The organism is Pseudomonas sp. S2_A05 (assembly GCF_054668485.1).
This window is the reverse complement of the sequence record NZ_CP162775.1, coordinates 2065507-2180849: the sequence shown is the minus strand read 5'-3', so window position 1 is coordinate 2180849 and position 115343 is coordinate 2065507. Positions and strand designations below refer to the sequence as shown.

75 protein-coding genes, 1 tRNA gene and 14 pseudogenes (2 of these 90 only partly in view) are annotated in these 115343 nt (G+C 59.7%); 40 read left to right on the top strand and 50 right to left on the bottom strand.

Translation table 11 applies throughout. The features are described 5' to 3' along the window. The 7 genes from araD1 to AB4O12_RS09890 form a co-directional block, all read left to right on the top strand. Positions 1–962 carry the 3' portion of an AraD1 family protein gene (gene araD1 / locus AB4O12_RS09920; protein ID WP_460061678.1) on the top strand. It extends 31 nt beyond the left edge of the window, so the window shows 962 of its 993 coding nt (coding positions 32–993); the start codon falls outside the window, past its left edge; its stop codon occupies positions 960–962. A gap of 9 nt (positions 963–971) precedes the next feature. Further along, positions 972–2552, top strand: coding sequence for an aldehyde dehydrogenase (NADP(+)) (locus AB4O12_RS09915; protein ID WP_071172695.1), 1581 nt, complete (start codon positions 972–974; stop codon positions 2550–2552). Between the two features lie 202 nt (positions 2553–2754). Further along, positions 2755–3066 carry a DUF5629 family protein gene (locus AB4O12_RS09910; protein ID WP_076562525.1) on the top strand — a complete coding sequence of 104 codons (312 nt, stop codon included), beginning with the start codon at positions 2755–2757 and terminating at the stop codon, positions 3064–3066. Continuing rightward, on the top strand, positions 3053–4228 hold the full coding sequence (locus tag AB4O12_RS09905; protein WP_243241105.1) for a lactonase family protein: 1176 nt from the start codon (positions 3053–3055) through the stop codon (positions 4226–4228). The genes AB4O12_RS09910 and AB4O12_RS09905 overlap by 14 nt, the downstream gene beginning before the upstream one ends. 156 nt (positions 4229–4384) lie before the next feature. Further along, positions 4385–4564 (top strand): hypothetical protein, encoded by a 180-nt coding sequence (locus tag AB4O12_RS09900; protein ID WP_016775003.1) that lies wholly within the window; start codon positions 4385–4387, stop codon positions 4562–4564. Between the two features lie 375 nt (positions 4565–4939). Next, entirely contained in the window at positions 4940–5152 is a 213-nt protein-coding gene (locus tag AB4O12_RS09895; RefSeq protein ID WP_039763920.1) for a hypothetical protein, read from the top strand. Then, a complete protein-coding gene (locus AB4O12_RS09890) occupies positions 5149–5406 on the top strand; it encodes a hypothetical protein (protein WP_039763921.1) in 258 nt (85 codons plus the stop codon). The genes AB4O12_RS09895 and AB4O12_RS09890 overlap by 4 nt, the downstream gene beginning before the upstream one ends. A 123-nt stretch (positions 5407–5529) precedes the next feature. Here the strand turns inward: AB4O12_RS09890 and AB4O12_RS09885 are convergent, their stop codons facing one another. The 4 genes and pseudogenes from AB4O12_RS09885 to AB4O12_RS09870 form a co-directional block, all read right to left on the bottom strand. Continuing rightward, the gene (locus tag AB4O12_RS09885) at positions 5530–6126 is read right to left on the bottom strand and encodes a glutathione S-transferase (protein WP_016774999.1); all 597 of its coding nucleotides are present in this window, start codon (positions 6124–6126) and stop codon (positions 5530–5532) included. Then, entirely contained in the window at positions 6123–9764 is a 3642-nt protein-coding gene (locus tag AB4O12_RS09880) for an AAA family ATPase (protein ID WP_460061673.1), read from the bottom strand. The genes AB4O12_RS09885 and AB4O12_RS09880 overlap by 4 nt, the downstream gene beginning before the upstream one ends. Next, positions 9761–11004, bottom strand: a pseudogene (locus AB4O12_RS09875) (exonuclease SbcCD subunit D C-terminal domain-containing protein). The gene AB4O12_RS09880 and the pseudogene AB4O12_RS09875 overlap by 4 nt, the downstream one beginning before the upstream one ends. Positions 11005–11081: 77 nt before the next feature. Then, positions 11082–11522, bottom strand: coding sequence for a hypothetical protein (locus AB4O12_RS09870; RefSeq protein WP_460061671.1), 441 nt, complete (start codon positions 11520–11522; stop codon positions 11082–11084). Positions 11523–11604: 82 nt separating this feature from the next. Here AB4O12_RS09870 and AB4O12_RS09865 point away from each other — a divergent pair, with 82 nt between their 5' ends. Next, on the top strand, positions 11605–12282 hold the full coding sequence (locus AB4O12_RS09865) for a hypothetical protein (protein WP_460061668.1): 678 nt from the start codon (positions 11605–11607) through the stop codon (positions 12280–12282). 161 nt (positions 12283–12443) lie between these two features. On the opposite strand, the gene AB4O12_RS09860 is transcribed toward AB4O12_RS09865, so the two are convergent. From AB4O12_RS09860 to AB4O12_RS09850, 3 genes are read right to left on the bottom strand one after another with little or no spacing between them, the layout of a single operon-like run. Then, a complete protein-coding gene (locus AB4O12_RS09860) occupies positions 12444–12689 on the bottom strand; it encodes a hypothetical protein (RefSeq protein ID WP_460061666.1) in 246 nt (81 codons plus the stop codon). Next, on the bottom strand, positions 12686–13558 hold the full coding sequence (locus AB4O12_RS09855) for a hypothetical protein (RefSeq protein WP_460061664.1): 873 nt from the start codon (positions 13556–13558) through the stop codon (positions 12686–12688). The genes AB4O12_RS09860 and AB4O12_RS09855 overlap by 4 nt, the downstream gene beginning before the upstream one ends. Continuing rightward, positions 13548–17129, bottom strand: a complete 3582-nt coding sequence (locus tag AB4O12_RS09850; protein ID WP_460062437.1) for a toxin VasX — start codon at positions 17127–17129, stop codon at positions 13548–13550. Before AB4O12_RS09850 ends, AB4O12_RS09855 begins: the two co-directional genes overlap by 11 nt. A gap of 448 nt (positions 17130–17577) precedes the next feature. Between AB4O12_RS09850 and AB4O12_RS09845 the strand changes: the two genes are divergently transcribed. From AB4O12_RS09845 to AB4O12_RS09825, 5 genes are all read left to right on the top strand, one after another. Next, positions 17578–26895 carry a two-partner secretion domain-containing protein gene (locus AB4O12_RS09845; protein WP_460061662.1) on the top strand — a complete coding sequence of 3106 codons (9318 nt, stop codon included), beginning with the start codon at positions 17578–17580 and terminating at the stop codon, positions 26893–26895. A 65-nt stretch (positions 26896–26960) separates the two neighbouring features. Continuing rightward, positions 26961–30395: a hemagglutinin repeat-containing protein gene (locus AB4O12_RS09840; protein WP_460061659.1), complete on the top strand. Its 3435-nt coding sequence runs from the start codon at positions 26961–26963 to the stop codon at positions 30393–30395. Further along, positions 30395–30733, top strand: coding sequence for an Imm45 family immunity protein (imm45, locus tag AB4O12_RS09835; RefSeq protein ID WP_252876441.1), 339 nt, complete (start codon positions 30395–30397; stop codon positions 30731–30733). The genes AB4O12_RS09840 and imm45 overlap by 1 nt, the downstream gene beginning before the upstream one ends. A 132-nt stretch (positions 30734–30865) precedes the next feature. Then, positions 30866–31267 carry a hypothetical protein gene (locus AB4O12_RS09830; protein ID WP_252876440.1) on the top strand — a complete coding sequence of 134 codons (402 nt, stop codon included), beginning with the start codon at positions 30866–30868 and terminating at the stop codon, positions 31265–31267. 3 nt (positions 31268–31270) lie between these two features. Next, positions 31271–31591, top strand: a complete 321-nt coding sequence (locus tag AB4O12_RS09825) for a hypothetical protein (protein WP_460061657.1) — start codon at positions 31271–31273, stop codon at positions 31589–31591. A 9-nt stretch (positions 31592–31600) separates the two neighbouring features. Here the strand turns inward: AB4O12_RS09825 and AB4O12_RS09820 are convergent, their stop codons facing one another. The 10 genes from AB4O12_RS09820 to AB4O12_RS09775 form a co-directional block, all read right to left on the bottom strand. Beyond that, the gene (locus AB4O12_RS09820) at positions 31601–33232 is read right to left on the bottom strand and encodes a BatD family protein (protein ID WP_460061655.1); all 1632 of its coding nucleotides are present in this window, start codon (positions 33230–33232) and stop codon (positions 31601–31603) included. Then, complete coding sequence (locus AB4O12_RS09815) at positions 33229–34965, bottom strand: tetratricopeptide repeat protein (protein ID WP_122750530.1); 1737 nt, start codon at positions 34963–34965, stop codon at positions 33229–33231. Before AB4O12_RS09815 ends, AB4O12_RS09820 begins: the two co-directional genes overlap by 4 nt. Then, positions 34962–36041 carry a vWA domain-containing protein gene (locus tag AB4O12_RS09810; RefSeq protein WP_056789460.1) on the bottom strand — a complete coding sequence of 360 codons (1080 nt, stop codon included), beginning with the start codon at positions 36039–36041 and terminating at the stop codon, positions 34962–34964. Before AB4O12_RS09810 ends, AB4O12_RS09815 begins: the two co-directional genes overlap by 4 nt. Continuing rightward, positions 36034–36531: a DUF4381 domain-containing protein gene (locus tag AB4O12_RS09805; RefSeq protein ID WP_460061652.1), complete on the bottom strand. Its 498-nt coding sequence runs from the start codon at positions 36529–36531 to the stop codon at positions 36034–36036. Before AB4O12_RS09805 ends, AB4O12_RS09810 begins: the two co-directional genes overlap by 8 nt. After that, complete coding sequence (locus AB4O12_RS09800; RefSeq protein WP_016774988.1) at positions 36528–37472, bottom strand: DUF58 domain-containing protein; 945 nt, start codon at positions 37470–37472, stop codon at positions 36528–36530. Before AB4O12_RS09800 ends, AB4O12_RS09805 begins: the two co-directional genes overlap by 4 nt. Before the next feature lie 5 nt (positions 37473–37477). Continuing rightward, on the bottom strand, positions 37478–38437 hold the full coding sequence (locus AB4O12_RS09795) for an AAA family ATPase (protein ID WP_007913915.1): 960 nt from the start codon (positions 38435–38437) through the stop codon (positions 37478–37480). A gap of 167 nt (positions 38438–38604) precedes the next feature. Next, the gene (locus tag AB4O12_RS09790; protein WP_460061648.1) at positions 38605–40101 is read right to left on the bottom strand and encodes an ATP-binding cassette domain-containing protein; all 1497 of its coding nucleotides are present in this window, start codon (positions 40099–40101) and stop codon (positions 38605–38607) included. Next, a complete protein-coding gene (locus AB4O12_RS09785) occupies positions 40098–40340 on the bottom strand; it encodes a hypothetical protein (protein ID WP_460061646.1) in 243 nt (80 codons plus the stop codon). The genes AB4O12_RS09790 and AB4O12_RS09785 overlap by 4 nt, the downstream gene beginning before the upstream one ends. Beyond that, positions 40337–41524: a YcaO-like family protein gene (locus tag AB4O12_RS09780; RefSeq protein WP_082530321.1), complete on the bottom strand. Its 1188-nt coding sequence runs from the start codon at positions 41522–41524 to the stop codon at positions 40337–40339. The genes AB4O12_RS09785 and AB4O12_RS09780 overlap by 4 nt, the downstream gene beginning before the upstream one ends. Before the next feature lie 520 nt (positions 41525–42044). After that, positions 42045–42401: a hypothetical protein gene (locus AB4O12_RS09775; protein WP_406226716.1), complete on the bottom strand. Its 357-nt coding sequence runs from the start codon at positions 42399–42401 to the stop codon at positions 42045–42047. Positions 42402–42692: 291 nt separating this feature from the next. On the opposite strand from AB4O12_RS09775, the gene AB4O12_RS09770 reads away from it, so the two are divergent. Both AB4O12_RS09770 and AB4O12_RS09765 read left to right on the top strand, forming a co-directional pair. Beyond that, a complete protein-coding gene (locus AB4O12_RS09770; RefSeq protein WP_460061642.1) occupies positions 42693–44087 on the top strand; it encodes a hypothetical protein in 1395 nt (464 codons plus the stop codon). Positions 44088–44566: 479 nt separating this feature from the next. Further along, on the top strand, positions 44567–49462 hold the full coding sequence (locus AB4O12_RS09765; protein WP_095180183.1) for an NAD-glutamate dehydrogenase: 4896 nt from the start codon (positions 44567–44569) through the stop codon (positions 49460–49462). Positions 49463–49523: 61 nt separating this feature from the next. Here the strand turns inward: AB4O12_RS09765 and AB4O12_RS09760 are convergent, their stop codons facing one another. From AB4O12_RS09760 to pdxR, 4 genes are all read right to left on the bottom strand, one after another. After that, complete coding sequence (locus tag AB4O12_RS09760; protein WP_252876433.1) at positions 49524–50822, bottom strand: NHL repeat-containing protein; 1299 nt, start codon at positions 50820–50822, stop codon at positions 49524–49526. Positions 50823–51097: 275 nt separating this feature from the next. Beyond that, on the bottom strand, positions 51098–51499 hold the full coding sequence (locus AB4O12_RS09755) for a cupin domain-containing protein (protein ID WP_460061637.1): 402 nt from the start codon (positions 51497–51499) through the stop codon (positions 51098–51100). Positions 51500–51691: 192 nt separating this feature from the next. Next, positions 51692–51985, bottom strand: a complete 294-nt coding sequence (locus AB4O12_RS09750; RefSeq protein ID WP_460061635.1) for an antibiotic biosynthesis monooxygenase family protein — start codon at positions 51983–51985, stop codon at positions 51692–51694. Positions 51986–52108: 123 nt separating this feature from the next. Continuing rightward, positions 52109–53542 carry a MocR-like pyridoxine biosynthesis transcription factor PdxR gene (pdxR, locus tag AB4O12_RS09745; RefSeq protein WP_460061633.1) on the bottom strand — a complete coding sequence of 478 codons (1434 nt, stop codon included), beginning with the start codon at positions 53540–53542 and terminating at the stop codon, positions 52109–52111. A 443-nt stretch (positions 53543–53985) separates the two neighbouring features. Between pdxR and AB4O12_RS09740 the strand changes: the two genes are divergently transcribed. Further along, positions 53986–54426: a carboxymuconolactone decarboxylase family protein gene (locus AB4O12_RS09740; protein WP_130886981.1), complete on the top strand. Its 441-nt coding sequence runs from the start codon at positions 53986–53988 to the stop codon at positions 54424–54426. A gap of 181 nt (positions 54427–54607) precedes the next feature. On the opposite strand, the gene AB4O12_RS09735 is transcribed toward AB4O12_RS09740, so the two are convergent. Next, positions 54608–54910 (bottom strand): hypothetical protein, encoded by a 303-nt coding sequence (locus AB4O12_RS09735; protein ID WP_041480100.1) that lies wholly within the window; start codon positions 54908–54910, stop codon positions 54608–54610. Between the two features lie 150 nt (positions 54911–55060). Between AB4O12_RS09735 and AB4O12_RS09730 the strand changes: the two genes are divergently transcribed. Genes AB4O12_RS09730 through AB4O12_RS09720 form a run of 3 tightly spaced genes read left to right on the top strand, consistent with a single transcriptional unit; the run spans position 55061 to position 57302 of the window. Continuing rightward, positions 55061–55783 carry a secretin and TonB N-terminal domain-containing protein gene (locus AB4O12_RS09730; RefSeq protein ID WP_191636969.1) on the top strand — a complete coding sequence of 241 codons (723 nt, stop codon included), beginning with the start codon at positions 55061–55063 and terminating at the stop codon, positions 55781–55783. Continuing rightward, positions 55780–56331 carry an RNA polymerase sigma factor gene (locus tag AB4O12_RS09725; protein WP_122698125.1) on the top strand — a complete coding sequence of 184 codons (552 nt, stop codon included), beginning with the start codon at positions 55780–55782 and terminating at the stop codon, positions 56329–56331. Before AB4O12_RS09730 ends, AB4O12_RS09725 begins: the two co-directional genes overlap by 4 nt. A 32-nt stretch (positions 56332–56363) precedes the next feature. Continuing rightward, positions 56364–57302 carry a FecR family protein gene (locus tag AB4O12_RS09720; RefSeq protein WP_460061630.1) on the top strand — a complete coding sequence of 313 codons (939 nt, stop codon included), beginning with the start codon at positions 56364–56366 and terminating at the stop codon, positions 57300–57302. Between the two features lie 581 nt (positions 57303–57883). Here AB4O12_RS09720 and AB4O12_RS09715 read toward each other — a convergent pair. Then, entirely contained in the window at positions 57884–58492 is a 609-nt protein-coding gene (locus tag AB4O12_RS09715; RefSeq protein WP_095180174.1) for a prepilin-type N-terminal cleavage/methylation domain-containing protein, read from the bottom strand. Continuing rightward, positions 58489–58935 carry a GspH/FimT family pseudopilin gene (locus AB4O12_RS09710; protein WP_339101463.1) on the bottom strand — a complete coding sequence of 149 codons (447 nt, stop codon included), beginning with the start codon at positions 58933–58935 and terminating at the stop codon, positions 58489–58491. Before AB4O12_RS09710 ends, AB4O12_RS09715 begins: the two co-directional genes overlap by 4 nt. A 120-nt stretch (positions 58936–59055) precedes the next feature. On the opposite strand from AB4O12_RS09710, the pseudogene AB4O12_RS09705 reads away from it, so the two are divergent. From AB4O12_RS09705 to AB4O12_RS09685, 5 genes and pseudogenes are all read left to right on the top strand, one after another. After that, a pseudogene (locus AB4O12_RS09705) lies at positions 59056–59494 on the top strand (type II secretion system protein N). Between the two features lie 296 nt (positions 59495–59790). Next, positions 59791–61140, top strand: a complete 1350-nt coding sequence (locus tag AB4O12_RS09700) for an SIR2 family NAD-dependent protein deacylase (RefSeq protein WP_460061626.1) — start codon at positions 59791–59793, stop codon at positions 61138–61140. 169 nt (positions 61141–61309) lie between these two features. Continuing rightward, entirely contained in the window at positions 61310–62335 is a 1026-nt protein-coding gene (locus tag AB4O12_RS09695; protein ID WP_460061623.1) for a phosphoribosyltransferase-like protein, read from the top strand. Positions 62336–62343: 8 nt separating this feature from the next. Continuing rightward, the gene (locus tag AB4O12_RS09690) at positions 62344–62958 is read left to right on the top strand and encodes an NADAR family protein (protein ID WP_460061621.1); all 615 of its coding nucleotides are present in this window, start codon (positions 62344–62346) and stop codon (positions 62956–62958) included. Between the two features lie 1000 nt (positions 62959–63958). After that, positions 63959–64318: a DUF6124 family protein gene (locus tag AB4O12_RS09685; protein WP_016774969.1), complete on the top strand. Its 360-nt coding sequence runs from the start codon at positions 63959–63961 to the stop codon at positions 64316–64318. A 367-nt stretch (positions 64319–64685) separates the two neighbouring features. Here the strand turns inward: AB4O12_RS09685 and gspI are convergent, their stop codons facing one another. Then, the gene (gene gspI, locus AB4O12_RS09680; RefSeq protein WP_460061619.1) at positions 64686–65072 is read right to left on the bottom strand and encodes a type II secretion system minor pseudopilin GspI; all 387 of its coding nucleotides are present in this window, start codon (positions 65070–65072) and stop codon (positions 64686–64688) included. 148 nt (positions 65073–65220) lie between these two features. Between gspI and gspG the strand changes: the two genes are divergently transcribed. The 9 genes and pseudogenes from gspG (at position 65221) to AB4O12_RS09635 (ending at position 88964) form a co-directional block, all read left to right on the top strand. Next, positions 65221–65679, top strand: a complete 459-nt coding sequence (gene gspG, locus AB4O12_RS09675; protein ID WP_042606813.1) for a type II secretion system major pseudopilin GspG — start codon at positions 65221–65223, stop codon at positions 65677–65679. A 47-nt stretch (positions 65680–65726) separates the two neighbouring features. Then, positions 65727–66647, top strand: a complete 921-nt coding sequence (gene gspK, locus AB4O12_RS09670) for a type II secretion system minor pseudopilin GspK (RefSeq protein ID WP_460061616.1) — start codon at positions 65727–65729, stop codon at positions 66645–66647. Then, on the top strand, positions 66644–67765 hold the full coding sequence (gene gspL / locus AB4O12_RS09665) for a type II secretion system protein GspL (protein ID WP_460061613.1): 1122 nt from the start codon (positions 66644–66646) through the stop codon (positions 67763–67765). The genes gspK and gspL overlap by 4 nt, the downstream gene beginning before the upstream one ends. Further along, positions 67758–68306 (top strand): type II secretion system protein GspM, encoded by a 549-nt coding sequence (gene gspM, locus AB4O12_RS09660; protein WP_460061611.1) that lies wholly within the window; start codon positions 67758–67760, stop codon positions 68304–68306. The genes gspL and gspM overlap by 8 nt, the downstream gene beginning before the upstream one ends. Then, complete coding sequence (gspD, locus tag AB4O12_RS09655; protein WP_460061609.1) at positions 68303–70984, top strand: type II secretion system secretin GspD; 2682 nt, start codon at positions 68303–68305, stop codon at positions 70982–70984. Before gspM ends, gspD begins: the two co-directional genes overlap by 4 nt. Positions 70985–72143: 1159 nt before the next feature. Next, a complete protein-coding gene (gspE, locus tag AB4O12_RS09650) occupies positions 72144–73550 on the top strand; it encodes a type II secretion system ATPase GspE (protein WP_460061606.1) in 1407 nt (468 codons plus the stop codon). Continuing rightward, positions 73550–74761: a type II secretion system inner membrane protein GspF gene (gene gspF, locus AB4O12_RS09645; RefSeq protein ID WP_252878314.1), complete on the top strand. Its 1212-nt coding sequence runs from the start codon at positions 73550–73552 to the stop codon at positions 74759–74761. The genes gspE and gspF overlap by 1 nt, the downstream gene beginning before the upstream one ends. Positions 74762–75198: 437 nt before the next feature. Continuing rightward, positions 75199–76303 (top strand): annotated as a pseudogene (locus AB4O12_RS09640) (substrate-binding domain-containing protein). 172 nt (positions 76304–76475) lie between these two features. Then, positions 76476–88964: pseudogene (locus tag AB4O12_RS09635) on the top strand (filamentous haemagglutinin family protein). Positions 88965–89280: 316 nt separating this feature from the next. Here AB4O12_RS09635 and relB read toward each other — a convergent pair. From relB to AB4O12_RS09595, 8 genes and pseudogenes are all read right to left on the bottom strand, one after another. Next, complete coding sequence (gene relB / locus AB4O12_RS09630) at positions 89281–89475, bottom strand: type II toxin-antitoxin system RelB family antitoxin (RefSeq protein ID WP_056789559.1); 195 nt, start codon at positions 89473–89475, stop codon at positions 89281–89283. Between the two features lie 230 nt (positions 89476–89705). Further along, the gene (locus AB4O12_RS09625) at positions 89706–89924 is read right to left on the bottom strand and encodes a hypothetical protein (RefSeq protein WP_056789562.1); all 219 of its coding nucleotides are present in this window, start codon (positions 89922–89924) and stop codon (positions 89706–89708) included. Between the two features lie 108 nt (positions 89925–90032). Continuing rightward, positions 90033–91713, bottom strand: a pseudogene (locus AB4O12_RS09620) (MFS transporter). A gap of 179 nt (positions 91714–91892) precedes the next feature. After that, positions 91893–92659 (bottom strand): annotated as a pseudogene (phnE, locus tag AB4O12_RS09615) (phosphonate ABC transporter, permease protein PhnE). Then, a pseudogene (locus tag AB4O12_RS09610) lies at positions 92656–93485 on the bottom strand (PhnE/PtxC family ABC transporter permease). The pseudogenes phnE and AB4O12_RS09610 overlap by 4 nt, the downstream one beginning before the upstream one ends. Further along, positions 93479–94276 (bottom strand): phosphonate ABC transporter ATP-binding protein, encoded by a 798-nt coding sequence (locus tag AB4O12_RS09605; protein ID WP_150635120.1) that lies wholly within the window; start codon positions 94274–94276, stop codon positions 93479–93481. Before AB4O12_RS09605 ends, AB4O12_RS09610 begins: the two are co-directional and overlap by 7 nt. Beyond that, on the bottom strand, positions 94273–95136 hold the full coding sequence (locus tag AB4O12_RS09600; RefSeq protein ID WP_056789576.1) for a putative selenate ABC transporter substrate-binding protein: 864 nt from the start codon (positions 95134–95136) through the stop codon (positions 94273–94275). The genes AB4O12_RS09605 and AB4O12_RS09600 overlap by 4 nt, the downstream gene beginning before the upstream one ends. Before the next feature lie 157 nt (positions 95137–95293). Further along, positions 95294–95694 (bottom strand): annotated as a pseudogene (locus tag AB4O12_RS09595) (RidA family protein). A 113-nt stretch (positions 95695–95807) separates the two neighbouring features. Between AB4O12_RS09595 and AB4O12_RS09590 the strand changes: the two are divergent. The 3 genes and pseudogenes from AB4O12_RS09590 to AB4O12_RS09580 all read left to right on the top strand — a co-directional run bounded on the left by AB4O12_RS09590 (position 95808) and on the right by AB4O12_RS09580 (position 99111). Further along, positions 95808–96703, top strand: a pseudogene (locus AB4O12_RS09590) (LysR family transcriptional regulator). Between the two features lie 117 nt (positions 96704–96820). Beyond that, positions 96821–98014 (top strand): radical SAM protein, encoded by a 1194-nt coding sequence (locus AB4O12_RS09585; RefSeq protein ID WP_460061602.1) that lies wholly within the window; start codon positions 96821–96823, stop codon positions 98012–98014. 114 nt (positions 98015–98128) lie between these two features. After that, positions 98129–99111, top strand: a pseudogene (locus AB4O12_RS09580) (GlxA family transcriptional regulator). Between the two features lie 221 nt (positions 99112–99332). Here the strand turns inward: AB4O12_RS09580 and AB4O12_RS09575 are convergent. Further along, positions 99333–100368, bottom strand: a pseudogene (locus tag AB4O12_RS09575) (alpha/beta fold hydrolase). Positions 100369–100674: 306 nt separating this feature from the next. Between AB4O12_RS09575 and AB4O12_RS09570 the strand changes: the two are divergent. Beyond that, positions 100675–100749, top strand: a tRNA-Gln gene (locus tag AB4O12_RS09570). 117 nt (positions 100750–100866) lie between these two features. Here AB4O12_RS09570 and AB4O12_RS09565 read toward each other — a convergent pair. Then, positions 100867–102855, bottom strand: coding sequence for a peptidase U32 family protein (locus tag AB4O12_RS09565; protein ID WP_460061600.1), 1989 nt, complete (start codon positions 102853–102855; stop codon positions 100867–100869). 224 nt (positions 102856–103079) lie between these two features. Here AB4O12_RS09565 and AB4O12_RS09560 point away from each other — a divergent pair, with 224 nt between their 5' ends. Continuing rightward, on the top strand, positions 103080–103556 hold the full coding sequence (locus AB4O12_RS09560) for a hypothetical protein (RefSeq protein WP_460061598.1): 477 nt from the start codon (positions 103080–103082) through the stop codon (positions 103554–103556). A gap of 144 nt (positions 103557–103700) precedes the next feature. On the opposite strand, the gene AB4O12_RS09555 is transcribed toward AB4O12_RS09560, so the two are convergent. Then, positions 103701–104102 (bottom strand): RidA family protein, encoded by a 402-nt coding sequence (locus tag AB4O12_RS09555; RefSeq protein ID WP_460061596.1) that lies wholly within the window; start codon positions 104100–104102, stop codon positions 103701–103703. Between the two features lie 216 nt (positions 104103–104318). Between AB4O12_RS09555 and AB4O12_RS09550 the strand changes: the two are divergent. After that, positions 104319–104731: pseudogene (locus tag AB4O12_RS09550) on the top strand (cupin domain-containing protein). Between the two features lie 12 nt (positions 104732–104743). On the opposite strand, the gene AB4O12_RS09545 reads toward AB4O12_RS09550, so the two are convergent. The 10 genes and pseudogenes from AB4O12_RS09545 to AB4O12_RS09500 all read right to left on the bottom strand — a co-directional run bounded on the left by AB4O12_RS09545 (position 104744) and on the right by AB4O12_RS09500 (position 112067). Continuing rightward, on the bottom strand, positions 104744–104995 hold the full coding sequence (locus AB4O12_RS09545; RefSeq protein WP_150635126.1) for a hypothetical protein: 252 nt from the start codon (positions 104993–104995) through the stop codon (positions 104744–104746). Further along, positions 104992–105249, bottom strand: coding sequence for a DUF6555 family protein (locus AB4O12_RS09540; protein WP_041480147.1), 258 nt, complete (start codon positions 105247–105249; stop codon positions 104992–104994). The genes AB4O12_RS09545 and AB4O12_RS09540 overlap by 4 nt, the downstream gene beginning before the upstream one ends. Before the next feature lie 232 nt (positions 105250–105481). Further along, a pseudogene (locus AB4O12_RS09535) lies at positions 105482–106034 on the bottom strand (ATP-dependent Clp protease proteolytic subunit). Positions 106035–106410: 376 nt separating this feature from the next. Beyond that, positions 106411–106527 (bottom strand): annotated as a pseudogene (locus AB4O12_RS09530) (con-10 family general stress protein); the annotation flags it as partial. A 309-nt stretch (positions 106528–106836) separates the two neighbouring features. Beyond that, positions 106837–107067 carry a hypothetical protein gene (locus AB4O12_RS09525; RefSeq protein ID WP_460061593.1) on the bottom strand — a complete coding sequence of 77 codons (231 nt, stop codon included), beginning with the start codon at positions 107065–107067 and terminating at the stop codon, positions 106837–106839. 161 nt (positions 107068–107228) lie between these two features. Further along, a complete protein-coding gene (locus AB4O12_RS09520) occupies positions 107229–108266 on the bottom strand; it encodes a DNA topoisomerase IB (protein ID WP_460061591.1) in 1038 nt (345 codons plus the stop codon). 71 nt (positions 108267–108337) lie between these two features. Further along, positions 108338–109417: a molybdenum ABC transporter ATP-binding protein gene (gene modC / locus AB4O12_RS09515; RefSeq protein WP_460061589.1), complete on the bottom strand. Its 1080-nt coding sequence runs from the start codon at positions 109415–109417 to the stop codon at positions 108338–108340. Between the two features lie 3 nt (positions 109418–109420). Continuing rightward, entirely contained in the window at positions 109421–110101 is a 681-nt protein-coding gene (gene modB / locus AB4O12_RS09510; protein WP_315435132.1) for a molybdate ABC transporter permease subunit, read from the bottom strand. Beyond that, positions 110102–110869 carry a molybdate ABC transporter substrate-binding protein gene (modA, locus tag AB4O12_RS09505; RefSeq protein ID WP_460061586.1) on the bottom strand — a complete coding sequence of 256 codons (768 nt, stop codon included), beginning with the start codon at positions 110867–110869 and terminating at the stop codon, positions 110102–110104. Positions 110870–111002: 133 nt separating this feature from the next. Beyond that, the gene (locus AB4O12_RS09500; RefSeq protein WP_460061583.1) at positions 111003–112067 is read right to left on the bottom strand and encodes an NAD(P)H-dependent flavin oxidoreductase; all 1065 of its coding nucleotides are present in this window, start codon (positions 112065–112067) and stop codon (positions 111003–111005) included. Positions 112068–112273: 206 nt separating this feature from the next. Between AB4O12_RS09500 and acuI the strand changes: the two genes are divergently transcribed. Further along, complete coding sequence (gene acuI / locus AB4O12_RS09495) at positions 112274–113257, top strand: acrylyl-CoA reductase (NADPH) (protein ID WP_460061581.1); 984 nt, start codon at positions 112274–112276, stop codon at positions 113255–113257. Here the strand turns inward: acuI and ada are convergent. From ada to AB4O12_RS09475, 4 genes are all read right to left on the bottom strand, one after another. After that, the gene (gene ada / locus AB4O12_RS09490) at positions 113247–114308 is read right to left on the bottom strand and encodes a bifunctional DNA-binding transcriptional regulator/O6-methylguanine-DNA methyltransferase Ada (protein WP_252882135.1); all 1062 of its coding nucleotides are present in this window, start codon (positions 114306–114308) and stop codon (positions 113247–113249) included. The two genes, acuI and ada, sit on opposite strands and share 11 nt — an antisense overlap. Positions 114309–114388: 80 nt before the next feature. Continuing rightward, positions 114389–115060, bottom strand: a complete 672-nt coding sequence (alkB, locus tag AB4O12_RS09485; RefSeq protein WP_460061578.1) for a DNA oxidative demethylase AlkB — start codon at positions 115058–115060, stop codon at positions 114389–114391. A gap of 7 nt (positions 115061–115067) precedes the next feature. Further along, on the bottom strand, positions 115068–115238 hold the full coding sequence (locus AB4O12_RS09480; protein WP_016774926.1) for a hypothetical protein: 171 nt from the start codon (positions 115236–115238) through the stop codon (positions 115068–115070). Positions 115239–115266: 28 nt separating this feature from the next. After that, a protein-coding gene (locus AB4O12_RS09475; protein WP_007912251.1) for a DUF1883 domain-containing protein crosses the window boundary here: on the bottom strand, positions 115267–115343 show its end. It continues 226 nt past the right edge of the window; 77 of the gene's 303 nt are visible here — the last part of the coding sequence; the start codon falls outside the window, past its right edge — the gene reads right to left on this strand; its stop codon occupies positions 115267–115269.

Below are 115343 nucleotides of genomic sequence, written 5' to 3'. Positions count from 1 at the left end.
GCGAGCGCCGTGTCGGCGTGGTCGACAACGGTCAGGTCCGCGAAGTCGAGGACGCCCGCAGTGTCCGTGATCTGGCCCTGGCCGCAATCGAGGCCGGCGGCTCGCTTGAGCAGCAAGTGCAAAGCCTCGGCCTCGGCGCCAGCCACGACTACGCGCAATTGCTTAAAGACTTGCGCATCCTGCCGCCACTGGACCACCCGGACCCGGCACACATGCTGGTCAGCGGTACTGGTCTGACGCACCTGGGCAGCGCTTCGGCGCGCGACAAGATGCACCAGCAGGCCGGCGATGAAGCGGCGATGACCGACACCATGCGCATTTTCAAATGGGGCGTGGAGGGTGGCAAACCGGCGGCGGGGCAGGCCGGTGTGCAACCGGAGTGGTTCTACAAGGGCGACGGCAGCATTGTCGTGCGTCCGGGGCAGCCGTTCCCGCTGCCGCCGTTCGCCGAAGACGCCGGCGAAGAGCCGGAGATGGCCGGCCTGTATGTCATCGGCAACGATGGCAAGCCGTATCGCCTCGGTTTCGCGGTGGGCAACGAGTTCTCCGATCACGTCATGGAACGCAAGAATTACCTGTACCTGGCGCACTCGAAATTGCGCAGTTGCAGTTATGGCCCGGAACTTCGTACCGGTGAATTGCCTCAACACCTTGCCGGCACCAGCCGAATCCTGCGTGACGGCGAAGTGCTCTGGCAGAACGAGTTCCTCAGTGGCGAGGCCAACATGTGCCACAGCCTGGCGAACCTCGAGTACCACCACTTCAAATACAGTCAGTTCCTGCGTCCGGGCGACGTGCACATTCACTTTTTCGGCACTGCGACCCTGTCGTTTGCCGACGGCATCCGCACTCAGCCGGGCGACACGTTCGAGATCAGCCAGGCCGATTTCGGCGCACCGCTGGTCAACGGTATCGCACCGGTCAAAGCGGCTTTTGAACCGGACAGCATCGGCACCCTTTAAGGAGATCCCATGACTCAGATTCTCGGTCACAACTACATCGGCGGTCAGCGCAGCGCCGCCGGCAGCGTCAAACTGCACTCGGTCGACGCCAGCACTGGCGAGGCCCTGCCGCACGATTTCATTCAGGCCACGGCCGAAGAAGTCGACGCCGCCGCCAAGGCCGCCGCTGCGGCTTACCCGACCTATCGCAGCCTCAGCGCCGAACGTCGCGCGCAGTTCCTCGACGCGGTCGCCGATGAACTGGATGCGCTTGGCGACGATTTCGTCGCCGTGGTCTGCCGCGAAACCGCGCTGCCGGCCGGACGCATTCAGGGCGAGCGTGGTCGCACCAGCGGGCAGATGCGTCTGTTCGCCAAAGTCCTGCGTCGCGGTGATTTCTACGGCGCGCGGATCGATCTGGCACTGCCGGATCGTCAGCCGCTGCCACGTCCGGATCTGCGTCAGTACCGCATCGGCCTCGGCCCGGTCGCCGTGTTTGGTGCCAGCAACTTCCCGCTGGCGTTCTCCACTGCCGGTGGCGATACCGCAGCAGCACTGGCCGCCGGTTGCCCGGTGGTATTCAAGGCCCACAGCGGCCACATGGCCACCGCTGAACTGGTCGCCGACGCGATTATTCGTGCGGCGGAAAAAACCGGCATGCCCGCCGGCGTGTTCAACATGATCTACGGTGGCGGCGTCGGTGAATGGCTGGTCAAGCATCCGGCGATTCAGGCCGTTGGTTTCACCGGTTCGCTGAAGGGCGGTCGCGCCTTGTGCGACATGGCTGCCGCACGTCCGCAACCGATCCCGGTGTTCGCCGAGATGTCGAGCATCAACCCGGTGATCGTTTTGCCGCAAGCACTGTCCACACGTTCGGAAACCGTCGCCCGCGACCTCACCGCTTCGGTGGTGCAGGGTTGCGGTCAGTTCTGCACCAACCCGGGTCTGGTCATTGGTATTCGCTCTCCGCAGTTCAGCGCGTTTGTCCAACAAGTCGCCGCTGCAATCGGTGATCAACCGGCGCAAACCATGCTCAACGCCGGCACCCTCGGCAGCTATGGCAAAGGCCTGGAAAAACTCCTGGCGCACAGCGGCATCGAGCATCTGGCCGGTAATCCGCAGCAGGGCAATCAGGCGCAGCCGCAGTTGTTCAAGGCCGATGTCAGCCTGTTGATCAACGGCGATGAAGTGCTGCAGGAAGAAGTGTTCGGCCCGACCACAGTAATCGTCGAAGTGGCCGATCAGGCACAACTGAGCGCGGCGCTGCACGGCCTGCACGGTCAATTGACCGCGACAATCATCGGCGAGCCGTCTGACTTCGAGCAATTCGCCGAGCTGACGCCGCTGCTGGAACAAAAGGTCGGGCGCATCCTGCTCAACGGTTATCCCACCGGTGTCGAAGTGTGCGATTCGATGGTGCATGGCGGCCCGTACCCGGCGACGTCCGATGCGCGCGGCACTTCGGTGGGCACGCTGGCGATCGATCGCTTCCTGCGCCCGGTGTGCTTCCAGAACTACCCGGACAGCTTGCTGCCCGAACCGCTGAAAAACGCCAACCCGCTGCGGATTCAGCGTTTGGTGGATGGCAAGCCATCGCGTGAGGCGATCTAGCCAACACCGCGATTTTTTGTGTTGATCGTTCCCACGCTCTGCGTGGGAATGCAGCCCGGGACGCTCTGCGTCCCACTGGAACGCGGAGCGTCCCTTGAGGCATTCCCACGCGGAGCGTGGGAACGATCAAGGTTTCAGCAGGGGGCCTCTGGATCACATTGGGCTATCATTGGCCCTTTCCCCCAAAGAAAGACTGTTTGCCATGACTGCCCAAACCCTTCTCAACGCCCTCGAACATTGCGGTATGGTCGAAATCGATGGCCTGCACGCCTTCGAATTCGCCCTCGACGAGGACGATAACCTGCACATCGAATGCATCGATGGCCGTGAAGCCAAGCACTGGGAATTCACCCCGGCGCAGGTTGCGGCTGCGACGTTCGATGAGACGCTGCAGAGCTGGCTGATCGTCGGTTACGCCAGCGACACCAAGACCACGGGCGAGCATCGTCTGGTGTGCCTCGGCGACGTAGTCAGCAGCAGCGACGATGAGGATGACAATAATGAAGATGCGTAACTTCTGGCCTTTGCTGATGGCCGGCAGCGTCGGCGCGATGGGGCTTTCCAGCGCCTCTGCCGACACCTTGCAGTTGCTGGTCGGCTCATACACCGCCGGTTCCAGCCAGGGCATCTACCGCATGCAGTTCGACAGCGCCACCGGCCAGATCGACGCCAAGCCACTGCAAGTGGTCAAGACCGAAAACCCTTCGTGGCTGACCCTCTCGAAAGACCAGAAACGCCTGTTCGTGGTCAATGAAAACGGTCCGGGCCAGACTGACCCGGTCGGCCGCGTCAGCAGCTTCGCCATCGACCCGAAGACCCATGCGCTGAGCCTGATCAATCAGGTGCAGAGCCTGGGCAACGAGCCGACCCATTCCAGCCTCAGCGCTGATGCCAAACACCTGTTCGTCAGCAACTACTCGGTGATGGAAGATCCGGGCGGCACCCTGGCGGTATTGCCGGTCGATGCCGACGGCCAGCTGAAACCGGTGGTGCAGATGAGCGGCCACCCGGCCAGTCGGGTCAACCCTGAGCGTCAGGCTTCCAATCATGTGCACTCGACGGTGTCGTCGCCGGACGGGCGCTATGTGTTCTCCAATGATTTGGGCGCGGACAAGGTTTTCATCTATCAGTACGACCCGAAGGCCAACCCGCACTTGCCGCTAACACCGGCGAAAACCGCCTCGGTAGCCTTGCCGGCCGGCAGTGGCCCGCGTCATCTGCTGTTCAGCGCTGACGGCAAACACGCTTGGCTGACCATGGAGATGAGTGCACAGGTCGCGGTGTTCGACTACAAGGACGGCGTACTGACCCAGACGCAACTGGTCGATCTGGCAGCGGGCCAGCCGACCTCGGACAAAGCCGGCGCGGCGCTGCATGCTTCGGCTGACGGCAAGTTTCTCTACGTGAGCAATCGCGGCACGGCCAATCAGCTCGTAGTGTTCAGCATTGATCCGGCGACCGGTCAGCTCAAAGAGCTGCAAAAGCGCTCGGTCGAGGGTGATCACCCGCGCGAGTTTGCTCTCGATCCGAGCGGTAAATTTGTCTTGATTGCCAACCAGAAGAGCAACCAGATTGTCGTCGTCGAGCGCGATACCAAGACCGGTCTGCTGGGCAAAACCGTGCAAAAACTGCCGATGGACGCGCCAAGCGATCTGAAGTTTGTAGTGCGACAATAAGCCACAGGCCCCGGTCTACGGGGCCTGCATCGTTGTATTAATTGCACTGATAACGGCTAATGCTACAAAACATTTCAAGGAGGCAACCCTCGAGCGTTACGTTTGTTTCACAGCCCGACCGGGCAAACCAAGCAAACGAACACGAGGGTTACCGCCATGAACTTCAATCTCTTCTCCGTCATCGCCGCTTCCGCCATTTCTGCCACCGTGGTATTGCCAGCCGGTGCCAACGTCGAAATCGCCAGCAAAAAATCCCACACCCAGAGCTATACCCAGAAATACCTGCAACAAAGCGCCAACTTCTACGCCGCGCTGGATCACAAAACCCAAGCCTGAAATTGCCATCTCCTTGTTGGAGCTGCCGAAGGCTGCGATCTTGATCGCAGCCTTCGGCAGCTCCTACGCGCGCGCGTAACCTGATCGTTCCCACGCTCTGCGTGGGGAACGCAGCCCGGGACGCTCTGCGTCCCATTGGAACGCGGAGCGTCCCTTGAGGCATTCCCACGCGGAGCGTGGGAACGATCAATCAGAAGATCGCAGCCTTCGGCAGCTCACGCGCGCGCGTTCTGCACTCATAGGTTTTCTCTCGCGGGCAAATAGAGCCTCTAAATAATCAACGAAGCTGATATTCACCATTGCAAACCCTGAGTGGTTGCTTCGGCTTTTTGATTGATTCTGTGGCCATCGAAACCTTTGCCCACGGAGAACACCATGGCCAGCGCAATCCTCACTTCCGCCAAACGCGGCGCCTACCTGGCCATCGGTCTGTACCTGGCCGTGGTGCTGTTCGTCAGCATCGGCGCACAGATGGAACACAGCTTCGACGCCCCGATCGACGTCGCCCACCCCGGCATCCAGTTCGAACTGCGCTCGCAAAGCGCCATGGTCGACAGGGCCGAACTCGCAGGAGTCGGCGGCGCATGAAAGGCTACAGACTCTGGGTCATCGCCAGCCTCGCGCTGATGACCAACGGCGCCTCACTCTTGGGATTTGGCCAAGGCTCGGTGGGTGGCTTGGCCCGGGCCATAGAGGCCAACCACAACATCGCGCACAACATTGAACGCGCCAACACGCTGGGGCTGATGGCCGGCAATCCACCGGTCAAGGTCGCGGTGGATTTTCTCGGGCCGTTTGAAGTGGATTGCATGGCGCTGGGCATGTGCAACGCCCTGGCCTGACGAAGATCGTTCCCACGCTCTGCGTGGGAATGCCTCAAGGGACGCTCCGCGTTCCAATGGGACGCAGAGCGTCCCCGGCTGCATTCCCACGCAGAGCGTGGGAACGATCAAAGGGACAGAGGGTTACTTCTTCATGACCGAGATGAACAGCTCGGATTCGAGCAGGCGCTGCAACCAGGCCTGCAAGCGAACATAAGGCGTCTGCGCGAACCACTCGCGATCAACATGAGCGAACTGCCGGACGAAGGGCAGCAGGGCGATGTCGGCGAGACTGAGCCGGTCACCCAGCAAATAGTCGTGGTCTGCGAGCGTCAGATCCAGATAGTGGGCGATCATCTCGCACTGCATGCGATAGACCTCCATCGGTTGCTCTGGATAACGCTCAGCGTATTTGTAGTGGTTCAACGAAGTCTTGAATCGTTGATCGTTCGTCTCGATCAGCATGTCCATGATGACGTCTGCTCCCGGATCATCCTTGAACAACCAATCATCCGGATCATTCTGCGCCAACGCCCAGCGCATGATCTGCAGACTCTCATCGATCACCACGCCATCGGCATTCAGCACCGGCACCGTGCCCTTGGGCGAGAGCGCGAGCATCTGCGCCGGTTTGTCCTTGAGACTGACTTCGACAATCTCCACCGGCACGCCCGCATAACGCAGCGCCATTCGCGCACGCATCGCGTAAGGGCAGCGGCGGAAGGAATACAGCGTGTTCATTTCACCTCCAGCGTGCTCAAACCGTTGCCCTGGCGCCGCACCTGGATCTGCACCGGGATGCGTTCGTGCATTTCCTGCACATGGGAAATCACCGCCACCTTGCGTCCCTGTGCCTGCAAGCCATCGAGCGCGTCCATGGCCAGTTGCAAGGATTCAGGATCTAGGCTGCCGAAACCTTCGTCGATAAACAGCGATTCGATTTTCAGCGTGCTCGACGCCATCGAGGCCAGACCCAGCGCCAATGCCAGCGATACGAGGAAAGTTTCGCCGCCGGAAAGCGAATGCACCGAGCGCAGTTCGTCGCCCATCTCCGTGTCCATTACCAGCAGGCCGAGCATGCTGCCGCCGCGTTTGAGGCGATAGCGTTTGACCAGTTGGCGCAGCTGCGCGTTGGCGTGATGTACCAGCAGGTCGAGGTTGTAGGCCTGGGCGATCTTGCGGAAGGTGTCGCCGGTGGCCGAGCCGATCAAGGCACTGAGTCGCGCCCAGCGCTGGTACTCGGCATAGGCGTCGGCGATCTGCTGGGCCAGCGCCTGATTGGCGTTCTGCCGGCGCTGGTCTTCCGCCTGTTCGGCGCGCAGTTCGGCGCACTGCTGTTCGCTGACGGCGAACTGGTTCTGCAGCTCGGCGAGGGCGCTGTCCAGCTGTTCGGCGTCAAGATTGCCGTCCTGCCGGGTCTGGTGATCGAGCAGGCGCTGATCGCGCTCCTGCAACAGGACCTGGGCCTGTTCGATGGCTTTTTCGTTGTGCTGAAGGGTCTGACGCAGTTCGGTGACTTGCGCGTCGTCGAAGCGCAGCAAGTCTTCGAGGCCGCCGTCATCCAGTTCCGGGTGGCTGGCGCGCCAATCAGCGATCTTGCCGGCGAGTGCCAGGTCTTCAGCTTGCAGTGCTTGCAGGCGTTCTTGTTGGGCCTTGAGCTCAGCGGCGATCTGCACCAGCTGCGTGCGCACGCTTTGCAGCTCCTCAGCGGTGCTGGTTTCCGCGCTGCGCGCCTGTTCCACGGCGTGTTCCAACTGCTGCTGCCAATGCTCGGCGCTGCTGTGCTCGCCAAGTAACTGCGCGAGTTTTTCCTGACAGCTTTGCTGCTGCTCGGTCAACGCCGTGAATTGCTGTTCGGCACTGTGCAGCTGCTGAGTGCGCAGCTGCTGGCGATCCTGTTCTTTCTCGAGGGTCTGCTGGCGTTGCTGCTGTTCGCTCAGCTCTTCCTTTTGCTGTTCGAGCTGGGCCAGACGCTCGGCGATCTGCCGGTCCAGCTGCATGAACGTTGCCGCCGGCTCCAGGCGCAAGGCTTCGAGCGTGTCGGCGGGCAGCAGCGGGCCGAACGCGCTGAGTTCTTCTTCAAGGCGCTGACGGTCGCTGTTGAGTTCATGCTGCTGATGGCTCAGCTGTTGCGCCGCTTGCTGATGCGCTACCTCGGCCTGACGCAATTGTTGCGACAAGCGCGCCGCGTCCTGTTGCAAGGTGAGCAGCGCACTTTGGCGTTGTTCGTCCTGAGTGATGCTCTGATTCAACTGCTCGGTCTGGCGGCTGAGCCAGGCGTCGCGTTTGTCGGCGTCCTGATTGAACAGTTGCGCGGCCAGCGGATGCGCGTCGAGGCTCGGGGCCAGGGCTTGTTGCTGCGCCGCGAGTTGTTCCTGTTGCTGCAGCAGCTCTTTCTGTTGTGCGATCACGCCACCGACTTCGCCGCGCAGCTCGATCAGTTTTTCCTTGAGCTGATCGACCACTTGCTGGGCGTTGGCCTGTTCGTTTTCATCGTGACGGCCAAGGCTTTGCAACAGCGCTTCGGGCTGATGATAGGGATGCTCGTTGCTGCCGCAGACCGGGCAGGGCTGATCGTCCTGCAACTGCGCGCGCAACTCTTCGACACTGGCACTGCGCGCCAGCCGCTGACGCTCGAGCAGTTCGCGAGTGACGCTGAGGGTCTGCTCGGCGACGGTCAGTTCGGCCTTGGTTTTCACACCGTCCTGGGTCAAGCGTTCGCGTTGCTGCTGCGCGTCGAGCTGGCGTTGTTGCAACTCGGCGCTGCGCTTGTCCAGATCCTGCTGAGACGCCCACAGGCGCGACAGGTCTTCGATTGCGCGCAGCTGTTTGCGGTTGTCCTGCAGCAAGGTGCCGAGCAGGCCGATCTGTTCGGCGACTGCGTCCGGCTCTGCGCCAGCCTCTTTGAACAGCACTTCCAGTTGCTGTTTGTGCGAGGCCAGTTGCTCAGCACTGTGCGCGGCGTTCCGTTCGAGGGACGCCAGTTCGCTCTGGCCCTTGTTCAAGCGGTTGCCGATCAGCATCAGCTGTTGCAGACGATCGCGATAGGCGCTCCAGGCATCGCTCAAGGGCGCCAGATGCGCACTCTGCTCAAGCTCGGTGGCGATGCGTTGCAAACGCGCGGCGACTTCAGTCTGCTTTTCCTGCAAAGCCTGAATCGCGCTCTGGCCATCCTTGAACGCTTGCTCGGCGGTTTGTCGGGCTTCGGCGCTGCTGGCAGTGTCCTTGATCAGGCGGGCGAGGGTGCTTTGTTCTTCAAACGCCTGACGCAGCAACGGCGCATTTTCGCTCTGGCGTTGTTGCGCTTCGCTCAGGGCGACTTTTGCTGCGTCGAGGTTCTGTTCCAGCTCCGTCTGGCGTTCGCCCAGCGCCGCGTGTTGTTGGGTGTGCGCGGCAATCTGCGTCGCCAGTGGCGTCAGCAGCGCATCGAGCTCAGCCTTGCGCGCGAACTGATGGCGTTGCGGGCCAAGCTGTTCCAGACGCGTCAGTTTCACCCGCTCGCCGGCCAGTGCCTGCCATTGCTGTTGCGCGGTTTGCAGTTGTTCGCTGGCGGCTTTTTGCGCGTCCTGCAACTGACGCAAATCCTTCAGCCAGGCATGCTGTTGCTCAAGCTGTTTGAGCTGCGCCTGTTGCGCCTTCATCTGTTGCTGCGCGGTGTTGAAACGCTCGTCGAGTTCGGCGCGCGCTTCCGGTGCCAGCGGCGTCACGCCGGTAGCCTGATCCTGCAACAGCTTGTGCGCTTCGCGGGCTTCTTTGGTCTTGTCGAAGGCGCGGCGGCCGAGGCGGGTGTACAGCGCGGTGTCGGTGAGTTTTTCCAGCAGTTCACTGCGGTCGTTGTCGTCAGCCTTGAGGAACGCACTGAACTCACTCTGCGCCAGCAGCACCGCGCGGGTGAACTGTTCAAAGTTCAGGCCCAGCGCGGCTTCCAGCTGGGTTTTGTATTCGCCTTTCTGGCTGGCGAGCAGTTGATCCTGATCGATGTCGCGCAGGCTCTGCCGACTGGCCTGGAGCTTGCCGCCAGCCTTCTCGCGAGCACGATTGGCTTCCCAGCGCGCGCGATAGCGGCGGCCATCGACGCCGACAAAATCCACTTCGGCATAGCCTTCACCGGTGCCGCGTCGCAGCAAGGTGCGCGGGTCGCCAGTGGCGATTTCACCGTCAGCATCCGGGACTTTCGCATCACGGCCGGTGTTGTTCAGACGCGGTACGGCGCCGAACAGTGCTAGGCACAAGGCGTCGAGCAGGGTGCTTTTGCCGGCGCCTGTGGGGCCGGTGATCGCAAACAGACCGGCGCTGGCCAGCGGTTCGGCGGTGAAATCGATCTCGAACGGACCGGCCAGCGAGGCCAGGTTCTTCAAACGAATGGCGAGAATTTTCATGGCTGCTCGCCCTCCAGTTGCACGTCCTGCAGCAGTTCGGCGAAGTCCTTGAGCGTCTGCTCGTCGACCTCGCTGCCGTAATTGTCGAGCCAGGCGCGGCTGAACAGTTCCTGCGGGGTGAGTTGGTCGAGTTCGATCAGCGTGCTGCCGTCCTCGCTGCCATCGACGCCGCGATTGCCGGCGTATTCAGCGGCGATGCGCACCAGTCGTACGGCTTTGCCTTGCAGTGCGGTTTCCACTTGATGGCGCAGATCCGGTTGCGGCTCATCCAGGCGCACGCGCACTTCGAGCCATGGCTGGCGCTGGGTTTCGGCGAGCAGATCGATGTTCGGCAGGTCAGCCAGTTGCAGCAGAATCTCGGCCAGCGGTGCCGGGCCGATGCGCTGCAGATTGACCGAGCGCGGGATCAGTTTCGGCTCTACGCTGACCAGAGTTTCACCGTCGAGGACCACATCGAGAATCTGATGCTGATAACCGATTTCGGAGAACGACAGCGGAATCGGCGAGCCGCTGTAGCGGATGCGCTCCTCACCGTTGACCTTCTGCGGCTTGTGCAAATGGCCGAGGGCGACATAGCTGATGCTTTCGCCGAACAGGCTGGCGGGCAGCGCTTCGGCATTGCCGATGATCAGGCTGCGCTCGGAATCCTCCGACACCGAACCGCCGGCCATGTGCGCGTGGCTGATCGCAATCAGCGCTTGCCCAGGCTGACGCTTGGCATTCGCCGCCGCGATCAGCCATTCATGCACCTGACCGATGCCGCGCAGATAGTTGTCACCCAGATGCGCGCCAGTGACTTCCGCCGGGCGCAAAAACGGTAGCGCCAGGCACCACGCGGCGATTTCTCCTTGGCCATTCGGCAGCGGCAGCAACAAACGTTCGGCGTCGAGCTGCCCGTCATCCAGCCACAGCACCCGACCCAACGCGTGAGTGCGCAAACGCCGCATCAACGGCGCCGGCAGTTCGATCCGCGAGCCGGAATCATGGTTGCCGGCAATCATCACAATGGTCAGCAGCGGCTGCTGTTCGTGAGCGCTGACGATGAAATCGTAGAGGCGTTCCTGAGCTTTGACCGGCGGATTGACCGTATCGAAGATATCGCCAGCAATCAGCAGCACATCCGGTTGCGCCAGTGCAACTGGCGCAGCAGCCATTCGAGAAAACACGCGTGCTCGAAATCGCGCTCCTGGCCGTGCAGGTTTTGCCCAAGGTGCCAGTCGGAGGTGTGGAACAGACGCAAGGTGGACTCCGCATTTTGATCAAGAGGGTGGCCGCGAAGAAGAACGGGCGGCGAGAGGAGGGGAGTTTACTGGCAAATCACGCCCCTTGCCTTGTCGTGTGTCTGCTTGCACCGACAGCGGCGAATATTTCGGTAATCGGCCGATGCGGCTGGCGCTTGTGCATCTGCCGCACTTGTTCACTCAGTCGCAACAACTCTTCGCTCGGCTTGGCCCATTGCTCTTTCGGCAATGGCTCGGACCATTCGCGCATGACTTCCGGCACCGCCTGCTTGCCGATTCTTTCCAGCCGACGAATTTCCCATTCGAGCAGACGGTTGGGAATCGTCCATAAGGTCATGACGTGATACAGGTACCAAAAGAACCCCGACAGCCGCGAGCGGTGGCCTTCACGGATCTGCTGATGCATCCGCGCGCGGGCATTGTGGAATGTATGCAGGCCTTCGTGGGGTGGGTCGTCCGGGCCTTGCAGATCCTGCAAATCCTGAATCGATTTGAGGTCGTTGACCTCGTACTCCATGTAGCCGCGAATCGCTTCCCAGTGGCTGATCGCGAGCTCCAGGCCGGCGCATTGGAATTCCTCGGCTTATGAGGGTTTCACCTTGGTAGAAACCGATGCCCATACCGTATTGGCGATGGATCCCGAACTGGGTGGCGCCCTTGGCTTCGATGATCCACGCGCTGAGCGACTCCCACGGGACAAAAACCGGCTCGGTGGCGCCTTCGGGCATGAAGCAGACTTCGCGGCGTTGGCGGTTGAAGCGGGTTGGGATGAGGGAGAGGCGTTTTTTGTGGACGTGGTGCCAAACGCCTATATGAATACACAAAGAACAAAAAACGGCCAAAGAGCCGGGGCCAATCAAAGCATCGAAAACTCCTTCGATGGCGCCGCAAATGTCATTCCATCCCGAACCTGCCAGAAAAAACATAAAACCAGCGATTGCGGGAAAAAGGCACGTGATCATGAAGGTTGCACTAAAGGGCAACCCTACTGTTACCTGCCACATGAACACTTGTGGCGGTCCTATCCCGAATTCCATGTAAACATCATTGAGCTCACCGATATGTGGGCCATAAGGGGGCATCGGTGTGGGCAGTGGCAACGGTGCGAGATAGGTGATCTTTCCGCTTGGAAACGGCTCTACATCGCCCGCTTTTCTGATCACCTCACATTGCGCATCAACAAGAGGCTCATTGTGATTATTCAGCATGGTCAGCCCTTCCGAGGTATTGATTTTCAACCAGCAGAACCATCGGGTTTTCCTTGGCCGACCCGGTAGCAACCACTGAGAAATGGCCGCCACCCCGAGGGTCTCCCACTTTGTCCAAGATCAACCGAAACATCCGCGTCCAACGCGGTCCTCTGTGGGAGCGAGCATGCTCGCGAAGGCGCTCAAACAGGCAAAAACCTCCCACCCTCTGGCCACAAAACTGCTCAACATCAGCACTCAGCTCGCCTGCAAACCTCAGCGAAAATCTGCGTAATCGGCCGATGCGGCTGGCGCTTGTGCATCCGCCGCACTTGTTCGCTCAGCCGCAACAACTCTTCACTGGGCTTGGCCCATTGCTCTTTCGGCAGCGGCTCGGACCAGGCACGCATGACTTCCGGCAGCGCCTGCTTGCCGATTCTTTCCAGACGGCGCACTTCCCATTCGACCAGACGATTGGGAATCGTCCATAAAGTCATGACGTGATACAGGTACCAAAAAATCCCGACAACCGCGAGCGGCGGCCGTCACGGATCTGCTGGTGCATCCGCGCGCGGGCGTTACGAAAAGTGTGCAGGCCTTCGTGGGGCGGGTCGTCCGGGCCTTGCAGATCCTGCAAATCCTGAATTGATTTGAGGTCGTTGACCTCGTACTCCATGTAGCCGCGAATCGCTTCCCAGTGGCTGATCGCAAGCTCCAGGCCGGCGCATTGGAATTCCTGGCTTATGAGGGTTTCACCTTGGTAGAAACCGATGCCCATGCCGTATTGGCGGTGGATGCCGAACTGGGTGGCGCCCTTGGCTTCTATGATCCAGGCGGACAGCGATTCCCATGGGACGAAGACAGGTTCGGTGGCGCCTTCGGGCATGAAGCAGACTTCGCGGCGTTGACGGTTGAAGCGGGTTGGGATGAGGGTGGCGCGGGTTTTGTGGACGTGGTGCCAGACGCCTAGGCCAATAAACAAGGCAATTAAACCCGTTGAGAAAGCCAATTTGTAAATGGCAAAAAAAATACCCTCAATGACTTCTTTAATGAACTCCCAGCTATCACCTAACAGAAGTCCTATAAACCCTCCCATCAGTGGATATAGGAACGCGATCATTAATGTGCCGCTGAATGGTCCGCCTAAAATGACTTGCCAAGAAAAAACCTCCAGTGTCCCTAAACCGAAATCCATATAAACGTCATTCAGTTCACCAATATGCCGACCGTAAGCTGGCATTGATGTTGGTAATGGCAAGGGCGCGAGATAGGTAATTTTTCCGCTCGGAAACGCCTCAATGTCACCGGTCTTTCTAGGCTGTCGAAGCGGGCGAGTTGCTAATGGATCATCGTGATTATTCAGCATGGTCAGCTCTTTCTAACAGGTGAGCCTCAACCAGCAAAACTGGAGGTTTTTCTTTGACCTGTTGGGGAGTAACAACCCCAAAATGACCCTCACCACGCGGATCGAGGTGAATGACGCGAGTTCGAGATGCCCATTCACCCTTTTTATTCAATGTCTGAACGCACACAGCCAATTCCAGCGTTTCTTTCGCGGGAACAAATTCCGACCCGAGGCCCGCTGGATACTGGAGACAAAGTATCAGTCCTTCTGGGCTGGACTTCACGATGCGCAGGCTGCTTAAAATCTCGTCACTAATGACATCTCGCTGCTCTCGTGGTGCTCCTCGACTGTGCAGCGGAATTGAAATGCGGTGCGCGCCGATACCTAAACGGGAGGTTGGGTTGCCGCCAAACGGACGCAGCAGATCATTCAGCGTTAGGGTCGGCAATGCTAAGTGAATATCGCTGGGTTTGGCTTTGAATAACAGATCCTTCAGCCAAGAGTCGTACAGATTTGGGCCAAGCTGCGCGTAAGGTGCGTGAATTAAAAAAGCCAGATAACTTTGATAGTCATCAAGTGAGTGGTCGCCACGCATCTCGCTATCCCTACTCCACGGTGTGATTTTCAACCATTTATCGTGAGCACTGATGTTGTAGCGGCTGTACAGCAAGCTACCCCCCAGCTCTAGAACAGTAAAAAGTGCTCCAGCGAGATTGAAGCGGAAAAAGACGGTGGATAAACGTGTGCCAGCAGCGGCCCAAGCAGCTCTACGAGCGGCATTACTTGACGCCTTCAATACCTTGAATGTGGAGTGGACAGTGTTGGTCAAACCATAGCCACTAACTGATGTCATGCCACCAGCTCCCATCGTCGCCAATGCAGCTGCGCTTTGCGCCGAATGATTTCCACTGCGAACCGCCTGTTCCCAGTTTTTGCGTTGCGTGACAATACTGTTCGTAGAAGAAGCCAACCCTGACAAATATGTAAAAAAACCCAATCCCACATGCAATTTCCCCATCTGCACGTGCACGGTCTGCAAGGCATGGAGCTGAACGCTTGCCACTAGAGAAGCGCAGCGAACTTTTAACGCCGTATCAGCAAGACTTTGTGCGGCACTAAATCCCGCCGCTCCCGTTGCAACGACTGAATTCATCAACGAGGTCCACACTCTTTCATTTACAGCCTGCCTGCGCAGCTCCCGATAAACCCCCACCAAATTCACCACCTGCACCAACACCACCAACAACCCCATCCCCTCCGTCCGCACCAGACTCGCCTTCGAAACCCCCGCCACCCCCGCACGAATATTCTCCAGCAACCCGCGCAATTCCCCTTGCTGCGCCGACGGAAACACCACCGTCACGCCCGCTTTCGCCGGGGTGGCGCCGTACAGCCGCGCCGAGCGATCCGGCAGTTCATCAATCGGGCTCAACGCCGCCGCGAGGCGGCCTTCGAACAGCGCCAATTGCGTGCGCACGCGGACGATTTCCTGCTGCAATTCCACCGCCCGGGCGGTTTTGTGGCCCTGGCGGTTTTTGTTGTGGGTGAGCTGGTTGCGTTCGCGGTTGAGGGTTTTCAGGTAGTCGCGCTCGCGCAGCACTTCCTTGATCGTGGCTTGCAGCGCCGCTTGCTCCGCCGGGGTGGATACGGTGAAGGTCACGCCGCTGGTTCGCGCGGCGTCGAAGACGCGCAGGCGCAGGGCTTTGGGCAGGCGCTGGAACAATTCGTCGAGGTCGGGGATTTTCTCGCCGGCAAGATCGAAGCCTTCCAGCGCCCGGCTCAGGCCGAGGTTCAGCGCCGGGCTGTAGGTGTCTTGCACGGCATCGGCGAGGACGCGGCTGTGTGCCGGCAGATCGTCGAGGGCTGGAAGCTGTGGCTGCTCGATGCTCTGCAATTTGGCCAGCCAGTCCGGCAGGTTGTTGAACATCGCCATGCCGGCGTTGAACAGCGTTGAATATTGCCCGGCCTGTTCGGTCTGCAAGCGCAGCGGCAAGGTGTAGAACAACGGGCGGGTCAGTTGCGGGTGCTGCTCGAGGTAACCGAGCATTTGCTCATTGGCCGCGTCGCTACGGCCGATGTCCTTGAGGCAGGCGTATTCGCTGGCGAGCGCCTGATCGATCTGCACTTGCCCGTCGAAATACCACGCAGAGCGATGGAAACGCCCGGCGCACAGCAGTTGCGCGCGATCGGCGGTGATGCGTTCGAGCAGGCGATTCCAGCGTCCGAGGTTGTCGCGATGACTGTTCAGAACCTCGTCCATCGCCGGGCGGTCGATCAGGTCGTTGATGCCGCGTTTGCCGCTGAGCAGCGGGCCGTCGAGCACGTCTTTCATGCGCCGGCTCTGATCTTTGCCGAGGTCAACCAGTGTGCTCAGGTGACGCTCGACGAAGTCGGCCGGGGCGACTTCAACAAAATATTCGCGGGTATAAAAGCGTCGGTCCGCCTCGGCGGTGACGCGAGCATGTGCGGTGAAATCCGGGGCGACGCCGTCGAAACGGTTCAGCGCCAGTGACTCGTCCAGTGCCTTTTCGCGCTGTTGCTGCAGTTCAGGTCGAGCCTGGGTATCGGTCGGGACAACCTCACCACCCTTGTTCAAATACTCGAGCAGCGCCTGCCGGGTATTTTCCCGATCCAGCTCGGGCAATTGCTCCAGTTCAGCGAACAATGCCTGGGCGCGCGGATCGTCGCTGGCCTTGGCCAGGGTGTCGAAATCCTGAGCGCCGAGCTGGCTCAGCGACTCGATGTAGCTGGCCAGCAGATAGTCGCGCTCGTTGTTGTCGGTGTTGCTCCACTGCTCGATCCAGCCGACCACCAGGTCCTGATAATCGGCCAGATCGCGCATCACGCCGAGGTCGTCGTTGACCAGCAGAAACAGCGTGTCGTCCTGATAAGGTCCGCGCACCCGGCCAAGAAATTCGCCGATATGCGCCTCGCGAAAACGTCGCGGGTTTTCCCACAAATAAGGTTCGCGTTCGTGCTCCGGCGCATCGCTGACCTGCACCGCCGGCATCCGCGTGGCGTCTGCCTCGGCCAGCGGTTTCGCTGTGCAGGCCACTTCCGCCAGCCACTGTTTCGCCTGAGCCACGGTAAGCAGATGCTCGCCGCCGATCAGACAATGCACCGGGCCGAGATCGACCGCCTGCATGAAGTGCTCGCGTTCCTGCGCACTGTCCAGCACCTGTCGGCATTTCGCCGCGCTCAACTGCACATCGGCAAAGGTCACGTAGAGGGTGCTTTTGCGCGAGAAGATCAACGCCGGACGTTCTTCGATGGCGCTGCGCTGATCCTCGCTGACGCTTTTACCGCGATGCAGCAATGCGCTGATGACACCTTCCAGCACGCGGTATTCGTAGAGCTCGCCGCTGAGACTGTCGACGATGTACAGCCAACCGTCGCGCAGGCGGCGGATGCCCATGGGGCGCGTGGTCAGGGTGTACGGCAGCGTGATTTCGGTGCTGGGGTCGAAGGGTTTTTCCACCACGCCGTACGCGAGGGGCAACAGTTGCACGTGGGTGTTGCGCAAGGGGCAGGCGGCGGGGCCGATGATCGGGGCTTTGGACGCTGCGGCTGCCGCGAGGTTGGCGGGGTGCATCATTGAGCACATTTCCCTGTGTCTGTTTGTGACAGAGAAATGTGCGTGTATCTGGAAAACGACAGCAGTCAGATCTTTCTGTGTTTTGCGTAGGAATCGAACACTCGGGATGAAGCCTACAAGGGATCGTCTGAAATCTTACAGAGGTTGCTTCGGATGAATCGTGAGTAACCCTGAAGGCGTACCCGCGCTCGCAAACCTACGCTGATAAATAGATCCGTTAACAAGCTCATTGCCTACGGATTTGAGCCGTACCGCTCATCGAAATCGATTTTTCAACGCATCCATTAATTGACGCCAAAATAGTGGCCATCTAATATCGCGCCACTATTTTGATACTAGTGCGCTATTGCAGGGATGCCAGCGACTCTTTGCGCTCATCCGCGCCGCTTACCTGCGGAGCATGGCACCTGATCAGACCGATTATTGCCCGTTGCAGGATCTTCACATGGACGTTCGCCAGTACGCATTCCTCGCTCGCCAGCCTTCTGCCGCTACGGCCAAACGCGAGCAGTTCCTCGGCATGCCGAAGCGCGGACTGGCCTTCCTGCTGGCCAACGTCATGTTCTGGCAACCGCTGTGGGCGCAAGCCGACGGCATCGTCGTGGCCAACCCGAATACCACGCTGGACCGTGCCGGCAACGGGGTGCCGATCGTCAACATCGCCACGCCCAACGCCAGTGGCCTGTCGCACAACCAGTTCCACGATTACAACGTCGGCGCACAGGGCGTCATCCTCAACAACGGCGCGACTCAAACTTCGAACACGCAACTGGGCGGCCACGTCATTGGCAACCCGAATCTGAAGAACAGCGGTTCGGCGCAGGCGATTCTCAACGAAGTCATCAGCGGCAACCCGAGTCAGTTGCGCGGCTACACCGAAGTGGCGGGGCAGTCGGCGCGGGTCATCGTCGCCAACCCCTACGGCATCACCTGCAATGGCTGCGGTTTCATCAACGCGCCTCGGGTGACGCTGACTACCGGTAAACCAGTGCTGGAAAACGGTCGGCTGGATCGCTTTCAGGTCGATCAGGGCAGCGTGGCTATCGAAGGCGCGGGCATCAACGCGACCAATATCGACCGTTTCGAAATCATCACCCGCAGCGCCAAGATCAATGCGCAGATTCAAGCGCAGAACCTGACCATCGTCGCCGGTCGCAACGACGTCAACGCCGACACCCTCAACGCCACGGCCCGCGCCGACGACGGCAGCGCCAAACCGCAACTGGCCATCGACTCCTCGGCCCTCGGCGGCATGTACGCCGGGGCGATCAAACTGGTCGGCACCGAGGCCGGCGTGGGGGTGAAACTCGACGGCAAACTGATCGCCAGCGGCGGCGATATTCAGCTTGATGCGAACGGGCAACTGAGCCTGGCCGACACCTCGGCTACCGGCGCGGTCAACGTCAAAGCCGCAAGCCTCGACGCGCAAGCGCCGGTTTACGCCGGCACATCGCTCAACGTACAGACCCAAGGCAACCTGACCAACCGCCAGACCTTGGCCGCCCGCGACAGCGTGGTGCTCAGCGCCGGTGGGCAACTGACCAATGCCGGCGCCATCGAAGCCGGCGTCAATGCTGACGGCAGCCGTAACAGCAACGGTGATTTGAGCCTTCGCGCACAGAATCTGAACAACAGCGGCAAGAGCCTCAGCGCCAGCCGCAACCTGACCGTCAACGCCGCGCAAACCCTCAACAACCAGAATGGCCTGCTCAGTGGCCAGACCACGAGCATCACCGCCGGCACGCTGGACAACCGCAACGCCGGCAAAGTGCTGGGCAACAACAGCCTGACCCTCACTGCCAATCAGGTGCTGAATAATCAAGGCACGCTCACCAGCAATGGCAAACTCACCGGCAACATCGGTCAGTTGATCAACAGCAACGGTGAACTTGGCAGCCAGAGCGACGTAGTGCTCACGCTCACCTCGCTGGACAACGTCGCCGGCCTGATCACCGCTGGCCGTTTGCTCGACATCACCGCCCTCGGCGCCATCAACAATCGCACCGGACGGATCGGCGCGAAACAGGCCGTAGCGATCAAAGCGCAACAACTGGACAACAGCCAGCAAGGCCAGCTGACCAGCGAAGGCACGCTGACCACGCGCATCAGCGACCAGTTGAACAACCAGAACAAGGGCCTGATCCAGGCCAACGGTGCGATGGACGTGCAGGCCACGCGCCTGGATAACCGCGCCGGCAAGATTTCCGGTCTCGACACCCTGACCGTCAGCAGCGCGACCACCGACAACCGTGCGGGTGTTTTGCGCGCCGACAAAGCGACGACGCTGCTGATCGATAATCTGGATAACCGCGACAAGGGCCGCGCCGAGAGCAAGGCAGCGCTGACCTTCGAAGGCAGCACACTGAACAACAGCAACGGCGGCTTGCTGACCTCGACCGGACTGTTGAGCCTCAAAGCCCGGGATGTCACCAACGATGCCGGACGGATTTCCGGCAAGGGCGATATCGACGCCAGCATCGACAACCTGACTCAGCAAACCGGCGAACTGGTTGCCGAAGGCAATCTGAAACTCACCGGCAAAACCCTCAACAGCCGCCAGGACAGCTTGGTCGGGTCGCTCCAGACCCTGACCGTCAATGTCGACCAGATCGACAACCGCGCCAGTACGCTTTCCAGTCAACTCGACCTGCATATCAATGGCGCACGCCTGGACAACAGCGAGGGCGGCAAGGTGCTGTCCGACACCACGCTGGGCCTGAAAGTCGCGCAGATCATCAACGCCACCAATGGCCTGATTTTCAGCAAAGGCGCGGCGACGCTCAGCGGCATCGGCTTGAGCAATGTGGGCGGGCGGATCGTCAGCCAGAACACACTGGACCTGACGTTCGACAATGCCCTCGACAACCAGCAAGGCCTGATCAGCAGTGAAGGGCAGATGACCCTGAATCTCGGCAGCCTCGACAATCGCCTGGGCAAGCTGTCGAGCCTGGAAGCGATGGCACTGACCAGCGTCGCCGGGGTGCAGAATCAGGGCGGGCTCATCGCCTCGCAAAAGGGCCTGACCTTCACCAGCGGCAGTCTCGATAACAGCGACAACGGTATCCTCAGTGCCAAGGCCGATTCGACCTTGACCACCGGTGAGTTCAAGAACCGGCAGGGCGGCAGCCTCGCCACGGACGGCACGCTGCTGCTGACCACCGCGCATCTGGATAACTCCGGCGGGATTATCGGCAGCCAGAAAACCCTGCAGGCTTCCGTCACCTCGCTGCAGCAGGACGGCGGCGAGCTGTTCAGCAACGGCGATCTGACCCTGGACCTCAACAATGGCCTGCTCGATAACCAGCGCGGCAACATTCATACGCCGGGCCAACTGCTGCTGAAAAATCTCAAGGATGTGAACAACAGCGCCGGGGAAATCTCCGCTGCCAAAGCCTGGAATCTGAGCGCGCAAAGCCTGAACAATGACGGCGGCAAGCTGCTCAGCAATGAAAAACTCACCCTGGTCATCGACCGTGCGCTGAGCAACGTGAAAGGCCTGATCGCCTCTGCTGGCCTCCAAGCGCGCAGCGCCAGCCTCGACAACAGCGGCGGTGAGATTCGTGGGCGTGGCGCGGTCGATTTCACCGTCACTGATCTGTTCGACAACCAGGCTGGCGTGGTCATCGCCGACGAGGGCCTGACGCTCACGGCGGCGCGTCTGGATAACCGTCGCGAGGGCCTTGTCGGTTCGACCCAAGCGCTGCAACTGGTCGTCGACCGTGTCGATAACCGCAGCGGTGAACTGTCGAGTAAGGCCGGCGTGAGCCTGATCGGTGCCTGGCTCGACAACAGCGATAGCGGCTACATGCTGGCGGGCGGCAATCTGGCGTTGACCGTCAACGAGGTGATCAACCGCAACAACGGCGTGCTGTCCGGCACTACCGGCCTGACGCTGGTCGGCAAAAGTCTGGAAAACAGCGCTCGCCTGACCACGCAACAAGACCTCGCGATTACCCTCTCTGGCGAGCTGAACAACGCGCAGGGCAGTCTGTTCAGCGAAGGTGCGCTGGCGATCGATGCGCAAAGCCTCAATAACGATGGCGGTACGCTGTCCAGCGCCAAAGCGCTCAGCGTCGACACACGCGATGCGGTCAGCAACCGGGGCGGCCAGTTGTTGACCGATGCAGCGTTGACGCTCACCAGCAGCGCGCTGGACAACCAGCAGAAAGGCGTGATCAGCAGCAAAAGCAATCTGCACATCACTACCGGCGAACTCAATAACAGTCAGGCGAGTATTTACGCCGCCGATCAGCTTGAGTTGAGCGCCGGCAAAGTGACCAACACGGCTGGCAGCCTCGGCGCTGGCAATGCGCTGATCGCAGATGTTCAGGGCCTCGATCAGCAGGGCGGCAAGCTGTTCAGCAGCCACGCCGGCGTCAGCGTCGACCTGCATGGCGGTGCGCTGAACAACCACGGCGGGGTGATCAATGCGCCGGGGCAGTTGCTGCTGAAAAATCTCGCTGAAGTGAACAACCGTGGCGGCGAGATTTCCAGCGAGCAGGCCTTTGAACTGATCGCCAAATCGCTGGACAACAGCGGCGGCCAACTGCTGAGCAATCAGAAACTGAGCCTGACCCTCGACAAGGCCCTGACCTCGATCAAAGGCACGATCGCGGCGGCAGCGTTGCAGGTTCGCGCGGCCAGTCTCGACAACAGCGATGGCGGCGTATTGCTCAGTGACAGCGATATCTCGGTGACCGTCGATGGTCTGCTCGACAATCACAACAAAGGCAGCATCCGCGCCGCGCAACAGCTGACCCTCAACAGCACCGGCCTGAACAATGAGGAGGGCACGCTGGTGGGTGCCGCTGGCCTTGCCATCGACCTCGGCGTCACCGCGCAGGACCTCAACAACCAGGGCGGGGTGATCAGCAGCAAAGGCGCGCTGAGCATTGCGCATCTGCGTGACCTCAATAACCAGAACGGCGTGATCAACAGCAAAGGCGTGCTGAGCATCGCCACCCTGCGTGACCTGAATAACCAGAAAGGTGAGGTTTCCAGCGTCAACAGCTTCAGCCTTAGCGCCAACAGTCTGGACAATCGCGGCGGCAATCTGATCAGCAATCAGCAACTGACCTTCACCGCGGCCGAGCTGAAAAACAACGTCGGTCTCATCTCCGGCTGGACTGGCGTGACCCTGTCCGGCGGGAACGTCGATAACAGCCTCGCAGGCGCGATCTCCAGCCAGCTCGGCAATGTCAGCATTGACCTCAGCGGCGCGCTGATCAACCACACCCAAGGAGGCGTCGGCAGCAAGGGCGAGCTTTACATCAAGGCCGCCAGCCTCAACAACAGCGCCGGCACACTGACCAGCGACGGCAAGCAAACCCTGACCGTGCTCGGCGGCGAACTCAACAACGCCTCCGGTGGTTTGATCAAAAGCGCCGACGCCCTCGATATCCGGGCGGCGAGCCTGAACAATGCCTCGGGTAACCTGAATGCGAAAAACGCCCTGACCTTCACCGGCGGTGCGTTGAACAACAACGGCGGCAGCCTGGTCGGCGACGACCGCGTCACACTCGACCTGCTCGGCGCGCTGACCAACGTCAACGGCGCGCTCGGCAGCACCGGGCCGCTGGTGCTGACGCGTTCGGCCGGCATCGACAACCGTGGCGGCCAGATGATCAGCCAGAGCCTGCTGAGCCTGCTCACCGGCGGCGATCTGAACAACAGCCAGCGCGGCACCATCGCCGCCAGCAGCCAACTGAATCTCACCGCCAGCGGCCTGCTGCGCAACGACGGCGATGGCCTGATTTCCAGCAGCGCCGCCGACGCCACCCTCACCGCAGCCGCACTGAACAACGCTAACGGTGCGGTGCAAAGCATGACCGCGCTGACCGTCAACACGGGCAACGGCGCAATCGACAACCAGGGCGGCAAGATCATTGCGCAGAACGGCGACCTGAACCTCACCGCCGCCAGCCTCGACAGCCGAGGCGGCGTGCTGTCGAGCCTCAAAGGTCTGCTGCAAACCCGTCTGACCGGTGTCCTGCGCAACGGCCAGTCAGGCAAGATCGAAGGCAGTCGCCTCGACCTGCGCGCACTGGGCGGCATCTACAGCGACGGCGGGCGCATCGCCGCCAACAGCGGCGACATCCTGCTCAATGCCGGCGGCAACGACCTCGACAACAGCGGCGGCGGCGTCTATGCCCGCGGCCAGGTGAACGTCATCGCCGGCTCGATGAACAACACGGCCGGCCAGGTCAGCGGCAGCCTCATCGACATTGGCCTCGGCGGTAATCTCGCCAACAACGGCGGCCTGATTGAAAGCGCCAGCACCCTGGCGATTCGCGCCGCCAACCTCAACAACCAGAGCGGCAAACTGCGCGCCCTCGGCGGCAGCGGCAAAACCGATTTCCAGATCGGCAGCCAGTTCGACAACCGCAACGGCCTGGTGGAAACCGCCAACACCGACTTCTCCCTCGCTGCACCGAGCTTGCTCAACGCTGGCGGCACAGTGACCCATGTCGGCCTCGGTGAATTCGGCATCTCCACCACCAACGTAATGAACGCCGGCGGCTCACTGGTGACCCGTGGCGGCCTGACCCTGAACGCGGACAGCTGGACCAACAGCAGCGTGATTCAGGCGGGGCGCTTGACGCTGAATGTCGGCAATTTCGTGCAGACGGTCAGTGGGCAATTGTTGGCTTCGAATCAGTTGGTGGGGCGTGGCGGGAACTGGACGAACGAGGGGTTGATTGCCAGTGATGGCGGGCTTGATATTCAGTTGAGTGGGACTTACGGCGGTAATGGGCGGGTGAGCAGTCTGGGGGATATGACCTTCAATGCTGCGCAACTGGGCCTGACCAGTCTCGCCAGCATCGGCAGTGGCGGCCTGGGTACGTTCAACATTGGCGGGTTGCTGAACAACGCTGGCGGAAGACTGACTTCCAATTACGGCATGACGATCAACGCGGGCAGCGTCAGCAACACCGGTACGCTGGGAGCCGCTCAGGATCTGACAGTCAAGACGGCAAGTCTGGTGAACGATCACGGCTTGTTGTTCAGCGGCGGCAACATGAACCTGCTGGTTAATGACTTCACCAACCAGACGGGCGATGTTTACAGCATCGGCAATCTGACAATTGCCGGCATGAGCGGTGGCCGTGCGAACAGCGTGAATAACCTCGCGGCTTCGATCAATGTCGACGGTGATTTTTCGTTGTCGGCCAATAGTTTCAATAACAAGACAGAAGGGGTGATTGGCGAGGAGAAGTTGGTTTCTGGCGACATCACTTTCGATTGGCGTAACAACACCTTTTATGTCAACGAAAGTTTCGATTCGCAGTCCACGATCAATGGCCCGCAGTCCTCGGTATCCGTTGCAGGAAGTATGACGGCTGATGTCGGCGATTTCGCAAATATCGCTTCGACAGTTTCAGCGGGAAAAAATATCACGTTGAATGTCGATTCGTTTGAGAACCAGGGATTGCAATCGGGGAGCTTTACTCGGTCGCGTATATTCAAGCTCTCTTACTTGCCTGAAAGTCTGGCGTATGGCTATGACAATGAGCTCACCGCCTATGCCCTGAGAAACTCGAAAAACGTGTACCGCTATGGGAAGAGTGTGCACGAGCCCGACAAAGGTGACACTCATTGGGAAGAAACCGATTTAGATAAACAAAAAACATCAGCGATTAATACCAAGTTCGGTATGGGCCCTGAGGTGGCCGTTCCTGCGTCCATTCTGGCTGGTCAACTCAAGGAAGACCGCAGAATTTTCACCAACGGCGGCTCAAGCGTTTCCTCTATCGTCCAGGCCGGCCAGGCCGTAGAGATCAACGCTAAAACCACGATCAACAACGGCAATCTGAACCCGTACACAAACTTCGGCGGTACCGTCAAAGGCACCGCGGACACCGGGGTGAAAAACTCCGCCAAACCTACCGTGGTTTTTCTGAACCCGCAGTTGCCACCAGATCTGGCTCAACAACAAGTCAACCCGCTGGCACTGCCTGGCTTCACGCTGCCAACCGGCGACAACGGTCTGTTCCGACTCAGCGGTAAAGGCGGCAGCGATCCGACACTAGCATCTGGCCCGTCGAGGACAATCGGCTCCATCGACGTTGCGCCCTTAAGTCATGCGGGCGGCATGCCAGTGAGGAAGGCCACGGATATTCAGTTCGACGGTAGCGATCCTGTATCGATCAAGAACCGCGAACTGGCATTGGCGGCCCGGCCATCGCTCAATCTCAACGATCAGGCGACGCTGATCAATGTCAGCGCGGCCGCCGGGGATGGCCCGGTCGGCGTGTTGCTGCCCAATCGTGGCAACGTTTCGTTCGACGTGCCGCGGGTACAGGGCCTGCCCGACACCAGCGTGCGTTCCAATCCACACAAATACCTGATCGAGACCAACCCGGCGCTCACTGAGCTCAAGCAGTTCATGAGCTCGGACTACCTGCTCGATAAACTCGGCTATGACCCCGACAACAGCGCCAAGCGTCTGGGCGACGGCTTGTTCGAACAGCGCCTGGTGCAGCAAGCCGTTGTCGCCCGTACCGGCCAGCGTTTCATCGATGGGCAGACCTCCGACGAGGCTATGTTCAAGTACCTCATGAATAACGCCGTCGCCAGCAAGAATGAACTGAACCTGTCAGTCGGCGTAACTCTGACTGCTCAGCAAGTGGCAGCGCTGACCCACGACATCGTCTGGCTCGAAGAGCACGAAGTGAATGGCGAGAAAGTGCTGGTGCCGGTGCTGTATCTGGCCCAGGCCAATAACCGACTGGCACCCAACGGTGCGCTGATCCAGGGCGGCGACGTAACACTGATTGCCGGTACGGACCTGACCAACGCCGGCACGCTTCGCGCCTCCAATAACCTGTCGGCCGAAGCCGGCAACAACCTCTCCAATACAGGATTGATCGAGGCGGGCGAGCGACTGACGCTCAAGGCCGGCAACAACATCGTCAACAGCGGTGGCGGCATTATTTCCGGGCGCGATGTCAGCTTGACCGCCACTCGCGGCGATGTGATCAACCAGCGCGACGTGTATGGCTACGATTCCAGTTACGGCGGTACGCTGCAGCATCGCGACGTACTGAACAACGCCGCGCGGATCGAAGCCGCCAATGATCTCAACATTGGCGCAGGTCGCGACATCAGCAACATCGGTGGTGTCCTGAGCAGCGGACAGGACATGGCGCTCGATGCCGGACGCGACGTCAACATCACCTCGGTCCAGGATCGCCGCACCGACTCGCGCGGCAGCAACTTCCTCAACCAGACCATCACCCAGCACGGCGCTGAAGTGACGTCCGGACGGGATCTGTCGATCAGTGCCGATCGCGACGTGGCAATCGTGGCCAGTCGACTGGATGCCAAGCGCGATCTCAGCGTCGATTCCGGTAACGACATCGTCATCACCTCGGCCGCCGATGAGAGCGACTACGTTTCACGCAGCAAAAAACGCGCGAACGAAACCCATAGCATCACGCAGCAATCATCAGTGTTGAACGCCGGCCGCGACATCGCGCTGAACGCCGGCAACGACCTGGGCATCATTGCCAGCCGCATCAAAGCGACCGAGGACATCAGCCTCGATGCCGAGCAGGACATCACCGTAGCTTCGGCGAAGGATGAGAGTTCGTCTTATTACTACAAGAAGAAAAAGGGTTCGTTCGGACGAAGCAAAACCACTCAGTCGGAAAGTTATGAAAGCGAGAACGTTGCCTCGGTGATTGAGGCTGGGCGAAATCTGACAGTCAATACCACCAAAGAAGAGGATGGTAGCGTCAGTTTGAATGGGGGCGTAACGTAACGACCATAGGCAGCCAACTCAAGGCAGGTAATGATCTGGTCGTGGGTGCAAGCAACGATGTGGCGATGCTTGCCGGTATCGAGGAGAGCGGTGCTTACAGCAAAAAGACAAAAACCGGGTTGTTTGGTATGTCGAAAAGCGGAAGCAGTCAACTCCAGACAAACGTGACTCAGATTGGAAGTTCCATGGCGGCCGGGCACGACGTAGTGGTCGTAGCCGGTCACGATGTGCGAATGAATGCCAGCGTAGTCAATGCCGAAAACGACGCCGAACTGCATGCTGGATTGATTGATCAGTCAGGCGATATCAGTCTCGCGGCGGGTGAGGATGAGGCCTTCAGTCGTGCAGAAGCATTCAAGAAAAAGATCGGCTTGTCGCTCAAGGACACCATTGGCCTCTTTGCCGGCACACCTGGCGCCGGCGCTGATATAACCGCGATTGCGTCACACAAAGGTGGGCGTGAAGTCGCGACGTCCACGAGTGTTGGCAGCCAAGTCAATGCAGGCCGCGATGTGAGCCTGAAGTCCGCACGAGATATTAATATCATTGGAAGCGGAATCAACGCCGAACGAAACGCGTCGTTGGATGCTGGTCGTGATGTGAATATTCTTGCGGGAGCAAATCAACAACGTAGTAATAGTTGGGAAACGAATAAAAGTTACGGTATCAAGCAGGATATTGATAGTAATGGCTTTACCACGTTCGTGGGTGATGAAACGATCAAGGAAGGTATCAATAGCACCGCCCGAACGGCGGCAGGCAGCTATATCAAAGCGGGGCACGATGTAAAAATTAATGCGGATCGTGATATCAATCAGCAAGGGTCTGGCCTGCTGGCGGATAACGATATCAGGGTGAAAGCCGGCCGAGATATCAATATTGACGCGGCAGATGAAACTAATGAAGTTACCCGTCAAAACAGCGTAAAACGCAACGGTACTACGACAACTATTGCTTATAATATCGGCAATACGATCAACGGACTTAAAGGTACCGGCAAAGGTGAAGATAGGGTCAGCAAGGGGTCAAGTGTTTTAAAAAGTGTTGATGCTCTGGATAATTTTTTCAGCGGCCCAAAATTTGATGGGCACCTCGGGGCATCAAGCACTAGTCAAACTAATACACATACTTCCCTGACGAAGCGTCCATCCAGTCTGGGTGCGGGGAATGACATTATTCTTGACGCCGGCAACGACATCAATGTGAGAGGCAGCCAGTTCGAAGCGGGCCGCGATATCAATGTTACTGGGCGCAATATTACGTTCGATGTTGCGCATGGCGATGATAGCAGTGACGGCAGTAATACGCAGAGCAAGGGCGGCCTCAAGGGCGGAACGACCGGCGGGTTTAAAATTGGTGTGGGAGTCAGTAATTCCGGAGCGAAGGACGAGTCGAGTCAGGGGACGTCCACGGTTACCCGCCTTAACGCAGGTGGTAGCGTCAAACTGGATGCCAAAAATGACCTTACTCTGGTCGGCGCCGAGGTTGACGCCGACCGGAATATCACGCTCAAGGCCGCTAACGATCTAAAAATCCTATCTGCCCAGAATGTATCCAATAGCGAAAATACCCGTCGGAACTGGGGTGCCGAGGGAGGACTGATTGCGGGGAAGGATGGCTTCGGAATCTACGGAAGTGCGAGTTACGGAACAGGAAATCTGAAACGCGATGGTGTTCATCAACAAGAAGCCTATTTGTACGCAGGGAATAGTCTGAACTTTGAAAGTGGCCGTGACACCACTATTGCCGGTGCCACACTCCGCGCAGATGAAGTAATTGGTGAGGTCGGTCGTGATCTAACGGTCATCTCTGTGCCTGATACTGGAAAGGTCAATGGAAAGGAGCTCGATCTTAGTATTACAGGTTCCTTCTACGGAGCAAGCGGTTCGGTAGGTTACGGGCGAACGACAGGTCAGACTAATTGGGTTGAAAGTCAGACTGTAATCAGCGGCAAGAGTAAGGTGGATATACGCACCGAGAAGCACACTCAGATCGATGGGGCAGTCTTGTCCGCCGAGAACGGGAACCTGAAGTTAGATACCGACACGCTGGGGTTTCGTAATATCACCGGGAAGGATAATGAACACGGTTACTACTTGAATGTAAGTGGTAGCTATGGCTCAAGTAGCGGTTCTCAGGCAGATAAGCCTAATAAGGGTATGGAAGGCCAAGGGAGTACCAGTTGGGCGGTTGAGGGTTACAACTACGAAAAGGATCGCGAGCAGATCCTCCGGGCAACCGTGGGTGCCGGCGCTATCACAGTACGTAATGACAAGGATACTGGGCAGGACTCGACGCTTGGCCTAAATCGAGATCTGAATCAGGCTTACGAAGTCACTCGAGATGAGGAACACCGTACTGATCTGTATGTGAGTAGCTCTTCAGTCAAGGCGGTGATGAATCCGAAACAAACGCTTGAAAAATGGAAAATGGATGTCGAGAAGTACGGGGAAAATAGTCTTGAGGCGTTGAACTCACTGACCGATCTGCTCTTTGGTGCGGTGAACATCTTAAGTGGTCGGGGTTTTGAGGTTGCCGATCAGGTCACACTTCTTCGTGTTTTTGTAAGGCAGTTAAATAGTAAAAATGAGGGGGCTCGAGCGGTCGCAGTCAATGCTGCAATCAAAAACATGACCAATGGTGATAACAGTCCCGAAACTCAAGCGTTGATAGACCGCATTACTCAAATTGCCGGTAGCGATCCTGACAAGGCTCTTGGCATGCTCGTTCTGCTCAGACGCTTGCAAGATCCTCATCCAGAAAGATTGAATTTTGTGCCCTTGGCTTTGGCTGGTGGTGCAATTGCAGCGTTAGGGACAATGCTTCTTACGGCTGCCGCCGGAACAAAAAATCAGGAGAACACACGAGATGCAGTTAATGCGCTAGTTGCGTCTGCCGGTGAGGCGGGTTATAGCGGATCTCAGCAGTTATCCATTTCGGCTGAATTGTGGGCATTAATGCTGGGTACGACCTTCCCGGTCACGCTACTGGACCCAAAATATGGAATATTGACGAATCCAGCCGTAGATACTGACACCCTGCATCCTGTAAGCATCGGCGGTTTCGTGATGCAGCCCTCTTTGCCCACCGACACGGGCGGAAGCCCTGTCGTTGAGACGGGAGACGGTACGTACACGACGCCTATCGTAGAAAACCCTTCGTTGGGGAACGTTTATAGCCTGCCGTGGGGGCAGTCTGCGTCGGAATTTGAGAAGTCTTTGGTTACCCTCCCTTCAGGTGAACGAGTCGCAATTGTAAAAACCAGAGCAAGGGAGTTAGCCGATTCCCTGGGTTGGCCTAAAGACAATTTCCTGACGAAATTGAATGGCAGAGATGTTTATGCTGGATCCGATGGATATTTTTACGCAGTTGACAGTCAGCACGGTAGGTTGGAACAGGTGAATAGCCGAGGGAAACATCAAGGAGAGGTGCAGTTTGATTTGATACCTGTTCCTAAATCTAAAGATGACTCGGGTAAACATGATTTGAGGATGAAGTGATGAATAGTATCAAACTTGTCGAATGCTCAGATTCCGTTATTGCCAGGGGGCAAGTTTTTCGGGTGCCTGCCAGTTGGCCGTATGAGTCAATAGTGGATTTCATGGTGGTCGATATACCAGATGATAGCTTTGGCCATTCACTGGTGGTGGCTTCCGGGAATAAATCAGGCTTGGTATTGGTGCACTTGCCATTGGAAAGCTGCGCATCCGATGAACACGGAATTTCAAGGGAGTGGGTTATTTCGAATTGGGAGAAATGGATATATCCAGACTGCTCAGTTGAAGATGTTTATTTGTTTGATTCGATAGAGGTGCCAACGGAGCTGACAACTCGCTAGACATTCTTTAGAAGAAGCGCAGAAATGCGAAAGAAGTCGGATATGGGACATGGAAATGGCGAGCAGAGTTATTTAAGGAAATAAATCTGCCCTCATTTTTGGATAGCAGGTGGAATCGCCGGGGGAACAGAAATGCGGGTTGAAAGCTTGTTCAATCAGGCCAAAGCCATGGCCAAAGGGCTGTATTTTCATGCGATGGAGGAGCTTGGGTTTCGTCCGGAGCAAGCTTTTGCCTATGCTCAGGATGAGCTGGAACGCTTGATGCGCAAAGACGCACCCGGCCCGAACGCAATTTTGCAAACCGCCATTTATATGGAAGGTAGCCGACATGGTTTGAAGTTGGGGGACAGCCTTTACGCATCAGACATGTTGGATATTTTGACCCTTACGTACGAACAGTGCAGCCCAGAGAGTCTGGTTGAGGCGGGAGCCGATGGCGAGGAACTGAAAGCCGTTCAGGCGGACATGGAAACCGTGCGCAATCTATTTCTTTCTCAACGGAGTAGGGTAAATGGGTTCTTCCACGGGAAATGAAGATTGACCACTGAGGACATTAAAATCGCCCAGGAAATTTTCCAATTGATCGAATCAGGCGTCGTTCATGGTTATGACGCGTTCCGGTACAGTGTCGAATGGGGAGGGAATTATATGGAGTCCGACCTCGCCGTCGAAATACATGGCTCCGAAATTTGGGACGCTGAAACTGATTTCAATCATTCGAAGGTCTATGCGCTTGTAGAAAAACTGCACGAGAACGCAGTCGCGCGTGGCGAGCCTTGGACATGCTTTGTCCTGTCTTCTCGCGAAGGCGAACAAGTAAAGATGAAATTCGATTATCAAACTCGCGACACAATCTAAAAGCAAAATCTACTTCGGATAAAGCGGCGGCAACCCACTCTCACCCACCGGATCCTGCACGCGCTCGGCGGCTGGAATCGTTCGAATCGCCCGCCACAAATCCTCACCCTGCCAATGCTGCCCGGTCTCGCTGTACAGCGCGCCGTTCAGCCCATCCAACGCGTCCGACAACGGCACAAACCGCGCGGCCATGTCTGCCAGCGTCTCCGGCTGCTGTCGCGCCCAGGCGTCCAGTGCCTGGCGGGTGGCGTGGGGGTCGTTGGCCTGGCTGGCTCGTTTGATGTCGTCTAGCAGGGTGCGTGGGCTCGGGCCGGTTTGGGCGGCGCGGTGGATTGCCGGTTGCCAGCGGGCGCGCCACCAGAGGCCGAAGCCGAGCAGAGTGGTGCAGGCGAGGATCAGGGTGCTGAGTTTCCACCACCACAGGGTGTCGTTGTCGGGCGTACTCGGTTGCAGGGTGCCGGCCGGGGTGTCGATCTGCAGGCTGGGGTTGTTCGCCACTTGCAGGGTGCGCGCGGGCAGGCTGCTGTGTTCGAGGTGGTCTTCGAAGGTGTTCCACCAGACCACGTCGACGGTTGGCAGGTCGATCGCGCCGCTGCGGCTTGGCACCAGGGCTTCGCGTTCTTCGCGGCTGCCGATGATCCCGCGGTCGCTGCTCTGGTTGCTCAGCACCGGTTGGTCGGGGTAGCGGCGCAGGCCGTTGACGTCGGTGGCGGGCAGGGCTGGCAGTTGCGAGCTGGCGAGGCCTTCGACTTTCAGGGTCAGGCTGCGGGTCAGGGAATCGCCGACCTGAGTGTGATCCGGTTCCGGGCTCCAGCTTTCGCTGAGGCTGAGGTTGCGCGCCGGCAGCCATGGTGCATCGACCGGGTAGGTCAGCGGTTTCGGTTTGACCGTCAGCGGAATCGACGCCGAGCTGACGCGCATCAGTTTGCCGGGCTTCGGCCCCGAGGGGTCTGCTGATGGCGCGGTATCCACCAGCGTGGCGCTGAACGTCTGCGGGGCGATCGTCAGCAGGCCGCTGTGTTGCGGATAGATCGCGTAGCGCATCTCGATCACGCCGTGGCGCAGACCGTTGATGTCTTTTTCGTAGGTGCGCGTGTCGCCGAGCTGCTCGATGCGCGCATCGGCGATTTGCAGCGGGCTCAGGCTGCTGTCGTCGTACAGCGAAACCGAGTGATAAATGCGCAAAGTCAGGATGGCCTGGGCCTGCACGTAGACGCTGGTCTGGTCGAGGCTGGCTTCGATGAACACCGGATCGAGGCTGTTGTTGTCTTCGCGGTTGTCGCTGGCGATCACCTGCACGGTGATCGGCTGGCTCTGTGCTTCGCCCAGTTGCAGCGGCGGAATCACGACGCTGCCGTTTTCTTTCGGCAGCAGGGTGATGATCCAGCGTGTGGTCGCGCGGTTGTCGCCGTTGAGGGTGTTGAGCTGGTTGACCTGGCGCGTGCCGCGCACTTCGAACAGCGCTTCCAGCGCCGACAGATCGGGCTTGCCGAACTGGGTGACGTCGTCAGTTTCGAGGGTGAGCTCGACCGTCTCGCCGGAGTTCAGGCGACTGCGATCCACGCTGGCGGTCAGCTCGGCCGCCTGAGCGGTGGCCGTGCAGATCAGCAGGGGCAGCAAGAGAGCGGTGAAGCGGGTCATCGATTGTTTTCCTGATCCTGATGTTGTTGCTGTTCGTACCAGAATTTGCGCCTGAGCAGTTCGCCCGGGTCGTCCGGGATCTTGCCCAGCCATTGTTCGAGCGCCTGACGCTGCTCGCCTTCGAGGTTGTTCTCGCTCGGGCGCAGGGTCGGCACCGTGTCGGTTTCCTCTTCCTCGTTGCTGCCGGGGATTTCATTGGGGCCAGGCAGCGGCGGGGCGGTCGGCGGCGGTTCGCTGGCCGACTCGGCCGGTTGCGCCTCGCTCTGGGTTTCACTGCTCACCGCCGGAGGGGGCGCGGTGGTGGGCGAAGGCTCATCGCCGGGCAGACTTTGTTCGTTGGGCTGGTTGTCCGGTTCGGGCGGCGGCGGAGCGTTTTTCTGCTTCAGCAGGTTTTCCACCAGCGCCTTGTTGGTCTGCGCCGGACGCAGATCCGGTTGCAGCTCGAGCGCCTGTTCGTAGGCATCGATCGCCGCTTCCAGCTCGCCGCTTTTCGCCAAAGCGTTGCCACGATTGTAGTGGGCGCGGGCATCGCTGCCCTCGGCAAAACGCTGAGCGGCGCCACTGTAGTCGCCGGCCTCGTACAACGCCACCCCTTGCCACTGATGATCATCGAAATGCTGCGCGGCTTCGGCCGGGCGCTTCTGCTTGAGCAGGTGCAAACCTTGCTGGTCGGGGCGCAGCCACAAGTCTTCGAAGTCGAAAGCGTAGCTCGGTTGCGGCAGGCACCACAGCAGCGGCAGGCAGAACAGCCAGCCACGGCGCCCGGCACAAGCGGCGAGCAACAGCAGCGGCAACAGCAGCCAATAGCCCTGATCGGCCCACGTATCGAGGCGCACGGTCTGGCCGTCGTCGCGCAGGCTGCGCGGGCCGTTGAGCAAACCGAGAGCGCCAAGATCAGCCTCGTCAAGACGCGCCGGGTGATACTCGCCGCCTACGCTGTTGAGGAAAGTCGCCAGACCGGGGCTGTCGAGTTGCGGCACGCGGATCGCGCCTTGCTCGTCCTTGAGGAAACTGCCGTCCTCCTGGGCAATCGGCGCACCTTCGGCGGTGCCAATGCCGAGCATCAGCAGTTGCGTGGACTCGCCATTGAGCGCACGGCGAATGCCGCGCCGTTCCTCTTCATTGAGCGACGAACCAATCAGCAGAATCCGTCCCTGTCCCAGCGCACCTTGCTTGAGCAAGGCCAATGCTTTGCCCACGGCCAGATCGGCGCGGTGGCCGGCTTCCGGCATCAGCGACGGCTTCAGCGCGTCGAGCAGGTTGCGACTGGTGGCCAGATCATCCGACAGCGGCACCAGCGTGTGTGCGCTGCCGGCATAAACGACGATGGCGGTCTGCGCATCGCTGCGCGCCTGCAGCAGGTCGAACAGCTTGCGCCGCGCTTGTTCGAGGCGTGTTGGCGGTGAGTCGGTGGCGAGCATTTCCGGGGTCAGTTCGAGCACGACTACCAGCGGGTCGGCGGGTTTCTGGCTGGTCTGTTCGACGCGCTCCCAGCTCGGCCCGAGCAAGGCCAGAATGGTCAGCAACCACGCCACGCCTAGGGCGATCCACGGAAGTTTGCTCTGGCGACCGCTGCCGCCACTGAGCAGCGCAGCGTGAAATGCCGGCGGCAGAATCATCTGCCAGCGACCGGCGCGTTTCTGTCGGTGCCAGAGTTGCCAGAGCAGCCAGCCGAGCAGCGGCAACAGCAACAGCCACCAAGGGCGGAACCAGTGCGGCCAGAGCGCGATCATCGGCGCCTCCGCAGGCGCAAACGTTGCAAGCGCTCACGCCAGTCCGGCAGCGGACTTTGCAAATACAGTTGCTTGGTAAACAGGCGTTGCAGCGGGTTATCCGGCCACAGTTCGCGCACGACCAGCAACAGACTCAACCACAGCGCCAGCGCCAGCGGCCAGTGATACAAGGCTTGCGCCGGGCGTGCCTGAGTCGGTTGCTGAGTCACCGGTTCGAGCTGATCGAGGGTGTCCTTGATCGCTTGCAGCTCTTTGCCGTCATGGGCGCGGAAGTACTGGCCGCCGGTGATTTCGGCGATGGCCTTGAGTGCCGGCTCATCCAGATCAAGGCTCGGATTGACCCCGAGCAGGCCGGTCGAGCCGCTGTCCTCGGGATTGGCGCCGATGCCGATCGGATAGATTCTGACGCCTTCGCTGGCGGCCAGTTTTGCGGCCGTCAGCGGATTGATTTCGCCGCCGTTGTTGGCGCCGTCGGTGACCAGAATCAGCACGCGACTTTGCGCCGGGCGCAGGCGTAGGCGTTTCAGGGCCAGACCGATGGCATCGCCGATCGCGGTGTTTTTGCCGGCGATACCGATCCGCGCTTCGTCGAGCCAGATGCGAACGGTGCGCCGATCGAAGGTCAGCGGCGCTTGCAGGTAGGCCTGACTGCCGAACAGGATCAGACCGACGCGATCGCCGTCGCGGCTTTCAAGGAAATCGCCGAGCAAGTGCTGCACCAGCGACAGACGACTGACTTCTTCGTCCTGCCACTGCATGTCGGGAAAATCCATCGAACCGGACACGTCCACCGCCACCAGCAGATCACGGCCACTGGCGGCAATCGGCAGCGGTTCGCCGAGCCATTGCGGGCGCGCGGCGGCGATCAGCAAGATCAGCCACAGCAAGATAAACGGCGCCTGCTGCCGCCACGCCGGCAAGTTCGCACGCGCGCGGCGGCGGGCGAGGCCTTCGAGGTCGGCGAGGAAACTGACTTTCAATGCCGGCTCGCCGCTGTCGGCCACCGGCAGGATCAGACGCATCAGCCACGGCAGCGGCAGCAGCACAAAGATCCAAGGCCAGGCGAACTCAAACATGTTTGCGAATCCACGTGTCGACCGCTTGGGTCAGGCCGGCGATGGCTTTGTCGTCGAGTTTGCATTCCGGTTTGTACGCGCCTTCAACCAGCACCATCCAGCGCGTCAGGCCGGCAGCGGGGCAGCGGTTATCGAGGAAGGCCAGCCATTTGCGCCCGTTGAGGGTGTGGCTCTGGCTGTACGGATAGTGGTTGCGGCACAGGCGTTTGAGCAGGCCGTTGAGTTGTTGCAGCCAGGCGCCGGCGGGTGCACCGTCGTAGGGTTTGGGCATTTGCGCCAGTTCGGCGAGCGCGGCGATGCGCACCGGATCCAGCGGCTGCTCGGCGCGCACCAGAGGGCGTTTCTTGATCGGAATGAAACGTCGCAACTTCCACGCGGCAAAACCCAGCAGCGGCAACAGCAAAAGCAGCAGCCACCAGCCCGGCGCCGGCGGCCAGAAGGCAATCGGCGGCGGTGAGATCAGCGGTTGCAGTTGGTCGAGGCCGTTCATCGACCTTTCCCCGGACGCTGCGGGTTCAGGAACTCGCGCATCTGCTCGACCATTTCACTTTGCGTGCTCAACGGCATCAGCAGCACCCGCAGCTTTTGTGCGAGCAATTCCCAGCGAGCGATGCGCGCTTCGGCTTGGGCGCGGTAGGTCTGGCGCAGGTCGAAGTTCAGCGTGTCGATTTCCAGCTGCGCGCCACGTTCGGCGAAGCGCAGCAGGCCGGCAGCGGGCAAGGCATGATCCAGCGGATCGGACAGCGGCAACATCAGCAAATCACAATGCCGCGCCAGCAAACTCAGTTGTTGTTCGGCGCTGTCGGACAACGCGCGCTCATCGCAAATAACGATGGCCAGACTGCCCGGCCGCAGCACTTCCCGCGCCCGGCGCAAGGCCACGCCGAAGGCATCGCGATCCGGCTCGCGCTCGCTGTGCAGCGATTGATTGACCTTGACCAGCCGGTTGAGCAATTGCAGCAGGCTCTGCTTGCTGCGGCGAGGCTTGATTTCATAGTGCTCGTTGTCGCCGAACACCAATCCGCCAACGCGGTCGTTGTGCCCCAGCGCGGCCCAGCCGATCAACGCTGCAACCTGCGCCGCCAGCACTGACTTGAACATCAGCCCCGAGCCGAAAAACAGCCGCGTGCTTTGCTCGACCATGATGAAAATCGGCCGCTCGCGTTCTTCATGGAACAGCTTGGTGTGCGGCTCCTGCGTGCGCGCGGTGACGCGCCAGTCGATGGTGCGCACGTCGTCACCGGCCTGATACACCCGCACCTGATCGAAGTCGACGCCACGCCCACGGAATTTCGAGTGATGCAGGCCGATCAGCGGGCTGCGCTGACTCGGCGTGGAAAACAGCTGTACCTCGCGCACGCGGTGACGCATCTCGATCAGCTCGGCTAGGCTGATGCGGATACCGGGTTCGGAGGGCAGGGCGGCGTTCATGGGGGTCAAGCGACGGCGACGACGTCGAGAATCCGCTGCACCACGCGGTCCTGATCGATGCCAGCGGCTTCGGCTTCGAACGACAGAATGATGCGATGGCGCAACACGTCGAACAGCACGGCCTGAATGTCTTCCGGGCTGACGAAGTCGCGACCGGCCAGCCAGGCGTGGGCGCGGGCGCAGCGATCGAGGGCAATCGAACCGCGCGGACTGGCACCGTAAGCGATCCATTCGGCCATTTCCGGGTCGAACTTGGCCGGGTTGCGCGTGGCCATGACCAGTTGCACCAGGTATTCCTCCACGGCGTCGGCCATGTACAAACCGAGGATTTCCTTGCGCGCGGCGAAGATCGCCTGCTGGCTGACCCGACGCTCGGGCTTGGTCTCACCGTTCAACGCCTCGCCACGGGCCTGCTGGAGGATGCGCCGTTCGACAGCGGCGTCGGGGAAACCGATCTTGACGTGCATGAGGAAACGGTCGAGCTGGGCTTCCGGCAGCGGATAGGTGCCTTCCTGTTCGATCGGGTTCTGCGTGGCCATCACCAGAAACAGCGGCGACAGCTCATAGGTGCTGCGCCCGACGCTGACCTGACGCTCGGCCATCGCTTCGAGCAAAGCCGATTGCACCTTGGCCGGCGCACGGTTGATTTCGTCCGCCAGCACAAGGTTGTGAAAGATCGGCCCTTGCTGGAACACGAAGCTGCCGGTTTCCGGACGGTAGATTTCGGTGCCGGTGATGTCAGCCGGCAGCAGGTCGGGGGTGAACTGAATACGATGGAACTGGGCTTCGATGCCCTCGGCGAGTTCTTTGATCGCTTTGGTCTTGGCCAGACCGGGAGCGCCCTCGACCAGCATATGGCCGTCGGCGAGCAGGGCGATGAGCAAGCGCTCGATGAGTTTTTCCTGGCCGAGAATCTGCGTTGAAAGAAAGGTTCGCAGCGCCAGCAGCGCTTCACGATGTTCCATCGGTGACTGTTCCTGGAAAGGGGGTGGCCGGGGCGTTCGGATAACGCCGGGGCTGGGGGCGTTACTTTAATCCATCGTGGGGGGCGGCGACTAACGGCATTTGCGCGATTTGTCAGTATCGGCCCTCGTTTGCACTGCGTGGGGCCGTTTCTGGACGTTTTTGCGATTCAGGTCTGCGTGTGCAAGCTGTGCAATATGACCTTGATGGCGGGGCGCTCAAGTAGTTCGAACCATTTGCCTTCATCAACGATGGCGCCTTGCTGCATGACGAGCACGCGGTCAAAACGATGGAGATGTTCAACATCATGGGTGACACATATAAGGCCCTGTCCAGCGAATGTCTTGAATAGCAAATCCCACACTGGTGTAGCGAGTTTCGGTTCAATCGAAGCACTCGGCTCATCAAACAGATTGAATTTGCCCGGTCGATTCAGAAGTCGCAGCAACGAAAGCCGCTTCGCTTCACCTCCGGAGATATTGGTGGCGTTTTCAGCGATGTGACCTCGGCCAATGATTTCATCAAGCTGGAGGCATTGAATTGCCTCGTTCAATGCTTTCGACTGCTCAACACCGAAAAGTACGGACTGTTCAAAACTTCCTTCCAGGAACTGCGGAGACTGGGGGCTGTAACGCACCGTTTCCAGATGAACGCGAGCATTTAAGCGATCTATGCACAGCTCGTCGATGAACAGCCGGGGCCGCACCGAAAAATCCAGTCCTGCCAGCGCTTCGAGTAACGTCGATTTGCCAGCGCCGCTGGGCCCGATGATCGCAACGGATTGGCCCTGTCGGAAGCTGATCTGGCTGGCAATTGATAGCTGCGCAACACCGTTATGGGTGATCTCGCAGGGCTCGAGCCGTAATGTTGATAGGTTATGCAACGCATCAGAGTCATTGCAGCGATCGTTATCGAAGTCAGCAGTTGCAAGTAATTCTTTGAGTCGCCGTTGATCAGCCGAAAATTGATCCAGCACCCGATAGCCTTCGGTCAGCGCCGATACATTCAACAGGAACGTACCAGCAATAGAGGAAATGGCCACCAACTGACCGACGCTGATACTTGCTTGTCCGGACGTCTGATCCATGACTCCCCAAGCCAACAAACCGCCGGTGGACAGGCTGATAAACAAAATCTTCGCCGCGCTCAACAGTCCGCCCGAGCCTGCTACGGTCACCGCAGCATTGGCGTAGCGCTCAAACGCTCGGTTCAAGGGTTGCAGGGCCGTGCGTTCGGCGCGTTCCAGTTTTATCGATTTACCAGCCCTCAAAGTATTGACCAAGGTTGCACTCAGCTCATCCTCCTGGTCATTAACAGCATCGATGTGTTTTCTGCGCCATCGAATGATCCGGTGAGTTGCATAGAGATAACAGCCACCGAGGCCAGCTAGCGCGCAGAAAACCCAGGCTCCGCCCATATACCAGAATGCGCCGGCCACAATAAGAAATTCCAGGCACAGGGGAAAACCCGTAGTGACGAAGAACATCAGCAACTGTTCGTGGGCAGTGATTCCGCGCTCGACCGACTTGATGAAGTGTCCTACTCGCCACGTGCCAAACTGGGAAAAATCCTTGCCCATCAACCGCGCCATCCAATTGATGGAAGCATCCATGACAATTCGCTGGACGAGCTTTGAGAGCAGCAGCGTTTGCAGGGGGGTGGTCATCGACTGAATGCAACCGGCCAGCGTAAAAGCTGCGGTGAAAAAAGCAGCGTACGCAGCGTTGTGTGATCGGCATCGTTTAGTGAATCGACGATCTTGCCCAATAACAAAGGAGGGGCCAGGGCCAGGATTTTCAGGGTGATGGTCGCGCCTATTGTCATCACCAGCAGGAGTCGATGTTTCTCGCAGGCTGTTCTTATAAATGTCTGCATGAGTATGGGCCTGTGGTCGTTTTGGATCACGCCGTTGGCGTGCTCCTGGTGCCGAGCAAAATGTGCTGAGGAGCTACGGGTTGGCCATTTCTGATTATGTTGAATCGGTCGAGACCCGGGATATAAGTCTGGGTAACTACGTTGGTCCCCGGGTACTCCATGACTGTTCTGAAAAATAGGACTTTGTTCATACCGCTCAGGTTTTTTCGGAGCAAGGCAAGTTGTTCAGGAACAGAGAGTGCAAGCAGGCTTTTTGGCGGCGCCAGGGTATTGAGTTTCAAGTTTTTAACGGGTGCAAAGTCTATCAGCTGTTTCAGTTTCTCGGATTGACAAAGCACATCAAGTACCTTTCGGTCCGCGATTTCATCGTTGGCGTCGTATAAGGCGTTTGATTGGAATTGCTCCGTTACCGCTCTTTGGATGGCGATAAATATGTCCAAAGAACAGCCGGAGCCGATTGCGGATATATGTCGGTCGCCGGGGCCGGTTCGTGGGAATGCAACCGCCAGATAAACTTCTGACTCGTCTTTGATAATGATGATCTGCAAAGCTTCGGCAGCCCGTAGCGCGTATGAGTTGTTGAACAGGGCTTGCGCAAGCAGGGGCGCCGACGGTGAGTAGAGATCTATCGCAGGTATCAGTCTGCAGACGGCCATGAAAAACCGGGACAACAGGTGTCGCTCAATCAGTTCCAGGGTACCGTGCAGCAGTGCTTCTGATTTCGTGCAGCCGAAAGCAGTTCCTGAGTTAGAGGCGTAGCGATTTAAAAAGCGCGTCGGTTGACTCGTTGTTTTACGTTCATCTTTGACCGGATACAGCAGGGCGCATGGCACAAAAAGCCCGGCGCAGCCGTCGAGTGCTGCAAGCTGCAGACACTGTAGAGGCTCGATGTTTTTTCGCAGACTTGTGAAAATGCCGTCCGACTCGACCCCGTTCTGCGAAGCGATGTCACTGCAACCAAGCGTTGTGCAAAATGGCGGCTCGGCGTGAAACATCGCGTAGTGCTCAAGGCTTTCAGCAAGTGCACCTACAAGCGCGTCGGGACCTTTGCCTGCGCCTGATTCAATCAGCGTGTCGTATTCGTTATAGAGTTCGGCAGTAGCGACCAGATTACCGTCATCGACATAGCGCACTCGCGCTTTCAAACCCAGTGTCTGGATAACATTGTTTATTCGGACAAACGCTTCGCTGGATGAAATCTCACGCTCTGACATGGTGAGCCTCGTAGGCTTGAATGCCGAAAGATCGACTTTCGGCATTTTCAGGATTGGCTGATCGGGAGGCCGAGTCAGCGGGTCAGTGAGGCGAAGAAGTCCAGTTCCGTCGCCAGGAAACCTTCAAAGTGGCCCGAGCCATAAGGCAAATCCTCGAAGGTGTTTATTTCAGAACGTTTTCTACCCATTACATATGACTCCATTGAATATCACGTTGTCGGCACTTTTTTGTGCGCCGAGCTTGCATGTTTTTTTGCAAGCGCAACGAGTAATAACAAGGGAGGGGGTGGGCCCGCAATCAGACGGCTTCCGATGATTGCGTAGGGCACTTCTTGAGGAGTAGTAGGATCGAACTTCGTGCTGTTAAACACAGCGGCGTTCTATGCGGAAAATTAGCGCGAATTATGGTTTGCAGGTGTTTAGAACTTGTAGAGGTGTCAATCAGCGTGCAATTAATGACGATGGCATAAGAGGCGATCAAATGCCGTCGTCATTTATCTTGTCATGCGCGCCGAACTGGTTATTCCAGATTAATTACCAAAGTTCCTGTCCCATCGAGAATATTCTTCAAAGTCTCAACAACCTCATCCATATCCACCATATTCGGATTGAAACTGATCTCCAGCACATCATCGCCATTCAGCGCATCGGCATCCGCCGCAGCAATCTCGATCTTCAGCAGTTCCGACGTCAGCGTGACCTTCACCCCGTCAAGCGTCGACGGCTCGCCATCCAGGGTGATCTCCAGCTCATCCTCATCCGGATAACGACTCATCAGGAACATCTCGCCCTTGTCGCTGTGGCAGCAGAGCATGGCCATGTTGTCTTCTTCGTCGTCGCACGGGTTGACGATCAGTAGGGCGGTGGTCATTTGCATGGGGAAATCCTGGGCAGTGGCGGCGGTGAATCTGTTCGAAGGCGCGATTTTGCCAGTCTCTGCTCGTTCGCGCTGCCTGCATCGGCAAAAAGTCGCAAAGCAGGACATTTCCGTCGCCCGGTTCCGAGTAGCGAGAAGGGAAAATCCGACGCCAGCGTAAGGCAATTACCGGATGCGCAAAATTCACCCGAAATTGCGATTTTTCGCTTGTGATCGCCACCGTTTTGCCGTTAGTTTCGCCGCTCTTGCGCAACGGAGTGCGTTACCAAAACCCCAAAAAGGACCTTTGCCATGACCCAATATTTCGAACGCGCCGAAGAAATTCGCCACCTGTCTGATGAACAGATCGAGGAGATCTACAAGCGCTATCTTGAAGGTGAGAAAACTTCGCAGCTGATGGAGCAATTCCAGATTCCTTCCACGGTGCGCAGTCTGCTAAAGGTTCTGCCACCGATCGTCAGCACAGACCTCACCTGTCCTTACTGTGAACTGCCGATGTGGATGCGCCGCTACGCCAGGGGAACTCCGCTTTCGTTGCGCAGTGCATTCAAATGCGTCCGCTGTGAGCACCAGCACATTGTCCCCGGCGCCAATGGCCGCCACGCAGCGTGCAACTGCACAGAATGTTTCAAGGTTCGCCAGCAGCAACTGGCCGCCCGGGCAGCGCGGGACCGTCTGGAGTTGCAGGCCAGATATGGCGCGCAACTCCCTGCAGTGCCTTACGCCAATCTGGGCTTTGTGCAGAAGTTGACGTTGCTTGCCTTGCTCGATGATGGCTACGGCGCAAACGTTGAATGGATTGCGCCGTTGAACGCGCCATCCCGAGAGGAGCTGCTCGCCCTGACCTTCGAGGCGCGGGAAGAGTTGCTCAAAGACCTGCACGAAGCCGGGGTGCTGGCGGTTTCCACCGAATCCGATATCAACGCCTTCGATCGCAGCGAGGGTTGCAGTATTCGCGAGTACAGCGCCGTGCGCTGGCTGCCCAACGTCACGCTGGATGGCGCGGCGCGCAGTAACCGAGAGAATCTGTATCTGGCGCTGTATCAGGAATTGTCGGGCAGCGTAAAGGCTGCCTGGAAGAGCGAAATCTATTCGCTGGTCTTCAGTCTCGCCCGCGAAGAGTCGCTTCAATACATTCGTGTGCTGGCCAGTGAGGTGGATTTCGCCTTCACGGCCGAAGCCCGTGCCGATGAGGTGGTCGGGCAGTTGTTGCAGGACTTCTCGGTGAGTCAGTTGTATTACTTCGCCCGCTTGGCGGTACGAAACGCCGCGCACTTTTATGCCACCGGCAATTCCAAAGGGCGCAGTCACGCCTCCAACACCATTCCGCGCAACATGCTGGGCACGGCGCAGGACGCGCTCGTCCGTAACTGGCGCAAGAACGGCCATCGTGATGCGCGTGTGCCGCTGACAGCCTTGCAGCGACTGCTTTACGACGTAGTGCTGAAGGACAGCGGCGCCGGATTCTCAAAGTCGCCGGGCATGTACTGGCGCGACGAACTGGTTCCGCAATTCTTCAGCGCCGTAGCGTTCGACAGCGACTTGCTGGGCAATCTGCGCCTGTTCTGCCGCGAGTGCGATTCAAGCAACATCGACGCCAGCATGGACAAGCAGATCCTGCAGACGATGTGCTACGACTGCGCCACGGTCAGCAAATTCAGAGCCTTTGAGGAACTGCCGGACTGATCCGCGTCAACCGCCAGCGCTGAACCGGATGCCACGCTCAGGGTCGATAACAGGGCCTTGGGCGTTTTCGTTTCCGGATATGTAACGTCCTCGGCGACCGACCTGGCACGAAAGTCCCGTGAAACCGGGGTGTCGAGCCTGCATTTAAGCTCACGCCTGCTAGTGTTGAAGCAGGCGAAACCCTGCATTTACGTGCCAATGACCGAATATGTCGCAGCACCGCAAGCAGACACATTGTCGCACCCATTAAGCTGCGCAACGGATGAGCACCCGGAAAGGCATTGTCGGCAGTGCTGGCAGTCGCTTTTGCAGATGCTCATTCATGGAAGGTGAATGTGACCTGAGTGTCCCGTCCAGCTTCACCCACCTGTCTCCCTGTTTCCTCTGCCCGAGAATCAGGAACAGGGCGACACCAGCCCCGAAAGGGGTGTTGCACGCGACGCTTTCCATCAATAACAAGCTTAAGCGGAGTACCACAGATGGCGTTCTTCACCGCAGCCAGCAAAGCCGACTTCCAGCACCAACTGCAAGCGGCACTGGCGCAGCACATCAGTGAACAGGCACTGCCACAAGTGGCGCTGTTCGCTGAACAATTCTTCGGCATCATTTCCCTGGACGAGCTGACTCAACGTCGTCTCTCCGACCTCGCTGGCTGTACTCTCTCTGCGTGGCGCCTGCTTGAGCGCTTCGATCACGCGCAACCGCAAGTGCGTGTCTACAACCCCGATTACGAACGTCACGGCTGGCAGTCGACCCACACCGCGGTCGAAGTGCTGCACCACGACCTGCCATTTCTGGTCGACTCGGTGCGTACCGAGCTGAACCGTCGCGGCTACAGCATTCACACCCTGCAGACCACCGTGCTCAGCGTGCGTCGTGGCAGCAAGGGCGAACTGCTGGAAATCCTGCCAAAAGGCAGCACCGGCGAAGGCGTGCTGCACGAATCGCTGATGTACCTGGAAATCGACCGTTGCGCCAACGCGGCCGAGCTGAATGTGCTGAGCAAAGAGCTTGAGCAGGTGCTAGGTGAAGTGCGCGTCGCCGTTGCTGACTTCGAGCCGATGAAAGCCAAGGTGCAGGACATCCTCACCCAGCTCGACAACAGCGCCTATCCGGTCGATGCCGACGAAAAGAACGAAATCAAGAGCTTCCTGGAATGGCTGGTGGGCAACCACTTCACCTTCCTCGGCTACGAAGAGTTCGTGGTCACCGATCAGGCCGATGGCGGCCACATCGAGTACGACCGGAACTCCTTCCTCGGCCTGACCAAACTGCTGCGCACCGGCCTGACCTACGAAGACCTGCGCATCGAAGACTACGCCGTTTCCTATCTGCGCGAACCGACCCTGCTGTCGTTCGCCAAGGCTGCGCACCCGAGCCGTGTGCACCGTCCGGCTTACCCGGACTACGTGTCGATCCGCGAAATCGACGCCGACGGCAAAGTCATCAAGGAACACCGCTTCATGGGCCTGTACACCTCGTCGGTGTACGGCGAGAGCGTGCGGGTCATCCCGTTCATCCGCCGCAAGGTCGAAGAAATCGAGCGCCGCTCCGGCTTCCAGTCCAAGGCTCACCTGGGCAAGGAACTGGCCCAGGTCCTCGAAGTGCTACCGCGTGACGACCTGTTCCAGACCCCGGTCGACGAACTGTTCACCACTGTGATGTCGATCGTGCAGATCCAGGAACGCAACAAGATCCGCGTGTTCCTGCGCAAAGACCCGTACGGTCGCTTCTGCTACTGCCTGGCCTACGTGCCGCGCGATATCTATTCCACTGAAGTGCGCCAGAAGATCCAGCAAGTGCTGATGGAGCGCCTGAAGGCTTCCGATTGCGAATTCTGGACTTTCTTCTCGGAATCCGTGCTGGCCCGTGTGCAGCTGATCCTGCGCGTCGATCCGAAGAACCGTCTCGACATCGACCCGCTGCTGCTGGAAAAAGAAGTGGTTCAGGCCTGCCGCAGCTGGCAGGACGATTACGCCGCACTGACCGTCGAAAGCTTCGGCGAAGCCCACGGCACCAACGTGCTGGCCGACTTCCCGAAAGGCTTCCCGGCCGGTTACCGCGAGCGTTTTGCCGCGCATTCGGCCGTGGTCGACATGCAGCACCTGCTGAGCCTCAACGAAAAAAATCCGCTGGTGATGAGCTTCTATCAGCCGCTCGGTCAGGTCTCCGGCCAGCGCGAGCTGCATTGCAAGCTGTATCACGCCGACACGCCGCTGGCGCTGTCCGACGTCCTGCCGATTCTGGAAAACCTCGGCCTGCGCGTACTGGGTGAATTCCCGTATCGCCTGCGCCACACCAACGGCCGCGAATTCTGGATTCACGATTTCGCATTCACCGCCGCTGAAGGTCTCGACCTCGACATCCAGCAACTCAACGACACCCTGCAGGACGCGTTCGTCCACATCGTGCGCGGCGATGCCGAGAACGATGCGTTCAACCGTCTGGTGCTGACCGCTGGTCTGCCATGGCGCGACGTCGCGCTGCTGCGTGCCTACGCCCGTTACCTGAAGCAGATTCGTCTGGGCTTCGACCTGGGTTACATCGCCAGCACCCTGAACAACCACACCGACATCGCTCGCGAACTGACCCGGTTGTTCAAGACCCGTTTCTACCTGGCGCGCAAGCTCGGCAGCGACGATCTGGAAGACAAGCAACTGCGTCTGGAACAAGCGATTCTGACTGCACTGGACGATGTTCAGGTGCTCAACGAAGACCGCATCCTGCGTCGTTACCTCGACCTGATCAAAGCCACCCTGCGCACCAACTTCTATCAGACGGATGCCAACGGCCAGAACAAGTCGTACTTCAGCTTCAAGTTCAACCCGCATGCGATCCCTGAGCTGCCAAAGCCAGTGCCGAAGTTTGAAATCTTCGTTTACTCGCCACGCGTCGAAGGCGTGCACCTGCGCTTCGGCAACGTTGCTCGTGGTGGCCTGCGCTGGTCCGACCGTGAAGAAGACTTCCGTACCGAAGTGCTCGGCCTGGTAAAAGCCCAGCAAGTGAAAAACTCGGTCATCGTGCCGGTGGGTGCGAAGGGCGGCTTCCTGCCGCGTCGTCTGCCACTGGGCGGCAGCCGTGACGAGATCGCGGCCGAGGGCATCGCCTGCTACCGCATCTTCATTTCCGGTCTGTTGGACATCACCGACAACCTGAAGGACGGCGCCCTGGTGCCGCCGGTCAATGTCGTGCGTCATGACGACGATGACCCGTACCTGGTGGTCGCGGCGGACAAGGGCACTGCAACCTTCTCCGACATCGCCAACGGCATCGCCATCGACTACGGCTTCTGGCTGGGTGACGCGTTCGCCTCCGGTGGTTCGGCCGGTTACGACCACAAGAAAATGGGCATCACCGCCAAGGGCGCGTGGGTCGGCGTACAGCGCCACTTCCGCGAACGCGGCATCAATGTTCAGGAAGACAGCATCACCGTGGTTGGCGTCGGCGACATGGCTGGCGACGTGTTCGGTAACGGCCTGTTGATGTCCGACAAGCTGCAACTGGTCGCGGCATTCAACCACATGCACATCTTCATCGACCCTAACCCGAACCCGGCGACCAGTTTCGTCGAGCGTCAGCGTCTGTTCGACCTGCCGCGTTCGGCCTGGACCGACTACGACACCAGCATCATGTCCGAAGGTGGCGGTATCTTCTCGCGCAGCGCGAAGAGCATCGCGATCTCGCCGCAGATGAAAGAACGCTTCGACATCCAGGCTGACAAGCTGACCCCGACCGAACTGCTCAATGCCTTGCTCAAGGCGCCGGTGGATCTGTTGTGGAACGGCGGTATCGGCACCTACGTCAAGGCCAGCACCGAAAGCCACGCCGATGTCGGCGACAAGGCCAACGATGCACTGCGCGTAAACGGTAACGAGCTGCGCTGCAAAGTCGTGGGCGAGGGCGGTAACCTCGGCATGACCCAACTGGGTCGCGTGGAATTCGGCTTGAATGGCGGCGGTTCCAACACCGACTTCATCGACAACGCCGGTGGCGTGGACTGCTCCGACCACGAAGTGAACATCAAGATCCTGCTGAACGAAGTGGTTCAGGCCGGTGACATGACCGACAAGCAACGCAACCAGTTGCTCGCGAGCATGACCGACGAAGTCGGCAATCTGGTGCTGGGCAACAACTACAAGCAGACTCAGGCCCTGTCCCTGGCGGCGCGCCGTGCCTACGCGCGCATCGCTGAGTACAAGCGTCTGATGAGCGATCTGGAAGGCCGTGGCAAGCTGGACCGTGCCATCGAATTCCTGCCGACCGAAGAGCAACTGACCGAGCGCGTCGCAGAGGGCCACGGCCTGACCCGTCCTGAGCTGTCGGTGCTGATTTCCTACAGCAAGATCGACCTCAAAGAGCAGCTGCTGGGCTCGCTGGTGCCGGACGACGACTACCTGACCCGCGACATGGAAACGGCGTTCCCGCCGACCCTGGTCAGCAAGTTCTCCGAAGCCATGCGTCGCCACCGTCTGAAGCGCGAGATCGTCAGCACCCAGATCGCCAACGATCTGGTCAACCACATGGGCATCACTTTCGTGCAACGACTCAAAGAGTCGACCGGCATGAGCCCGGCGAACGTGGCTGGCGCTTACGTGATCGTGCGTGACATCTTCCACCTCCCGCACTGGTTCCGTCAGATCGAAGCGCTGGACTATCAGGTTTCCGCTGACGTGCAACTGGAACTGATGGACGAGCTGATGCGTCTGGGCCGTCGTGCCACGCGCTGGTTCCTGCGTGCCCGCCGCAACGAGCAGAACGCTGCCCGTGACGTCGCGCATTTCGGTCCGCACCTGAAAGAGCTGGGTCTGAAACTCGACGAACTGCTCAGCGGCGAAATCCGCGAGAACTGGCAGTCGCGCTATCAGGCGTACGTCGAAGCCGGTGTGCCGGAATTGCTGGCGCGTATGGTGGCGGGTACTTCGCACCTGTACACGCTGCTGCCGATCATCGAAGCCGCAGACGTCACCGGGCAGAACCCGGCCGAAGTGGCCAAGGCTTACTTCGCCGTCGGCTCTGCACTGGACATCACCTGGTACCTGCAACAGATCAGCGCTCTGCCGGTTGAAAACAACTGGCAGGCTCTGGCCCGTGAAGCGTTCCGTGATGACGTCGACTGGCAGCAACGGGCGATCACCATCTCCGTCCTGCAACAGGGCGACGGCTCGCAGGACGTGGAAGCACGCCTGGCGCTGTGGATGGCCCAGCACGAAAGCATGATCGAACGCTGGCGCGCCATGTTGGTGGAAATCCGTGCTGCGAGCGGTACGGACTACGCCATGTACGCGGTGGCCAACCGTGAACTGCTGGATCTGGCGTTGAGCGGGCAAGCGATCGTGCCTGCGATCACTGCGAATGCCGAGCTTGAACTGGCGTAAGTAGTGGCTGAATGAAGAAGCCCCGCTCTCGAAAGAGGCGGGGCTTTTTCTTGTCTGTCATTCAGAACGTATCGGCGCAGCGAAAGGCGAAGCTACCGACGCCGTCCGTACGGGGCAGGGATGTTCCGGCTACGACAAGCTGATTGTTCTGAATGGCAAGGCCTCCCGCCATGTCGAGCACGGCGGTCAGATTGATGACCAGCACACCGTCGTCGGCAAAATCGCGATCTGGATAGCCTTCCGATTTGAACTGGGCAATGACGATTTCCGAGTCTTGTTCGCCGTGGGTGCTGGAAAGCACGACGATGTGTCCGTCCCTCAGCGTGCCAGCAGTCCATTGGATGCCGAAAAGGGCTTTTGGATAGGACGTCAGGACAGGCCTCCCTTCATTGAAGTCGATGGCGTATTTCCCGTTCCTGTCGACACAAACCAGGACGCCCTGGTGAACAAAATCCTTCGAGGTGGCGCTACCGATGCCAAGGATGTTGCCACCAGGCATTTCGACCAGTTGGTTGATCTGACTGAGCTTGTCCAGGCGGTCGAACAGGGCAAAACCGTTATCGCCAAAGCTGCTGACAGGCTTACCTGTGGCGTCGAAGAGGGCGATCATTGCGCGGTAGCGGTTTTCACGTGAAACGTAACCTGCGATGGCGAATTTGCCGTCCTGGAGCCGGATTAGTGAGCCAGCCCACGTGAAGTTGGCCAGGTATCGAATCACGACGTAACCCTTTCCCTGGCCAAACGCAGTGTCCAGAGCCCCGTTGCTTTGCAGTCTGATCAAAAGACCGCATTGGTCATTGGGGGAATATCGATGGTTGCTCAACACCATCAGTTTTCCGTCGTCCAGTTCAATGGCATGGCCACTGTAATCGGATGCCGTAGTGCGTTTTTGCCCAAGTTCGATCTCGGACGACGTGAGCGCGGGCACCGGAATCGGATCAACGAAGACTACGCCGTTGACGCCAAATGCGGTCTCGGGCGTTCCGTCATTGCGAAACATTGCCAGGCAGCGTTGTGGCTGTGCGTATTCGTGTAGATAAAAGGCACCCTGAAGCAACAGATTTCCGTTCTTGAGGATGCTGATGCTGCCACCCGTGGATTTATAGCCCGGAGCGAAAACCCCGCTGGCCACGCCATCCCGGGCAAACGAAGTGTCCTGTGTGCCATCAGGCTTCAATCGCACAATGGCGAACTTGTTGCCCGGACTTGCGGCGATCAGCAGCTTGCCGTCCGCCGCGACGGCAACTGCGTTGGCGAAGCCGTTTTCCTGATCGGGATATTTAAACCAGGTGAGGCCATTTTTATCGGGGCCGAAAGTGGGGTCCAGATTATGCACAGCGGTGTCTTTTACTTCAGTCATGGTCTGCTCCTCGAATACGCTGTTTTTGCGTAAAGCGATCAGTCGATAGGGACCGGCAAATCAACGCAGTGCTGGTATTTGGGAAGCTTTCGGTCGCGCTGTCCACTGTCAGACCTGACAGTGGACAGCGGCGGATGATTGTGGATTTGGAAGACGGGATGGCCTGTCTTGCCGGGGATTTAATGTCTGAGGGATTTTGTGGTGTCCGGTCTGGCGCCTTCGCGAGCAGGCTCGCTCCCACGGTTGATCGCATTCCAAATGTGATCAGGCAGCCATCAGTTTTCCAGCGGGATCAGCACCTGCTCGTTCGGGGCCAGCACCATGAACACCAGCAACTTGGCAGGCTTGGTCGAGCTGGCGTTTTTCGACACCAGATGCTCGGAACGGGCCGGCTCGTACCAGAACTGGCCCTTTTTGTAAGTGATCGCCTGTTCACCTTTGACTTGGGAAATCACTTCGCCGTCGAGCACGTAAGCCATCGCCGTGCCTTCGTGTTTATGGGCGATCGAGGATTGCCCCGGCTGGTAGTCGACTTCGATCATCATGGCTTTCTTGCCGGGGGCGTTTTTCAGCAGTTGTTCCTGCAGGACGGTGATTTTTTCGGATGGGTCGTGAGCCATCGCCGATGCGGAAAGGCTGAAGGCGAGGGCGGCGGCGACGAGGTGCAGGGCTTTCATGGCGGGTTACCTGTGATGGTGGGGGTGTGCTCACAGTAGGCCGCAATGTGGCCGGTTCAAACGGCCAATATTCGCGAAGATCAGGTGACCAATTCTGGTTCAAAAGCAAAGATCGCAGCCTTCGGCAGCTCCTACAGGGGAACGCATTCCAGAGTAGGAGCTGCCGAAGGCTGCGATCTTTTGATCTTGCTTTTAGACGATAGGAAAGCTGTTGAAATCGACGCTATTGGCCGGGCGGCTATCGATCAGGTCGATAAACCCCTGCGCCTCGGGCCGGTTGAAATGCGCCTGCATTGCCGCTTCCGACTGCCAGCGCGCGCTGACCGTCCAGCGGTGGCTGTCCTCGGGGCAGCGGTCGACCAGGTAGGAATCGCAGCCCGGGGTTTCGCGCAGGGTGTCGACGATCTTCTGCAATTGCTTGCCGAGCTCTTCCGAGCGGCCCGCAACAGCCTTCACCTGAACCGTGTTGATCACTTCGTTGGACATTGCTCACACTCCTGAATCAGGCCGGACGAATCCTGCTCACTGAGGGATAACGCCTGTGCAGAATAGGCCTGTCGCCATGAATCACCAATAACCAATCGGCGGTAAAAGCCTTATACCAACGGCTCATGACAGCTGTTCGAGGATGTCGCGCAGGCGATCCAGAGCAATGTCGATGTCCAGGGTCTCGATGGCGCCGAAACCGAAGTAAAGGCCTTCTTTCGCCGGCTGCTGGTAGTAGAAACCACTGATCGCATACAGGCCGACCTCGACCTTTTTTGCCAGCTCGATGACCAACGGCAAATCGATAGGCACCTTGCAGAACACCGCCATGTGAAACCCGGCGCTGGCCGGCACGGCTTGCAGCCATGGCGCCAGATCCGTCGCCATGCGCTCCAGGATGCGTTCGCGGCGTTGCGCGTAGATCGTGTGGCAGCGGCGGATGTGCTTGAGCAGGCAACCCTCGGCGATGAACTTGGCCAGCGCCCATTGCGGCAGGGTCGAGGCGTGCAGATCGGTGAGCTGTTTGGCGCGGATCACTGCCTCGATGATCGACGGCGGCAAGATCGCGTAGCCCAGGCGCAACTCTGGCAGCAGGGTTTTCGAGAAGGTGCCGACGTAGGCGACGATGCCGCGCTGATCGAGGTTGTACAGCGAATCGGTGGGTCGGCCCTCGTAGCGGAATTCGCTGTCGTAGTCGTCCTCAATGATGATCGCGCCGAGATCGTGAGCACGGGCGAGCAGGGCCTCGCGGCGCGCCTGACTCATCGCCATGCCCAGCGGAAACCGATGCGATGGCGTCACATAGATGAGCCGGGTGCCATCGGGAATGTGCTCGACCTGAATGCCCTCGGCATCCACCGGCACCCCGACCACCTCCGCGCCATGCGTGCCGAACAACAAGCGCGCGGGCGGGTAGCCGGGGTCTTCCATGGCCACCAGACTGCCGGGACGGGTCAATACGCGGGCAATCAGGTCCAGCGCCTGCTGCGCGCCGTTGCACACCACGATGTCCTCGTCCTGACAGTTGATGCCACGGGAAAACGCGATGTGCCGAGCGATCGCATTGCGCAGCGCCGGCAAACCTTCGGCAACGCTGTAAAAACCCTTCGACTGCGCCATCTGCCGCATCGCGTGGGCCACGCAGCGGCGCCAGTCGTCGTGGGGGAACTGGCCTTTGCTGGTGGCGCCGCCGATAAAGTCGTAGCGCAGCGAACCTTCCAGCGTCGGGTGACGGAGGAACACCGGCAGATTGCGCCAGCTCTCGATCACCTCGGCACTGGCCAGCTCGGTGTGGCTCTGCTTGCGCTGCACCTGCGCCGGTCGGGCGTTGACGTAGGTGCCTTTGCCGATCACGCCGGTGAGGAAGTTTTCGTAGGTCAGCTGCGCATAGGTGTCGGAAATGGTCTTGCGCGAGATGCCCAATTGCTCGGCCAGCAAGCGGCTCGGCGGCAACTGCGTACCCGCCGCCAACCGCCCGGATTCAATCGCCGCGCGCAACTGCTGATACAACTGACCGGCAAGATCCTTGCGGCCGTTGATCACGACATGAAGTTCCATACCGACGAGGCTCCCGGGTGTTGAGTGAAGTGTCGGTCAGATTAGCGTTGTTGGGCTTATGGCAGTAGTTGCGTGGAGTAAATACCGCAAATTGGCGCAAGTCCCTGTGGGAGCGAGCCTGCTCGCGAAAGCGGTCTGTCATTGAACAGATTCGTTGTCTGACACTCCGCTATCGCTGGCAAGCCAGCTCCCACAGTTTTTGCGGCGTGCACAAATCTTGTGAACGACGTTAAACCTTGTGGGAGCTGGCTTGCCAGCGATGGCGGTGGTGCAGTGGATGAATATTTGTCTGGGAAACCGCTTTCGCGAGCAGGCTCGCTCCCACAGGTATTGCGTTTGGCCGAGGTTCATTGGTGTAGCCGGAATTCATGGAATTGGGGCTGTAACACAGCCCTCACAGCCCTTACCGTGAACTCATCATTCCGCCTGCCGAGAGCCGCGCCATGTCCCTGCGTCTGGATTACTACAACGCTTCGCCCAAGGCGATGAAAGCGATGCTTGCCATGGAGGCGCTGACCAGCAACCTGAGCATCGAAGCGCCGCTTCTGCAATTGATCCGGATCCGCGCTTCGCAACTCAACGGCTGCGCCTTCTGCACTGACATGCATTCGGTGGACGCGCGGCGGGCCGGGGAGAGCGATCGGCGCCTTTACGCGATCGCGGTGTGGCGCGACAGCAACTTCTTCAACCCTCGCGAACGGGCGGCGCTGGCCTGGGCCGAGGCGGTGACGCTGTTGGCCGAAAGCCACGTGCCGGATGACGTCTACCAGCAAGCGCGCGAGCAATTCGATGAAGGCGAACTGGTGGACCTGACGGTTGCAGTCAGCACCATCAACAGCTGGAATCGTTTGGCTGTCAGCTTCCGTCAGACCCCGAGTGACTGAACAGCGCCCATCCCTGTGGCGAGGGGATTTATCCCCGTTCGGCTGCGCAGCAGACGTCAAAACGGTGAAATCGGTTTATCTGACAGATCAGAGTCAGGCGACTTCGGGGCCGCTGCGCAACCCAACGGGGATAAATCCCCTCACCACAGGCGCTAAATCCCCTCAGCACCCACAGTGCGATTCAATTCGCCGGCCGCTGCGGTTTCACCGATGTGCCAAACGTATTCCCCATCCGCGTACTGGTCGCAGCCGGGGTCGCCAGTCCGACCTGATTCGGCGCGCGCTTGTGCACCGGCACATTCAACGCTTCCATGTTCTTCTGCGCCGCCGCCGCGCCGTCGGGATTGTTGCCCATCTGCTGGCTCAGGCAATCGTAATTCGGCGCCTTGTAACCGCCGACCGTGACCTCGACACAGCCCAGCGGCTCTTCCGCCTGCGCCGCGCCCACTGTCATCAGCAAGACCCACATCCACCGCGTTTTCATGTCCGCCTCCTCGCCCGCCCGAATGGGCCGCTCTGGGGTTTGAGTCTAGTGCAAGCGCGGCGCAAAACCCGTGATGGTTTTTTTGCACCGCCCGTCATACCAGAGTCATAAATGCCCCGCAGGATAGCGATTTTCAGGGGTGCGCCAGTCGTGCAGCGAGGCAGTTCGCGGATCAGTCTTCAGCGCTCGGCGACGCTTGTGCGCCGCGCGGGTCTGGGGTGGCTGCTCGGTCTGCTGGCCAACGCGGCCAATGCAGATCCAGCAGCGGCGGATATGCGCCTGACCTTGCACATCCCGGCGCAGGAACTCGCTCGGGCGCTGGATCAATACAGCCGCGCCACGGGCGTCGCCGTGCTGGTCGACAGCCAGTTGAGCCGGGGCCGCCGCTCCCTCGCCGTGGATGGCGAATTCACCGCCGCCGATGCCTTGCGCCATTTGCTCGGCGGCACCGGGTTGATGGCGCGCTATGCCCGCGCCGACGCGTTCACCTTGCAAGTGGCGCAGGTGGAAGATCTGCCGGTGCCGACGGACAAACCCACGCCGGCCGCTGTCGCGGTCAACCGCAGTTACGCGACGGCGGTGCAAGCGGCGATCGAGCGCAAGCTGTGCCGCTCGCCGCTGACACGGCCGGGCAGTTATCGCGCGGTGTTGCAGGTGTGGGTCGGGCGCGACGGCGTGGTGCAGCACAACCGGTTGGTCACTTCGACCGGCGATGTACGGCGCGATAACGCGCTGGTGGAAAGTTTTCGCAATCTCACAATCGATCGGCCGACGCCCAGCGCCTTGCGCCAGCCGGTCACGTTGCTGTTGTTACCGGAGTCGTCAGGGAAGCGCATGGAATGCACGAGATGGGAAGGAGTTTCCGGGGGATGAAAGACGCCGGACAAAGCGTGATGGGCCAGCTGTTCCTCAGCTCCTACGAGGACTTTCGCGTGCGCTTGCGCCGCCGCCTCGGTTCCGAGGATCTGGCCAATGACGTGCTGCACGAAACCTGGCTGCGGGTCGATCGCATGGAGACCCCGCCGAACCTGCTCAAGCCCAACGCCTACCTGTATCGCATGGCCCTCAACATCGCCGCCGACCGCCGTCAGGCCGATGCGCGGCTGCTCACCGGTACTGAGGTCGAAGAGCTGCTGCAACTGGGCGACGAAGCCCTCGACCCGGCGCGGGTGGTCGGCGGGCAAAAGGAAATGCAGGCCCTGCTCAGCGCCTTGTACGAACTGCCCGCACGACGTCGGCGGATCTTCATCGCCGCGCGGCTGGAAGAGGCGCCGCACCTGGAAATCTCCCAGCGTTTCGGCATTTCCACGCGCATGGTCGAGAAGGAAATCAAAGCCGCGCTGGGCTTCTGCGCAGCAAAACTGGAAAGAAAAGTGTTTCAGCGGTTCGGTCGCGGGGCCGGAAAACCGTCTAGCGAATAGTGACCCGATTAATCCGTTGAGAATTTGCGCGTTTGAACATCTTTCGACTGAAACCCGCCGAGCCTTCGGCCACCGAGTTGCTGCACAGCGAAGCCCAAGACTGGCTGATCCTGCTGACCTCGGGCCGCGCCACCGTCGCCGACGCCCGCGCCCTGCGCGAATGGTGCGCGCAGAGTGGCGAACATGCCCGGGCGTTCGAAGAAGCCAAGCGGCTATGGCATCACCTGCAACCGGCCGCCGAAGCGTTGCAGGGCCGACGCGGCTTCGGTCGACGGGCATTTCTCGGCGGCGCGATTGCCGCATCCGCCGCATTCCTGCTGGTGCGCGGCACGATTCCCGGCGGCTTCGAAGGCTTGGGCGCCGACTACATCACCGAAGTCGGCCAGCAACGGCGGGTCGAACCGGCGCAAGGCGTCAGCCTCGAACTCAACACCCAGACCCGCATCAACCAGCGCAGCGTCGAAAACGGCGTGCAGGGCTTTGAACTGGTCAGCGGCGAAGTCGAAGTGCAAACCGCACGTCTGCCACTGGCGATGCAGGCCGGAGCAGGGTGGTTGCGCGCCAGTCAGGCGCGCTTCAACCTGCGCAACACCGACCAGCAAGTCTGCGTGACCTGCCTCGACGGCACGGTCGACGTCGCCATCGAAGGCCGCAACCTGCGCCTCGAAGCGGGCCAGCAAGTCACCTACGACGCACGGCAAATCGGCAACGTGCAAACCGTCGACACCGCCGCCGTGATGAACTGGCGCCAACAAGTGCTGGTGTTCAACGGCGCGACCCTCAGCCAGATGATCGACGAAATCAACCGCTACCGCCCCGGCATGCTCCTGCTGCTCAACCGCGAACTCGGCCAACGCCGCGTCCAGGCCCGCTTCAACCTCGACCAACTCGCCGGCGTCGCCTTGCTGATCCGCGACGCCTACGGCGTCAAATGCACCGAACTCCCCGGTGGCGTGGTCGTTCTCAGCTAACCAAAGCCCAGCGCGATCCAAATGTAGGAGCTGCCGAAGGCTGCGATCTTCTGATCTTGATCCTGCCTTCTGTGGGAGCTGGCTTGCCAGCGCTGACGGCCTAACAGCCACTCAATCCCCAACTGCCTACACCCAATCCAACTGTAGGAGCTGCCGAAGGCTGCGATCTTTTGATCTTGCTTTTGCTTTCTGTGGGAGCGAGCCTGCTCGCGAATGCGGTTGCCCAACTGACCAATATCTTCCGGTCGCACTCGATCCCTGTGGGAGCTGGCTTGCCAGCGATGACGGCCTAACAGCCAACCAACCTAAAGCTGTCTGCCCCCAATTCAATTGTGGGAGCGAGCCTGCTCGCGAAAGCGGTCTACCATCTGACCAATATCTTCCGGTCGCACTCGACCCCTGTGGGAGCTGGCTTGCCAGCGATGACGGCCTAACAGCCAACCAACCTGCAACTGACCGCCCCCAACCCAATTGTGGGAGCGAGCCTGCTCGCGAAAGCGGTCTACCAGTAACAACAACATTGACTGACCCACCGCGTTCGCGAGCAGGCTCGCTCCCACATTTGATTGGTGACCGCCAAATTATTGCAACAACCCAATCACCTGCCGATACCGCTCAACCCCCTGCGCCGTCTGCCGACTCAAACGAATCTCCAACCCCAACGGATCCTCCCGCCGATTCCCGCTCAGCTGCCGCCATCCCTTATCCACCTCCCAAACCCGCACCTGCACATCACTCACCTCACTCAACACTGCAACCCCATTCCCAGGCGCCGGCAACGGATAGCGACTGCGCGCCTCAGCCACCGCCCGATACAACGTATCCCCCTTGACCCACCACCGAACCCGCTGCAACGCCCCCGGCTGGTCCGCCGCGCTGCGAATAATGTCCAGCCGAAACCCCTTACTATCACTGCTGCGCACCGTCACCGCCGGCGGCGCGGTCGGCGCCTCATCCTCAGCCCCGACCTTGCGCGGCTCGCTCAACTCCACCCCCGCGCGCATGTCCACATCGCGCTGCAACTGATTCAACACCCGCAACAACCCATCGCTCTGCTCACTGCTCGCCTGCAAATGACTGTCCGCCCGCGTCACACTGTCCAGCCCGCGCCAGGCAATCAGGCTCACCACCGCCATCAGCAAAATCGCGACCATCACCTCGATCAGAGTGAACCCTTGCTGAGTCTTCATTGAATACTGATCCGCCCACTGCCATCGCGCAGCACACTCAGCCGATTGGCCCCATCAGACAAAATCAGCCGCAACGGCGGATTGATCCACTCGGCATTCAGCACCACCGTCTGTCGAGGTTCCACCCGTACCTCGACCTTTGGGCTCTGCCACGCACGCGGGCGCAACTGCGCATCCTCCTTGAACGACTCAAATCCCACGCCATCATTCCCACGCCGCCCAAAGCGAAACCCCTTGGCATCCGCCACCCACACAATCGGCCGCCCATCCGCGCGAGCCTCCGCCTGCGCCACCTGCAGCAACTGCGCAACCCGCTCGGCATCCTTGCGCAACAACTGCAAGGGATCGGGCCTGATACTCAAACTGATCGCCGCACTGGCAATCCCGATGATCACCAGCACCACCATCAACTCGATCAACGTAAAACCCTGCTGCCTGCTCATCACCCCCGCGCTCCTTGGCGTCCCACCCCATCGTGCCCGGCGAACATGTAAGGCATGTGAAATAAAACGGAGAGAATTGCCGCGTAGGCTGGCAAGAGGGACAACAAGGAGCGACAACCCATGAAATTCACCGCACGGATTACCCCGGCGCAAACCGTCCAGGCCCTGGCACTGCTCGCCGCCCTGGTGGGCGTCGCGACATGGTCGTCGCTGCTGCTGACCACGGCGGAATCCCACACACCCGCAGCCACCCCGCAAGTGCTGGCGGCGAGAAGTGATAGCCCGGCGTTGCAGTGGTTCTCCAATGAGACCGCGCCGGTGGATATCAAGGTGAGCGGGGTGATCGCGGGCGGGAGCGGGACGGTGGCGATATTGAGTTTGAATGATGGCGCGCCGAAGAGTTTTTTGGTGGGAGAGAAGGTTGGGGTTGGGGTGCGGTTGGTGGGGGGTTGAGGGGGATGGGGTGGTGATTGAGCGGGGTGGGGAGAGGGTGAGGTTGGGGGTTGAGAGGTTGGGGGAGGGGGTGGAGATGGCTAGGTTAGTGAGGCCCGAATTGTAGAGTGGGGAAAAAAGGGAGAATACCGTGGTCTTGGCGTTTGCTTTTACCCAAAAACCTACAATTGTGTTTGTCCGCTACCGGCCAGAAGGGGTCATTAAACCCGATGTACTAGTATCAGCCCCGAAACGCTTTGCCGCAGGTGTCAGTTTAAATTATTCCCGACAGCTGATGATGAACATGTATCGCAAACTACTTATAAAATGATCAAGGTTTTCGATCAAGCATGTGAGGCGATATCAGCTATGCTTCATTCAAGCGTTATATGATTTTTTAACGACTTGATCGGAGCCCTTCAGATGAATGATTACGATAAATATATCGAGGATGTCACCGACGATGTAAAAACTTGTATTGATGCAATGAACTGCCAGCCTATACTGTTCGTGGGCTCTGGACTTACCAGACGATATCTAAATGGCCCTAGCTGGGAGGAGCTTCTACTCTCCCTTAGCGAGTCATGCCCAGAAATAGATAAAAAATTTGCATACTATCTGCAGCGTTACCCTAGCTTGGTTGATATAGGTACAGTGTTTTCTGAAAAGTATAACGACTGGGCGTGGGGTGAGGGGGAGAAGCAATTCCCAGCACAGCTTTTTGGCGCTGAAAACAACTCTGATATTTACTTTAAATACGCAATTTGTGAAATTTTTAAAAACTTGCTAGAGCGAGCCGATAATTGGGAGGGTCGCGAGATCGAACTGTTGAGAAGAGTGCACCCTCACTCAATTATAACGACCAATTACGACTGTTTTCTGGAGGTGGTCTTCCCAAACTACACGCCAATAGTTGGGCAAAAAATTCTTTATGCGAACCACTCAAGTATTGGCGAAATCTTTAAAATTCACGGCTGCTCATCTGATCCTAGTAGCATAGTTATTAATAGAGACGACTATGATAACTTTCTTAGGAAGAAAAAATATTTAAGCGCTAAGATGCTAGCTTTCTTTGCAGAGCATCCAATGATATTTATTGGATATAGCGCGGAAGATCCAAATATTAAGGCTATACTCTCTGATATTGATGAAATTCTTTCAGAGAACGGTGAGTTGATTCCAAACATTTATCTCCTTGAATGGTCGGCAAAGGAAATATCCGACTACCCTAGGCGCGAACGATTGATTTCTGTCGCCGAAAACAAGAGCATTAGAATAAAAAGTATTGTTGCGCATGATTACTCCCTGGTTTATGAAGCCTTCGGTGCTAACCAAGCTTTGGAAAATGTCAACCCAAAGTTGCTTCGTGCCCTTCTTGCTAGAACATATGAACTTGTTCGGTCCGACATACCCAAAAACCCTATCCAAGTTGACTATGCGGTATTGTCTAGCGTTTCATCCTCTGGTGGCGAGCTTGCTAAGCTCTATGGTATAGCTGACGTTTCTGGCGGATTAGACTTTAACGCCAACTTTCCATACACTCCCTCCACCTTAGGCATAAGCCTTGGATTCAAAGGCTGGCATGATGCCAATAAGCTAATTTTGATACTGAAAAGCACTACCGGAATAGATATAAAATCTTTCGACAATAAATATCATTGCGCCGTTATGAATGGAGCGCAAATTCAGTCGCATCGATATTCCAATTTATTAAGAAAATTACTGGAAAAAATCAGGGATGGTGATGAGTATGAGTTGGATCTACCAAAATAGACGCTTATAACAGCCTAATAAAAATAAATGGCAGATTATTTAATGCATTAGATTGTAGAAGGTCTGGAGGTAGTTAGCTGTATACGTTCAGAGGGGTGTAGGCATGTGCGCGGAATGATGGCAAAATAAAGGCGCGACGCTTTCGTCGGGACTAGAAAGGGATTTTTTTATGCCAACGCGTCAAGACCTGATTCAACAACTTCTTGAAATCATTAAAGATTATAGAAGTGACTCCTTGGTGGCTCGACCCGATGTGCTTCATGTGGAGCGCTGGATAGCTCAGTTTCCCGAAGCGGAACGAGATGATGTGCTTCGTGAAATGGTGTTTACACTTAACAAGACTTATTTTCCCAAGGAAAAAGTAAAGGAAATATTTTCGAATTTGCTTTTTGGGAGAAACCCAATCACTGATGCTGAATTAGAGTTCTGGAAAAAATCTTCTTTTTTAGATATCCAAAAAGGAGGCAATAGTCAGCATGAGTTCTCTGAGTTAGTTTCCAATCTTGTTAGAGAGCGTTCTGGTTTTACGGTGCCTACAAATGCCCCCGCAGTGCAAAATTATCTATATATAGATGATGTGGTTTTTTCAGGAAATCGATTGTTGAGTGACCTGAGATCTTGGGTCACTGATGTAGCCCCAAATGAGGCAAATCTTTATATAGTAGTCATTGGGTTGCATCTTGGCGGCGAGTGGTATGTTGGTCAGAGATTAGAAGGTATAATTTCGGAGAGCGGGAAGAAAATCTCCGTAGCGTGGCATTGCTCGTTGAAAATTGAAGACAGACTGCGTTATATAAATGAATCTGACGTTTTAAGGCCCGTTAGTGCACCGCAAGGTCCCCTAATTGCTAATTATATTTCAAGTATGGTTTATAAGCCTACCTACCGAGTGACAGAAGGGGCGGGGAAGCTAGAGTTTTTCTCTTCCGAATTAGGGCGCCATACTTTGGAGCAGTCTTTTCTTACTGCTGGCGTTTATATATTGGATATTTGCAAAAATCTTGGAGAGAAGAATAGACCGCTTGGATATAGCTCTTTAGAGACGCTCGGATTTGGGTCTATGATTGTTACATATAGGAATTGCCCAAATAACGCGCCTTTGGCTCTCTGGGTAAATCATCCGTGGTATCCTTTGCTCCCTAGATCCACGAACGCTGAAGCTGCGTTGCAGCGCGCTTGGGCTGAGGCTTTATAGAGGTGAATATGAAAAAAGTCGCCATTCGTGAGTATGATCGGCGAAATTGCATTGTCTTCTTAAAGACGCAAGATGCATTCGGCGGACTGTCAAACATGGCTGCTGGCTACAACATTGTAATAAATGATGTGAAGATATTTACATCGGAAGCATTGTATCAATCGTGTCGCTTTCCTCATCGGCCAGATGTCCAGCGCTTAATATTAGCGCAGACAAGTCCGATGACGGCCAAAATGCGCTCAAAACCATTCAGAGAGGATTCTAGGCCAGATTGGTTACGGGTGAGAGTTCGGATAATGAACTGGTGTATCAAGGCCAAACTTATTCAAAACTGGGAAAAATTCTCTACTCTGTTGGAGAGTACAGGTGATTTACCAATAGTTGAACAATCAAGAAAGGACCAATTTTGGGGTGCCACTCCTCTAGATGATCACAGGTTAGTGGGCGCCAATGTTTTGGGGCGATTGCTCATGGAGTTGCGCGAAAATATACGATTGGGCGAACTTAACGCTATCGAACTTTGTGCGTTAGATATTCCAGATTTTTATCTTCTTGGAGTGCCTATTGAAAAGGTTTCATATAGGGAGATTGAGCCGTTATCTCATATGGGGGAGCTGTTTTAATTGGTTTTGTTGTTGGTTGGTGTAAAAAAAGAACAAGAGGGAGCGTAGTATGCAACTTTCTTATGCTCTCATAAGAGCGCGACTTTCAGCCTGGAAACGGGTGGCCAGGAAAGCAAGGAGTTTTATGCTTCACGCCTTTCCGGGGGATTATGTACCAACTGGTGTTCATTAAACGTTAGAACTATCAATCAACTGAGGTAATAGAGAATGATCGTAGGAAGAGCTGATTTAGGAAATGGTGGTAGTTTTGGTGTTGTGTTGACACCACTTCAGGGAACCAGTTTCGAAGGTGATTGGAGTTTTAACACAGATCTTGTTTTGGTCTCACTGCTGCACCCGGTTGGGAAGGCGTGCACTTACAGGAAAGGGATGGGGCATCATTGTCTAGTTGATAAAATGAACCTTTCAGAATCAGACGCAATTGGTCTTTCTAAGTGGATTGATGCCCAACTACAGTAGCTAAATATTTTAAGCCATCGCGGCCACGGCGATGGCTTTCTAGTTTCGGTGCGCTGAATCACTCCTCATTTCTAGACACGTCCATTGGCTCCTTTCGGCCGAAAACTGCCGTTTCCAAGGGTAAAACTTCGCTCTACTGGCCGATACGAGGCGCATCTGTGCCGCCGAACGTGGCGTTATTGCGCTTGATAAATACAAATGTTTAAAAAGACATCTCCAGTCACTCTCCTAGGCTACATATCCTTGCGCCTTTGCCTACAGCTACGCCAGAATCCGCCGGCTTGTGCGCCTAGGGGGCGGGTTCTATTGTGGTGCGGTCGCTGACGAATCAGCGATCGGGTTTCGCAGCCCGGATCAATCAAGGCGCACAGCGCTCCAGTTCGTTGTCATTTTTGGCAATGATGCTTTATGGCGGCTGTGCGCGGGACACCTTCGGGTATGCCGGGTTCCTTGATTCCCGGTCTGCGAACCTGCGTACAGCTGCCACCTCTCTTCGTTTCGCAGCGAAACGTGGCGGCTCCAATAATCAAGGAGCTTCACCATGATCAAACCAACACCCAACCCACCCGAAACCGATCCCACGTCTCCCTACGAATCCCTCGATTCCAACAAACTCCACGAAGCCGCTGACCGCGCGCTCGATCATTACCTGTCGCCAAACAATCTCCTGCCTCCGCCACGTAAGGCGCGTGGGATGTATGCGGTGACGGCGGATACCAAGAATGAAGAACTGTTGGCGGATGCGAGTGAAACGCTAGCTTCGGCGAAGACGATTGCCCAGGACATTTCCAGTTTGCTGCCAGCGCCGCAGCGGCGGGCGTTGTTGGGGGTTGCTCAACTGATCATGTTGGGGGAGCTGGCGGTGAATCGGGTGATGGATAATTTGGAGGTGGCGGGGTGATGTCGTTGGCCTTGATCCGGCGCTGGGCCTTGGGATTTTAGGTGCGGCAGAAAAGCCCCTCACCCCAGCCCTCTCCCGGAGGGAGAGGGAGCCGACCGAGGTGTCTTGCGTTGTGCATCGACCTGGACGAGCGTGTTGATTATGGATTTTTTGATGCTTATGCACTGCGGCAGAAGAGCCCCTCACCCCAGCCCTCTCCCGGAGGGAGAGGGGGCCGACCGAGGTGTTTTGCGTTATACATCGACCTGGAAGACCTTAGCGGCTATGGCTTTGCTGGGCTTCAGCGGTGCTGGATTCAGAGCGATACGTTCAGGTCGGCGTGTGTCACGAATTTCCCCGAATCGGTTCCCTCTCCCTCGGGAGAGGGCTAGGGTGAGGGGCTTCCTGGCCGTGACAACAGGGTCTCCAGTCTGGCCAATGGCGGCGCATCCTGGTTGCGGTCGAATACTTGAATTCCAACCTTGAGCAGTCGCCCATTCTCTGCACTGGCGATCACCTGTTCGCAGCGCAACATAAGCCGCCCTTGATCACATTCAACAGCCTTTACCCCATTCGGCAATCGACCTTCCAGCCTTAGCTCAGCCATCCGGCTCTGCGCGGCAATCATCGCCACCGACCGATCCCTTAAAACCCCACTGCTCTGCGTCATCAACCCCGCCACACGTACGGCGGCTGACATGGCCACGGCAATAATCGCCAGTGCCACCAGCACTTCAATCAGGGTGAATCCTTCCTCTCGCGAACGCGCGCGCATACATGGCCCAAAACCAAAACCCAGCCCTCGACGCTAACCCCCGTCCTTGACGGCTTGACGACGGAAACACCCGAGCATTTTCAACATCCCTGACATATCTTCTTGCAACACTGCGCGTCGAATTCGGATCAAGCCAGGGAATGTCGAGATGGATATCGCACCTTTGAAAACGCTCAGTCAGTCGCCGCGCATGCCGCGTAGCCAGCAGGGTTTTACCTTGATCGAGATCATGGTGGTGGTGGTGATTCTGGGGATTCTGGCGGCGATGGTGGTTCCCAAGGTGCTCGACCGGCCGGATCAGGCGCGGGCGACGGCGGCGAAGCAGGATATTGGTGGGTTGATGCAGGCGTTGAAGTTGTATCGCCTCGATCACGGCACGTACCCGAGCATGAATCAGGGGCTGAAGGTGTTGGTCGAGCGGCCGGCGGATGCGAAGAACAGCAACTGGCGTTCGTACCTGGAGCGTTTGCCGAATGACCCATGGGGCCGGCCTTATCAGTACCTCAACCCGGGCGCAAATGGTGAAGTCGATATCTTTTCCCTCGGCGCCGATGGCCAGCCTGACGGCGATGGCGTGAATGCCGATATCGGTTCCTGGCAGTTGTAAGGCCGGCCGTGAACACAGGTTCGCTCAACGGGGCGAAGCAACGGGGCATGGCGATTATCAGCGCGTTGTTGATTGCCGCCGTGGTGGCGGTGATTGCGGCGGGGATGTTGACGCGTCAGAGCGTGGCGACCCGGGCGCTGGAGGCCGATCAGCAGCGGGTGCAGGGACGGTGGGTGGCGCAGGGTGGTCTGGAGATCAGCCGGCAGTTGCTCTGGGATGCGCGCCTGCGTGATCCGTTGACCCGGCTTGATCAGCCTTGGGCGCAGCCGTTGCTGGCGGCGGGTTTTGCCGGGCGGCTGGAGGATGAGCAGGGCAAGTTCAACCTGCGCAATCTGGTCGCTAACGAGCGCATCGATGAGGCGCAGGTGCAGGCGTTCGCGCGTTTGTGCGAGCTGATCGGCGTGAGTGGCGTTGTCAGCCAGCGCATCCGCCAGCGAGTGATTGCCGGGTATCCGCATCTGCTGAATGCGCAGATTGGTGCGACGGGCAAAGCCGGTTTTGACAGCGGCCGAGCGACTTCGCCCGATGCCGATCACAAACCGCCACCGCCGAAGGTGCCGATGCTGCGCACACTCGATGACTTGCGTAGCGTCGAAGGCGTGACCGATGCGCTGATCGGCCAACTGGCGCCGTACGTGACGGTGATTCCGGCGACGACGTGGATCAACGGCAACACCGCCACGGCGCAGGTGCTGGCGGCGTATGTGCCGGGGCTTTCGCTGGAGCGGGCGACGGCGTTGATTGCCGAGCGTGACGCCGGACGCTGGTTTATCAATCGCGGCGATTTCGTGAACCGTTTGCGCATGCCGCAGCTGGAAATGAGCAGCGTCAAAGTTGGCATCACCAGTGACTGGTTTCGTTTGCGCGGTGAAGCGCGGCGTGATCAGCGCCGGGTCAGCCTCGACGCTTTGCTGCACCGCAGCGAGGATCGGCTGCCGCAGGTGATCTGGTCGCGGGTGGGCGCATGAGCCAGTTGCGCGTCGGGTTGCCGCCATTGGCGGAGCTGGAGTTGCACAGCGAAGTGAGTTGCGCCTGGCTGGATCGTCAGGGGCAGGTCAGTCGTGTGGAACGGCTTACGCTGAGTCAGTTGGGGCAACGGCCGAAGCAACCACCGCTGCTGTGCTTTCTGCATCCGGCCGACAGTCTGCTCGCCAGCATTGATCTGCCGCCGCTGCCCGCGAACAAAACGGCGGCCGCTGTGCAGTGTGCGGCACAGGCGTTGATGCTCGGCGACAGCAGCCAGATGCATATCGGCCACAGCCCTCGCGATGCGAGTGGGCAGGTGCAAATCGCCTGGGTCTCGCGGCAGCATTTGCAGCGTCTGGCTGCGGTGCTCAAGCAGGCGGGTTTGAGTTTGCGCGGTTTGTATCCGGCGCCGTATAGCCTGCCAGTGGCGCCCGGTGTTGTCGCTTGTGTGGCGGACGGGCATTTGCTCCGGCGCGAGAGTTTGAACAGTGCGCAGGTTGAGCCGTTGCTCGGTGACGAAGTTGATGAGGCATCGTTCGCAGCTGACGCGACACAACGCTGGATCGGACCATTGCCCGGTTGGGGTTTGCACGGTGGTCTGCAGCAAACCGGCGGCGAGCAGCGCGGTTGGGGTCGCGCTGTCGGGTGTGTGGCTTTGGCCGTGGCCGTTTGGGTGGTCGGCCTGAATCTGTACGCAACTCGCGAAGCGCGGCAGGGCCAGCAGCTCAAGGCGCAGATGAGCCAGCGGGTGAAGCAGGCCTTCCCCGAATTGCCGGTGATTCTCAACCCGCTGCAACAGGCGCGTCAGCAAATCGAGCAGCGGCAAAAAGGCGCGGTCGATGACCCGGCGCAGAACTTCAATCGGCTGGTGTTGCAGGCAGGCACCGGCATGCCGTTCATGGCCGGCAGTGTCGAGCGCCTGAGTTACCGCGACGGCGCTTTGCAACTGGCGCTGCTCAGCGATGCAAACCGTGGCGGCAACGACAAGGGCTGGCAAAGCACGTTGGCCCAGGCCGGCATCAGCGTCACTGCCGATGACGCAGGCTGGACCTTGCGCCCGAGCGATGAATCCAGCGCCAACACCAACGAAGATGACGACAGCGGAGCAGACGATGAGTAGGGCGACGCTGGCGATTTACCGTGCGCGCTGGCAGCGCTTCAGCAGCCAGTTGCAGGCGCGTTGGCAGCCGTTGGCGCTGCGTGAAAAACGCATGGTCGGCGGCATGGCGCTGGTACTTGTCGGTCTGCTGATCTGGCTGACGCTGGTCGAGCCGCCGCTGGCCGGGATCACTTTCTGGCAGAGCGAGACGCCCAAGTTGCGCGCGCAAACCGAGGCGCTGGAAGTGCTGTTGCGCAGCGTCAATGTGCGGCCGCAGGGGCAGAGCGTTGACCAGTCGCTGGAGCAAAGTCTGCAAGCGGCGGGGCTCACCGGGCATTACCAATTACAAGCGGCGGAGGGCGGTGCGTGGCAGTTGAATGTCGACGCCGCGCCGGCCGATGCGCTGCTCGACTGGCTGCTCAGCCAGCCATCACAACTTTCTCTGCAGGTGGTCGAGGCGCAGTTGCAGCGCGCAAGCGCGGCCTCGACCGATGTCACCGCCGGCACATTGTCAGGCACCGTTCGCATGGATCAGGCGCAGGGCGCTAAGGAAGCTTCATGAAGGAGTCACGCTGCAAACCGGCACGTCTGGCGCTGCCGTTGTTGCTGATGGCATTGAGCGCGTGCAACAGCACCACGGCCCCGCAGAATCAGCCGCCGCTGTTGGTCGACAGCGAACTCGGGCGGCCGCTGGCCAACACCCAGCGCAGCGGCGATGCGGTGGCCGATCGCGAACGGGCGCAGGCTCAGGCGCGGCCGGTGCCCAAGCAGTTGCACAACATCAGTCAGCGCGGGCGCAGTGCTGGTGTTGCGCCGAGCAATGCGGTTGCGCGTAATCCCTTGGGCGAGCAACCGGTGACGCTGAATTTTGTCGAGGCAGATATTCAGGCGGTGGTACGGGCGCTGTCGCGGGCCACCGGGCAGCAGTTTCTCGTCGATCCACGGGTCAAGGGCAACCTGACGTTGGTCTCGGAAGGTCAGGTGCCGGCCCGTCAGGCCTATGACATGTTGCTCGCGGCGTTGCGCATGCAAGGCTTCAGCGTGGTCGATGTCGGCGGCGTGGCGCAGGTGGTTCCCGAGGCCGACGCGAAACTGCTCGGCGGGCCGATCTACAGCGCCGACAAACCGGCCGGCAACGGCATGCTCACGCGCACGTTTCGCCTGCAATACGAAAACGCGGTGAACCTGATCCCGGTGCTGCGCCCGATTGTTTCGCCGAACAATCCGATCAATGCCTATCCGGGCAACAACACCGTGGTCATCACCGATTACGCCGAGAACCTCACCCGCGTCGCGCAGTTGATCGAAAGCATCGACACGCCGAGCGCGATCGACACCGATGTAGTGCAAATCCAGAACGGCATCGCCGCCGACATCGCGCCGATGGTGGCCGACTTGCTCGACGCGCCGGGCAACGATCCGACGCAGAAAATCGCGGTGATTGGCGACCCACGTTCCAACACCATCATCATCCGCGCCGGCAGCCCCGAGCGTACCGAGCTGGCGCGTAACCTGATCTACAAACTCGACAACGCGCAGAGCAATCCGAGCAATCTGCACGTGGTTTATCTGCGCAACGCCCAAGCGGCGAAACTGGCGCAGGCGCTGCGCGGTTTGCTCACCGGCGAGAGTGACAGCGGCAGCAGCGACGCGGCGCGGTCGGTGCTCAGCGCGATGGTCAGCAGCACCGGCGGCAATGCCGGGCAGAACGGCCAGAGCAGCACGCCGAGCACTGGCACTTCAACGACGACTGGCAGCGGCGCAACCGGCGGTAGCTATGCGCAGGGCAGTGGCGGCAGCAGCAGTGGCGGTACGCAGAGCAGCGAACAGAACGTGGCTTTCAGCGCTGGTGGCGTGACGATCCAGGCCGACGCCACCACCAACACGCTGCTGATTTCCGCGCCGGAACCGCTGTATCGCAACTTGCGTGAGGTTATCGATCTGCTCGACCAGCGCCGTGCGCAAGTGGTGATCGAAAGCCTGATCGTCGAGGTAGGCGAGGACGATGCCAGTGAATTCGGCGTGCAGTGGCAGACCGGTGATCTCGGCGGCAAGGGCGTGATCGGTGGCGCCAATCTGGGTGGCGCGGGCCTCAACACGGGGGCCAAGAACAGCATCGACGTGCTGCCGCAGGGTTTGAACCTCGGCTACGTCAACGGCACGGTCGACATTCCCGGCATCGGCAAGATTCTCGACCTGAAAGTGCTGGCCCGAGCGTTGAAGAGCAAGGGCGGCACCAACGTGCTGTCGACACCGAACCTGCTGACCCTGGACAACGAAGCGGCGAGCATTTTTGTCGGCCAGACCATCCCGTTTGTCAGCGGCAGCTACGTCACCGGCGGCGGGGGCACCAGCAACAACCCGTTCCAGACCGTGACCCGCGAAGAGGTCGGCCTCAAGCTCAACGTGCGCCCGCAGATTTCCGAGGGCGGCACGGTGAAGCTGGATATCTATCAGGAAGTCAGCAGCATCGATGAGCGCGCGTCCAACAGCGTGACCGCGGCGGGCATCGTCACCAACAAACGGGCGATCGACACCAGCATTCTGCTCGACGATGGGCAGATCATGGTCCTCGGTGGTTTGCTTCAGGACGGCTACAGCCAGAGCAATGATGCGGTGCCGTGGCTGGGCAGCCTGCCGGGCATCGGCGCGCTGTTTCGCAACGAACGCCGGGCGATCACCAAGACCAACCTGATGGTGTTCCTGCGCCCGTACATCATCCGCGACAGCGAAGCAGGGCGCAGCATCACCCTCAACCGCTACGACTTCATGCGCCGCGCCCGGGGCGGCTTGCAACCGGAACGCAGCTGGGCGATGCCCGACATGCAGGCGCCGCAATTGCCAAGCACCGCGCAAGGCGTGCCAGCGCCGGGGCCGACATCAGGCCCACGGGCCACGATCAAAGCCGTACCGATTGAAGGGGAGCACCCGGTTTTGACTGAGATGATGACTGTGGTGAGGGGATTTATCCCCGCTCGGCTGCGCAGCAGTCGTAAAACCGGTATACGGGATTTGCCTGTAGAAACCGGTTCTCAAGGTTTGGGTCTGCTGCGCAGCCCAACGGGGATAAATCCCCTCGCCACAGAGGTTCCCATTGCCACAGGGGATCGCATTGCCACAGGGGATCGCATTGCCAAAGGGGATCGCATTGCCACAGGGGATCGCATTGCCAAAGGGGATCGCATTGTCACTGAGGATTCCATTGCCACGGTACCGATCGAAGGGAGCACCCGGTTTTGACTGGGATGATGACGGTGGCGAGGGATTTATCCCCGCTCGGCTGCGCAGCAGTCGTAAACCGGGCACATGCGATTTGCCTGGAGAAACCGGTTCTCAGGTTTTGGGTCTGCTTCGCAGCCCAACGGGGATAAATCCCCTCGCCACAGGGGATCGCATTGCCCCAGAGGATCCCATTGCCACAAGGGATCCCATTGCCACGGTTTCGATTGAAGGGAGCACCCGGTTTTGACTGAGATGATGACGGTGGCGAGGGGATTTATCCCCGCTCGGCTGCGCGGCAGTCGTAACACCGGTACACGCGATTTGCCTGTAGAAACTGGTTTTCAAGGTTTGGGTCTGCTTCGCAGCCCAACGGGGATAAATCCCCTCGCCACAGGGAATCGCATTGCCCCAGAGAATCTAATTGCCACAGAAGATCGCATTGTCACTGAGGATCCCATTGCCACGGTACCGATCGAAGGGAGCACCCGGTTTTGACTGAGATGATGACTGTGGAGAGGGGATTTATCCCCGCTCGGCTGCGCAGCAGTCGTAAACCGGGCACATGCGATTTGCCTGGAGAAACCGGTTCTCAGGTTTTGGGTCTGCTTCGCAGCCCAACGGGGATAAATCCCCTCGCCACAAGGGATCGCATTGCCCCAGAGGATCGCATTGGCACAGAGGATTCCATTGCCACGGTACCGATCGAAGGGAGCACCCGGTTTTGACTGGGATGATGACGGTGGCGAGGGATTTATCCCCGCTCGGCTGCGCAGCAGTCGTAAACCGGGCACACGCGATTTTCCTGGAGAAATCGGTTCTCAGGTTTTGGGTCTGCTTCGCAGCCCAGCGGGGATAAATCCCCTCGCCACAGGGGATCGCATTGCCCCAGAGGATCCCATTGCCACAAGGGCTCCCATTGCCACGGTACCGATTCAAGGGAGCACCCGGTTTTGACTGAGATGATGACTGTGGCGAGGGGATTTATCCCCGCTCGGCTGCGCAGCAGTCGTAAACCGGGCACACGCGATTTGCCTGTAGAAACCGGTTCTCGAGTTTTGGGTCTGCTTCGCAGCCCAACGGGGATAAATCCCCTCGCCACAGAGGTTCCCATTGCCACAAGGGATCCCATTGCCACAAGGGATCTCATTGCCACGGTGGATTCTGGGGAGGATGGGCGATGAGTGTATTGCCGTACGCATGGGCCAAGGCGCAGCGCATTCTTTTGCGCGATGGCGTGTTGACGGTGTGCCCGTCGACGCCCGGCTGGTCGATCAGCGAAGTGCGTCGGCAGTTCGGTGCGACGCGGATCGAGCGGGTGCGCGATGACGAGCTCGACGGGCTGCTCGCCAGCGCTTACGCCGATACCGGCAGTGCGGCGGCGGTGGTGGGTGCTGCGGAAAACGAAGTCGATCTCGATCGGCTGATGCAGGACATGCCGGAAATCACCGACCTGCTCGACACCCAGGACGGCGCGCCGGTGATTCGCATGATCAACGCCTTGCTCACCCAGGCCGCGCGCGATGAGGCCAGCGACATTCATATCGAGCCGTTCGAAACCCATTCGGTGGTGCGCTACCGCGTCGACGGCACCCTGCGCGATGTGGTCTCGCCGCGCAAGGCGTTGCACGGTGCGCTGGTGTCGCGGATCAAGATCATGGCTCAGCTCGACATCGCCGAAAAACGCTTGCCGCAGGACGGTCGCATTGCCTTGCGCGTAGCGGGGCGGCCGATCGATATCCGCGTCTCGACAGTGCCGACCGGCCACGGCGAACGTGTGGTGATGCGCCTGCTCGACAAACAGGCCGGGCGCTTGCAGCTGGAAACCCTCGGCATGGACGCACAGGTGCTGGCCAGACTCGACCACCTGATCCGCCAGCCCCACGGCATCGTGCTGGTCACCGGGCCGACCGGCAGCGGCAAGACCACCAGCCTCTACGCGGCGCTGGCGCGTCTGGATGCGAGCACCAGCAACATCCTCACCGTAGAAGATCCGGTGGAATACGACCTGCCGGGGATCAGCCAGATTCAGGTCAACGCCAAGATCGACATGACCTTTGCCCTCGCGCTGCGGGCGATTCTGCGCCAGGACCCGGACATCATCATGATCGGTGAGATCCGCGATCTCGAGACTGCGCAAATCGCCGTGCAGGCCTCTCTTACCGGGCATCTGGTGCTAGCGACGCTGCACACCAACGACGCAGTGTCGGCGGTCAATCGCCTGGTCGACATGGGTGTAGAGCCGTTCTTGCTCGCGTCATCGATGCTCGGCGTCCTTGCGCAACGCCTGGTGCGGCGCCTGTGCAATCAATGCAAACAGGAAGACCCGGCCACGCCCGGCACCTGGCGCCCGGTCGGTTGCGCTGCGTGCAATCACACCGGTTACAGCGGCCGCACCGGCATCCACGAATTGTTCTGCATCGACGACGACATCCGCACGCTGATTCACCAAGGGGCAGGGGAGCAGGCGCTGCGCGCGGCGGCGTCGAAAGCGGGGATGTTCAGCCTGCGTGAGGACGGTGAGCGCTGGATTCGCAGCGGTGCCACCGCGCCGGAAGAAATCCTCCGTGTGACACGGGACGCCTGATGAATCGCTATCGCTTTGAAGCGGCGGATACCACCGGGAAAATCGAGTCCGGGCACCTTGAGGCGGACAGCCAGAGCGCGGCGTTCAGTGCCTTGCGCGGGCGTGGCCTGACGGCGCTGTCGGTGCACGAGGAAAGCAACGTCGCCCGACACGGCGGCGGCGGTTTGTTCAGCGCCAGACTCTCCGACAACGACCTCGCCTGGGCCACGCGGCAACTGGCGAGCCTGCTCGGTGCCAGTCTGCCATTGGAAGCAGCACTGAGCGCCACGGTCGAGCAGGCCGAGAAAAAGCACATCGCCCAGACCCTTAGTGCCGTGCGCGCTGATGTGCGCAGCGGCATGCGTCTGGCGGAATCGCTGGCGTCGCGGCCACGGGATTTTCCCGAGATTTACCGCGCGCTGATTGCCGCTGGCGAAGAGTCTGGCGATCTCGCCCAGGTGATGGAACGGTTGGCCGATTACATCGAGGAACGCAACAACCTGCGCGGCAAGATTCTTACCGCGTTCATCTATCCGGGCGTGGTCGGGCTGGTGTCGATCGGCATTGTGATTTTCCTGCTCAGCTACGTGGTGCCGCAGGTGGTCAGCGCGTTTTCCCAGGCGCGGCAGGATTTGCCCGGGTTGACCCTGGCGATGCTCACCGCCAGTGATTTCATTCGCGCGTGGGGTTGGTTGTGTGCGGCGCTCATGGCCGGGGCGTTCTGGAGTTGGCGTTTGTATTTGCGCAATCCGGCGGCGCGCTTGAGCTGGCATCACCGGGTGCTGAAGTTGCCGCTGTTCGGGCGTTTCATTCTCGGCCTGAACACCGCGCGATTCGCCTCGACCCTGGCAATTCTCGGCGGCGCCGGGGTGCCGTTGTTGCGTGCGCTGGAAGCAGCGCGGCAGACCTTGTCCAACGACCGCTTGAGCCTGAGCGTCAGCGAGGCCACGGCAAAGGTGCGCGAAGGCGTCAACCTCGCCGCCGCGCTGCGGGTGGAGAATGTGTTTCCGCCGGTGCTGATTCACCTGATCGCCAGCGGCGAGAAAACCGGTTCGCTGCCGCCGATGCTCGAGCGCGCGGCGCAGACGCTTTCCCGGGACATTGAACGACGGGCGATGGGCATGACCGCGCTGCTGGAGCCGCTGATGATTGTGGTGATGGGCGGGGTGGTTCTGGTGATTGTGATGGCGGTGTTGTTGCCGATTATTGAGATCAATCAGTTGGTGCAGTAGCCGCTTTTGATGTTGGCCGGGCTGGCCTCTTCGCGAGCAGGCTCGCTCCCACAGAGGAACGCATTTCAACTGTGGGAGCGAGCCTGCTCGCGAAAGCGCCAGTCCCGACAACACAAAACTCAAATATTTTGCACCGGCCTGACCCTCACCCGAGCCCCAATCCGCCCGTCCTCGGGTTCTCCATTCTGTCATCTGCAACCATCCGCCAACGGCTCCAGCCCGATTCAGCCAAACCCCCGATCCAGACGCGCCGCAACCCACCGCAAACACCCGAGAAATCCGCACCAAAATCCCCGCGCAGCTCCCGAGGTTTTTTCCTTTATCTGTCACCGGAAGCTGCGAATTTCTCCCTGCGGCTCCACTGCGGTGGACCCTCCCGGTGTCATGCAAGCCTTCCGAAACCTGTGTTCCAAACCAAGTTGAAAAGGAGATTCTTCATGTTCAAGCGCACTCTGATCGCCGCCTCACTGACCGTCGCCGCTCTGGCTTCTGCCCAGGCCATGGCCGTAACCGGTGGTGGCGCCTCGCTGCCTGCCGCGCTGTACAAAGGTTCTGCCAACAGCATCCTGCCAGCCAACTTCAGCTACGCCGTGACCGGTAGCGGCGTCGGCAAAAGCGCTTTCCTGACCAACAACGCTGCCCAGTTCAGCACTACCGGCACCGTGCATTTCGCCGCTAGCGACTCGATCCTCAGCGCTTCGGAACTCAGCACCTACACCAGCAACTTCGGTGCTTCCTACGGCCCGTTGATCCAGCTGCCATCGGTGGCCACTTCGGTTGCCATTCCGTACAAAAAATCCGGTCAGACCGCGCTTAACCTGACCAGCGCTCAACTGTGCGATGCGCTGTCGGGCACCGCCACCACTTGGGGCGCTCTGCTGGGTAACGCCGACAGCACGCCGATCCGTGTGGTTTACCGCAGCGTGTCCAGTGGCACCACTGAGATCCTCAGTCGCCACCTGAACGCTGTTTGCCCGAGGCAAATTCGCCGTCAACTCCACCTTCACCAACGCTCGTTTGCCGGCCGGTTCCGCGCTGCCATCGACTTGGGTCGGCGTAGCCAACACCGCTGATGTGGCCACTGCGGTGAACGCCGTGGACGGTTCGATCGGCTATGTGGGTCCGGACGGCGTGAACGCCACCAGCAACGCTGTGGTTGCCCGCGTCAATGGCGTCCAGCCAACCAACGCTAACGTGACGCTGGCGCTGAGCACTGCACCGGTGCCAAGCGCACCTGCCAACCCGGCTGGCTGGGCCCCGGTCGTGCCTAACCCGGCAAGCGGTTACCCGATTGTGGCTTACACCAACTTCATCTTCGGCCAGTGCTACAAAGATGCAGCCGTGGCCACCGCCGTGCGCAACTTCCTGACCACCCACTACAGCAACCCGGGCAACAACGTCGCCACCGTCGCCCACAGCTTCACGCCGGTTCCCAACAACTGGAAAACCGCTGTGACCGCCAACTTCATCACCAACACCTCGGGCAATAACCTGGACATCAACAACGCCAACGCCTGCAACGGCATTGGTCGTCCTTTGTAAGCCTTGTCTCAACTGCAATGAAACGGCAGCAGCCTTCGGGCTGCTGTTTTTTTGCCGATTTACTCCTCGAACATGAAGTTTGTGTGACATCCGTTCGGTCGTGAGGCTCGCCAACTGCCTATGTCGTAACAGCAGGGCTGATCCGACCTGCCACCCAAAAGGACCTGTAGTGATGCTTGCTCGCACCTCCCGTCACAGTAACCGTATCCGGCCGATCAAACGTGGCGCGGGCGATCCCGCACAGTGGCTGCTCAAGCCATTGGCGCAAGCTGTCGCCTTGTGTCTGGTGGCGGGCAGTGCCGAGGCGGCGACAGCGTTCAGTTCCACCTGGTTTGCCGCGAAGGGCGCGGCGCAGCAGGCTTCGGCGTCGCGTCCGGGTGGGAGCGGTCTGCCGGGGATGACCCCACCGCTGGCACAGCAGCAACGGGCCAGCCAGCAGTTGCAGCGCTCTTTGCAGACACTCAATAACACCGTTGCAGCGATTGCCGCTCAGCAGGCCGCACAAGCCGCTGGACGTGCCGCCGCATTGGGCAGTGTGCAAGTGGTTCCGGACGGATTGGGCGAGGGCGGCCTGAAGGTCGATAACAGCCTGAGCCAGGGCTGGATGAACGCCAAAGGCCCGCAACAAACCCAGGCCGACGGCAAGACCACGGTGAAGATCGAGCAGACCGCCGACAAGGCGATTCTCAATTGGGAAACGTTCAACGTCGGCCGCAATACCACAGTTGAATTTGCCCAGCAGGCCAACTGGGCGGTGCTCAATCGCGTCAACGATCCGAGCGCACGGGCCAGCCAGATTCAGGGGCAGATCAAAGCGGACGGCACGGTGATGCTGATCAACCGCAACGGCATCGTCTTCAGCGGTGGCAGCCAGGTCAATGTGCGAAATCTGGTAGCGGCAGCCGCGAACATGACCGATGCACAATTTCGCGATCGGGGTCTGTATTTCGACAGCACCGGCAGTCAGCCAACCTTTACCGACGCTGCTGGCAAAGTCCTGGTGGAGCGTGGCGCAGCCATGCAAACGCATCAACCTGCGCTCTCCACCGACGCCGGCGGCTATACCTTGCTGCTCGGCCAGGACGTGCAGAACGACGGCTCGATCAGTACGGCCAAGGGTCAGACGGTGCTGGGTGCGGGGGACCGTTTCTATATCCGCAAGGGTTCGGGCACCGACGGCAATGGTTATTCAACCACTTTCGGCAGTGAGGTCATTCCCGGTTTCAAGTCTGACAGCTCGGGCAAAGTCAGCAACACCGGCCTGATCCAGGCATCCACCGGCGACATCACCCTGACCGGCCGCGACGTTGTGCAAAACGGTGTGCTGCTGGCGAGCACTTCGGTGGCGACGCGCGGCACCGTGCATCTGCTCAATCCGGCCAGCGATGCCCAAGGCCGTGTGACCCTGGGCGAAAATGGCGTCAGTGCGATTCTGCTCGACAGCAGTGATCTCACGGCCCTGGACAGCCAGCGCGATGCGGCGCTGACCGGCGTCAACGCCAACAACCGGATCCGCAGCGATCAGTCACGTATCGACATCGGCAGCGGCGGCACCGTCGAATTCAAAAGCGGCTCGATCACCCTTGCCACCGGTGGGCAGGTGGCAGTTGCCGCCGGACAGCGCAGTCTATTGCGCGAGGGGGCGGTGATCGACGTGTCCGGCGCCCTCGGCGTCAAAGTGGCGATGGCAAACAACAACATCAAGATCAACGTCCAGGGCAACGAGCAGCGTGATGCGCCGGTCAATCGCGAGAGCGGCGCGCTCAACAGTAACGACATCTGGGTCGATGTCCGTGAGCTGGTATTCGTGCCGGCGGGCACCAACGGTTACGCCACCGACCGCTGGTACACCGCCGGTGGGTTGTTGGAGGTCGGCGGATACCTCGGCACTCAGGGCCATGGCGTTGGTGAATGGATGGCGCAGGGCGGTGAGGTGCGGTTTTCCGGAAAGGACGTGATCAGCGAAAAAGGTTCGCTGATCAATGTGTCCGGCGGCACGCTTGATGTGCAGGGCGGCGAGATTCGCCAGAGCTGGCTGCGCGGTGCGGACGGGCGCTTATACGAAGTGTCGCGTGCGCCGGGCGATATTCTCTACAACGGTCTTTACAAAGGTTACGAAAGTCACAGCGAGCGCTGGGGCCAGACGGATTATTTCTATAGCCCGCTGATCGCGCCGGCGCGTCGTCAGGAAGCGGGTTACACCGTTGGCCGGGATGCCGGCCAGTTGGTGATCGCCACGGGCAACGCCGTGCTGGAAGGCCAGCTGTTGGGTGAGGTATTTCAGGGCGAACGGCAAATCCAGGCACCGCGGGCAGGTCTGGACGGCTATGCCCAGACCCAGACCGCCCGGGCGCGGCGAGGGCAGTTGGTGGTTGGCAGTTACGATGCTGCTTATGTCGCTGCCAGTGCAGGCCTGCTCTATCAACTCGACCCGTTGCTCGATCAGGTGCAAGTGGGGGGCGCGCATGCCAGCGTAGCGAACGCAGGGCTGACCGACGCGGTCGCGGCAGAACGCGCAGGCAAACTGTTCCTCGATGCCGGGCTGCTCAATGGTTTCGCGCTGGGCGCGCTGAAGATCTCGGCAAAAAACACGATTGAAGTCAATGAAGATGTGACCGTGGATCACGGTGGCAACATCACCCTGTTCAGCCCTGACGTGCAGGTCAATGCCGATCTGATTGCGCAAGGCGGCAGCCTGCAATTGGGCAACGTTTTGAACCAGCTCGCCACCGATCGGCGTGATGACACCAGTCTCCAGGTTTCAGCAGGCAAGCAAGCGCGAGTGACGGTTGCGCAGGGTGTGCAGCTGCAGACACGCGGTCTGTGGCGCAACCTGTCGAGTAACCCGGACGACGCGGGCGGCCTGGCGTACCTCAATGGCGGGACGGTGTCGATCCGCAGTACCGGCGACATTCTGCTGGCCAGTGGCAGTCTGGTCGATGTTTCGTCGGGCGGTGCGGTATTGGCCAACGGCAAGATGCGTGGCGGCAAGGGTGGCGACGTGACGCTTGAATCCAGCGCCAACAGTGCGCCAGGCCTGTCGCGCATGGTGCTCGATGGCGAGGTGCAGGGCTATGGCGTGAACGGCGGCGGCACCTTGACCGTGCAGGCCAGCAAGGTGCGGATCGGCGCTTCCGGCGAAGTGTCCGAAGACCAGACCCTGCGCCTGACGCCGGAGCTGTTCCGCACGGGGTTCAGCGCCTACAACATCATCGGTCTGAAGGAGCTGGAGGTCGCCGCGCAAAGCGCGATCGATGTGCAGATGCCGGTCTATCGATTTGGCGAATCCGCCTCGACCATTGTGTCCGGTTTGTCGCCGCGCGCTGCGCTGGAGCTATGGACTCCCGCGTTATTTCAGGAAGACCCGCTCAAGGGCGTCTTGACGCAAAGGGCCGGCGCTTCTGTCGCATTGCAGGCCGGCGCGACGCTTGCTGGCTTGATTGATCCCGCCAGCAGTCCGTTGTCGATTGGCGAAGGCTCACGGATCAGTGTCGATCCCGGCCAGCGCATCGGTTTGCGCGGGGCAGGCCAGATCACGCTTGATGGTGAACTCAACGCCTGGGGCGGTATTGTCGATATCCGTCAACAGCAGTTCGGCGCGATTGATGTGGCGACGTCCTTGCAAGAGGCCGATCCGACCCCGCACAACCGTTCGATCTGGATCGGTGAACATGCCTTGATCGATGTCGCCGGTCGGGCAGCGACCGCTGTCGATGCGCTGGGCCGCGTCTACGGCCAGGTTGGCAAGGGTGGCTCGATCATTGTCGGTGGCGAGATTGATGTGAAGAAAATCACGGCGACCGCTGCCGATGCTTACGTCATCATCCGCCAAGGTGCGCGACTGGAAGCGTCCGGTGCGCAAGCCGTGCTCGATAGCGGTGGGCAAGGCCCCGCTCGTGTGGCCACCGATGGCGGACGGATCACCCTGAGTTCCTACAATGGTCTGTTCATCGAGGGCAGTCTGCAGGCCAGTGCTGGCGGTGCAGGTGCGGCGGGCGGGCGTCTGGAGATCGCTCTGGATACACCGGCGTACGGTCCCGCGAACTTGAGCAATGCGGTGCGCGTGCCACGTGAAATGATCATTGGCCAAGGGTCCGCGCCGGCACTGCCGCAGCCGCTGCGAGCGGGTGAGGCTTCGCCACTTTACGCTACGGGCGTGCACGCTTGAGTGCCGATCAGCTGATGAGCGGTGGCTTCGGCAGCGTGAGTCTGCTGAGCAACGGTCTGATGACGTTCGACGGCGATGTCGACCTGCATATGGGGCAGGGCCTGAGCCTGTTCGCCGGTTCTCTTTCATTGGCCGAGTCGGCGAGTGACAGCGCCCGGGTCAACCTCAGCGCACCTTACCTGCGCCTGTCAGGGCTGGGCACCTATTTGAGCTCGGAAGTCAAAGTGCGTCCGCGGGTGATGAGCAATCCGACAGCGCAGTTGTCCGGCGCGCAATTCACCGCCAGCGCGAACCTGCTGGACGTGGGCAACTCGCTTTCATTCGGCACCGAAGGGACTCTTGTGCAATCGGCCGCACCGGCGCTGGCGGTCAGCCGCCGTGGCTTTGGTCTGGTCACGCTCGACAGCCAGGGCGACCTGCGCTTCCTCGCGCCAACCGATGAACAGCAGCGCAGCCGTCTGTGGACTGCGGGTGACATGCACATGCGGGCTGCGCAGATCTACCCGGCCAGTGGCGTCTCGGCTGAGGTGCGAGTGGGCTATCAAAGTATGGCCGGATCGGTGCCGGAGCATACGTTGCGTATCGGCAATCACGGGGCGGCGCCGACCGCTTTGCCTTACTCGGTGTTCGGCAGCCTGACACTCAGTGCGGGACAGATCGAGCAGGGCGGCGTCATTCGTGCGCCTTTGGGGCTGATATCCCTGGGTGATGACGTCATTGTCAAAACCCGTGAACTTCACCTTCTGCCGGGCAGCGTGACTTCAGTCAGCGCCGCCGGACTGGTCATGCCCTATGGAGGAACCACCGACGGTATCGACTATCGGTACAACGGTAAGTCGGTGATGTTGAATGGCATTGCCGGAGCGACCTCCGGGGTCATCCTTGATGCGCAATACACCAATGTGCAGGCCGGGGCGGTGATCGACCTTTCGGGCGGCGGCGATTTGCGCGGTGCCGGTTTTGTCTCCGGACGAGGTGGCTCCACCGATGCGCGTTTCAATCCGCTGGTACGCAATGCCACCGATGGCACCTTCAGTTTGCCGGGGCTGGCCAATAACCCCGTGTATGCAATCGTGGCCGGTGACCAGAGCCGCTATGCGCCGATGCTGGCCGAGGCCGGCGCGGTCGATCCGCGTATCGGCCAGCAGATCACCCTCGGGACCGGCGTTGCCGGACTGGCACCCGGCACCTACACCTTGTTGCCATCGACCTTTGCCTTGTTACCGGGCGCCTTCCGGGTCGAAATCAATGGTCAAGCGATTGCGGGGCCGATGGACAGTGCGTTGAAGTTGCGCAATGGCTCGTGGACCACGGCCGGACAGCTGTCGATTGCCAACACCGGTATCCGCGACAGTTTGCCCAGCCAGGTCATCGTGACGTCTGCCGATGTGCTGCGGCGCTATTCACAGTACAACGAAACCGGGTTCAGCCAATTTGTGCTCAACGATGCTGCCCGCCGCGGTCTGCCGCGCGCCCGCACGCCGCTGGACGGCAACACGCTGCACCTGCGCATGGTCAGTGGCGGCGAGCACGACTCAGCCCTGGATTTCAACGGGCAGGTGCTGTTCAAACCTGCCAGCGGCGGGGTTATTGGTACGGCGGTCGTTCAGGGCGGTTATACCGGCGCAGAGTTTGAAATTCTCGGTGCCGGGCATACGCGAACGCCAGGGTTCGACGGTGTATCGCTGTACGCCGACACCCTCAACCGCTTGAATGCCGGACGTTTGACCATCGGTGGCACCCCAACCGTGTATTACGGTTCGGAGGGCGGCTCGATCAAGGTGATCGGCAATACCTCGGCGATTCGTCTGCGCGAAGGCGCGATCCTCTCGGCGCCAGAGGTTGTGTTGAGCAGTAACAGCGCCAATGGCGGCATCACCATCGATGCGGGAGCGGGGGTCAATACCTTGGGGCGAGGTAACGTCCCGTATGATGCCGCAGCCGGTTTCGTCTACGAACCGGGGCGCTCCAGCCTGCTGGTGGTGTCCAACGGCTGGACGCCGGTGCTTGCGCCCACCGAAGGCGGGGGCGGGAGCATTCGTATCGGCAACTGTCCGACGGCCGATTGCACCGCTGCGGCGTTGCTGTACTCCAACGGCAGCATCATCGCCGCCACTGACAAAAACTTCGAACTGGGCGAAAGCGTGCGCTTTGGCACTCGCCAACTCGGGCTTTCGGTCGGTGTGGTCAATGCCGGCAGTCCGCAAGCACTGGCCGCAGCCAGCGGCCGCACACTCGCGGGCCTGACGCTTAACCAGAACGTGCTGGATCGCCTGTTGCAGGGCGACACGCAATCTGGCGCCCCCGCCCTGGAAACCCTGAGTCTGGTGGCCCGCGATGCGTTCAACTTTTTCGGCAGCGTGACCCTCGACACCATTGATCCGCAGACCGGCCAGAGCCGTTTGCAGAATCTGGTGTTGGGTAGCCCGGCCATCTACGGCTCGGGCGCTGCCACCGATGTCGCGACGATCCGCACCCGCAATCTGATCTGGAACGGGGCGACTCAGGCCCCGGGTACGGTGGTCAACGACGGCGCCGGCAACGGGCACGGCACGCTGGATATTCAGGCGCAGCGGATCGAATTGGGTTATGGCCCGAACCCGCAGCCCAATGGCCTGGATCGCAATAACCGACTGGCCCTGGGATTTGCCGACGTCAACTTCAACGCCAGCGAGCGCATCACCGCCAACCACAAGGGCAGCCTGGCGGTGTACGAATCCCAAGGAGCTTATGACGCGGTCAAGGGGTTCAGTTACAGCGGCGGCAATCTCAATCTGCGCACGCCATTGCTGACCGGCGAGGCCGCCTCGGTCAGTGAACTCAAGGCGGGCAACAACCTGACTCTGAGTGGTAGCGCCACAACGGCTGCCGCTGATGCCCTCGGTGCGCAACTGAGCCTGACGGCACGCAGTGTTGTGCTCGACAGTCGCATCGTCCTCGCCAGCGGCAAGCTGCTGGTCAATGCCGAGGATGATCTGCTGCTTGGCAGCGGCGCGCAGGTGGACATGGCGGGCCGGGTTCTGCCGTTCAATGATGTGCAGAAATACAGCTGGGGCGGCGACGTGTCGTTGCAGAGCACCAACGGCAATATTCGTCAGTTGGCGGGCTCGCGAATCGATCTGTCCGCCGTCAACAATCAGGCCGGGCAATTGAACGTTGTGGCCACTGGCCACTGACGCTGGACAGGTTGATCTGCAAGGGCAGATTGTCGGCAGCAGCAGTGGCTATTACGACGCGGGCGGTACGTGGGTGCCGTACAAGGCCGCTGGCGTGGACATTCGCGCCCAGCGCCTGGCGGGTGATTTGAGCGAGGCCTTTGCCAGCCTTAACCTGCGCTTGAATGCCGGCGGGGTAGTGGGCAGATCGAAGCTTCCAGTTCAAGCAGGGCAATCTGCGTATCGGTAACGAACTCAAAGCGGGCCAAGTCAATGTCTCGGTGGACAATGGCAACCTGACCGTGGACGGGGTGATCGATGCCAGTGGTGAACGGGTCGGCAGCATTCGCCTTGCCGGCAAAAACGGTTTGAACCTGACAGGCAACGCGCTGCTCGATGCCCATGGCCGCGTACTGCGCGTCGACAGCTACGGCAAAATCATCGACGCACCGAACCGCGCCATGGTTGAACTCAATTCAGGTGACGGCGTGCTGACGCTGGCCGCTGGTGTACGGATTGATCTGCGTCACGGCACCGATGCCGTGCCTGGAAACCAGGCGGGACAACGCGATGACGTGTTGCGTGGGACGCTGGAGCTGAATGCACCGCGCCTGGGCGGCGGTGACATTGCGGTGGATGCCAGCGGTACGTTGAGTATTCAAGGTGCCCGCTCCATCGGGCTGAATGCCGTGCGAAGTTACAGTGATGCTGCCGATGGCACCGATCCGGCGGCCAGCGGTCGCCCGTATCAAGTGATCGATCAAGCCTACCTGGATCGCATTCACTCAGACAGCAGCGGCTTTATCGATGCGGCGCTGGGTAACAGTGATCTGCTACAACGCAAACTGGCCGGCCTCAACAATGCGACCTATGCCGATGCGTTTCATCTGCGCCCGGGGGTGGAAATCGTCAGCAAAACCGCTGACGGCGATCTGGTGGTGCAGGGCGATCTCGACTTGTCCGGCTACCGTTACGCCAGCCTCAACCTGCACACTCGCCGGACCTCGGTGTATGGCAGCGGGGAAGCGGGCAGCCTGTTGATCCGTGCCGGTGGCAACCTCGATATCTACGGCAGCATCAACGACGGTTTCGCACCGCCGCCGGAAACCGTGGACGACGCCGGCTGGAAACTGTTGCCGGGGATACAGCCTTTCGGCGGTGACCTGATCGTACCGGGCAGTGGTGTCAGCCTTGCCGAAGGGACGCTCTTTCCGGTTGGCGCCACCTTGAATTACGACCTGCCGATTCAAGCCGCCACACTGGCCGCGGGCACGGTGTTGCCGGTTCAGAGCACTTTGGCCGCACCTTACGTGTTACAGGGTGGAACGGTGCTGGCCGGCGATGTGCATGACGCGGCGGGTAACCTGATGTATGCCGCCGGTACGTTGCTCGACAACGCTGTGACCCTGCCGACCGGCAGTCGTTTGGGTGCAGGTATCCGCTTGCACAACGCCACCGCACTGCAGGCCCTGCTCTGGCCCAAAGGCGTGCCGCTGCCGGGTGCGGTTGATGCCGACAATAAAACGGTGGGTGTTGTGTTGAACGGAACGTTGGCGCTGTTGCGGGGTTCGCTGATCCCCTCCATGACCAACGTGAAGCTCGCCGATGGCACGGTATTCCTCGACCTGCGTCCTGCCAATGGAAACCAGCAAGGTCGAAACTGGGCGATCGCCAGCATGCTGCCGGCGGGCAGTGCGTCGTGGTCGATGCGCATGGTGGCAGGGGCCGATCTGACCGCGGCCGACAGCCGTAGCGTGAAACCTCAGGCCAGCGTTGGCAACTTGCAGATGGCCGACACTCACTATGGTGTGAGCATGATCGAGGTGGCCGGCAAACTGGTCTGGGCGGTGGATAACGAGTATGGCTTTACACCGTACGAACCGGTTCCCGAGGAATACCTTGTGCTCTGTGATATCGCTCCCGGTTCTTGCGCGCCCATGGCGCGCAGTGTGTGGGCGCCTGGTAACTGGATGGGCATGCCGGATTACACACCGATGAACGATGACGAATTGTTCTGGTGCTCCATCGACCCGGCACTGTGCATTGAAAACAATCCGAGCAAGAGCGCCCAGGCCCACACGCAGATGTTCAGCGTTTTGCGTACTGGCACCGGCGACCTGGATTTGATGGCGGCCGGTAACCTCAGCATGGCCTCACCTTTCGGCGTCTACACCGCCGGCACCCAATCTGCAGACGTCGATGCGCGTTATAACCAGCCCCGCGGAAGGCTGTCGGCTGATGGCTCGGTATTGGGCAGCGCTGGCAGCGATTACGAAAAATGGGTCGATGGCGGCAGTGCCAGCCTCTATCAGGCCTGGTATCCGCAGATGGGCGGTAACCTGACGATCAATGCCGGCGGGTCTGTGTCGGGTGACGTGCTTGGCCGTCGCTCGGTCGCTCACGGGCGACGGTACGCGGGAGCAGGTGCCGAGTGTGGCGGTGGGCAATTGGCTCTGGCGCCAGGGCACCGGCAACAACGATGTACCGACTGCCTGGTGGATCAATTTCGGCAGCTACGCTGCGCAGCCATTGCCAGCGCTGGGCGAGGAAACCAGACCTTATCTGGTGGGCTTTACCGGGTTCGGTACGCTGGGCGGCGGCAACATCAGTCTGAGCGCCGGCGGGGATGCTGGCATGCTCAAGACCATGGGCGACGACAGGTATGCGTCGTACCCTCGCAGTCAGGGGTTGATCGTGGCTGTCGGCAGTACGGGCCGCGTGGACAGTGACGGGAACTTGCAACTGACCGGTGGCGGAGACCTGGATATTCGTCTGGGCGGTGTCCTTAATCCGTCTCTGCAGGCACGTGCCGGCCTCGCGGGTACCGGCACGCCGACGCACGACTTGCAGGGCGCGCTCATCAACCTGCGCGGTGCGGCGCAACTGACGGGCGCCGCGTTGGGCGGTATCAATCTGCAGTACGGCGCCTCGGCGCTGTTTCATGACCCACGGGAAACGCGCGCCTTCGACCCGTTCAACTCGACGGCCAGTAATGCCAGTGGTGGGCTGGTGCTGATTCCCGGTGACTCCGGCATGCGCCTCAACACCCGCGGCGATCTGGTGTTGGGTGGCGCCGCCGACCCGGGCCGCGTGAGGTTGCAGAACTCCACACCGTTTACCACAGCGGATGGCATTTACCATGCCGGTGGCGGTTTGAGTGGTTTCTCGCTGTGGACCGATCACACGGCCATCGATTTGTTCTCGGCCGGCGGCAACCTGACGCCCAGCACCCAGTTGATGGAAACCACCGGGCAGGACCCCGTCGCCGGGCTTAACGGGTCACCGACCGATGACCGCTTCGTCTTTCCTTCGATATTGCGTGCCGTGGCCGGCCAGGGCTCGATTTATGCGGGACCATCAGCGGCCTACGGCATAGGCAACCCCGCGCCGGCTCTGGCCTGGTCATTGCTGTTGGCACCTTCCAGCGCGGGGCAGCTTGAACTGATCGCTGGGGATTCGATCTATGCCGGCGGCTACGCCATCAACCAGTCAGGGGCCAGCCCAGCGGCGCTCGCCACACCGTTTGCACCCGCGTTCAATGGCTACGGCAACAACCAGTCCGCTCGGCCGATCACGACCAACGCCGGCAGCGATGGTGTGCTGGCGCAAACCAATTCGCGCTATCCACTGTTTGCCTTTGGTCCCGATAGCTACTCGGGGTCTAGCAGTGTTCAGGGGCCGGCGCGCTTCTATGCACTGACCGGTGACCTGGTAGGAATTCGCACGGGCGAAACGCTGGCGTTCGCGACCACGAAGCGCACCTGGTATGAATCGGCAGGCCCGGTGTGGATGGTGGCGGGGCGTGACATCGTGGCGTCCGGTACCAATTTGGGGCAACCCACGTTTGCGCCCGTTGGGGGCATGGGTCGCAATAACGAACAGATCGCGTCTACCGGCAATCTGTTCGTGCATAACGATGCGCGCGACATTTCGCGGGTTTCGGCCGGGCGAGACATTCTCTACAGCAGCTTCGACATTGCCGGCCCGGGTGTTCTGGACGTCAATGCCGGGCGCAATATCCTGATGGAAGATCGCGCCAGCATCACCAGCCTCGGCCCTGTCGTGGCAGGTGATCAGCGCGCCGGTGCGAGCATCGTGATGCAAGCGGGTGCGGGCGCGCAGGGGCCGGATTACTCACGGTTCATTGCGCGTTATCTGAACCCGCAAAACGTAGCGGATTCAGCGGTGGCCCTGAGCGCGCAACCGGGCAAAGTGGTCAAGACCTACGTCGAAGAACTGCTAGAGTTGGCTGAGCCTCGGTTATGGCTTCAAGGGTGGCGACGAACAGGCGCAAGCGTTCTTCGCCGCACTGCCGAGTACCGAACAGGCGATCTTCGCCCGCCAGGTGTACTTCGCCGAATTGCGTGCCGGTGGCCTGGAATACACCGATGCCGATGGCCCACGCACTGGCAGTTACCTGCGCGGTCGCAACGCCATTGCGGCGCTGTTCCCGACCACTGATGTCGCCGGCAATCCGATCCGTTACGACGGCGATATCACGATGTACGGTGGCGCCGGGGTCAAGACGCTGTTTGGCGGCGATATCCAGATGCTCACGCCGGGCGGTGGTCAGGTGTTCGGCATCGAAGGCGCGGCGCCACCGTCAACGGCGGGGATCATCACCCAAGGCTCGGGCGACATTCAGCTGTACTCGCAAGGCAGCATTCTGCTCGGCCAGAGCCGGATCATGACCACGTTCGGCGGCTCGATTCTCGGCTGGTCCGCCGAGGGCGACATCAACGCCGGTCGCGGCTCGAAAACCACCGTGGTCTACACGCCGCCAAAACGTGTCTACGACATCTGGGGCAACGTCACGCTGTCGCCGTCGGTGCCGAGTACCGGCGCCGGTATCGCCACACTCAACCCGATCGCCGAAGTGGCACCGGGCAACATCGACCTGATCGCGCCACTGGGCACCATCGATGCCGGCGAGGCGGGGATTCGCGTGTCAGGCAACGTCAACATCGCCGCGCTGACGGTGGTCAACGCCGCGAACATTTCGGTGCAGGGCAAAGCGACCGGCGTGCCGGTGGTGTCAGCGGTGAATACCGGCGCGATCACCTCGGCCAGTTCGGCGGCATCCTCCGCTACGCAAGCGGCGGAAGACGTCGCCCGGCAGCAACAGGCAGCGGCGCGGCAGAACCAGGCCTCGGTGTTCACTGTGCAGGTGCTCAGTTTCGGCAACGAGCAACTGGCACCAACGCGCGATGGTGCCAGTCGCGCGCCAGCGACGGGTTATAACCCGGACAGCCCGGTGCAGGTGCTCGGTGCCGGGGCGCTGGATGAACAGGCGAAGCAGCAGCTGACCGAGGAAGAGCGTGGGCAGCTGACGTTGTAAAAGACTCTCGTGCAGTACGTTTGGGCGGCCGGTTGGCCGCCTTTTTTTATGAATGGTTATGGATATTTTTTACGGGCGTGCAACACGGTCAGAATTTTGATGTGGTCTGTCACCTGATAGACCAGTAAATAATTCGAGTTGATGACCACTTTCGCGAGTGCCCGGTATTCGGCCGGAGCGGAAACCATGCGGTATCCAGGAAAGCCTTCGCGCTGCGGCGCTGAGCTTTTGGTGCAGTGCAACTGAAGCGACAGTGTTGCGTTGTTCTACGTATTCGATGATGTCAGCCAGGTCTCCAAGAGCCGGTTTACTCCAGCTAACCGGCAGCGCGTCGATTCTTGCGTCTCTCTTCCAGCATCTGACCTAGCAGCACCATTGCCTCATCGTGGGGGATAGGCGGACGTGGATCATCAAGTGCGGCTTGTACCTTGGCGCGATACCAAAGATCGTAATCCGCAGCCTCTTCTTCGGTTTCGAAGTCTGAAACGATAAGTGAAAGTTCAGCGCTCATCATGACCTCCATGATCAATGTGAAGCAGTCTAAGGGGATGTGGGCTCGTTGTCGTCACTGGCGGGACGAGGGAGACATCATCCGCAAACAGACGATGCAAATCTGTCAGACGCTTCGCTTGTGATGCACGTGAAGTCGATCAGCTGTGTAGTTCAATTCTGTAGGAAATCAGCTTTTGGTCATCGGGCTGACAGCCGCCGCTCAAAGCCGCGGCCACAGCCACGCTGCACTCAGTTACCGTCTGCAACCTTACGCTCGATCTCATCGACTTTGCGCTGTAGCTCTTCAGCTTCCTGCTCTTTGACCCGAGTGGAAGACGGCGTGATGATTTTGTCCACGCCTTCGGTTTTGCCGTCGCGGTCCTGCAGATCGCGCTCGACCACGTTCACCGGTTTGCCGCTGGCATCGGTGGGTGGGGCGTTGGGGGTTTTGTCGTCGTTGGGGTTCATGGCGCTGGCCTCCTGTGGGTGTACACATTGGAGACAGCGCGGCGGCAGACGTTCGAAATTTTTCAGCTGCGAGGCCCTCTCCGGCAGGAGAGGGCGCTGCGGCTTTTTTCAGTCCTTGAGAATGTCGCGATCCTTGGTTTCCGGCAGGAAGAACGTGCCGAGTATTGCCGTCGCCACTGCAATCACGATCGGGTACCAGAGCCCGTAGTAGATGTCACCGGTGGCGGCGACCATGGCGAACGCCACGGTCGGCAGGAAGCCGCCGAACCAGCCGTTGCCGATGTGGTAGGGCAGCGACATCGAGGTGTAGCGGATGCGCGTCGGGAACAGTTCGACCAGCCACGCGGCGATCGGGCCGTAGACCATGGTCACGTAGATCACCAGCACGGTCAGCAGGAGCAGCATCATCGGGTAGTTGATTTTCGCCGGATCGGCTTTTTCCGGGTAACCGGCTTCCTTCAACGCCGCGCCGAGGTTGGCGGTGAAGGCGTCGTTGCGGGCGCTTGAAGTCGGCGGCGGTGAGGGCGCTGCCTTCGAAGCTCTCGACAACGCGGTCACCGATGCGCACCTGCGCGACGGTGTTCGGTTCGGCGGCGACGTTCTCATACGGGATCGCGCGTTTCGCCAGCAACGTTTTCGCCAGGTCACAGGAACTGGTGAATTTGGCCTTGCCCACTGGATCGAACTGGAACGAACACTGATCAGGATTGGCGATCACTTTGACCGGATTTTTTTCCTGAGCGACGAACACGTCCGGGTTGCCGTACTGGGTCAGCGCAGTAAAGATCGGAAAGTAGGTCAAAGCAGCCAGAATGCACCCGGCCATGATGATCGGTTTGCGCCCGATGCGATCGGACAGGCTGCCGAAAATCACGAAGAACGGTGTGCCGATCAGCAGCGATCCGGCGATCAGCAGATTGGCGGTCTGCGCGTCGATCTTCAATGTTTGCAACAGGAAGAACAGCGCATAGAACTGCCCGGTGTACCAGACCACTGCTTGCCCGGCGGTGCCTCCGAGCAGCGACATGATCACCACTTTGAGGTTGTCCCAGCGTGCAAAGGATTCAGTCAGCGGCGCTTTCGAGGCCTTGCCTTCGTCCTTCATTTTCTGGAATACCGGCGACTCGCTCAGTTGCAGGCGGATGTACACCGACACGGCCAGCAGAATGATCGACAGCAGAAACGGAATCCGCCAGCCCCAAGCCTCGAACGCCTCGTTACCCAGCGCCGTGCGACAGGCGAGAATCACCAGCAGCGACATGAACAGCCCGAGGGTGGCGGTGGTTTGAATCCACGAAGTGAAAAAGCCACGGCGGTTGCGTGGCGCGTGCTCGGCGACGTAGGTCGCCGCGCCGCCGTATTCACCACCCAGCGCCAGGCCTTGCAGCAGACGCAGGGTGATCAGAATCACCGGGGCAGCGACGCCGATGGTGGCGTAGCCGGGCAGCAAACCGACGATTGCTGTGGACACGCCCATGATCACGATGGTGATCAGAAACGTGTGCTTACGCCTGATCATGTCACCCAGGCGCCCGAAGACGATGGCGCCGAACGGCCGCACCGCAAACCCGGCGGCGAAGGCCAGCAGGGCAAAGATGAATGCGGTGGTTTCGTTGACGCCGGCGAAGAAGTGTTTGGCGATGATCGCCGCCAGCGAGCCGTAGAGGTAAAAGTCGTACCACTCGAAAACCGTGCCCAGCGAGGAAGCGAAGATGACCTTGCGCTCCTCCTTCGTGATACCGCCGCTGCGGGGCGGTGTGCCGGTGGATGCTGTGTCGATTGTGGCCATGGGTGTTCTCCGTCGTGCTTATTGTTGTAGGCCGGAGTCCCCCCGTTACTGCCTGTCGCACTCTGGCCCGTTGGCATCTGCCGCCGTTGCTCTAGCGTGAAGCTTGCACAGTCTGACCGCCTCGCAGGGCTGCAAGGTTTCCTGAAGCATAATCAGCTTTTGCCAGATATCCACTCGGCCTACGCTTTGACCCAACGCTGCCGGCTCCAGGCGCTCAACCAATCGACCAGAAACACCAGCAACAGCATCGCCAGAATCACCGTACTGGCCTGGGCTTCCTGGAACAGACTCAAGCTGACATACAGCATCTGGCCCAGGCCGCCAGCACCGACAAAGCCCAGCACGCTGGCCATGCGGATGTTGTTTTCCCAGCGATACAGGCAGTAGGCGAGCAGTTGCGGGGCGAGGTTAGGCAGGGTGCCGTAGCAGAAAGCGAGGATCGGATTGCCGCCCTGCAAACGGATCGCCTCGGCCGGTTGTGGCGGAGTGTTTTCCAATGCTTCGGCAAATAGCCGACCGAGCACCCCAGTGGTGTGCAGGGCAAGGGCGAGGGTGCCGGCGTTCGGTCCGAGACCGGCGGCAAGCACCATCAGCGCGGCCCAAACCAGCTCTGGAATCGCCCGCAAGCCGTTGAGCAGCAGGCGCGCTGCACTTTGCAGCGGCCAGCCGAAACGCCCGGCAGCGGGCAGCGCGAGAACGATGCCGAACAGTGCCGCAAGCAGGGTGCCGAGGGCTGACATAGCGAGGTTTCCAGCGAACCGTGGGCAATGGCTTTCAGGTAACCGGCGCTCAAGTCGGGACTTAGAAAACGCTGCACATAACTGCCCATCTGCTTGAGGCTGTTGGCGCTGCCGAGTTCGGCGAGATCCAGTTCCAGATAGGCAAAAGAGGCGACCACCGCGACCGCAATGGCGGCGAGCAGCAGCAGGTTGATCAGGCGCCTCATGTCAGCCTCCAGCGCAGCAAGCGGCTGAGTTGATCAGCGCACAGCACCAGCAGCAGGAACGTCAGCAACATGCTGGCGACTTCACCGCCGGCAAACATGCGGATCGACAGGTCGATCTGTTGCCCTAGCCCACCGGCACCAACAAAGCCCATCACCACTGAGGCACGGATCGCGCACTCCCAGCGATACACCGTGTACGAGAGAAGTTCGGCGGCGACATTCGGCAGCGTGCCGTAGGCAAACGCCGCCAGTCGACCGCTGCCGGCCTGCAACAATGCGTGCGCCGGGCGCTGGTCGGTGGATTCGAAAATTTCTGCGTAGACCTTGCCGAGCATGCCGCTGTAGGTGATGGCGATGGCCAGCACGCCAGCCGCCGGGCCGAGGCCGACCGCGCGGACGAACAACAGCGCCCAGACGATCTCCGGCACGCTGCGCAAAAAGATCAGCAAGCCGCGTACCGGCCAGCGCAGCAAGCGCGCCGGGCAGGCTCGGCACGCCGCCCCGTGACGCCGCCGAGAGCGACAACGCGCGACTGGCGATCAGGCTCGCCGGCACCGCCAGCAGCAACGCCAAGGCCATGCCCGCCGTGGCAATCGCCAGGGTTTGCAGGGTGGCTTTGAGCAGCAGTTGCAGGAACGCTTGATCATGCGCGGGTGGCCAGAATGCCGAAACGAAACGGCCCATTTCGTTCTGGCTATCGGCCTGAAACAGCACGCCCGAGGTCCAGCTCGCTGAGCTGAATGCCCGGCCACAGCAGGGCCAGCGCCAGCAGCGTCAGCAACAATCGCGGCCACGCCGCCGGGTCCCGTGAATCGGCTTTCAGCATCGCGGAATCTGCACAATCAAAGGCGCGACCGCCGGCGCTGGCGATTGCAGTTGTTCATTGGCGTACAGCGCATCGAGCTTGTCGCGGCTAACTTGATCGGATGGGCAATCGAAAAGAATCTGCCCGTCGCGCAAACCGATGATCCGTGGAAAGTGCGCCAGCGCCAGATCCACCGCGTGCAGGCTCGCCACCAGCGTGACGTTGTGCTCGCGGGCGTGACGCGAAAGGATCGACAGCGTATGGCCGGCAAGCACCGGGTCCATGGCCGAGACAGGTTCGTCGGCAAGCAATATTTCCGGCGCCTGATACAGCACTCGCGCAATGCCGACGCGCTGCAATTGCCCGCCGGACAACTGCTGGCAATGGGCGAACAGTTTGTCGCCCAGATCCAGCCGCGCCAACGCCGCGCGAGCGCCCGCCACATCCAGTGGATGCAGCAGGTTCAGCAGACTTTTGCCCAGACTCCACTGACCGAGCTTGCCGGCCAGCACCGCCGTAATGACCCGCTGACGCGGCGGAATCGGCGGCGCCTGATGCACCAGGCCGATGCGCGCACGCAGGCGTTGCCGCTGGTGCGCCGACAAGTGCCAGGCGCGTTCGCCAAGCACTTCGATGTCGCCACTGCTGGGCTTGAGCGCGGTGGCCAGCAGATTGAGCAGGCTCGACTTGCCAGCGCCGGACGGGCCGATGATGGCGACCTGTTCGCCAGCGCCAATCTGCACGTCGATGATACGAAGGGCATCGACGCCATTGGCATGGCGCAGGCTGCCCTGGGTGAGGCGTAGGGTCATTTCAGCAGTTCGGCGGCGCGGGCGGCTTCCTCGATGCCCTTGTAGTTCTCGGGCTTGGTCTCGATGAAGCGACTGGCGGCCTGCAGATCGAGGATCTTCTTCTGCTCAGGATTGGCCGGGTCGAGGTCAAGGAAGGCTTGCTTGATCTTCGCGGCCAGCTTCGGATCAAGGGTGCCGCGCACGGTCCAGTTGTAATCGAAGTAGGTAGGGGTGGTGGCGAAGACTTTGACTTTGCTGGTGTCGACCTTGCCGGCGTCGACCAGTTTCTGCCAGACGCTGGCATTCAACACCCCGGCATCGACCTTGCCGGCCTGCACCCAGGCAACGGTGGCGTCATGCGCGCCGGAGTAGGCGACGCGGCTGAAATAGCCTTCAGGCTTGATGCCGTCGTTTTTCAGCATGAAGTAACGCGGCATCAGGCTGCCCGAGGTGGACGACACCGAACCGAAGGCGAAGGTCTTGCCCTTCAGGTCGGCGAGGCTTTTCACGTTCGGGTCGGCGGTGATGAATTTGCTGGTGAACTGCGCATCCTGTTCGCGCTGCACCAGCGGGATCACTGGTGTAGTGGCGTCGGTCTTCAAACGAGCCTGCACAAAAGTGAAACCGCCGAGCCAGGCCATGTCGAGGCGATCGGTGGCCAGCGCTTCAACCACCGCCGGGTAGTCGGCGACAGGCACAAACTGCACCTTCATGCCCAACTGCTGCTCAAGGTAGGCACCCAGCGGTTCGAACTTGCGCAGCAGCTCGGTCGGGGCTTCGTCGGGAATCGCGCTGACGCGCAGGACATCAGCGGCTTGCGTCATCAGGGCAGAAAAGGACAGCGCCAGACCGGCGGTGAGGGCGAGGGTACGCTTGAACATAGAATTCTCCGTTTCGTAAGCGTCAACATTCGAAGGGCAGCCGCTACCGGGCGGCGCGCCACGTCAGGGTAGACGAAACGGCGAGGTTATACGCATTCGCGAGGAGATTGGCCAGCCTCCGTGCCGGCGCGGTGTGTCTGTTTGTGTACGGTTGCGGTCAAGCCGCTTCCGGCAGTTTGGCAATCACCTTGATTTCAAAATCGAAACCCGCCAGCCAGGTCACGCCGACAGCGGTGATGGTCGGAAACGGCGCTTCGCCCCAAAACTCCGGCACCACAGTCCAGATCGTTTCGAACGTCGAGTGCGGATCGACCATGAACACGGTGACATCCACCGCATCATCGAAGCTGCAACCGGCGCGCAGCGAGGATCGCGTTGAGGTTGTGGAAGGCGGTGCGCACCTGATCGCGCAGATCGGCCTCCGGCGAGGCCATCCTCACGGCTGCCGACTTGTCCGGAGACAAACAGGAAACCGTTGGAGCGAATCGCCGGCGAGTAACGGTGACGTTCATACAGGGCGTGGCGGGCGGGTGGGAACACTACATCGCGCTTGGACATGGGGCTGACTCCATCAGTGGTTGATGGAGTGACTTTAGGTATTTGCAGCTGCTGGATAAACGCGCAAGCTTGGCGTTCACTGTTTGCAAATTCCAAACAATCGAGGGGCGCGGATGGACCGGTTCGATGCGATGCAGGCCTTTGCCCGGGTGGTCGAGGCGGGGAGTTTCACCAAAGCTGCCGAAACCCTGCACATGAGCAAGACCACGGTGACGCAACTGGTGCAGCAACTGGAGGCGCGGCTGCGGGTCAAGCTGCTCAATCGCACTACGCGCAAGGTCAACGTCACTGCCGATGGTGCGGCGTATTACGAGCGGGTGATCAAGTTGCTGGCCGACATGGACGACGCCGAAACCAGCCTGCCCGGTGCCGCCGCACGGCCACGCGGGCGCTTGCGCATCGACGTGCCGAGCCCGTTCGCGCGGCACATTCTGGTGCCGGCGTTGCCGGAGTTTCATGCGCGCTACCCGGACATCCAGATCGACATGGGCGTCAGCGACCGCATCGTCGACATCATCGATGAGAACGTCGATTGCGTGGTGCGCGGCGGCGAATTGCTCGATCAATCGCTGATGGCGCGCAAGCTCGCCGATCTGCCATTGGGGGTATTTGCCGCGCCGGCTTATCTGGCCCGCGAAGGGACGCCTGAGCACCCGCTGGAACTGCAAGACTCCCATCACCGCGTCGTCGCTTTTCTCTGGGCTCGCACTGGTAAACCTCTTCCTTACACCTTGCACAACGGCACCGAGCGCCTGCAGATCAAAGGCCAGCATGTGCTTGCGGTGGATGATGGCAATGCTTATCTAGCGGCGGGGCTGGCGGGCATGGGGGTGTTGTGGTTGCCGACGTATATGGCCGATGCGCATGTCGCGCGCTGGCGAGCTCGTGCCGTTGTTTGCGGGCTGGCGCCTGGAAAGCACTGCCGCTTTACGTCGCGTATCCGCCGAACCGGCATGTCAGCTTGAAATTGCGGGTATTTATCGACTGGATTGTGGCGTTAATGGCGTAGGGCTCTGGTGCGCTTATTGCTTTACGTGAGGCAGGTCGTCAGAAAAACAACCAACCCGGCGACCCGAACGTGCTCGTGATGAGAGGCGCACGTTCGACCCAAGGAGCTATGCGCGTAATGAATATGTACATCGATATCGTCGGCGCCTGCAATCTGAGCTGCCCGTCATGCCCGATGGGTAATTCGGAAAATGCCAATTTCAAGAAAGCCATGCAGCTCGATATGTTCACGCAGATTGTCGATAAGGCACGTCGTGAAGGGGTCAAGGCGATCTTCTTGTACAACTGGACCGAGCCGTTGATTCACCCGCGCATTGGTGAGTTCGTCGAAATCATCAACGCAGCTGGCTTGCAAAGCGGCATCAGCTCCAACCTTAACCTGGCCAAGAACATTGAAAGCGCGATGCTCGCCAATCCCTGGTTCTTCCGTGTCTCCCTGTCCGGGTTCCACCAGGATACCTACCGCCAAGGGCATGTCGGCGGCGACATCGAAGTGGTCAAGCAGAACATGATCAAGCTGCATGACCTCAAGCAGCGTCACGGCCTGAATACGCTTATCGAGGTCTATTACCATCGCTATCTGGATAACCTCGAAGAAGAGGGGCTGATGCGCCAGTTCAGCGAGCGCCTGGGTTTCAATTTCTCCACCGGCTACTCGGTGATGATGCCGCTGGAAAAAACCTTCGCCATCGTCGAAGACGATGCCTCGGTCACCGACACGGACCGGGAAACCCTCAAGCGCCTGGCGTTGCCACCGTATGCAGACCTGGTCAATCTGGTCAAGCAATACCCCAAACAGGCGTGCACCCTGAAAGATGATTGGCTGGTACTCGATTGCAATGGCAATACCGTGCTGTGCTGCACGATTTTCAATCAGGCGGAATACAGCGTCGGCAAGTATCTGGACATGCCGGTACAGGAATTGATGAGTCGCAAATCCACGCAAAAGAACTGCGTGGACTTGTGCAACCGCTGCGCGAAGAACGGTCTGCACATCTACTCCGCATCGCCCAACAAGGGGCCGCTGGAAAGTCATGCGGTCAATCGCATCATCGACTTTCAACGACGCACGATTCTCGAACAGCCGATCGATAGCGAACGTCTGGGCCGTACAGGTGAAGTCAGCGCCGAGCACTTCGATGAGGAGCAATATTTGCGCCTCAATGCCGACGTAAAGACTGCAATCGCCACAGGCGCCTTCTCCAGTGGCTATCAACACTACGTCCTGTTTGGGCGCCTCGAAGGTCGGCTCGGGGCGGGGTTGAATACTGATCGTTTGAGATACCCGGGGCGACGGCCATGGGTTGTTTGAAGGTGTGGCCTGATGACGTGATTGACTCTTTACCGGTTCCGCGCCAACTATCGGCGCACAACAATGTGACCGATGGATTGAAACTTGACCGAACGACGCCAATTCAGCGGAGGCATGAAGGGGAAAAACCTCCGCTATCTGAATGAGCAAAGCGATAACGCGCAGTTGACGCGCACCGGTTTTCTGCTGCTCGAACACTTTTCGCTACCGGCCTTTACGCAGACGCTGGACGCCGTGGTGACTACCAATCTGTTGCGCCCGGGGCTGTTTACCTCGCGCACCTTCGGGCTGGGTGAGGGCGAGGTCATCAGCGACCTGGGGCTGGTGATCCGCCCTGATGCGCGTCTGGACTCAGCAGCGCTCGAGGAATTGGATCTGCTGGTGGTCTGCGGCGGTTATCGCACTGAACTGGCGAGCGAGCGATGGGTTTGTGCACTTGCTCAAACTCGCGGCGGAGCGGGGCGTCAGTCTGGCCGGGTTGTGGAACGGTTCGTGGTTTCTCGGGCGCGCCGGGTTGCTCGACGGCTACCGTTGCGCGATTCACCCGGAACATCGCCCCGCGTTGACGGAAATTGCCAAGGCTACGCACGTCAGCAGCGAGCCTTATGTGATCGACCGCGACCGTCTCACCGCGTCGAGCCCATCGGGGGCTTTCCACATGGCGCTGGACTGGATCAAAAGCCTGCACGGCAAGGCGCTGGTCGAGGGTGTCGAGGACATTCTGGCGTTCGAGGAATCGCGCTACCGGCGAATCAAACCGGATGAAAACATCTGCGTCAGCGCGCCGTTGCGGGAAGTGATCAAGCTGATGGACGCCAACCTCGAAGAGCCGCTGGAGCTGGAACAACTGGCGGTCTACGCCGGCCGCTCACGGCGCCAGCTCGAGCGCTTGTTCAAGGAACAACTGGGCACCACGCCGCAGCGCTATTACCTGGAACTGCGCATCACCGAAGCACGGCGCCTGCTGCAACATACCGAGCTGTCGCAGGTGGAAGTGCTGGTGGCGTGTGGTTTCGTTTCACCGGAGCCATTTCAGCAAGTGCTACAGCTCGTATTTTGGTTATCGGCCTTCGAAGGAAAAACGGCTGGTTAAATAGATCGACCGGTGCAATCCCCAAAACCCTCACCCCAGCCCTCTCCCCAGAGGGAGAGGGAGCCGACCGAGGTATCTTGCGCTGTACATCGACCTGAAAGATGGACGTCGACTTTGGATTCAATACAGCGCTTTCAGGTCGGCGTAAATCTCGAATATCCCCCAATCAGTTCCCTCTCCCTCCGGGAGAGGGGCTAGGGTGAGGGGGTATTGAGGGCGGGTCTGTCAGAGACGATCAGCATCGATTACAGCTTGCGCAAACGCCGCCGGGCTTTCCTGGGGCAAATTGTGCCCAACCCCACCCTCAATCAACCGGAACTGATATTTCCCGGTAAAACGCTTGGCATAGTCCTCAGGCTTGGGATGTGGCGCACCATTGGCGTCGCCTTCCAGGGTAATCGTCGGCACGCTGATCGAAGGCGCAGTAGCCAATTTTTCTTCCAGCGCGGCATATTTCGCCTCGCCCTGCACCAGGCCCAGCCGCCAGCGGTAGTTGAACACGGTGATTTCGACGTGATCGGGGTTCTGCAACGCTTGGGCGCTGCGGTCGAAAGTGGCGTCGTCGAACTTCCACTGCGGCGAAGCCAGCTGCCAGATCAGTTTGGCGAAGTCGTGGGTGTTCTTTTCATAGCCGGCACGGCCGCGTTCGGTGGCGAAGTAGAACTGGTACCACCACTGCAATTCGGCTTTCGGCGGCAGCGGGTTTTGCCCGGCGGCCTGATTGCCGATCAGGTAGCCGCTGACCGCCACCAGCGCCTTCACGCGCTCTGGCCATCAAGGCCGCGACGATGTCCGCCGAACGCGCGCCCCAGTCGTAGCCGCCCAGCACTGCTTGCTTGATCTTCAGTGCGTCCATGAAGTCGATCACGTCGCTAGCCAGCGCCGCCGGTTGGCCGTTGCGCAGGGTGTTTTTGGACAGGAACTGCGTGTCGCCATAACCCCGCGCATACGGCATCAACACGCGATAACCCTTGGCCGCCAGCAGTGGTGCGACATCGTCGTAGCTGTGAATGTCGTAGGGCCAGCCGTGCAGCAGAATCACTACCGGGCCATCGGCGGGACCGGTTTCGGCGTAGGCCACGTCGAGCAAGCCAGCCTTGATGTGCTTCAGCGGGCCGAAAGGCGAGGGCGCGGAATAGCTGACGGCGGCGGGTTCTGTGGTTTGCGCCTGAGCGCTGCCGACGGCGCCGAACAGTGACAGCGCCAGGACTGACAAGCCGAGCGCGGCGGTGATTTTAGAGGTGTGCAGAGCCTGTTTCATGCTGACGTCTCCTTTGCGAGCCTGTGGCCAAGGGGCTGGATGAACCCTTGAAACCCTGGGTGCATTGAAGCGTGGCGAGGTATCTGCTCTGTGTCGCCAGAGAGCGTTTTTGCATTGGGTTGTGTAGCAGCGGGGCGCGTACACAGTGTGATACATGGCGATGAAACGGTGAGTTTTCGCGCGAAAATAATAAGTGGCTGTTTTAAAACAAAAAAATTTTATTTCGGGCTTCCCAAATGAAATGAATGTTGTTAAATTGCGCCCCGTTCTCACAGCGATCCTAACGGAGCCGCTGATCAGAGCTACAGGGGCGTCGCCAAGCGGTAAGGCAGCAGGTTTTGATCCTGCCATGCGTTGGTTCGAATCCAGCCGCCCCTGCCATCTACGAAAGAAAACGCCAACTTCGCAAGAAGTTGGCGTTTTTTTATGCCTGCGATTTACCGCGTTTGGAGCCAAGCAGGCGTGCGCGATGCCGAAGCACCGCGCACGCCGGCCACTTCAGTGCGGTGCGCGCGGGATGGTTTTCATCAGGTCTTCAGGGCTGATGTGGCCGACCACGCTGCCCGGCTGCGGCAGGTTGAGGATGTGGCCTTTCATCTTGCCGATGATGTGCATCTCGCACGGCTTGCAATCGAACTTCAACGTCAGCACTTCATCGCCGTGGATCAACTGCATCGGCGCGACCTTGGTGCGCACGCCGGTCACGCCTTTGGCCTGCTTCGGGCACAGGTTGAAGGAGAAACGCAGGCAGTGCTTGGTGATCATCACCGGCACCTCGCCCGGCTCTTCGTGAGCTTCGTACGCCGCGTCGATCAGCTTGACGCCGTGACGGTGGTAGAAGTCGCGGGCCTTCTGGTTGTAGACGTTGGCGAGGAAGGTCAGGTGCGAATCCGGGTACACCGGCGGCGGCGTGGTTTCGGCCTTGCGGCTGCCACGCGGATGCGCGGCGATACGCGCCGCAGTCAGCGCTTCGATCACTTCGCGACGCAGCGACTTGAGCTGCGAGTTGGGAATGAAGAACGCTTGCGGCGCATCCAGCTTGATGTCGGTGGCGTGGTACTGGGTTGTGCCGAGCTGACCAAGCAGGTCGCGCAATTGCTCCAGCGCTTGTTCAGGCTTGTTGGCGACACCAAACGGCCCGTTGAGGGTGACGCTGGCGCTGATGCCTTCTTCGCTGGTCGCGGTCACTTCCAGCTGTTCTTCGCGCAGGCGGGCGAACCAGCTCAGGGCTACGCGACGTTCCGAAGAAGTTTTCTGCAACGCCTGCTGCCAGTTGTGATCAAGGTTGCGATTGAGCGGGTGGCTTGGACGCAGCTTGAACAGGCCCTCGGGCATTTCGTTCGGCTCGACGCGGTAGCGGTAGCGCTTCTCGCCGTCTTCTTCGAACTCGCCTTTGGCCTCGGCGATGTTGGCGCGGAAGCCGACCACTTCGCGCTTGACCAGCACGTTCAGGCCGTCGCCGTTGGACAGCGGCTCGTGAGTGACAACCTGCATGTCACGCTTGCCGACTTTTTCCACCGTGCCGACCGGCAGCCCGGTGAAGGTTGGCGAATCGAAGGCGCCGATGTCGATCTTGCGATCGGTGACGAAATAGTCGGTGCTGCCACGGTGGAAGGTCTTTTCCGGGTCGGGCAGGAAGAAATGCACCGTCCGGCCGCTGGAGGCGCGGGCCAGGTCAGGGCGGTCTTCGAGCACGTCGTCCAGACGCTGGCGGTAATAGGCGGTGATGTTCTTCACATAGCCCATGTCCTTGTAGCGACCTTCGATCTTGAACGAACGCACGCCTGCTTCGACCAGCGCGCGGATGTTGGCGCTCTGGTTATTGTCTTTCATCGACAGCAGGTGTTTTTCGTAAGCGATCACGCCACCCTTTTCGTCTTTCAAGGTGTACGGCAGGCGGCAAGCCTGGAGCAGTCGCCTCGGTTGGCACCTGCGGCCGGTTTGCGCGTGGGAAATATTGCACTGGCCGGAGAAGGCCACGCACAGCGCGCCGTGGATGAAGAATTCGATGGCCGCGTCGGTTTCATCGGCGATGGCGCGGATTTCTTGCAGGTTCAGCTCACGGGCCAACACCAACTGCGAGAAACCGGCCTGATCGAGGAACTTCGCTCGCTCGAGGGTGCGGATGTCGGTCTGGGTCGAGGCGTGCAGCTCGATCGGCGGAATGTCCAGCTCCATTACGCCCAGATCCTGAACGATCAGCGCATCGACGCCGGCGTCGTACAACTGATGGATCAGCTTGCGCGCCGGCTCCAGCTCGTTGTCGTGCAGGATGGTGTTGATGGTGGTGAAGATGCGTGCGTGGTAACGGCGGGCGAACTCGACCAGTTCGGCGATTTCGCTGACTTCGTTGCAGGCGTTGTGGCGTGCGCCGAAGCTCGGGCCGCCGATGTACACGGCGTCAGCGCCATGCAGGATGGCCTCGCGGGCAATGGCGACATCGCGGGCAGGGCTGAGCAATTCCAGGTGATGCTTGGGCAAGGACATAGTTTTTTTAGTCAGGCGGTCACGGGCAAGGGGCGCATTGTACCTGTGAAACACTTGGGCGGCATCAGCGTGCCGATATCAGGTACGAAGGACCTAGCACAATACGAGGCAATGCATAACTGTAAAGACTGTCAGTTGTCCGCCCGCGTCCAAAGCGTGAACATCAGGTGGGAGCGGGACAGTCGCTCTGGCCTATATCACGCAAGACATTGGAGATTAATATCATGAACGGTAATAACGCCTTCGCGACGATTGGTATCTCGGATTTCGCGTCGTTTAAATCGCGTCCGCAGAAGACGGCCGAAGTGTATTACAAAGCGGTCGTTTCACCCCATCATCCGGGCATAGGCAAGCCAATATTCTCCGCTACTCGGCATCTCTATTTCGGCACAAAGGAGACGTTCAGCGTTATTGGTCAATATTTTACGGACGAGGTGGGTGAGATTATTTCATTTGTGATAGATCGCTCCCTTGCGGACGGTAGACATGAAGTTGGCGGGTTCGGAAGCCCTGTGGCGGGATTGATGACTATGTCGCATGAAATTTTATATGCGAAAACAGGAACAATAGAGTTTGCTCGCAAACACGAAGAAGGCATCGATTCGATTACGGCAACATTCAATTTTGAAATCGAGCACCGCGGGCAAACATACCGGGTATCAGAAGGTAAACTGTTTGTTATAGCTAGCGGTCCCCTTTAAGTTTTGTGAATAGACCGTTGACGCCAATTCGCTCAACGAGCGAGCCAGCGCATGCCAAACGGCCGCATCCTGGTGGCTGCTGTGTTTGGCGCGCGCCCTTGAGTATTTCACTGCGTACGCCGCAACCGGAATCGTGGCGGCAGCCTACGCAGTATTTCCGCAAATCAGCCCTTTGGCCGCCATCGCCGTCACCTCCACACGCATCCCTTCAACCGCCAGCGAGGCGACGCCCACCGCTGCCCGCACTGGCCAAGGCTTGGCGAAATAGCGTTTGTACACTTCATTGAAAGCCCCGCGATCGCCCATGTCGGTGAGGTAAATGGTCAGGTGCAGCACCCGGTCCATCGAACTGCCAGCACGTTCCAAGGCGACTTTCAGCGCTTGCAGCGTGCACTCGCTTTGCTCGGTGATGCCGCCGAGTTCTAGGCTGCCATCGGCGCGGGTCGGGATTTGCGTCGAGACCATGATCCCGCCAAAGGTGGCGACGTCGGAAGAAATCGAATCGGTGTCCGGATCAGGCGTGAAGATGATGTCTTGATTAGCCATGGGCATCTCTTGTTTGGGTGAATGAAGATTGCGGCAGTTTACAGATTCTTTCCCCACCATGGCCCGGACGGGGACCGCGACACGTTTGTATAAGCGTGTATCACCGCTCAGCCGATACACACGGCAACACCAAACTGCGCCTTCGAGACACATCCGCCCTACATGCCGAGCCCAAAGTAGCCCTCACACCAACACTACGTTCAAGAGGGCACCACCATGTACCGTCCACTGTTTCTGGCTTCTGCCGTTGTCTTCGCCTCCCTTGCCGGTTTCGCCCATGCGGCAGATGCGCCGGCGACGAGTTGGCAGAAAGGTCTGAGCCGTACTGATCTGGTTCGCCAGATCTCGGCGCTGACAATCGCGAAGTGATTCAGGCGCGTATCGATTTTGATGCTGGCGTCACCTCGCCTCGGCATGCTCACCCCGGCGTTGAGGTTGCCTACGTGATCAGTGGCACGTTTGAATACCAGCTCGAAGGTCAGGCGCCGGTTACGCTCAAGGCCGGCGATTCCCTGTTTATTCCGGCGGGCGTGGCGCATGTGGCGAAAAACATTGGCAGCGAAAAGGGCGTGGAACTGGCCACTTACGTCGTGCCGAAAGGCGAGCCGCTGCTGATCCTCAAACCATGACCTGTCAGGCTGCTATTTCGAGCGCGGCTTGCTCATTGCGCGCTTGATGCGCATCCAGTCCTGATAGGCCGCCGTTCGCTTGGCGTCGGCCAAGGCTTTTGCTTCGCTGAAGCGAGCCCAGGCCTCAGGACTGTCGGCGTCATGCTCAATGATTCTGTAGGCCGCCTCTTCCAGCAGGTCGGCCTCGCGGAACATCGCGGCGTTTTCTGCCATCTCGTCATCCCAGGATCGGCCGAAACCGAATTTCAACGTGTGCTCATTCATTTTGCGTGATCCTCCTCCCACACCAGAGGCACCGACTCGCGCCATTGCACCTCGGTTACGCCGAAGCGTTCCGCCATTGGTTTGGAAAAACGTTTCAACGGAGGCCGACCGGGGCGCGGGATGGGCGCGATTCCTGCGTCGCAACTTGCCCACTGCCACGCTTCGGCGTTGTTCATGTTTTTTGTGCGAATGACGAATGACCTGGGCTTTCCATGTAACAGGTACTCGATCACGTACAAGTCCACTGCGCTCATACATTTCCTCCGGCTGTTAAAAAGAGGGATGTCTGGCGAAATGAATAATTCAGAGAAAATTCTTTTGGCTGGGATGACTGGCATACGCCGCTTGTTTTGCGTTATACCGCCCGTTGGGGCGTGTACAAGTTGAGGCGCCAATGCACTACATGATCTTGTAATGTCGCTGCTGAGAGTGGCGATCTCAATAGAATGAAACGCATCTAAAACGGCCCGTTATTCAGGAGGGGCTTCAGGAGTAAATGCATGAGCAGACAAAGTCTGCGTGAATCTCGGTGTCTTCAACCGCTGTGATCAGCCCAGCATGCAAAGCTTCTTCAGGATTGATAATGCGCGGAGCCGCTGTCAGGTATTTTTCTGTCTCCAACGCATTTTTCCCGTTACTGGTACGCTCGGCGACAATCTGCGCGTACAGATGCAAGTCGTAATCCAGGCTCATGGCATATTCCGACATGCGCGAATGATCAACCGCTCCCTGCAAGTGCCAATGAAAAGGGTGAAACAGAAACTTGCTATGAGTGCACGCTGTGCGGCGCTGGCCGGCGAGGAAAACGATATTGCCCATCGACTCGACCGTTCCCAGGTTATGCGTGTGTACCGGCACGGGCAGCGCCATCAGAAAGTTGTACATCGTGAAACCGTAACTGCATTCGCCACCCATGGTAGCGATGTTCAGAATCAACTCTGGGGGCATCTTCCTTTACCGCACGCGAGGCTCTGTCAATCAGCTGACCGCAGGTTGAAGCATTGATCGGGCCGGTAAAGTTAATCACGTGAACAGGCATGGCAATTTCCTCGACGGGCCGGGGCTCTGCGAACGGGCTCTTTGCGCAAGGACTGGTGCCCGTCAGTCAGGAGCAGCGTTCGTACGTTGGCGTCGTTTGCGTTTCTCGAGAGTTTTCAGAGTCAACGTTCAACTGCCTGCGCTCGTAACATTCATGTTGTGCACGATCGCTGTGCTGCGGGTGGCCAGGTTTTCTTTCAATGCACGAAGACCCAGCGTCGTCCGGCAGTTTCTCCGGAGAGCTGCGCGTCGCTTCTTGTACAACTTCAGCGCCTTCGCGTTGGTGTAACTGGCTTGGAGGAGTATGTGTGGAGGTGGTCATCTATGCGCTCCGTCGAATATTACAAGGGCAGCGAGGCTGCCCTTGTACCGCTCATTTACGACTTGCGACCTCCACTGTGGCTGGATTGTCCGCCTTTGCGACCAGCCTCGGATGCTTTTTCACGATCGTTGGCGAAGTTGCCGCCAGACTGTCCGCCTTTTTTTCCGGACTCTTGCATCTTGTCACGATCGTTGCCGGCGTTACCTGTATTTTTATTTCCGGTGGTCATGATAGCTCTCCGATATCTATTAACGTTTCGCTAGTGATGTCCGTTTTCGTCATGGACACCTACTTCGATTACATATCGGTTCACGGTGTTTTGATTTTTTTTAATTGATCCGATGAGCGGTGCCTGCACTTTCAACTTGTATCGGCCAGTAGTGCATATATAACTAAAAGGGCTACGCTCAATCGCATTGGATAATAAAGAAAAACACTTACACCGATGCCGAGCCGGTTGTTGAAGTTAATTGAACCTCGACTATCTGAATCGTGGCAACGGCCGATCAATTGGCTTGAGCGTCGAAAGCGTATCGCGAATCAGCGGCGTATCTTTCTCGATGTCGTGCAGTCGATCGCGGATGCGCAGTGCTGTCGGATGCCCGCCTTGATGATCAACCCAGTCGGCGATCTCTTTGCAGGCGGCTGCCGGGCGCGCCTGGCGGGCGTCGAGCAGGGTGAGGAGGGTGGTGATGGACTCTTTCTCGGACATGAAACACCTCCGTTCGCTGAAACGGCTGAGTTGCAACAAAAAGCCCGCATGGCGCGAACCTTCAGATCAACTATAGAAGCCCTGCGCGATCGTGCAAAAAATACCCGGCTCAGCTCATCGGCAAATCTTGTAGGAGTGAGCCTGCAGGGGGTTTGTGCGACTCAGGACGCCTCGCTCACCTCACACATCCGCTCGAGAAACATCGCCAAGGCTACTTCCTCAGCGCGCAGGCCTTTGCGCACTCTCGGGCGGGGCAGTTCGGCGAGCGCGCCGAGCATGAAATGTTCGAGCACCGCAGGGTGGATGTAGCATTTGCGGCACACCGCTGGCGTGTTGCCCAGCTGTTTGGCGACGTTCTTCACGGCTTCGACCACATGGCGCTTGGCCTCGGTTTCCGACTCATGCTGCAGCTCGCGCAGCACTGCCAAAGCCAATGCGCTGCCCGCCCAGGTGCGGTAGTCCTTGGCGGTGAATTCAGCGCCGGTGAGCTTTTGCAGATAGGCGTTTACGTCGGAGGAGGTGACAGTGTGCCGTTCGCCGTGTTCATCAAGGTACTGAAACAGGTTTTGCCCGGGAATCTCCAGGCAGCGCTTGATGATTCGCGCCAGACGCCGATCCTTGACGGTGATCTGGTGCTCGATGCCGCTCTTGCCACGGAACTGGAACAGGATCGCGCTGCCGTTGACCTCGACATGCCGACTGCGCAACGTGGTCAGGCCATAAGAGCGATTGTCCCGCGCATATTGGGTATTGCCGACGCGGATCAGCGTGGCGTCGAGCAAGGTGATGACCGTGGCCATGACCTTGTCGCGGCTGAAGCCCGGGGCGTCGAGCAGCGCCTCAAGCTGGCGCCGCAGTTTGGGCAGGGCCAGGCCGAATTCGCGAAGGCGCGAGTATTTGTCGGCGTCGCGCACTTCGCGCCAGCGCGCGTGATAACGGTACTGCTTGCGCCCGCGCGCATCGCGGCCGGTGGCTTGCAGATGACCGCGCGGGTCGGCGCAGATCCACACATCGGTGTAAGCCGGCGGCACCGCGAGGGCGTTGATGCGTTTGATTTCGTCCGGATCGCTGATGCGCTGGCCCGACGGTTCGAAATAGACGAACTTGCCGCGCAGTTTTTTCCGGGTGATACCAGGCTGAGTGTCATCGACGTAATGCAGATCGGCGGGCAGGGCATCTGTCAGCACGGTATCGGGCATGGCGGTTTCCTTCGGTCATACGGCAGTCTGTAACTGATTGACCGCAGTCGCTGGCCGTCGTGCCGAATGATTTACGCGAGCACCGCCACCGCCTTGATCTGCGCCCACAGCCGCTGGCCCGGGTGCACGCCCAATTGGTCACGCGAGAAGCGGGTGATCCGCGCCAGCAGCGGCGTGCCGCCGGCATCGAGGCGGATCAGCACATGGGCACTGTTGTCAGCGGCCTGTTCGCTGATGACGGTAACGGGCAGACGATTGAGAATGCTGCTGGCCGCATCATTGTTCAGCGCCAGGCTGATGTCGCGGGCGTGCACCTTGCAGCGCAGGGCCTGACCCACGGCCATGTGCGCATGGGTGACGCGAATATTCATGTCCGTGGCCGGCAGTTGCAGGCTAAGCAATTGATAGGTGGCGTCGTAGGCGCTGACCTGACCTTCGATGATCACCCCGGCGTCATCGCCCAGCGCCAAAGGCAGATCCAGACGCGCCAGGGTCTCGCCGATCGGGCCGCTGGCGAGGGTTTTGCCATCGCTCAGCAACACCAGATGATCGGCCAGACGCGCGACTTCATCCTGGGCATGGCTGACGTACAGCAGCGGAATATCCAGTTCGTCATGCAGGCGTTGCAGGTATGGGAGGATTTCGCTCTTGCGCCGGCTGTCGAGAGCCGCCAGTGGTTCGTCCATCAGCAGCAGTTTCGGGCTGGTCAGCAGGGCGCGGGCGATGCCGACGCGCTGCCGCTCGCCGCCGGACAGATGCTGCGGATGGCGCTCGAGCAAATGGCCGATGCCGAGCAGTTCGGTCGCTTGGTTGATATCGACCCGGCGTTGCGACTTGGCGATGCGTTTGAGACCAAACTCCAGATTGGCCAGCACCGACAGATGCGGGAACAGGCTGGCTTCCTGAAACACGTAGCCGAGCGCACGTTTATGCGGGGCTACGAAAATGCCGTGCGCGCTGTCCTGCCAGACCTCGTCGTTGATCTGCACAAAACCCTGCTCGGCGCGCTCCAGCCCGGCGATGCAGCGCAGGCAGGTGGTTTTGCCGGAGCCGGAATCGCCAAACAGCGCGGTGACGCCCCGGCCCGGCACTTGCAGATCAACATCCAGTTCGAACCCCGGATAAGTGCGTTTCAGGCGTACATCAATCATCGATCAGCTCCAGCCTGCGCGGGTTTTGCGGCTGGAATACAGCGCCAGCAACACCAGAAACGAGAACACCAGCATCGCCGCGGACAGCCAGTGCGCCTGGGCATATTCCAGCGCTTCGACATGGTCGTAAATCTGCACCGAGACCACGCGGGTCTTGTCGGGAATGTTGCCGCCGATCATCAGCACCACGCCGAATTCACCGACGGTGTGGGCGAAGCCGAGAATCGCTGCGGTGATGAAGCCGGGGCGCGCCAGCGGCAGGATCACGCTGAAGAACGTGTCCCAGGGATTGGCGCGCAACGTCGCGGCGACTTCCAGCGGGCGGGTGCCGATTGCCGAGAAAGCGTTTTGCAGCGGTTGCACCACGAACGGCAGGGAATAGATCACCGAGCCGATCACCAGCCCGGTGAAACTGAACGTCAGCGTGCCCAGCCCCAGCCATTGAGTGAACTGGCCGAGAAAACCGTGCGGCCCCAGCGCCAGCAACAGATAAAAACCGATTACCGTCGGCGGCAGCACCAGCGGCAGGGCGACGATGGCGCCGATCGGGCCGCGCAACCAAGACGAGGTGCGCGACAGCCATAACGCGATCGGTGTGCCGATCACCAGCAGGATCACGGTGGTCAGCGACGCCAGTTTCAGCGTCAGCCAGATCGCGGCGAAGTCGGCACTGGTCAGCGACATTTACAGTTCATATCCGAAGGACTTGATCACCGCAGCGGCTTTCGGGCCTTTGAGATAATCGATCAGGGCCTTGGCAGCAGCGCTGTCCTTGCCTTTGTTCAAGATCACCGCGTCCTGTTTGATCGGATCATGCAGAGCGGCCGGGACAATCCATGCCGAGCCACTGCTGACTTTGCCGTTCTTGAAGATTTGCGACAGCGCCACAAAGCCCAGTTCGGCGTTGCCGGTGGAGACGAACTGGTAGGCCTGAGTAATGTTCTGGCCTTCGACGATTTTGCTTTTCGTGGCTTCGCTCAACTGAAGTTTTTCCAGCACCTGGGTGGCGGCGAGACCGTATGGCGCGGCTTTCGGGTTGGCGATGGACAAGTGCTGGTATTGGTTGGTTTTCAGCACGTCACCCTGTGCATCCACATAACCTTCTTTTGCCGACCACAGCGCCAGGGTGCCAATGGCGTAGGTGAAGCGCGAGCCTTTGACGGCTTCGCCTTCCTGCTCGAGCTTTGCCGGGGTGCTGTCGTCAGCGGCGAGAAACACTTGGAAGGGCGCGCCGTTTTTGATCTGGGTGTAGAACTGGCCGGTTGCGCCGTAAGCAGCGACCAGTTTGTGCCCGGTGTCTTTTTCGAAGTCGGCAGCGATGGCCTGGATTGGCGCGGTGAAATTGGCGGCGACCGCCACTTGCACTTCGTCAGCCTGCGCGGCACCGATGCTGAAAAATGCGAGGAATGAGGCGAGACAGGCAGGGGCGAGGCGTGTGGCAGCAGGTGTCATGTAAAGGCTCCGTGATCGGCGGTAAATGCTTTGCTTTGGATAACGCCGATACACGGGCGCAATCGCTGTATACGGAAATATATAGCGATACGCCGCCAAGTGGCGAGGGATTAAATCCGCTCGCCGCGTAAATTCAATGACGGTTGAGTTTCGCCAATGCGCCCTCGGCGAGTTGCCGGGTCAGTTCAGCGCTGCCGATATCCTTGCCCAACGTCAGCGCCTGACCGGCCCACAGATTGGCAAAATCGGCGTCATCCTTGGCCCGCAGCGGCATCAGCGCACCGCCGGCCAACGGGAAGGCTGGCGCTTGCGCTGACATCGGGCCGAGTTCGCGCATCGCCCGATTGACAATGCCCCGCGCCGGACGTCCGGTGAAAATGTTGGTGATGGCGGTCTCGCTTTCCTTGGCGGTGCGCAGGGCCTTGTGGTGCGAGGCGCTGACCTTCGCCTCCGGGGTAAACAGAAACGCCGTGCCGACTTGCACCGCCGAGGCGCCGAGCATCAACGCCGCCGCAACACCCCGGGCATCGCTGATCGCGCCCGCCGCAATCACCGGCACTTTCACCGCGTCGACCACCTGCGGCACCAGTGCAAAGGTGCCGACCTGGCTGCTCAGATCATCGCTGAGAAACATCCCGCGATGCCCGCCCGCCTCATAACCCATGGCGATGATCGCATCGCAGCCGTGTTGCTCCAGCCAGATCGCTTCTTCGACCGTGGTGGCAGATGAAAGGATTTTCGCCCCGGTTGCCTTGACCCGATCAAGCAGATTTTTCTCCGGCAACCCGAAATGAAAACTCACCACTTCGGGGCGGAATTCTTCGAGCACGGCACACGCAGTCTCGTCGAAAGGAGCACGGTTGGACACCGGCGTCGGCGCCTCGAAATCGGCACCGAGTTCGCGGTAGTAAGGTTCGAGCAGATTTTTCCAGTCCCGGGCTCGCTGCTCATCAGGCGCCGGTGGCTGATGGCAGAAGAAATTGACGTTGAACGGCTTGGTGGTGTGCTGGCGAATCGTCTTCAGTTCTTCGCGCAGTTGCTCGATGCTCAGCATCGCTGCCGGCATTGAACCGAGGCCGCCGGCATTGCACACGGCAATCACCATCGAAGAATTGGTCGCACCGGCCATCGGGCCTTGGATGATCGGCAGTTCGATACCGAGAAGATCAAGGATGCGGATGTCTGGCCACTGGCTCATATAACGAATCTCCGAACGATGAAACGGGCAGGGACGGCAAGCGGTTTTAGCAGCAAAACCGGTTGCGGGGCCAGTCTGAAATTCTGAACATTACGTGCAGTTTTTCAGCGTCGGTGTGGGTGGCTTAGCGAAAGTCGAGTGTGGCAATGTGTTGCGATGTGTTATTTCAGGGCACGCTTTCTTCCCATTATTTTCGAGAGGCCGTCATGTTCAATGCCATTCTGATCGACAAAGACGACAGCGGTTATCGCGCCCATCTGCAGCAAATCGATGAACAGCAACTGCCCGAAGGCAACGTCAGCGTGAACGTCGCGTACAGCACCCTGAATTTCAAAGATGGCCTGGCGATCACCGGCAGCAGCCCGGTGGTGCGCAAGTTCCCCATGGTTCCGGGGATCGATCTGGCGGGGACTGTCGAGTCCAGTTCGCATGCCGATTTCAAGGCGGGCGACCGAGTGTTGCTCAACGGCTGGGGCGTCGGTGAAAGCCACTGGGGCGGACTGGCGCAAAAGGCCCGGCTCAACGGTGACTGGCTGATTCCACTGCCCGAAGCTTTCACCCCGGCGCAAGCCATGGCAATCGGCACCGCCGGCTACACGGCGATGCTGTGCATTCTGGCGCTGGAGCGCCATGGCGTAACGCCGGATCACGGCGAAGTGCTGGTCACTGGCGCCAACGGCGGGGTCGGCAGCTTTGCCATCGCCTTGCTCAGCAAGTTGGGATACCGCGTGGTGGCATCCACCGGCCGTGTATCCGAGCATGAATACTTGCAGCAATTGGGTGCTGCCGAAATCATCGATCGAGCCACCTTGTCCGAACCGGGCAAGCCGTTGGCGAAAGAGCGCTGGGCGGCGGTGGTCGATTCGGTCGGTAGTCATACGCTGGCGAATGCTTGCGCCAGCACACGCTCGGAAGGCGTGGTCGCGGCATGCGGGTTGGCGCAAGGCATGGATTTCCCGGCCTCGGTAGCACCGTTCATTCTGCGCGGCGTAACGCTGGCCGGGATCAACAGCGTGACCCAGCCCAAGGCGCGCCGTATCGAGGCCTGGGGCCGACTGGCCAAGGATCTGGATTTCTCGTTATTGCAATTGATCAGTCACGAAATCAGCTTGAGCGAAGCCCTTGAGGCCGCGCCCAGATTACTCGCCGGGCAACTGCGGGGCAGGGTGGTGGTCGACGTCAATCGTTGAGTTCGCGCTCAAGCAGTTGGCGTTTGCGCTCGACGCCCCAGCGGTAGCCGGAAAGATTGCCGTCACTGCGCACCACGCGGTGGCAGGGAATCGCCACCGCCAAACGGTTGGCCCCGCAAGCCTGGGCCACGGCGCGCATCGAAGTCGGCGCGCCGATGCGTTGCGCGATTTCGGCGTAACTTGCGGTGCTGCCTGCGGGGATCTCACGCAGCGCCTGCCAGACGCGCTCCTGAAACGCTGTGCCGCGTATATCCAGCGGCAAGTTCAGGCCCGTCGCGGGCGCTTCGACAAAGCCGACGACGCTGGCGATCAACTGTTCAAATTCGCGGTCGGCGCCGATCAGGTTGGCCTTGCGAAACTGATCCTGCAGGTTGCAGACCAGCTGATGCGGATCGTCGCCGAGCAGAATCGCGCAGATCCCACGTTCGCTTTGCGCCACCAGAATCGCCCCCAGCGAGCATTGGCCAACGGCAAAGCGAATGTCGTTGTTCTGCCCGGCAGCGCGATAGTCGGTGGGCTTCATGCCCAGCAGTTGATCGGCTGATTCGTAAAAGCGGCTGTTGGAATTGAAGCCAGCGTCATACAGCGCGTCGGTCACCGAGCCGCCGTCCGCCAGGCGCGCACGCAGTTTGCGTGAGCGATGCGCCGTGGCGTAAGCCTTGGGCGTCAGGCCGGTCGCGGCTTTGAATACTCGATGAAAATGGAAAGGGCTAAGGCCGGCGCTGGCGGCGAGGCTGTCGAGCGCGGGCAATGTTTCGCACGCTTCGATTTGCCGGCATGCCGCTGCGATAATCGCCGCGTGCTGCGCATCATTCTGGTCCTTGCTGGCGCGTTTGCTCGGCCGGTATCCGGCAGCTTCGGCCAGTTCGGCGGTGTCGAAAAACTCGACGTTCTGCGGTTTCGGCAGGCGCGCCAGACTGCTCGGCCGGCAATAGATGCCAGTGGTTTTGACCGCATAGACAAATTGCCCGTCGGCACGCGGATCGCGCGCCACCACAGCGGCCCAGCGGGGATCGTGTTCAATGCTGATTGTCTTCGAAAGCTTGTCCATGAGAGGGGATCCGTTGACCTGTTTGAGTCAGGTTAACCAGCATCGTAACCCGCAACACTCCGCGCCTTGCGGTCAAACTTTCATTGATCGCCAGCAACGCGGAAGGTGATGTTGATGCGCCGTTCGCCCAAGAGCGGGTGATGGCCGGGTTTGATTGGCAGCACGCCGTGATAGCGCAGGCGGTCCACGCCGCCCCAGACCACCATGTCGCCATGCAACAGCGGAATGCGCTGGGTTTTATCGCTGCGTTCGAAGCCGCCGAACAGAAACATTGCCGGCAAACCTAGCGACAGCGAAACGATGGGCGCGGCATAACCTTTTTCGTCTTTGTCCTGATGCAGCGACATCTTGGCGCCGGGGACGTATTGGTTGATCAGGCAGGAGTCGGCCTGAAAATCCGGGAAACCGGCGCGCTCAGCCGCTTGGTGTGCCAGTTCGGCAAACACCGCCGGCATCGACGGCCACGGCAAGCCGCTGAGTGGATCGACGCTGGAATAACGGTAACCGCTGCGATCGGTGATCCAGCCCAGCTGTCCGCAACTGCTGGTGCCGACCGACATGCTGAAACCGCCGGGCGTGACCATGTGGCGTAGCGGGGCGGCGGCAAGAATGGCGTCGAGCCCGGTCAGCAGTTGCTCGACCTGTGGCAAGGCGAATCCGCGCAGCACCCACGATTGTTCGCCGATCTGCTCGGCGCGGGGCTGCTGTACGGGTTCGTTGTCGGCGAACAGGTCAAACGTGGTCGGTTGCATAGGTTGGTTACAGCGCTTTGCTGACCTTGATGTCGCTGAGCTCTTCGTCAGCGTGCATTTTCTTCAGCGCCGCCTTCGCTTCCTCGTCAGTGCCGGTTTCCAGTTCAGCGAATTCGAAACGCTGCTCACCGTCCAGTTTGTACTTGATCACGTATTTGGTTTTTTGCGCCACGGTCATGTTTCCCTTTCAGAATAGGCTGCGCGTCTCAGCTCAGTTTAGTGCTGGAGCGACGGATGATCTTGATCGAGTGGGTCAGCGTCGGCTTGCGCGTCACGCTGATTG

Excerpts from the sequence above, each read along its gene's own strand:
- AB4O12_RS09915 (WP_071172695.1), top strand. The coding sequence starts at position 972 with ATGACTCAGATTCTCGGTCACAACTACATCGGCGGTCAGCGCAGCGCC.
- AB4O12_RS09910 (WP_076562525.1), top strand. The coding sequence starts at position 2,755 with ATGACTGCCCAAACCCTTCTCAACGCCCTCGAACATTGCGGTATGGTC.
- AB4O12_RS09905 (WP_243241105.1), top strand. The coding sequence starts at position 3,053 with ATGAAGATGCGTAACTTCTGGCCTTTGCTGATGGCCGGCAGCGTCGGC.
- AB4O12_RS09900 (WP_016775003.1), top strand. The coding sequence starts at position 4,385 with ATGAACTTCAATCTCTTCTCCGTCATCGCCGCTTCCGCCATTTCTGCC.
- AB4O12_RS09895 (WP_039763920.1), top strand. The coding sequence starts at position 4,940 with ATGGCCAGCGCAATCCTCACTTCCGCCAAACGCGGCGCCTACCTGGCC.
- AB4O12_RS09890 (WP_039763921.1), top strand. The coding sequence starts at position 5,149 with ATGAAAGGCTACAGACTCTGGGTCATCGCCAGCCTCGCGCTGATGACC.
- AB4O12_RS09885 (WP_016774999.1), bottom strand. The coding sequence starts at position 6,126 with ATGAACACGCTGTATTCCTTCCGCCGCTGCCCTTACGCGATGCGTGCG.
- AB4O12_RS09880 (WP_460061673.1), bottom strand. The coding sequence starts at position 9,764 with ATGAAAATTCTCGCCATTCGTTTGAAGAACCTGGCCTCGCTGGCCGGT.
- AB4O12_RS09870 (WP_460061671.1), bottom strand. The coding sequence starts at position 11,522 with ATGGAGTACGAGGTCAACGACCTCAAATCGATTCAGGATTTGCAGGAT.
- AB4O12_RS09860 (WP_460061666.1), bottom strand. The coding sequence starts at position 12,689 with ATGACTTTATGGACGATTCCCAATCGTCTGGTCGAATGGGAAGTGCGC.
- AB4O12_RS09855 (WP_460061664.1), bottom strand. The coding sequence starts at position 13,558 with ATGCTGAATAATCACGATGATCCATTAGCAACTCGCCCGCTTCGACAG.
- AB4O12_RS09850 (WP_460062437.1), bottom strand. The coding sequence starts at position 17,129 with ATGCACCCCGCCAACCTCGCGGCAGCCGCAGCGTCCAAAGCCCCGATC.
- AB4O12_RS09845 (WP_460061662.1), top strand. The coding sequence starts at position 17,578 with ATGGACGTTCGCCAGTACGCATTCCTCGCTCGCCAGCCTTCTGCCGCT.
- AB4O12_RS09840 (WP_460061659.1), top strand. The coding sequence starts at position 26,961 with ATGCTTGCCGGTATCGAGGAGAGCGGTGCTTACAGCAAAAAGACAAAA.
- imm45 (WP_252876441.1), top strand. The coding sequence starts at position 30,395 with ATGAATAGTATCAAACTTGTCGAATGCTCAGATTCCGTTATTGCCAGG.
- AB4O12_RS09830 (WP_252876440.1), top strand. The coding sequence starts at position 30,866 with ATGCGGGTTGAAAGCTTGTTCAATCAGGCCAAAGCCATGGCCAAAGGG.
- AB4O12_RS09820 (WP_460061655.1), bottom strand. The coding sequence starts at position 33,232 with ATGACCCGCTTCACCGCTCTCTTGCTGCCCCTGCTGATCTGCACGGCC.
- AB4O12_RS09815 (WP_122750530.1), bottom strand. The coding sequence starts at position 34,965 with ATGATCGCGCTCTGGCCGCACTGGTTCCGCCCTTGGTGGCTGTTGCTG.
- AB4O12_RS09810 (WP_056789460.1), bottom strand. The coding sequence starts at position 36,041 with ATGTTTGAGTTCGCCTGGCCTTGGATCTTTGTGCTGCTGCCGCTGCCG.
- AB4O12_RS09805 (WP_460061652.1), bottom strand. The coding sequence starts at position 36,531 with ATGAACGGCCTCGACCAACTGCAACCGCTGATCTCACCGCCGCCGATT.
- AB4O12_RS09800 (WP_016774988.1), bottom strand. The coding sequence starts at position 37,472 with ATGAACGCCGCCCTGCCCTCCGAACCCGGTATCCGCATCAGCCTAGCC.
- AB4O12_RS09795 (WP_007913915.1), bottom strand. The coding sequence starts at position 38,437 with ATGGAACATCGTGAAGCGCTGCTGGCGCTGCGAACCTTTCTTTCAACG.
- AB4O12_RS09790 (WP_460061648.1), bottom strand. The coding sequence starts at position 40,101 with ATGACCACCCCCCTGCAAACGCTGCTGCTCTCAAAGCTCGTCCAGCGA.
- AB4O12_RS09780 (WP_082530321.1), bottom strand. The coding sequence starts at position 41,524 with ATGTCAGAGCGTGAGATTTCATCCAGCGAAGCGTTTGTCCGAATAAAC.
- AB4O12_RS09775 (WP_406226716.1), bottom strand. The coding sequence starts at position 42,401 with ATGCAAATGACCACCGCCCTACTGATCGTCAACCCGTGCGACGACGAA.
- AB4O12_RS09770 (WP_460061642.1), top strand. The coding sequence starts at position 42,693 with ATGACCCAATATTTCGAACGCGCCGAAGAAATTCGCCACCTGTCTGAT.
- AB4O12_RS09765 (WP_095180183.1), top strand. The coding sequence starts at position 44,567 with ATGGCGTTCTTCACCGCAGCCAGCAAAGCCGACTTCCAGCACCAACTG.
- AB4O12_RS09760 (WP_252876433.1), bottom strand. The coding sequence starts at position 50,822 with ATGACTGAAGTAAAAGACACCGCTGTGCATAATCTGGACCCCACTTTC.
- AB4O12_RS09755 (WP_460061637.1), bottom strand. The coding sequence starts at position 51,499 with ATGAAAGCCCTGCACCTCGTCGCCGCCGCCCTCGCCTTCAGCCTTTCC.
- AB4O12_RS09750 (WP_460061635.1), bottom strand. The coding sequence starts at position 51,985 with ATGTCCAACGAAGTGATCAACACGGTTCAGGTGAAGGCTGTTGCGGGC.
- pdxR (WP_460061633.1), bottom strand. The coding sequence starts at position 53,542 with ATGGAACTTCATGTCGTGATCAACGGCCGCAAGGATCTTGCCGGTCAG.
- AB4O12_RS09740 (WP_130886981.1), top strand. The coding sequence starts at position 53,986 with ATGTCCCTGCGTCTGGATTACTACAACGCTTCGCCCAAGGCGATGAAA.
- AB4O12_RS09735 (WP_041480100.1), bottom strand. The coding sequence starts at position 54,910 with ATGAAAACGCGGTGGATGTGGGTCTTGCTGATGACAGTGGGCGCGGCG.
- AB4O12_RS09725 (WP_122698125.1), top strand. The coding sequence starts at position 55,780 with ATGAAAGACGCCGGACAAAGCGTGATGGGCCAGCTGTTCCTCAGCTCC.
- AB4O12_RS09715 (WP_095180174.1), bottom strand. The coding sequence starts at position 58,492 with ATGAAGACTCAGCAAGGGTTCACTCTGATCGAGGTGATGGTCGCGATT.
- AB4O12_RS09710 (WP_339101463.1), bottom strand. The coding sequence starts at position 58,935 with ATGAGCAGGCAGCAGGGTTTTACGTTGATCGAGTTGATGGTGGTGCTG.
- AB4O12_RS09700 (WP_460061626.1), top strand. The coding sequence starts at position 59,791 with ATGAATGATTACGATAAATATATCGAGGATGTCACCGACGATGTAAAA.
- AB4O12_RS09695 (WP_460061623.1), top strand. The coding sequence starts at position 61,310 with ATGCCAACGCGTCAAGACCTGATTCAACAACTTCTTGAAATCATTAAA.
- AB4O12_RS09690 (WP_460061621.1), top strand. The coding sequence starts at position 62,344 with ATGAAAAAAGTCGCCATTCGTGAGTATGATCGGCGAAATTGCATTGTC.
- AB4O12_RS09685 (WP_016774969.1), top strand. The coding sequence starts at position 63,959 with ATGATCAAACCAACACCCAACCCACCCGAAACCGATCCCACGTCTCCC.
- gspI (WP_460061619.1), bottom strand. The coding sequence starts at position 65,072 with ATGCGCGCGCGTTCGCGAGAGGAAGGATTCACCCTGATTGAAGTGCTG.
- gspG (WP_042606813.1), top strand. The coding sequence starts at position 65,221 with ATGGATATCGCACCTTTGAAAACGCTCAGTCAGTCGCCGCGCATGCCG.
- gspK (WP_460061616.1), top strand. The coding sequence starts at position 65,727 with ATGGCGATTATCAGCGCGTTGTTGATTGCCGCCGTGGTGGCGGTGATT.
- gspL (WP_460061613.1), top strand. The coding sequence starts at position 66,644 with ATGAGCCAGTTGCGCGTCGGGTTGCCGCCATTGGCGGAGCTGGAGTTG.
- gspM (WP_460061611.1), top strand. The coding sequence starts at position 67,758 with ATGAGTAGGGCGACGCTGGCGATTTACCGTGCGCGCTGGCAGCGCTTC.
- gspD (WP_460061609.1), top strand. The coding sequence starts at position 68,303 with ATGAAGGAGTCACGCTGCAAACCGGCACGTCTGGCGCTGCCGTTGTTG.
- gspE (WP_460061606.1), top strand. The coding sequence starts at position 72,144 with ATGAGTGTATTGCCGTACGCATGGGCCAAGGCGCAGCGCATTCTTTTG.
- gspF (WP_252878314.1), top strand. The coding sequence starts at position 73,550 with ATGAATCGCTATCGCTTTGAAGCGGCGGATACCACCGGGAAAATCGAG.
- relB (WP_056789559.1), bottom strand. The coding sequence starts at position 89,475 with ATGAGCGCTGAACTTTCACTTATCGTTTCAGACTTCGAAACCGAAGAA.
- AB4O12_RS09625 (WP_056789562.1), bottom strand. The coding sequence starts at position 89,924 with ATGAACCCCAACGACGACAAAACCCCCAACGCCCCACCCACCGATGCC.
- AB4O12_RS09605 (WP_150635120.1), bottom strand. The coding sequence starts at position 94,276 with ATGACCCTACGCCTCACCCAGGGCAGCCTGCGCCATGCCAATGGCGTC.
- AB4O12_RS09600 (WP_056789576.1), bottom strand. The coding sequence starts at position 95,136 with ATGTTCAAGCGTACCCTCGCCCTCACCGCCGGTCTGGCGCTGTCCTTT.
- AB4O12_RS09585 (WP_460061602.1), top strand. The coding sequence starts at position 96,821 with ATGAATATGTACATCGATATCGTCGGCGCCTGCAATCTGAGCTGCCCG.
- AB4O12_RS09565 (WP_460061600.1), bottom strand. The coding sequence starts at position 102,855 with ATGTCCTTGCCCAAGCATCACCTGGAATTGCTCAGCCCTGCCCGCGAT.
- AB4O12_RS09560 (WP_460061598.1), top strand. The coding sequence starts at position 103,080 with ATGAACGGTAATAACGCCTTCGCGACGATTGGTATCTCGGATTTCGCG.
- AB4O12_RS09555 (WP_460061596.1), bottom strand. The coding sequence starts at position 104,102 with ATGGCTAATCAAGACATCATCTTCACGCCTGATCCGGACACCGATTCG.
- AB4O12_RS09545 (WP_150635126.1), bottom strand. The coding sequence starts at position 104,995 with ATGAATGAGCACACGTTGAAATTCGGTTTCGGCCGATCCTGGGATGAC.
- AB4O12_RS09540 (WP_041480147.1), bottom strand. The coding sequence starts at position 105,249 with ATGAGCGCAGTGGACTTGTACGTGATCGAGTACCTGTTACATGGAAAG.
- AB4O12_RS09525 (WP_460061593.1), bottom strand. The coding sequence starts at position 107,067 with ATGTCCGAGAAAGAGTCCATCACCACCCTCCTCACCCTGCTCGACGCC.
- AB4O12_RS09520 (WP_460061591.1), bottom strand. The coding sequence starts at position 108,266 with ATGCCCGATACCGTGCTGACAGATGCCCTGCCCGCCGATCTGCATTAC.
- modC (WP_460061589.1), bottom strand. The coding sequence starts at position 109,417 with ATGATTGATGTACGCCTGAAACGCACTTATCCGGGGTTCGAACTGGAT.
- modB (WP_315435132.1), bottom strand. The coding sequence starts at position 110,101 with ATGTCGCTGACCAGTGCCGACTTCGCCGCGATCTGGCTGACGCTGAAA.
- modA (WP_460061586.1), bottom strand. The coding sequence starts at position 110,869 with ATGACACCTGCTGCCACACGCCTCGCCCCTGCCTGTCTCGCCTCATTC.
- AB4O12_RS09500 (WP_460061583.1), bottom strand. The coding sequence starts at position 112,067 with ATGAGCCAGTGGCCAGACATCCGCATCCTTGATCTTCTCGGTATCGAA.
- acuI (WP_460061581.1), top strand. The coding sequence starts at position 112,274 with ATGTTCAATGCCATTCTGATCGACAAAGACGACAGCGGTTATCGCGCC.
- ada (WP_252882135.1), bottom strand. The coding sequence starts at position 114,308 with ATGGACAAGCTTTCGAAGACAATCAGCATTGAACACGATCCCCGCTGG.
- alkB (WP_460061578.1), bottom strand. The coding sequence starts at position 115,060 with ATGCAACCGACCACGTTTGACCTGTTCGCCGACAACGAACCCGTACAG.
- AB4O12_RS09480 (WP_016774926.1), bottom strand. The coding sequence starts at position 115,238 with ATGACCGTGGCGCAAAAAACCAAATACGTGATCAAGTACAAACTGGAC.